106 protein-coding genes and 1 pseudogene (2 of these 107 cut by a window edge) are annotated in these 115343 nt (G+C 69.0%); 57 read left to right on the top strand and 50 right to left on the bottom strand.

Going from position 1 to position 115343, the window contains the following annotated elements; all coding sequences use genetic code 11:
• From ACYQ78_RS20975 to ACYQ78_RS20955, 5 genes are all read right to left on the bottom strand, one after another.
• Positions 1-13, bottom strand: the 5' end (the start) of a protein-coding gene (locus ACYQ78_RS20975; protein WP_459802568.1) for a M48 family metallopeptidase. It extends 692 nt beyond the left edge of the window; the window shows 13 of its 705 coding nt (coding positions 1-13); it begins with the start codon at positions 11-13; the stop codon falls past the left edge of the window.
• 19 nt (positions 14-32) lie between these two features.
• Entirely contained in the window at positions 33-3260 is a 3228-nt protein-coding gene (locus ACYQ78_RS20970) for a type I restriction endonuclease subunit R (RefSeq protein WP_459802567.1), read from the bottom strand.
• Between the two features lie 92 nt (positions 3261-3352).
• Positions 3353-4579, bottom strand: coding sequence for a restriction endonuclease subunit S (locus ACYQ78_RS20965; protein WP_459802566.1), 1227 nt, complete (start codon positions 4577-4579; stop codon positions 3353-3355).
• Positions 4572-7013, bottom strand: a complete 2442-nt coding sequence (locus ACYQ78_RS20960; RefSeq protein ID WP_459802565.1) for a type I restriction-modification system subunit M — start codon at positions 7011-7013, stop codon at positions 4572-4574. The genes ACYQ78_RS20965 and ACYQ78_RS20960 overlap by 8 nt, the downstream gene beginning before the upstream one ends.
• Positions 7014-7399: 386 nt before the next feature.
• Positions 7400-7585: a hypothetical protein gene (locus tag ACYQ78_RS20955; protein ID WP_459802564.1), complete on the bottom strand. Its 186-nt coding sequence runs from the start codon at positions 7583-7585 to the stop codon at positions 7400-7402.
• Between the two features lie 289 nt (positions 7586-7874).
• On the opposite strand from ACYQ78_RS20955, the pseudogene ACYQ78_RS20950 reads away from it, so the two are divergent.
• A pseudogene (locus ACYQ78_RS20950) lies at positions 7875-9122 on the top strand (IS701 family transposase); the annotation flags it as partial.
• 16 nt (positions 9123-9138) lie between these two features.
• On the opposite strand, the gene ACYQ78_RS20945 reads toward ACYQ78_RS20950, so the two are convergent.
• Genes ACYQ78_RS20945 through ACYQ78_RS20935 form a run of 3 tightly spaced genes read right to left on the bottom strand, consistent with a single transcriptional unit; the run spans position 9139 to position 11127 of the window.
• Entirely contained in the window at positions 9139-9978 is an 840-nt protein-coding gene (locus ACYQ78_RS20945; protein WP_459802563.1) for a hypothetical protein, read from the bottom strand.
• Positions 9975-10409 (bottom strand): PPC domain-containing DNA-binding protein, encoded by a 435-nt coding sequence (locus ACYQ78_RS20940; protein ID WP_459802562.1) that lies wholly within the window; start codon positions 10407-10409, stop codon positions 9975-9977. Before ACYQ78_RS20940 ends, ACYQ78_RS20945 begins: the two co-directional genes overlap by 4 nt.
• Before the next feature lie 40 nt (positions 10410-10449).
• Positions 10450-11127 carry a PhzF family phenazine biosynthesis protein gene (locus tag ACYQ78_RS20935; protein WP_459802561.1) on the bottom strand — a complete coding sequence of 226 codons (678 nt, stop codon included), beginning with the start codon at positions 11125-11127 and terminating at the stop codon, positions 10450-10452.
• Positions 11128-11576: 449 nt separating this feature from the next.
• Here ACYQ78_RS20935 and ACYQ78_RS20930 point away from each other — a divergent pair, with 449 nt between their 5' ends.
• Positions 11577-14018: a tetratricopeptide repeat protein gene (locus tag ACYQ78_RS20930; protein ID WP_459802560.1), complete on the top strand. Its 2442-nt coding sequence runs from the start codon at positions 11577-11579 to the stop codon at positions 14016-14018.
• Here the strand turns inward: ACYQ78_RS20930 and ACYQ78_RS20925 are convergent.
• The gene (locus ACYQ78_RS20925; protein ID WP_459802559.1) at positions 13987-15210 is read right to left on the bottom strand and encodes a hypothetical protein; all 1224 of its coding nucleotides are present in this window, start codon (positions 15208-15210) and stop codon (positions 13987-13989) included. The two genes, ACYQ78_RS20930 and ACYQ78_RS20925, sit on opposite strands and share 32 nt — an antisense overlap.
• A 116-nt stretch (positions 15211-15326) precedes the next feature.
• Here ACYQ78_RS20925 and ACYQ78_RS20920 point away from each other — a divergent pair, with 116 nt between their 5' ends.
• Positions 15327-17339 carry a hypothetical protein gene (locus tag ACYQ78_RS20920; RefSeq protein WP_459802558.1) on the top strand — a complete coding sequence of 671 codons (2013 nt, stop codon included), beginning with the start codon at positions 15327-15329 and terminating at the stop codon, positions 17337-17339.
• A gap of 5 nt (positions 17340-17344) precedes the next feature.
• Here ACYQ78_RS20920 and ACYQ78_RS20915 read toward each other — a convergent pair whose 3' ends face one another.
• Positions 17345-17923, bottom strand: a complete 579-nt coding sequence (locus ACYQ78_RS20915) for a hypothetical protein (RefSeq protein ID WP_459802557.1) — start codon at positions 17921-17923, stop codon at positions 17345-17347.
• Between the two features lie 566 nt (positions 17924-18489).
• Positions 18490-18993, bottom strand: coding sequence for a calcium-binding protein (locus ACYQ78_RS20910; RefSeq protein ID WP_459802556.1), 504 nt, complete (start codon positions 18991-18993; stop codon positions 18490-18492).
• A 175-nt stretch (positions 18994-19168) separates the two neighbouring features.
• Between ACYQ78_RS20910 and ACYQ78_RS20905 the strand changes: the two genes are divergently transcribed.
• The 11 genes from ACYQ78_RS20905 (at position 19169) to ACYQ78_RS20855 (ending at position 32227) form a co-directional block, all read left to right on the top strand.
• On the top strand, positions 19169-19762 hold the full coding sequence (locus ACYQ78_RS20905) for a hypothetical protein (RefSeq protein WP_459802555.1): 594 nt from the start codon (positions 19169-19171) through the stop codon (positions 19760-19762).
• A 287-nt stretch (positions 19763-20049) separates the two neighbouring features.
• A complete protein-coding gene (locus ACYQ78_RS20900; RefSeq protein ID WP_459802554.1) occupies positions 20050-20571 on the top strand; it encodes a phospholipase in 522 nt (173 codons plus the stop codon).
• Positions 20572-21359: 788 nt separating this feature from the next.
• Positions 21360-23441 carry a peptidase domain-containing ABC transporter gene (locus ACYQ78_RS20895; RefSeq protein WP_459802553.1) on the top strand — a complete coding sequence of 694 codons (2082 nt, stop codon included), beginning with the start codon at positions 21360-21362 and terminating at the stop codon, positions 23439-23441.
• A gap of 89 nt (positions 23442-23530) precedes the next feature.
• Positions 23531-23677, top strand: coding sequence for a hypothetical protein (locus ACYQ78_RS20890; protein WP_459802552.1), 147 nt, complete (start codon positions 23531-23533; stop codon positions 23675-23677).
• Positions 23678-23728: 51 nt separating this feature from the next.
• Positions 23729-24715, top strand: coding sequence for an MvdC/MvdD family ATP grasp protein (locus tag ACYQ78_RS20885; protein ID WP_459802551.1), 987 nt, complete (start codon positions 23729-23731; stop codon positions 24713-24715).
• A gap of 1 nt (position 24716) precedes the next feature.
• The gene (locus tag ACYQ78_RS20880; RefSeq protein WP_459802550.1) at positions 24717-25703 is read left to right on the top strand and encodes a TIGR04500 family putative peptide maturation system protein; all 987 of its coding nucleotides are present in this window, start codon (positions 24717-24719) and stop codon (positions 25701-25703) included.
• 36 nt (positions 25704-25739) lie between these two features.
• Positions 25740-27506 carry a bifunctional metallophosphatase/5'-nucleotidase gene (locus tag ACYQ78_RS20875; protein ID WP_459802549.1) on the top strand — a complete coding sequence of 589 codons (1767 nt, stop codon included), beginning with the start codon at positions 25740-25742 and terminating at the stop codon, positions 27504-27506.
• 164 nt (positions 27507-27670) lie between these two features.
• Positions 27671-28924, top strand: coding sequence for a ThuA domain-containing protein (locus ACYQ78_RS20870; RefSeq protein ID WP_459802548.1), 1254 nt, complete (start codon positions 27671-27673; stop codon positions 28922-28924).
• Positions 28925-29006: 82 nt separating this feature from the next.
• A complete protein-coding gene (locus ACYQ78_RS20865; RefSeq protein WP_459802547.1) occupies positions 29007-31166 on the top strand; it encodes a peptidase domain-containing ABC transporter in 2160 nt (719 codons plus the stop codon).
• Between the two features lie 208 nt (positions 31167-31374).
• Positions 31375-31506, top strand: a complete 132-nt coding sequence (locus ACYQ78_RS20860; RefSeq protein ID WP_157522822.1) for a bacteriocin — start codon at positions 31375-31377, stop codon at positions 31504-31506.
• Positions 31507-31579: 73 nt separating this feature from the next.
• Positions 31580-32227 carry an HAD family hydrolase gene (locus ACYQ78_RS20855; RefSeq protein WP_459802546.1) on the top strand — a complete coding sequence of 216 codons (648 nt, stop codon included), beginning with the start codon at positions 31580-31582 and terminating at the stop codon, positions 32225-32227.
• Here the strand turns inward: ACYQ78_RS20855 and ACYQ78_RS20850 are convergent.
• From ACYQ78_RS20850 to ACYQ78_RS20840, 3 genes are read right to left on the bottom strand one after another with little or no spacing between them, the layout of a single operon-like run.
• A complete protein-coding gene (locus tag ACYQ78_RS20850) occupies positions 32224-33195 on the bottom strand; it encodes a hypothetical protein (RefSeq protein WP_459802545.1) in 972 nt (323 codons plus the stop codon). The genes ACYQ78_RS20855 and ACYQ78_RS20850 overlap by 4 nt on opposite strands.
• The gene (locus ACYQ78_RS20845) at positions 33182-33664 is read right to left on the bottom strand and encodes a SigE family RNA polymerase sigma factor (RefSeq protein ID WP_459802544.1); all 483 of its coding nucleotides are present in this window, start codon (positions 33662-33664) and stop codon (positions 33182-33184) included. Before ACYQ78_RS20845 ends, ACYQ78_RS20850 begins: the two co-directional genes overlap by 14 nt.
• Before the next feature lie 3 nt (positions 33665-33667).
• Complete coding sequence (locus ACYQ78_RS20840) at positions 33668-36346, bottom strand: FAD-binding and (Fe-S)-binding domain-containing protein (RefSeq protein ID WP_459802543.1); 2679 nt, start codon at positions 36344-36346, stop codon at positions 33668-33670.
• Between the two features lie 78 nt (positions 36347-36424).
• Here ACYQ78_RS20840 and ACYQ78_RS20835 point away from each other — a divergent pair, with 78 nt between their 5' ends.
• Both ACYQ78_RS20835 and lysA read left to right on the top strand, forming a co-directional pair.
• Positions 36425-36817 (top strand): VOC family protein, encoded by a 393-nt coding sequence (locus ACYQ78_RS20835; protein WP_459802542.1) that lies wholly within the window; start codon positions 36425-36427, stop codon positions 36815-36817.
• 63 nt (positions 36818-36880) lie between these two features.
• On the top strand, positions 36881-38083 hold the full coding sequence (gene lysA / locus ACYQ78_RS20830) for a diaminopimelate decarboxylase (protein ID WP_459802541.1): 1203 nt from the start codon (positions 36881-36883) through the stop codon (positions 38081-38083).
• 41 nt (positions 38084-38124) lie between these two features.
• Here lysA and ACYQ78_RS20825 read toward each other — a convergent pair whose 3' ends face one another.
• Positions 38125-39702, bottom strand: coding sequence for a hypothetical protein (locus tag ACYQ78_RS20825; RefSeq protein ID WP_459802540.1), 1578 nt, complete (start codon positions 39700-39702; stop codon positions 38125-38127).
• Between the two features lie 106 nt (positions 39703-39808).
• Positions 39809-40213, bottom strand: a complete 405-nt coding sequence (locus ACYQ78_RS20820) for a hypothetical protein (RefSeq protein ID WP_459802539.1) — start codon at positions 40211-40213, stop codon at positions 39809-39811.
• A gap of 185 nt (positions 40214-40398) precedes the next feature.
• Here ACYQ78_RS20820 and ACYQ78_RS20815 point away from each other — a divergent pair, with 185 nt between their 5' ends.
• A complete protein-coding gene (locus ACYQ78_RS20815) occupies positions 40399-40800 on the top strand; it encodes an SAV_915 family protein (RefSeq protein WP_459802538.1) in 402 nt (133 codons plus the stop codon).
• A 221-nt stretch (positions 40801-41021) separates the two neighbouring features.
• On the opposite strand, the gene ACYQ78_RS20810 is transcribed toward ACYQ78_RS20815, so the two are convergent.
• The gene (locus ACYQ78_RS20810; protein ID WP_459802537.1) at positions 41022-41855 is read right to left on the bottom strand and encodes an alpha/beta fold hydrolase; all 834 of its coding nucleotides are present in this window, start codon (positions 41853-41855) and stop codon (positions 41022-41024) included.
• 145 nt (positions 41856-42000) lie between these two features.
• Here ACYQ78_RS20810 and ACYQ78_RS20805 point away from each other — a divergent pair, with 145 nt between their 5' ends.
• Together ACYQ78_RS20805 and ACYQ78_RS20800 are read left to right on the top strand one after the other, a co-directional pair.
• A complete protein-coding gene (locus tag ACYQ78_RS20805) occupies positions 42001-42279 on the top strand; it encodes a sulfurtransferase TusA family protein (protein ID WP_459802536.1) in 279 nt (92 codons plus the stop codon).
• A gap of 57 nt (positions 42280-42336) precedes the next feature.
• Positions 42337-42738 carry a cellulose binding domain-containing protein gene (locus ACYQ78_RS20800; protein ID WP_459802535.1) on the top strand — a complete coding sequence of 134 codons (402 nt, stop codon included), beginning with the start codon at positions 42337-42339 and terminating at the stop codon, positions 42736-42738.
• Here ACYQ78_RS20800 and ACYQ78_RS20795 read toward each other — a convergent pair.
• Positions 42725-43291 (bottom strand): TetR/AcrR family transcriptional regulator, encoded by a 567-nt coding sequence (locus ACYQ78_RS20795; RefSeq protein WP_459802534.1) that lies wholly within the window; start codon positions 43289-43291, stop codon positions 42725-42727. The genes ACYQ78_RS20800 and ACYQ78_RS20795 overlap by 14 nt on opposite strands.
• Positions 43292-43343: 52 nt before the next feature.
• Between ACYQ78_RS20795 and ACYQ78_RS20790 the strand changes: the two genes are divergently transcribed.
• Genes ACYQ78_RS20790 through ACYQ78_RS20775 form a run of 4 tightly spaced genes read left to right on the top strand, consistent with a single transcriptional unit; the run spans position 43344 to position 45997 of the window.
• Complete coding sequence (locus ACYQ78_RS20790; protein ID WP_459802533.1) at positions 43344-43760, top strand: VOC family protein; 417 nt, start codon at positions 43344-43346, stop codon at positions 43758-43760.
• Positions 43761-43786: 26 nt separating this feature from the next.
• On the top strand, positions 43787-44287 hold the full coding sequence (locus ACYQ78_RS20785; RefSeq protein ID WP_459802532.1) for a SigE family RNA polymerase sigma factor: 501 nt from the start codon (positions 43787-43789) through the stop codon (positions 44285-44287).
• Positions 44284-45405 carry a hypothetical protein gene (locus tag ACYQ78_RS20780; RefSeq protein ID WP_459802531.1) on the top strand — a complete coding sequence of 374 codons (1122 nt, stop codon included), beginning with the start codon at positions 44284-44286 and terminating at the stop codon, positions 45403-45405. The genes ACYQ78_RS20785 and ACYQ78_RS20780 overlap by 4 nt, the downstream gene beginning before the upstream one ends.
• Before the next feature lie 16 nt (positions 45406-45421).
• Entirely contained in the window at positions 45422-45997 is a 576-nt protein-coding gene (locus ACYQ78_RS20775) for a (2Fe-2S)-binding protein (protein ID WP_459802530.1), read from the top strand.
• Here ACYQ78_RS20775 and ACYQ78_RS20770 read toward each other — a convergent pair.
• On the bottom strand, positions 45981-47108 hold the full coding sequence (locus ACYQ78_RS20770; RefSeq protein ID WP_459802529.1) for an MFS transporter: 1128 nt from the start codon (positions 47106-47108) through the stop codon (positions 45981-45983). The genes ACYQ78_RS20775 and ACYQ78_RS20770 overlap by 17 nt on opposite strands.
• Before the next feature lie 73 nt (positions 47109-47181).
• Here ACYQ78_RS20770 and ACYQ78_RS20765 point away from each other — a divergent pair, with 73 nt between their 5' ends.
• Together ACYQ78_RS20765 and ACYQ78_RS20760 are read left to right on the top strand one after the other, a co-directional pair.
• Positions 47182-48171 carry an ArsR/SmtB family transcription factor gene (locus ACYQ78_RS20765; protein WP_459802528.1) on the top strand — a complete coding sequence of 330 codons (990 nt, stop codon included), beginning with the start codon at positions 47182-47184 and terminating at the stop codon, positions 48169-48171.
• A gap of 19 nt (positions 48172-48190) precedes the next feature.
• The gene (locus ACYQ78_RS20760; RefSeq protein WP_459802527.1) at positions 48191-49378 is read left to right on the top strand and encodes an alpha/beta hydrolase family protein; all 1188 of its coding nucleotides are present in this window, start codon (positions 48191-48193) and stop codon (positions 49376-49378) included.
• Here ACYQ78_RS20760 and ACYQ78_RS20755 read toward each other — a convergent pair.
• The gene (locus tag ACYQ78_RS20755) at positions 49368-49751 is read right to left on the bottom strand and encodes a YdeI/OmpD-associated family protein (RefSeq protein WP_459802526.1); all 384 of its coding nucleotides are present in this window, start codon (positions 49749-49751) and stop codon (positions 49368-49370) included. The two genes, ACYQ78_RS20760 and ACYQ78_RS20755, sit on opposite strands and share 11 nt — an antisense overlap.
• Positions 49752-49888: 137 nt before the next feature.
• Here ACYQ78_RS20755 and ACYQ78_RS20750 point away from each other — a divergent pair, with 137 nt between their 5' ends.
• From ACYQ78_RS20750 to ACYQ78_RS20725, 6 genes are all read left to right on the top strand, one after another.
• Positions 49889-50695, top strand: a complete 807-nt coding sequence (locus tag ACYQ78_RS20750; RefSeq protein ID WP_459802525.1) for an ABC transporter ATP-binding protein — start codon at positions 49889-49891, stop codon at positions 50693-50695.
• A gap of 45 nt (positions 50696-50740) precedes the next feature.
• On the top strand, positions 50741-51721 hold the full coding sequence (locus tag ACYQ78_RS20745; protein WP_459802524.1) for an ABC transporter substrate-binding protein: 981 nt from the start codon (positions 50741-50743) through the stop codon (positions 51719-51721).
• 5 nt (positions 51722-51726) lie between these two features.
• Positions 51727-54045 (top strand): iron ABC transporter permease, encoded by a 2319-nt coding sequence (locus tag ACYQ78_RS20740; RefSeq protein WP_459802523.1) that lies wholly within the window; start codon positions 51727-51729, stop codon positions 54043-54045.
• Between the two features lies 1 nt (position 54046).
• Entirely contained in the window at positions 54047-54937 is an 891-nt protein-coding gene (locus ACYQ78_RS20735) for a siderophore-interacting protein (protein ID WP_459802522.1), read from the top strand.
• A gap of 39 nt (positions 54938-54976) precedes the next feature.
• Positions 54977-55762, top strand: a complete 786-nt coding sequence (locus ACYQ78_RS20730; protein ID WP_459802521.1) for an SDR family oxidoreductase — start codon at positions 54977-54979, stop codon at positions 55760-55762.
• A 176-nt stretch (positions 55763-55938) separates the two neighbouring features.
• Positions 55939-56796, top strand: coding sequence for a DUF3800 domain-containing protein (locus ACYQ78_RS20725; protein ID WP_459802520.1), 858 nt, complete (start codon positions 55939-55941; stop codon positions 56794-56796).
• Between the two features lie 60 nt (positions 56797-56856).
• Here the strand turns inward: ACYQ78_RS20725 and ACYQ78_RS20720 are convergent, their stop codons facing one another.
• Positions 56857-61476 (bottom strand): DUF7507 domain-containing protein, encoded by a 4620-nt coding sequence (locus ACYQ78_RS20720; protein WP_459802519.1) that lies wholly within the window; start codon positions 61474-61476, stop codon positions 56857-56859.
• Positions 61477-61718: 242 nt separating this feature from the next.
• On the opposite strand from ACYQ78_RS20720, the gene ACYQ78_RS20715 reads away from it, so the two are divergent.
• Positions 61719-62258, top strand: coding sequence for a hypothetical protein (locus tag ACYQ78_RS20715; RefSeq protein WP_459802518.1), 540 nt, complete (start codon positions 61719-61721; stop codon positions 62256-62258).
• Between the two features lie 31 nt (positions 62259-62289).
• Positions 62290-63678 carry a PepSY-associated TM helix domain-containing protein gene (locus ACYQ78_RS20710; RefSeq protein WP_459802517.1) on the top strand — a complete coding sequence of 463 codons (1389 nt, stop codon included), beginning with the start codon at positions 62290-62292 and terminating at the stop codon, positions 63676-63678.
• 7 nt (positions 63679-63685) lie between these two features.
• Here the strand turns inward: ACYQ78_RS20710 and ACYQ78_RS20705 are convergent, their stop codons facing one another.
• Positions 63686-64582, bottom strand: coding sequence for a sulfite exporter TauE/SafE family protein (locus tag ACYQ78_RS20705; protein WP_459802516.1), 897 nt, complete (start codon positions 64580-64582; stop codon positions 63686-63688).
• Between the two features lie 154 nt (positions 64583-64736).
• Here ACYQ78_RS20705 and ACYQ78_RS20700 point away from each other — a divergent pair, with 154 nt between their 5' ends.
• The 10 genes from ACYQ78_RS20700 (at position 64737) to menD (ending at position 73412) form a co-directional block, all read left to right on the top strand.
• Positions 64737-65114: a hypothetical protein gene (locus ACYQ78_RS20700; protein ID WP_459802515.1), complete on the top strand. Its 378-nt coding sequence runs from the start codon at positions 64737-64739 to the stop codon at positions 65112-65114.
• Positions 65115-65124: 10 nt separating this feature from the next.
• Positions 65125-66036: an SDR family NAD(P)-dependent oxidoreductase gene (locus tag ACYQ78_RS20695; protein ID WP_459802514.1), complete on the top strand. Its 912-nt coding sequence runs from the start codon at positions 65125-65127 to the stop codon at positions 66034-66036.
• A gap of 19 nt (positions 66037-66055) precedes the next feature.
• The gene (locus ACYQ78_RS20690; protein ID WP_459802513.1) at positions 66056-66655 is read left to right on the top strand and encodes a molybdopterin-dependent oxidoreductase; all 600 of its coding nucleotides are present in this window, start codon (positions 66056-66058) and stop codon (positions 66653-66655) included.
• Positions 66648-67370, top strand: a complete 723-nt coding sequence (locus ACYQ78_RS20685) for a ferredoxin reductase (RefSeq protein ID WP_459802512.1) — start codon at positions 66648-66650, stop codon at positions 67368-67370. The genes ACYQ78_RS20690 and ACYQ78_RS20685 overlap by 8 nt, the downstream gene beginning before the upstream one ends.
• Before the next feature lie 2 nt (positions 67371-67372).
• Positions 67373-67633 carry a DUF6510 family protein gene (locus ACYQ78_RS20680; RefSeq protein WP_459802511.1) on the top strand — a complete coding sequence of 87 codons (261 nt, stop codon included), beginning with the start codon at positions 67373-67375 and terminating at the stop codon, positions 67631-67633.
• Positions 67634-67678: 45 nt separating this feature from the next.
• Positions 67679-68809: an amidohydrolase family protein gene (locus ACYQ78_RS20675; RefSeq protein ID WP_459802510.1), complete on the top strand. Its 1131-nt coding sequence runs from the start codon at positions 67679-67681 to the stop codon at positions 68807-68809.
• A gap of 78 nt (positions 68810-68887) precedes the next feature.
• Positions 68888-69691, top strand: coding sequence for a class I SAM-dependent methyltransferase (locus ACYQ78_RS20670; RefSeq protein WP_459802509.1), 804 nt, complete (start codon positions 68888-68890; stop codon positions 69689-69691).
• On the top strand, positions 69691-70890 hold the full coding sequence (locus ACYQ78_RS20665; protein ID WP_459802508.1) for an isochorismate synthase: 1200 nt from the start codon (positions 69691-69693) through the stop codon (positions 70888-70890). Before ACYQ78_RS20670 ends, ACYQ78_RS20665 begins: the two co-directional genes overlap by 1 nt.
• A 6-nt stretch (positions 70891-70896) precedes the next feature.
• Positions 70897-71775 (top strand): 1,4-dihydroxy-2-naphthoyl-CoA synthase, encoded by an 879-nt coding sequence (locus tag ACYQ78_RS20660; protein WP_459802507.1) that lies wholly within the window; start codon positions 70897-70899, stop codon positions 71773-71775.
• Positions 71763-73412, top strand: a complete 1650-nt coding sequence (menD, locus tag ACYQ78_RS20655) for a 2-succinyl-5-enolpyruvyl-6-hydroxy-3-cyclohexene-1-carboxylic-acid synthase (protein WP_459802506.1) — start codon at positions 71763-71765, stop codon at positions 73410-73412. Before ACYQ78_RS20660 ends, menD begins: the two co-directional genes overlap by 13 nt.
• Here menD and ACYQ78_RS20650 read toward each other — a convergent pair.
• From ACYQ78_RS20650 to ACYQ78_RS20620, 7 genes are all read right to left on the bottom strand, one after another.
• Positions 73382-73969, bottom strand: coding sequence for a GTP-binding protein (locus ACYQ78_RS20650; RefSeq protein WP_459802505.1), 588 nt, complete (start codon positions 73967-73969; stop codon positions 73382-73384). The genes menD and ACYQ78_RS20650 overlap by 31 nt on opposite strands.
• Positions 73950-74309: a DUF742 domain-containing protein gene (locus tag ACYQ78_RS20645; protein WP_459802504.1), complete on the bottom strand. Its 360-nt coding sequence runs from the start codon at positions 74307-74309 to the stop codon at positions 73950-73952. The genes ACYQ78_RS20650 and ACYQ78_RS20645 overlap by 20 nt, the downstream gene beginning before the upstream one ends.
• Positions 74306-74719, bottom strand: a complete 414-nt coding sequence (locus ACYQ78_RS20640; RefSeq protein WP_459802503.1) for a roadblock/LC7 domain-containing protein — start codon at positions 74717-74719, stop codon at positions 74306-74308. The genes ACYQ78_RS20645 and ACYQ78_RS20640 overlap by 4 nt, the downstream gene beginning before the upstream one ends.
• The gene (locus ACYQ78_RS20635) at positions 74716-76974 is read right to left on the bottom strand and encodes a sensor histidine kinase (protein WP_459802502.1); all 2259 of its coding nucleotides are present in this window, start codon (positions 76972-76974) and stop codon (positions 74716-74718) included. Before ACYQ78_RS20635 ends, ACYQ78_RS20640 begins: the two co-directional genes overlap by 4 nt.
• A 141-nt stretch (positions 76975-77115) precedes the next feature.
• A complete protein-coding gene (locus ACYQ78_RS20630) occupies positions 77116-78624 on the bottom strand; it encodes a prenyltransferase/squalene oxidase repeat-containing protein (RefSeq protein WP_459802501.1) in 1509 nt (502 codons plus the stop codon).
• The gene (locus ACYQ78_RS20625) at positions 78621-79415 is read right to left on the bottom strand and encodes a terpene synthase family protein (RefSeq protein ID WP_459802500.1); all 795 of its coding nucleotides are present in this window, start codon (positions 79413-79415) and stop codon (positions 78621-78623) included. Before ACYQ78_RS20625 ends, ACYQ78_RS20630 begins: the two co-directional genes overlap by 4 nt.
• Positions 79412-80764: a cytochrome P450 gene (locus ACYQ78_RS20620; RefSeq protein ID WP_459802499.1), complete on the bottom strand. Its 1353-nt coding sequence runs from the start codon at positions 80762-80764 to the stop codon at positions 79412-79414. Before ACYQ78_RS20620 ends, ACYQ78_RS20625 begins: the two co-directional genes overlap by 4 nt.
• 393 nt (positions 80765-81157) lie before the next feature.
• Between ACYQ78_RS20620 and ACYQ78_RS20615 the strand changes: the two genes are divergently transcribed.
• The 4 genes from ACYQ78_RS20615 to ACYQ78_RS20600 all read left to right on the top strand — a co-directional run bounded on the left by ACYQ78_RS20615 (position 81158) and on the right by ACYQ78_RS20600 (position 86101).
• Complete coding sequence (locus ACYQ78_RS20615) at positions 81158-83536, top strand: glycoside hydrolase family 5 protein (protein WP_459802498.1); 2379 nt, start codon at positions 81158-81160, stop codon at positions 83534-83536.
• Positions 83537-83729: 193 nt separating this feature from the next.
• A complete protein-coding gene (locus tag ACYQ78_RS20610) occupies positions 83730-84740 on the top strand; it encodes a ketopantoate reductase family protein (RefSeq protein ID WP_459802497.1) in 1011 nt (336 codons plus the stop codon).
• Positions 84741-84825: 85 nt separating this feature from the next.
• Positions 84826-85923, top strand: a complete 1098-nt coding sequence (locus tag ACYQ78_RS20605) for a cellulose binding domain-containing protein (protein ID WP_459802496.1) — start codon at positions 84826-84828, stop codon at positions 85921-85923.
• 43 nt (positions 85924-85966) lie between these two features.
• A complete protein-coding gene (locus tag ACYQ78_RS20600; protein ID WP_459802495.1) occupies positions 85967-86101 on the top strand; it encodes a hypothetical protein in 135 nt (44 codons plus the stop codon).
• 109 nt (positions 86102-86210) lie between these two features.
• On the opposite strand, the gene ACYQ78_RS20595 is transcribed toward ACYQ78_RS20600, so the two are convergent.
• Entirely contained in the window at positions 86211-86879 is a 669-nt protein-coding gene (locus ACYQ78_RS20595) for a response regulator (RefSeq protein WP_459802494.1), read from the bottom strand.
• A gap of 73 nt (positions 86880-86952) precedes the next feature.
• On the opposite strand from ACYQ78_RS20595, the gene ACYQ78_RS20590 reads away from it, so the two are divergent.
• Positions 86953-87159: an EF-hand domain-containing protein gene (locus tag ACYQ78_RS20590; RefSeq protein ID WP_062439771.1), complete on the top strand. Its 207-nt coding sequence runs from the start codon at positions 86953-86955 to the stop codon at positions 87157-87159.
• Between the two features lie 26 nt (positions 87160-87185).
• Here the strand turns inward: ACYQ78_RS20590 and ACYQ78_RS20585 are convergent, their stop codons facing one another.
• The 5 genes from ACYQ78_RS20585 to ACYQ78_RS20565 all read right to left on the bottom strand — a co-directional run bounded on the left by ACYQ78_RS20585 (position 87186) and on the right by ACYQ78_RS20565 (position 90742).
• Positions 87186-87779: a maleylpyruvate isomerase family mycothiol-dependent enzyme gene (locus ACYQ78_RS20585; RefSeq protein ID WP_459802493.1), complete on the bottom strand. Its 594-nt coding sequence runs from the start codon at positions 87777-87779 to the stop codon at positions 87186-87188.
• Positions 87772-88224, bottom strand: a complete 453-nt coding sequence (locus ACYQ78_RS20580; RefSeq protein ID WP_459802492.1) for an SRPBCC family protein — start codon at positions 88222-88224, stop codon at positions 87772-87774. The genes ACYQ78_RS20585 and ACYQ78_RS20580 overlap by 8 nt, the downstream gene beginning before the upstream one ends.
• Positions 88217-88573, bottom strand: coding sequence for an ArsR/SmtB family transcription factor (locus tag ACYQ78_RS20575; protein ID WP_459802491.1), 357 nt, complete (start codon positions 88571-88573; stop codon positions 88217-88219). The genes ACYQ78_RS20580 and ACYQ78_RS20575 overlap by 8 nt, the downstream gene beginning before the upstream one ends.
• A 374-nt stretch (positions 88574-88947) precedes the next feature.
• A complete protein-coding gene (locus ACYQ78_RS20570; protein ID WP_459802490.1) occupies positions 88948-89340 on the bottom strand; it encodes a hypothetical protein in 393 nt (130 codons plus the stop codon).
• A gap of 13 nt (positions 89341-89353) precedes the next feature.
• Positions 89354-90742, bottom strand: coding sequence for an NAD(P)/FAD-dependent oxidoreductase (locus ACYQ78_RS20565; protein ID WP_459802489.1), 1389 nt, complete (start codon positions 90740-90742; stop codon positions 89354-89356).
• Positions 90743-90760: 18 nt separating this feature from the next.
• Here ACYQ78_RS20565 and ACYQ78_RS20560 point away from each other — a divergent pair, with 18 nt between their 5' ends.
• Genes ACYQ78_RS20560 through ACYQ78_RS20530 form a run of 7 tightly spaced genes read left to right on the top strand, consistent with a single transcriptional unit; the run spans position 90761 to position 97080 of the window.
• Positions 90761-91396, top strand: coding sequence for a helix-turn-helix domain-containing protein (locus ACYQ78_RS20560; RefSeq protein WP_459802488.1), 636 nt, complete (start codon positions 90761-90763; stop codon positions 91394-91396).
• A gap of 37 nt (positions 91397-91433) precedes the next feature.
• Positions 91434-92591 carry a homogentisate 1,2-dioxygenase gene (locus tag ACYQ78_RS20555; protein ID WP_459802487.1) on the top strand — a complete coding sequence of 386 codons (1158 nt, stop codon included), beginning with the start codon at positions 91434-91436 and terminating at the stop codon, positions 92589-92591.
• Positions 92588-93331, top strand: coding sequence for a hypothetical protein (locus ACYQ78_RS20550; RefSeq protein WP_459802486.1), 744 nt, complete (start codon positions 92588-92590; stop codon positions 93329-93331). The genes ACYQ78_RS20555 and ACYQ78_RS20550 overlap by 4 nt, the downstream gene beginning before the upstream one ends.
• Positions 93328-94410, top strand: a complete 1083-nt coding sequence (locus tag ACYQ78_RS20545; RefSeq protein ID WP_459802485.1) for a fumarylacetoacetate hydrolase family protein — start codon at positions 93328-93330, stop codon at positions 94408-94410. Before ACYQ78_RS20550 ends, ACYQ78_RS20545 begins: the two co-directional genes overlap by 4 nt.
• A 10-nt stretch (positions 94411-94420) precedes the next feature.
• A complete protein-coding gene (locus ACYQ78_RS20540) occupies positions 94421-95530 on the top strand; it encodes a L,D-transpeptidase (RefSeq protein ID WP_459802484.1) in 1110 nt (369 codons plus the stop codon).
• 45 nt (positions 95531-95575) lie between these two features.
• Entirely contained in the window at positions 95576-96007 is a 432-nt protein-coding gene (locus ACYQ78_RS20535) for an NfeD family protein (protein WP_459802483.1), read from the top strand.
• A gap of 5 nt (positions 96008-96012) precedes the next feature.
• Complete coding sequence (locus ACYQ78_RS20530; protein ID WP_459802482.1) at positions 96013-97080, top strand: SPFH domain-containing protein; 1068 nt, start codon at positions 96013-96015, stop codon at positions 97078-97080.
• Here the strand turns inward: ACYQ78_RS20530 and ACYQ78_RS20525 are convergent.
• The 9 genes from ACYQ78_RS20525 to ACYQ78_RS20485 all read right to left on the bottom strand — a co-directional run bounded on the left by ACYQ78_RS20525 (position 97077) and on the right by ACYQ78_RS20485 (position 106719).
• Positions 97077-98663, bottom strand: coding sequence for a YfjP family GTPase (locus tag ACYQ78_RS20525; RefSeq protein ID WP_459802481.1), 1587 nt, complete (start codon positions 98661-98663; stop codon positions 97077-97079). The two genes, ACYQ78_RS20530 and ACYQ78_RS20525, sit on opposite strands and share 4 nt — an antisense overlap.
• Positions 98660-100378: an ABC transporter gene (locus tag ACYQ78_RS20520; protein ID WP_459802480.1), complete on the bottom strand. Its 1719-nt coding sequence runs from the start codon at positions 100376-100378 to the stop codon at positions 98660-98662. Before ACYQ78_RS20520 ends, ACYQ78_RS20525 begins: the two co-directional genes overlap by 4 nt.
• A gap of 64 nt (positions 100379-100442) precedes the next feature.
• Complete coding sequence (locus tag ACYQ78_RS20515; protein WP_459802479.1) at positions 100443-100985, bottom strand: hypothetical protein; 543 nt, start codon at positions 100983-100985, stop codon at positions 100443-100445.
• A gap of 67 nt (positions 100986-101052) precedes the next feature.
• A complete protein-coding gene (locus tag ACYQ78_RS20510; RefSeq protein ID WP_459802478.1) occupies positions 101053-102486 on the bottom strand; it encodes an ATP-binding protein in 1434 nt (477 codons plus the stop codon).
• Positions 102483-103169: a response regulator transcription factor gene (locus ACYQ78_RS20505; protein WP_459802477.1), complete on the bottom strand. Its 687-nt coding sequence runs from the start codon at positions 103167-103169 to the stop codon at positions 102483-102485. Before ACYQ78_RS20505 ends, ACYQ78_RS20510 begins: the two co-directional genes overlap by 4 nt.
• On the bottom strand, positions 103166-103666 hold the full coding sequence (locus ACYQ78_RS20500; RefSeq protein WP_459802476.1) for a hypothetical protein: 501 nt from the start codon (positions 103664-103666) through the stop codon (positions 103166-103168). Before ACYQ78_RS20500 ends, ACYQ78_RS20505 begins: the two co-directional genes overlap by 4 nt.
• A 10-nt stretch (positions 103667-103676) precedes the next feature.
• Positions 103677-104912 carry an ABC transporter permease gene (locus ACYQ78_RS20495; protein WP_459802475.1) on the bottom strand — a complete coding sequence of 412 codons (1236 nt, stop codon included), beginning with the start codon at positions 104910-104912 and terminating at the stop codon, positions 103677-103679.
• Positions 104909-105649 carry an ABC transporter ATP-binding protein gene (locus ACYQ78_RS20490; protein WP_459802474.1) on the bottom strand — a complete coding sequence of 247 codons (741 nt, stop codon included), beginning with the start codon at positions 105647-105649 and terminating at the stop codon, positions 104909-104911. The genes ACYQ78_RS20495 and ACYQ78_RS20490 overlap by 4 nt, the downstream gene beginning before the upstream one ends.
• Positions 105646-106719, bottom strand: a complete 1074-nt coding sequence (locus ACYQ78_RS20485; RefSeq protein WP_459802473.1) for an efflux RND transporter periplasmic adaptor subunit — start codon at positions 106717-106719, stop codon at positions 105646-105648. Before ACYQ78_RS20485 ends, ACYQ78_RS20490 begins: the two co-directional genes overlap by 4 nt.
• 131 nt (positions 106720-106850) lie before the next feature.
• Between ACYQ78_RS20485 and ACYQ78_RS20480 the strand changes: the two genes are divergently transcribed.
• Positions 106851-108410 (top strand): efflux RND transporter periplasmic adaptor subunit, encoded by a 1560-nt coding sequence (locus ACYQ78_RS20480; RefSeq protein WP_459802472.1) that lies wholly within the window; start codon positions 106851-106853, stop codon positions 108408-108410.
• A gap of 28 nt (positions 108411-108438) precedes the next feature.
• On the opposite strand, the gene ACYQ78_RS20475 is transcribed toward ACYQ78_RS20480, so the two are convergent.
• The 4 genes from ACYQ78_RS20475 to lhgO are packed head-to-tail and all read right to left on the bottom strand — an operon-like array spanning position 108439 to position 111897.
• A complete protein-coding gene (locus ACYQ78_RS20475; RefSeq protein WP_459802471.1) occupies positions 108439-108609 on the bottom strand; it encodes a hypothetical protein in 171 nt (56 codons plus the stop codon).
• Between the two features lie 12 nt (positions 108610-108621).
• Positions 108622-110004, bottom strand: coding sequence for a sensor histidine kinase (locus ACYQ78_RS20470; protein ID WP_459802470.1), 1383 nt, complete (start codon positions 110002-110004; stop codon positions 108622-108624).
• 1 nt (position 110005) lies between these two features.
• Positions 110006-110710 carry a response regulator transcription factor gene (locus ACYQ78_RS20465; RefSeq protein WP_066373728.1) on the bottom strand — a complete coding sequence of 235 codons (705 nt, stop codon included), beginning with the start codon at positions 110708-110710 and terminating at the stop codon, positions 110006-110008.
• 32 nt (positions 110711-110742) lie between these two features.
• On the bottom strand, positions 110743-111897 hold the full coding sequence (lhgO, locus tag ACYQ78_RS20460; RefSeq protein ID WP_459802469.1) for an L-2-hydroxyglutarate oxidase: 1155 nt from the start codon (positions 111895-111897) through the stop codon (positions 110743-110745).
• Between the two features lie 54 nt (positions 111898-111951).
• On the opposite strand from lhgO, the gene ACYQ78_RS20455 reads away from it, so the two are divergent.
• Positions 111952-112347 carry a hypothetical protein gene (locus tag ACYQ78_RS20455; protein ID WP_459802468.1) on the top strand — a complete coding sequence of 132 codons (396 nt, stop codon included), beginning with the start codon at positions 111952-111954 and terminating at the stop codon, positions 112345-112347.
• On the opposite strand, the gene ACYQ78_RS20450 is transcribed toward ACYQ78_RS20455, so the two are convergent.
• Positions 112310-114703: an SCO7613 C-terminal domain-containing membrane protein gene (locus tag ACYQ78_RS20450; RefSeq protein ID WP_459802467.1), complete on the bottom strand. Its 2394-nt coding sequence runs from the start codon at positions 114701-114703 to the stop codon at positions 112310-112312. The genes ACYQ78_RS20455 and ACYQ78_RS20450 overlap by 38 nt on opposite strands.
• A gap of 97 nt (positions 114704-114800) precedes the next feature.
• On the bottom strand, positions 114801-115343 hold the 3' portion of the coding sequence (locus ACYQ78_RS20445; RefSeq protein ID WP_459802466.1) for a hypothetical protein. Its footprint extends 447 nt past the window's final position; the window shows 543 of its 990 coding nt (coding positions 448-990); the start codon falls outside the window, past its right edge; it ends in the stop codon at positions 114801-114803.

Here is a 115343-nt window from a genome sequence, read left to right as displayed (position 1 = left end):
GGAATTCACTCACGGTCATCAGCATGCCAGCCTCATCCTCTTGGAATGAGATGGCGGTTGCTCTTGATCACGTCAAGGAGGTCGGTGGCGAGCTGGTCGAGTCGCTCGTATTCGCCGAAGTTCCGCTCGTGGAGGATGGCGAAGATGTCGAGCCTGAAGTCGTTCTGATCGACGCGTTTGCGCCAGAAGTCCTGCCGGTGGATCGTCCGGGTGGCCTTCAGATGGATCTCCCTGGCGGCGTCGGCGAACCGCTCCTCCGTCAGTGCCTCCTCTGGGGAGGTAGCGAGCTCGGCCGTGATGGTCCGGTGGACGCGTGCCTCGATCTCGCTCAGGCCGAACGGGTTCTCCTGCTTCTCTTGGACGATATCCGTCATCAGGTCCCTGAGTGCGATGACCTGCTGATCCCACTCGTCCTTCAACTCAGTAAGGATCTTCTCTAAGCGTTCGCTGAGCATCTGGTAGCGAGCCGGGTCTTCGCCACCGCGAATGGAGATGTGGTGGCGGATTGCGTTCTCCATCTCCGACGCCTTGGCCCGGGGGCCGCCGCTCATCGCCTCCACCTTCGCCGCGAAGCCGGGCGCGGTCATCCTGATCGGCGGCAGCTGCTCCTCAATGCCGAGCGAGGCGATGTGCTCATCGATGAGCGCGCGAATCTTCGCGCCGTACGCACCGGGGTCGAACTCACCTCCGTCGATTCGGTAGCGCCGGGCCGCGGTCAGCTTGACGACCATGAACCGCCTCAAATCTGGCAGGTACGGTTTGGCCGCCGGGTCGGGCAGGACCGTGTTGACGGTAGTGGCGAAGCGACGTAGTTCGGCGTTGAACCGGTCGCGCAGTTCCGGGTCGGCAAGCTCCTGCACGCAGCGTTCGACGTCATCCGGGTCGCCGAACATCATCCGCAGCCGCTGCAGCTGCGGGTCGAGTTTGGCGATCTCCAGGCGGGCGTCCCGAAGGGCGCCGGCGGCGTCGTCGCCCTCGTCGCCGTCGAAGTCCTCGGAGGCGAAGATGCGCAGCGCCTCAAGGAGGCTTTTGGCGACTCCGCTGTAGTCGACGACCCAGCCGTTAGGCTTGCGATCGGCCTTGCGGTTGACCCGGGCGATTGCCTGTAACAGGTCGTGCTCATAGAGCTTGCGGTCCAGGTACATGACCTGCTCGATCGGCGCGTCGAAGCCGGTGAGCAACATCGTCCTGACGATCAGAATGGCGATGTCGTTTTGGCCGAAGGGCTGGATGAAGCCGTCGATCCGCTCCTTCTGTTTCGTCTCGTCGGTCCATTCGGCCAGCAGGTGTTCCTCTTCCGACTGGCCTGCGGAGATGACCGGGACGAAGTCGATACGCTTCAGCAGGTCGAGGAACCTGGCCGCCCGAACCAGCCGGGCACGGCTCGCGCTGCGGATGCTCTCCGGCGGCGTGGCCAGAACGTTTTCGGGCAACTTCTCGATGGCAGCGACGAGATCGTCTCGGGCGGCGAGGAACGCGTCGCGATAGCGGACCGTGGTCTCCCGGTCTTCGGCGACCACCTGCGCCTTGAAGCCTTCAGGGAGGACATGGTCGACGTAGTGGTTCAGCATGTGCTTGGCCTTGGCGTCGACCATCTGCTGCGCGGTCAGCACCTTGCCCTTGGTCGCCCAGCGCTTCTGCAGTTGCTGCCGTTCATCGTCGTCGAGTTCGATGAACTCGTCTTCGAAGATGTCGTCAAGGTCCTTGCGGTCGCGAACCGCCGCGTTGACCTTCACACCCTCGTAGAGGATCGGGACGATCACCTCGTCCTCTTCTGCCTCTCGGAGGCGGTAGGTGTCAATGAACGGACCGAACAGGTCGACGCTGGTCTTGCGCTGGCCCTTCCTGGTCATGATCGGGGTTCCGGTAAAGCCGATCCGCGCCGCGTTCGGCAGCGCCTCCCGCAGGTTCGCCCCGAGTGAGGCGGTGTGTGACCGGTGCGCCTCATCGACCAGCACCACGATTGACTCGTCGGTGTTGATCTCGTCAAGGGCAGTGGTCGCGGCGATGCCCTCGCCGCCCTGGTTCTTCTGGATCATCACGAATACGATGGCCGGGCCGCTGCGGGCGAGGACGGTCCGCGCTCTGGCGGCCGACTTCGCGGTGTCTACCTTCTCGCCGCTGAGTTGCATGGTCTTGCCGAGCTGGTCCTGCAACTGAGTCCGGTCGGTGACCACTACGACCTTGACGTTCGCCAATTCCGGCGTGAAGCGTAATCGGCGGACCAGGAACGTCATGGTGATGCTCTTACCTGATCCCTGGGTATGCCAGACGATCCCGCCTCGCCGGTCGACATGACCGTCCTGCTTGCGGGTCTTGCCGGTTCGCAGCCGCCTGACGGACTTCTCCACAGCCCGGAACTGCTGGTAGCGCGGTGCGACTTTGACGGTCTTGCCGTACTCGCTCGTCATGAACGTGACGTAGTTGTGCACGATGTTGAGCAGGTTGGCCGGGGCGAGCACCCCTGCAGCTAGGATCTCCTGCCTGCTGAGCTGGTAGACGTTCTTGCCCTGCCGTAAAGCGAGCTGGTCTTTGGTGAGCGGGTAGGGGTCGCGCCACGGAACGTAGTGCTCGTATTCGGCGGTGAACGTGCCGATTCTGGCGTCCTCGCCGCTGGTCGCGATCGTCAGCTGAACCGTGTGGAAAAGTCTCTGGTTTCCTATCCGAGTTTCGCTCACCACCTGCTCGGCGTATTTGCGAAGTTGACCGACGGCGCCACTCAGGTCGGACTCGATGGTCTTCTTACACTCGACGACCACGAGCGGGATGCCGTTCACGAACAGCACAATGTCGGGGATGATCGACCCGCGACCCCCGGGGATGTCCACCCGGAACTGATTGACCACAGTGAACTCGTTGTTCTCCGGGTGCTGCCAGTCGATGTAGTGGACGATGCGGCTCTTGCCACCCTCCCATCCAGCCACGCCCTCGACGGCAGTGCCCTTGAGCAGCAGCTCGGTGACCTTCTGGTTGACCTCAAGAAGGCTGCCCGGGGCTGTGCGCGTCAGAGCGTTAACGGCCGAGCTGATCTGGGTGTCGTCCAGCCACTGCTCGCCATGGGCGTTCTTGTTTATACGCATCAGTGCCTCTCGCACCTTCTCCTCAAGAACCACCTCGTCGAAGCTATGTCGGCCGGACTTAGGGACGATCGTCGGGATCACCGCGAAGTAGGGAGCACCTTCCAGATGCTCCCATCCCATCCCTTGGAGCTGGTCGATGAGTGGCTTCTCTACCAGTGCGTATTCGAGCTCACTCGCCATGATCTCGCTCCCATCTCCAATCGCCCGATCCAGCAACACACCCGAACAAATCACCCCGTACCGGGCGAGCCTAAGCACGCTCGGTAAGAGCCTTAAAGGTCTTCCAATACGGCTTCCGTCTGCGAAACCTGCACCCGCCCGGTCAGCAGGTCCTCCATGAGCCCTTGGCGTAAGCGTCGAAGCTCGTCCTCCTCATTGCGCGCAACAGATACCAAGCGATTCTGGTCGTCCCATAGTGCCGCAATCTCCCTCTGTTCGACCAGCGGGGGAATCGGAATCAAGAGTGGGCGAAGATCCTGAAGGTTGATATTCTTTTGTGCGCTCTGAGGCGCCCGTGCCTCGAGAAGCGGTTTTGCCCGCCTGATGTACAGCTCAATGAATCTCGGTGGCATCTCCGAGGAGAACGGCACTACGCCGACCACGCTATCCGGAAAGCACATAGGACGTTCAAGAATTGCCGTATCACCGATGTTGGCAGCGATGGTGACGGCAACAGTCCCTGCAGGAAACTCCCTACTCATTCGCAGTCCCGATTCGTTAAGGGTCTGCGTTGCGGTCGCGATAAGGCCGCCGTTACTACGCGTAATATCACCAGTTTGAATGAACGGGTATTTGCCGCCATAGAAACTCGGATCGTTCCTAGGGCGGGCCGAGAATCGACCCCGATCGACGAACGCAACCTCGTCCAGGCGTGATGCGGCATGACGGGTAGCTACCTCCAGCCTTTCCCGTACCGCCTCCCGCCCAACTATGGCCACTTTCTCTCGATAAGCCGAGAGCGTGCTAATTCTTTCATCGAGGGCGTTGAGGATCTCCGCAATCCGCCGCTGCTCGCCAAGCGACGGAAGCAGGATCGTCGAGTCCATATAGTCGGCATAGCGCAGGTTGATGATTCCGGTTGTCTGCTGCTGAAAGCGCCAGATCTCGGGTTGCTTGTGCATCCAATTCAACCGCCAAGCCAGGAACGATGGATCGGCTATACGACGATCGACGCGAAGTGTACGGAAGAAGTTGGAGCTCGCATATACAGCATCATCCACCTGCCGGAAGAGCGCGACTCGTCCAACGGGCTTGCCAGGTCCGCCTCCTGACGTTTCAAGAAGGATATCCCCATCGAGCAGGCGCCTCTCAACCAACTCACGTGACGAGAATCGGCGAAGTGCCCCTGTGGACAGGTCTACGTGCCCGTCGTCGTCGAGGTTGGTTGAACGTAGAACCGAAACGTTGGCCTTGTTCGCTGGAGAGGGATCATCGCCCCAAGCGCCAGGGAATTGCCTGGTCAAAAGATCGCGGATTTTCCGATGTCTCGCGTCAGACATAGCCAAGTTCCTTCAGGTACGCATCGAGACGGACAGCAGCGGACTCGCGCTGGTCTTCGAGGCCTCGGAGAGTGACGGCGTATTTTTCGGCCCAGACGCGAAACGCCGATTCGAGAGTCCTCCGGGCGACAGCCATACGGGAATCGAGGCGGGAGGAGAGCTGCAAACGAAGGACGTCGAGCACCAGGTTACGGCGTCCATCCTGGTCAAGGGCTCCTGCGGCCATTCGGAGGCGAGGCAGGAAGTGGTCATCCAGGGCCGCGACTTTCTTCCGGGCGGCGGCGACGGCTGCCTTTAGCTTCTTGAGATCAGCCTCCGAGAGCTGGTCCTCCGACTCCTCAGCCTCCTCGTCATCGTCGCTCGGTTTGGCGGTGGCGGCTTTGAACTGGGCGTTCAGCTCGGCAGAGCGGGCCTCGGACGCCTCCAGCTCGCTCAGGTATTCAGGAATGAGCGCCCGGACGACTCGGTGGTCGCGGGCTTTGCGCTTCTCGGCGGCGATCTTCTGCTTGTCCCAGTACTCGACCTCTTCCTCGTCGAGCGCAAACGCCGACTCGATCGTGGTGATCCAGCCCTCAACGACTCCCCCAAAATCGTTCAACGACAGGGTTTTGATGTCGTACTGGGTCTCGCCCCACCAGGCGGCCACGACGCCGGCCAACTGGAAGCGGTCGAGCATGCCGAGCGGCTTCAGCTCATTGACGAACGACTCGAGCAAGTCGGCCCTAGTCTCTATTACCTTCCGGGTCTCGGGCAACTCGACCAGGCTTTTGCTGTGCCGTGCCCACCAGTCGGTGAACGCTTCGCGGAGCCGTACCTCTGCGGGGTTCGCGAGTGCCAGGAGGCGCTCGGCGGTGGCCTTCCAGCCCTCGGGCAGGAAGTCGAAGTAAGCGGCGTCCTTCTCCGTGAAGAGCGTGGCCGGGTTGATGTCGAACGCCTGAAACAGGTGCGCCTTGTCGGTGACCTCGACCCGGGGGACGCCGCCGTGGAGGTGGGCGCGGACATCTTGGGGCTCCGGCGGTGGCGTGTTGTCTACGTAGCGACGGATGTTGAGGTTGAAGTCGTTCTCCTTCAACTCCGTGATATCTATGACGCGGGCGAAGCCGGGGATGTCCCTATACTCGTCAAACGTGGCGACGATCTTCTCGGCGTGCTGTGGCTCAAGGTAATTCTGCGCACGGCCGACGGTGAACTCTCGGTCGGCGTTAATGAACAGCACCTTGCCGCGCCGCTCCTCGGGCCGCCGCGCCATACCGCGAAGAATGAGAATGCAGGCGGGGATGCCGGTCCCGTAGAAGAGGTTGGGTGCGAGGCCGATGACCGCCTCCAGCCGGTCATCGTTGATGATGCCCTCGCGGATATCCTTCTCCTTACCGCCGCGGAACAGCACGCCATGCGGGAGGACCGTGGCGCCGACGCCGTCGGGGGTCAGTACGGCGAGCACGTGCTGGGCGAACATGAGGTCCGCCTTCTTGCCGGTCTCCGGGGCGAAGCCGTACTTAAAGCGTTCTCTGTGCTCCATATCGGCGGCGACGTAGTTCTGCGAAAACGGCGGATTGGTAAGCACCCGGTGGAAGCGCATAAGCTCGCCGCCCTCCTTGTGAAGGGGGTTGGCGAGGGTGTCGTCGTTCTCCAGGCTCGCGTTGAGCACGCCGTGGAGAATCATGTTCATCTTCGAAACGGCCCAGGTGCCGCCGTTGTACTCCTGGCCGGCGAGGGTCAGGTTGCGATGGTCCTGGCCGTGCTCCTCGACGTACTCCTTGGCGTGGATGAGCATGCCGCCCGAGCCCGAGCACGGGTCGTAGACGCGCATGCCGGGCTCGGGCTTGACCAGTTGAACCATCATCCGCACGACGCCACGCGGTGTATAGAATTCGCCGCCCTTCTTTCCCGCCGAGTCGGCGAACTCGCCGATCAGATACTCGTAGGCGGCACCGAGCAGGTCAGGGAACTCGAAGTCCTCATTGCGCAGTCGCACCCGGTTGAAGTGGTCGATGAGCTTCTGGAGGCGGCTGTCAGGAATGGTTGACTGGCCGACCTTCTTCATGAAGTCGATGTGCTCAAGCACGCCTTCGAGCGCTGTGGAGTTGGCCTCCTCCAGCGCGCTGAGCGCGGTGTTAAGCAGGTTGCCGACGTTCTTCTCGCGGGAACGGTCCTTGACGTACGCCCATCTGGCCTTCTCGGGCACGTAGAAGCTCTCGCCCCGGTAGAAGTTGGGGGCGGCGGCCATCCGCGCGGCCTCATCCTGGCTCCTACCCTGGGAGATCCACTGCTTGACGAGTTGCTCACGGACGACGTCAAACTGGTCGGAGGCGCGCTTCAGGAACAGCATCCCGAAGATGTATTCCTTGAACTCCGAAGCGTCCATCTTGCCGCGGAGGATGTCCGCAGCCCCGAACAGATGCCGCTCAAGCTGCGGCAACGTGAGCTTCGCCACGTAGTGGCCTCTTTCCTTCAACCAGGGGAGACGAGGTCGGCGCACTGTTGCGTCGACAGACACGATCAGTTTCGCAGGCGTCAAATCGGCGTACACATGCTTCTCAGCATCGATTGGATCCCGTTGGCGGGCACTCCATCAACCCAGAGCCAGGTGCCTCTGCTGCTGAGACACGAACATCTTCAGCAAGGCACCCGACTCCTCTACGGCTCTCGATCCCAATGCTTACCCACAGGACGCATCGAGTGAGCGAGCACCTGGCATTTCAGCAGGTCAGGTGGGTCATTTGCGTAGAAGGCTGCGCTGCTTCCTAAACCTGGTGTCGTAGGTTCGAATCCTATCGGGGGCACCCTTGAAGTAGCCCGTGACCCTGCTGTTCAGCAGGGTCACGGGCTTCTTTTGTTGTCCAGCTGTGTGCGACCGACGGTGATCGTTTGCGGATGGTTCTGTCCAATGTCCGCCCAAAGGATCAAGCCGTAGAGACCGATGTTGAGCCCGTTGCCCATCTCCAGCCTCGCCGTGGAACGGGCAAGTAAGGACAGGACAGACGGCAAGCCATCAGCGATGCTCATACGGACCAGCATTGGCATGACCTGCTCAGGTAGTTGCAGGAGGGGCGCCGACGGGAGTACGTCAGGACTGGCCTCGTACTCCAGTTGCACTTCGGGATGTGAGCTGGAGATCAGCGAGGCGAGACCTGCTTATCCAGGCGTGTCTGCAGACGTTTGCGTTTGTTCGCGCTCGTAGCCGGGTCAGACACGGACGGCCACCACTGTGATCATTCAGGTGTTTCGAACTGAAGATCGTGCGATGGCCGCGATGACCGCGATGGCCGGATAAGACAACGTCAGCGATAGTCCTCTGCGGGCAGGACTGGATGACGCGTTCGCACGGGTGACGAGTCGATTCCAACGGCGCGAGGTACGGCTGCGCGCGCTCCCGCGTCCAGGGTTCTGCTGGCGAATGGGAACGCAAGATCAACCGGTCATTGGCCTAGCATGCGGGCGAGGCGACCCCGCGCGGCATGCAGCGGCTGTTGTCCAGCGCGAAATGGGACGTCAACGGTGTCCGCGACGACATTCGCGGCTACCTGGCCGATCATTTTCGGCGAGACCGACGAGGAACTGGTGGGCGATGACACCAGCTTTAAGAAGATAGGCGCCTGCTCGGCCGGGGTGCAGGACAGTCCACCGGAACCGCCCGGAGGATCACCAACTGCCAGATCCGGGTCCTCCCCGGCTACGCCACCCGTCGCGGCCGCGCCTTGGTGGACCACGAGCTCTACGTGCCACGCCAATTCTGGATCGAGACTCAGTGCGAGAAGACCACCATCCCTGCGCATACGGCCTTCGCCGCCAAAGCCCAAGCGCTTACAAGCCATGATCGAACGCACCTCACCGCGAAACTCCCCTTCGCCCGGGTCACCGCCGATGAGGTCTACGGCGACAACGGACCCCTACGCCGTTTCCGGGAGGCCGGGCACATCGCCTACATCCTGGCCATCGCCCGCTCCCACCACATGATCACCGTGGCCAAAGTCTTCCGCGAAGACATGACGGCCAGGAAGGTCCCGCGGTCCGGACGGCAGCGCCTGCCCTGCGGCAACGGAGCCAAAAGCGAGCGGCCCTGCGACTGGGCGCTGGTCATCACCTCAGCCCGTCCACCATCTGCTCATCCGCCGGTCGATCAGGCGAGCACCAGAGCTGGCCGTCTTCCGCTGCGACACGCCAACCCCGACGTCCCTGAACCGGCCGGTCAGGACGGCCGACACTCGCTGGAGCATCGAGGAATGCTCCAGACCGGCAAGAACGAAACCGGCCTCGATCGCTACCAGATCCGAAGCCACCCCGGCCGGTATCGGCACATCACCCGGCCATGCTCGCCCTGGCCCACCTCACCGTCACCCGAGCCAAGTTCACAGAAGCTTCCACAGCCGGATCCGATCCGGCCGGCCTATTGATCGCGGTGTCCCCCAACGAGGTCCGACGGCTCTCCGCATTGCCGACCCAGCCCGCACCGAACCATAACCACATCGACCATTAGCCCCGACGACGACACCCAAACCCCAACCCATCGATCCACTACCAGCGACAACACCTCAAAGATCAAAAGAGCTACTGGAGTACTAGGAGCGCTGCGGCATCTCGGGTATTTGTTTTTCCTGACGAGTCCATTTCTTCTCGAAGTAATTTGCCATGTCGTGTAGCCACTCACCGCCTCGGAGCTCCAGATGCTGGCAGTGAGCGGTCGCACGGGTGAGGAAGATCGAGAAATATCCTCTTCTTGGTGCGAGTGGCTTTCCGATGAGATACATGGGGATGCATGGGAGGTCGCGGTAGTATCTGATTTCGAATCGCCCCAAGTCTCGGGTTGAGATGGCTTCCATCTTGCGGATAAAAGCCTCTAGGCCAGCGGTCCACGCTTCGCCGGTATCGATCGTTCCCTCAAGTTCCTGATCGCGGAAGCGTGCGTTTTCGCAGGTCGGATCGATGACGAGCATTCTCACGCTGACGCCGCGTCGAAGCGCTCCCATGAGGTCGTCGATGAACTCGTTCTGGCGTGGACAGTAGGTGTCCAGCCAGCTTATCGTTTCTCCTCTTCTCGCCTCTTTAAAGATCATCTTAAAGTCGAATGACGGATGGGCGTTGCGTATGCCCAAGAGGCTCAATGAGCTGGCGGTGCTGGTGGCTTCCCTGACGCTCTGGCGAAGTCGCTCGTCTAGATTGCGAAACGTGATCGCCCTGTCAATAATGGTCGCCACTACTGCGGCTAGGACACCAACGCTAAGCGTTCGGAGGATCTCCGCCGCGTCTGCTGACGGATATTTTCCACTGCCGCCAAAAACGAAGACCGCCAGGAAGAGCAAAACCAGCGATGCCAGTACCAGTGCTAACAGTGGGTTGGGCCTGATCAGAAGCTTCGCCGACGTCCACATGGATCTTTCGGACTCGTCTGATATCGTCATTTCACCCTCCTCGGCATTATTCGAGTCGCGGGAATTCCGGGTAGTTTTACCCGCTCGATGTCTAGCCTGCTCGTGGACATGAATATCTCCATGGTCACATGACACGTGGCTTCGATGACGTGTCCACTCAAGGTCGAGTGGGAGGCGTCGTTGAAGATTGCATGTATGTGGGGAACGATCAATTCACGCCTTTGGGAGATGTTTCCCGCGATCGAGCTGACGTCATATATTCCCTCATATTTGGTTTGAATGTATTCGTCATCGGTGGCATTGAAATATCCAAGCGTGACCTGCTCGAACATCCCGACGCCGGACAGCAGCACCCCCGTCGTGACATGCATTTCCCTGGCGGCTCGGGCGAGGGACTGGATCATCAGTTCGCCAGGATCTATGCGGATAAATATGTCACTGCTTTCTCGAATCCATTCCATCTGGCATCCTTCGGCGCACACATGGCTGAGGCTCACATTGCTAGATGTTCCGGGCGGTGTCTTCGCGCACGACGAACCCTCCGACCTCTGCGCTGCCAGGAGGGCCGGGTTGAGCGAAGATGACAGATCCATTTCCATGCCTGATGACGAGCCGACGTCCCAGGGCTGCGGCGAGTCTCATCGACGCCGAACCACACGCCTCGTCCTCAGGTATTCCGAACATGGAGCCGTAAGTACGGGCTCTCACGTGGCCTTCACCCTCATTCTCCCAAGCCCAAAGCTGCGTCGCACTTTGGGTTCTTGCCGGCGGGCCCTCCAGCGCATCGATATATGCGGGGCTGGACAGCTGTTCATGCCACCACGGCGGAGTGTCCTTGAGCAGACCCCGAATCCACACCTGGTCGCCTACCCGCCAACAGGGAACGGCGCCTGCCGGCGGATGAAGTGTGTGAGGCATGTGACCTGTGATCCTTGAAATAAGCCAGGCCGTACCCACAAGCGGGTGGCCTGCGAACGGAAGCTCGTTCGCAGGGGAGAAGATTCTCACCTGGCCCAGTTCGAGATCGTCGATGAACACGGTTTCGCTGTAGCCCAGCCGCTTCGCCACGGCCTGGCGGTCGGATTCCGCCACTTCAGAACCTCGGGTGACTACCCCCAAAAGATTTCCGCACACTCCCGACTGATCGCAAAATACTTTTATGACATCGACATTCGGCATCGGGATATCCCTTCAAGTCGACGACTTGGGTGATCCTCAGGCATCATCGGCCGAGACCGCGCCATCGGCGATCTCGGATTGGCGCAGAACGTCTGGCACTCCGGGCCCCCGCCGCTGGAGTAGCAGTTCGTGAACGTGACCTCTGGGCCTGCTTTCGGCCAGTAGGGGTAGACGTCGCTGGAAACGCGGGGACGGTCGGGACCGGCACCACCGCCGCAAAGAAGATGCTGACGAGTCGTTCGAAGGCACCAATGACCACCACAGAGGGAATCGCTTCCGTCGCGGGTTCACGACGTGTCGCAATTCGACCCCAAAAGGGAGAGGCGGTGGAACGTTCGGCGGGAACCTCGGACAAGGGTCGTACATGTCCAAACACAGGCGGTTATGATCGCCCTGCTGGGGTCCGAGGGGGCAGGTCCCGGTGGTCAAAGCTCATTGAGGAGTAGCAGATGCCGCCCCGTGTGCCCAATCTGACGTCGATCGCGACCCGCCACGACCTTGGGCGCGCGCTCACTCAGATACGGGTGGAGGCCATGCTCACGGTCCGCGACATCGAACTGCTGACCGGCATCCCCGTCAGCACTCTTGGCGGCTATTTCGCAGGACGACATCTACCGCCGCTCAAGTCCAACAACCTGCCCCTGATCCTTCGTGTCTGCGGCGTTCGGGAACCCGCCGACATCAACAGGTGGATGTCGATGCTCCGGCGGATCCATCGCGGAGCCCATGCCTCGATCGAGGCGGCCGAACCGGCAGATTCGGGTGATCCGCAAGACTCCGCCACGATGATCTCCACCCGGCCGCCTGTCGGGCGGCTCAGCAAAGAACGGGGTCTGCACGGACGCGGTGAACTCCTTGGACTGCTCGGCCGATCACTTGATCGACGGGCGTCCGGCAAACCGGCACAGGCGGTCCACGTGATTCACGGTATCGGAGGCGTGGGAAAGAGCACGGTGGCTCTGGTACTGGCTAGCCGGGCGGTACGCCTGAACGTCCAGACATGGTGGATCACCGCCGACGGCGACGCGGGCGTGAGCGCGGGCATGCGCGCCTTGGCCGTGGAACTCGGCGCCGCGCGCGAACTGATGCGACTGGGCAGCATACCCGACGTGGTCTGGCGGCTGCTTAACCTCCATCCTCGGCCCTGGATGCTAGTCATCGACAACGCGGATGACCCTCCTCACGATCTCGCGGCAAAGGGGGTGCCCGTCACAGACGGGACCGGATGGGTGCGACCGGTGGAGGGCCGCTACGGGATGGTCGTCGTGACCACCCGCGACGGGAGCGCCATGACCTGGGGGGACGGACACTCCTGGCTCCGTCTCCATCGGATCGGCGGGCTGGACACTCCAGACGGTGTGGCCGTGCTTCGCGAACTGGGAGGCCCCAGCGCGGGCGGCGCCGAGGAGGCCGCCGCGCTGTCGGAGCGGCTCGGTGGTCTGCCGCTGGCATTGCGGTCGGCCAGCGCCCACTTGGCCGAGGCGAGTCGTATGCCCGGTGCGCTCGCCGGTCCGGTGACCTTCTCCGACTACGTACGTGCGCTGGACGACGGACTGCATGAGGAGGTTTTCGCCGACGACCAGCTGACCGGCGGCAGCGCGAGACGGCTGATCGGCCAGACCTGGGAATTGTCGCTCGACCTGCTTAGTGAGCGGGGGAGCACCTTAGCGCGGCCGCTGCTCCGACTGCTGTGCTGTTTCCGGCTGGCCGCCATCCCTTACGGGCTGCTCTTACCCATCGATGAGCTTGCCCGGTCACCGTTGTTCCCCGCCCTCACCCCTGGTTCATTGCGGACCGCGCTCCGGGCGCTGGTTGGGGTCGGCCTGGTCGATCTCGTGCAGGAAACCACGGCAGATTCCGAGCTTAGCCACACCCTGGTGCTTCATCCGCTGGTCCGGGACGTCAACCGGCGTCATCCCGATGTCCGGGATCGCACTGACGACTACGTGACGCTATTGACCAAAATCCTCGTAGGGGTCGCCGAGAACCTCGACCCCAGTGACCCCACATCCTGGATCCGCTGGCGTGCCTTGGCCGACCACTGCCAGAGCCCGCTAGATCTGGCTGCGGAACTGCCCGGGTCACGGCCCGACCAAGCTGTGCTTCGCCCGGCTGTGCTCGCCGCCCGCTACCTGCGCGCCGCTGGCAACCTCTTCCTCGCGGAGGAACGATACGCGGCCACCTTGGAAACCGGGCGCCGTTTCTTCGGCCTCGATCATCCGGAGGTCGTGGCGATCGAACACGACCTCAACCGTGTCAGACACGGCCTCGGTCAATACACGAGAACCGAGGAAGGGCTACGGCGCGTACTGTCCGTACGGGAAAGAGACCTTGGGCCGGACCATCCTGACACTCTGACCACCCGCCACTATCTGGCCAGGGCTCTGCGTGACATCGGCCGAGTCGCCGAGTCGGAGCACTTGCTTCTCGCCACGCTTCGCGACCGGGAACGTGTGCTCGGACCCGGCCACCCGCACACGCTCACCAGCAGGAATAATCTGGCTGACCTGTGGCGTGAGCAGGGGAGGCTGGAGGAGGCGCGGCACGGCCTCGAGGAGGTGCTGTCAGCCCGGCGCGAGCTTTTCGGCGATGATTACCCGGCCACTCTCATCACGCGCCACTACCTCGCCAGGGTCGAACAGGACGCGGGCGACCTCCTCGCGGCCGCCCGAACGCTGTCTGATCTGCACCGGACCTGCTGCCGGGTGCTGGGCAGGGAACATCCACGCCGCCTCAACGTGCTGCAGTCTCTCGCCGAGGTGCGACGTGCTCTTGGCGACAGGAGGGCCGCTCAAGCGATGCTACGGGAGGTCTTCGATACCCGGGTCGCGGTGCTCGGCGAGAGCCACCCCGCCACGGTCAGAGTGCGGGATCAGCTCTCCCACCAGTGAGGCCGCGCCGGTACTCCTCGCCGAGGTACGCATCGGTGGCGTGCGCCGCCAGTTGCAGAAACCAGTCTCGGTCCGGCAGATCGGTCGACTTACGCGTTGTGTAGATGAGTGCGCAGGCGACGAGGGACAGCAGGCTCTGCTGTCGCCACTCCGTGGTCAGGCTGGCCTGCTCCATCCACTCCGCCGCGACCTGTCGGATCCGCCGGATGAAATCGGCCAGCCAGGCCGGCAGTCGCTCCGCCGGATCGGGCCGCCCGATCAGGGCATCGATGAGGACGTCCCGCTGGGAGGGAGACAGATCAGGGAGTATCCGACCGACGACATACAGCACGAGGTAGACCGGATCTCGTGAGAGAGGCGCATCGGGGGTGTACTTCGCCAGGTCTATGAGCCGATAGTTAGACGGATCTCCGTCTGGGAGCAGGACGTTCTCGACGTTCAGGTCGCCGTGAGCACGGCCGAGGAACGGGGTGAACGGGCCGGCTGGGTCTGCCAGCCGTCCGGAGAGCAACGCGAACGGATTGGACAGCGGACCAGCCCTACCTACGTCGATCTTCTTCTCGGCTGCCAGGTCTGCGGCGAGTGAGGTCAGGGGCGTCTCCGGCCGGAGTTTGTCGGTCAGGGCGTGCTGCAGAAACGACGCGGCGGTCATGTCAGCCACTTTGGGCATCGGATGGACGGCCCAGTCTCGGAGGACCGAGCGCACTACCCGTTCTGACGCGGACGTGAAGGTCTCCGCGCTACCCTCGCCCCGGCGCAGGGCCTCCAGTAACACGCCCAATGTGACCAGGCTCTCCAGCGAGTGTCCGGCCAGCGTCTGGAAGACGATCCATCGGCCGTCGCCTACGGGCAGCGACTGGTGCGCAGTCTCGGCGAGGTGCCGGGCCGGAAATCCGCGCGGGGATTCGGCGAAGGCGTCCAGTTGGCGACGGCGTTCCGAGAGGTGGAGGCGGTCATACCGGATCAGATCGATCTTGAGGATTAGGAGCCGATAGCCGGTTTGATGTGCTTCCCGGACTACCGCGACCTGTGCGGACGACCGGCCGTTCGCCAGCCAGCGAACCAGCTTGAATCCGTATCCCTCCATCTCGGCCCACTGGGCCAGGACGAGCGCCGCGGCAGGCCCAAGCCCCGCCGCTAGAGGGGCGCTGACGAGAGTGGGATCGATCGACGACGGCTCTCCGGAACTCACACCTGATTCTCTCTTTCCTGTACGGGCTTGTACGGAAATATCCGGCATGCTTGCTGCGGCCTGCTGAAAAGGCCACAACGGCCTGCCTCATCTATCCTCCGATTACGGAGGACGCCATGGTTGCCGACCCACCGACCCTCGACCCCCATCTCAGCGCCGGTCTGGGCCCGGAATCGGCTGCGACACTGGCCGCTTGGGCACGTCAGAAACGGCTGCGTTACGACTTCGAAGGCTGGTTCCTCAACGGCCGATCGGGTTCCGTTGTCGCGCTGGTCCGGGAGGTCCACGCGCTCGGCGCCCGCAAGTTGGTACTCAAGCTATTCACCACGGCCGGGGACGACTACGACGGGACCGAGTATCCGCGCCACCAGGCCGCCGTCAACGAGGCACCCAAGAAGTGGAAACGCAGGCTGGCCGACATTGCTCATGACCCTGTTCCGGTGCGGGTCACCGGTTCCGGCGACCACTTGTGGATCTTCTTTCAGGAGATCGCGTCCGGCAGCCTTGAGAACTACAACACTCTGACCTTCCTGCTCAGCACGTTTCTCAAGCCCGGTCCTGGCCATCCGATCTGCGACGCCGACACCTTCGTGGCGACGTGCCGCCTCATCGTGGAAGGTGTTCTCGCTGGTTGGGCGGTGTCCGCCACGCACGATCCCCTACGTCCTCGCGACACGGTTCCCGAGTTCCTGGTCCGGCACGTGGGCAGCCGTTTCGACGTACCGCCCGACTGGCTCGGCGGAGATCAGCGCACTCCCATCCTGGTCTTCGACGACGAACCACACCCGCTGCCCAACCCGTTCTCGCTGCTGTGGGACCCGTCCGCGACGGTGGACATCACCGTCCCAGCTCTGCTGGGACGGGCGCACGGCGATTTGGAGAGCCAGAACATCCTGGTCCGCGTGGACCGTGTCGAGCCGGGAGACTTCTTCCTCACCGACTTGGCGAACTACGAGTCGCGTGCGCCCCTCACCCGTGATCCCGTTCATCTGGTCCTGTCCCTCGTCACTCAGGCCCTTCCCGAATTGTCCGCCAGCCAGCGCAGCGCTCTGATCGACCTGCTGCTTGACCCGGCCTCCGGCACCGGCAGCGACGTCCTCTTACCCGGCTGGCTGCGAAAACTCGTCCTTGAGGTGCACGGCGCAGCCTCTCGCTGGCTCCATCGGAAAGGGTACGAAGGAGATTGGCGCAGGCAGACCCTGCTGTCCACCGTCGCGTGTTCTCTGATCTTCCTCCAGCGCGACCTGCCCCGGGAGGAGGACCGCACCTGGTTTCTTCGCCTGGCCGCCCGCGCTACACAGGCCTTTCTCCATCAGGCCGGGCATTCGTCGACCACCGCCCACCTTCCCCTGCCCCAGCCGCCACCCCTTAGTGAGCGGCGATCACGCGCCTGGGTGGCCCACTCGATTGCCGTCGTCACCGGGCTGATGACCGTGGCGACGGTGGCGTTGACGCGGAGGAACGGCTACCAAGGTTCGGTGGGCGCGGTTGCCGGGGGCATCTTCTGGGCCTCCGCCTTCCTCGTGTCGGCGGCGTGGTCACTCATGGAGTCGCGGCGCATCGGACGGTCCATCGGCCCCGCGCTCGTAACGACGGTGATCGTCATGGCCGGGACACCCATCACGGCCGCCGCTTTTTCCGACTGGCAGCCACCGGCGGAACTAGCGCCAAAACCACCACCGACTACAGCGGAAATCCGCCGCATCCCGTTGCCGACGGTCGTCAAAGAACCGGAGTCGAACCGAGACCTGGGACAAATCACTTATCCGCCCGACAATGCCGAGGTTCCCCATGGCATGCTGTCGGTTTCCGGAATCGCCGACCCGCTGAAGGAGGGGCACACACTGTGGTTGTTCCTGCACGTAACGGCCGAGCGAAAATACTACGCCGCCGACCCGCCCGGATATCCCGGTGAACTGCGGTTCACCGACGGCATCTGGACGGCGAACGTCTTCGTTGGCGGCAGGTTCAAAAAGGGCGAACGATTCGAACTCATCCTCGTCGATCTCAGTCCGGCGGCAACCGACACCCTTTATAACTCCGGCGAAAGACTCGACCACGGTTTCCCCTTCCTTCGGTTCGCGGAAGGCATCACCGTGATCGACAGGATCTCGATCGTCGGTGTGTGATCTGTTCAGCATGCCTGGACACTCTCGATGTCGACGGCGAATTGTTCTTGCCGCCAGAACCTGACGTGGAACACCTTCACTTCCCGATTGAGATCCAGCCTTCCACCGCCTTCGGTCTGCGAGGCGGCGTCGGGAAGGCCGACGAAAGCAGTTAGGGGAATGTCCACCGTCTGCCTGTCCGCCGACCCGTTCTGGCCGTAGTTTGCGAGGCTCACCACGAACCAGTTCGGCTGATCGAGGATCAGCGCTGATTCGTCTTTGCGTTCCCCTTCGTTCAGCCACATGCCGTGCAGATTATATGTAATGCGCAGTATTCGCTTTCCGTTCAAGGTCAGCGGGTCGGAGAACTCCTGATATCGCTCGACGGCGCCGTTCGAACCGGCGAGATACCAGGGCTTTGCGATCAGGTTCCCCGTACATTTCATGTCTCCCGCTTCTTCGTCATGAGACCAGAACGGCACGCCCCAGATCCCGCCAGTCGCCACGCCGGCGACAAAGGCCAGGAAGCCCACCACTCCCGCTACGACAATCGCCATCCGCAGTGTCGAGTCATCGCCGCTGCTCGGGCCTGTTTCACCGGTCATGGAAAATGTCTACCGCGCTCAGCACCGCCCGGCCAGACCTATTCACTGAGTGTGGGAATTGTCGGTCGTCCATGAGCGATGGGCCTCAGTTCCCCAGAGCCACGTTGACTGGCCTCGGCCAGCAGTGTCGTCGGCGGACTCCAACCGCTGTGCATAGACGGTGCCAACGTCCAGGACCGACATCCCTACGCATAGAAGGCGTAACTTATATACGAGCGTCCCTTACCGGAATGACGACTCGTCGCTCCCGTAGCCTGCAGCGTTGTGGTTGGCCTCGCATTCGACCTGCCTCACGTCAAAGACGCGTGACATCAGGGTTGGTGTGTGGCAAAGGAGGATGGCCAGCTCTGCTGATCGACCGGCAGATGATCAGATGGTTACGGCGCTGGGCACCGGTGGGGGTGCTGGTCCTGCTGAAGGCGCCATTTCCATAGATGATCCACATGATCATGCTGGAGGCCGGGCCGACCACGGCTCTGCTGTTCCGCGGTGGACGAACGTGAAAGGCCGGGCGCCCCCATCGGTCGCCCGGCCCCCAACCGGCCTCATCCCCCGAGGCCGGTCGTTCACAGTTCGCAGTTCTCCTCGGTCTCGCCCGTGCAGGTGTCGGTGTTGGCGCCGCCGTCGGTCGTGTCGTTGCCGCCACGCCCGTTCAGGAAGTCGTTGCCCGTGCCACCGACGAGAACGTCGCGCCCACTACCGCCCCACAGAGTGTCGTTGCCCGCCGAGCCGAAGATCTCGGTGAACCGGTTGACGGTGTCGTTGTTGACGATGTCGTCGCCCTGGCGCATGTTGACCATGATCGTACTGGCGTTCTTGCAGCTCACCCCACCAGAAATCAACTGGCAGTCGGTGTCAGCGGAGGTGACGCCCGCCCCGGTCACCTTGATGGCACCCCCGCCACCCTCGGCCAGCGTGATCAGGTCGGACCCGGTCGTACCGGTGACCGTCAGCCCCCCGAGGCTCACCGTCACCGTGATCGGCGAAGCCGCCTGGGCGGGCGCGGACAGGGACGCCATACCGGCTAAACCGGCGATGGTGAGAGCGAGCGCGGCGATGTGACGACGCATGTGATTCAGTCCTTCGTTTCGGTGGTCCCGGCCCCCGTCGGGCCGATGCCCCAAGGAAAGCGCCCCCGTCCCGCTCCGGTCTGTGCCGAAGTGCGCGCCCGCTACCGGCCCAAATACCTTTCTGGTTCTGTACGTGACCCCGTACAAGACACCCCGAACGATGGGAATCGACCCGATGACGGATTTACGCGAGAAGTTCCCCGACCACGACCAGTACGCCCTGCTCACGTCACACGGCTTCGGGGACGCGTTCGGCGGCCTCTGGCTGGAGCGCGACGACCTCGACGAGATCGTCCGGCTACTCGGAGCCGACCCGCCGGCACGACGGGACGCGACACTCGCGGACGCGATGAGCGGGACGAGCGGCGACGTCCCTGAGGGGCTCGTCTGGGTGGGCCCACACACGCCCGGCTGGTCAGCCGTGATCAACCTGGCACCCGTCGGCGGAGCCCCGATGAACCTGCAGATGTTGTCGGGCAGGCGGCGAGGCCTCGAAGTGAGCTGGCTGATGGACGTCGACGGCCTGTACGGCCTCGACTGGTACGAGGAGGACGGGCACGTCGAAGAACTGCCGGCGTTCTGGGGCGGCCACCTCGAGGAGGGTTCGGTGTTCAGGCCGTACGTGTCCGGGCTGGTCCGCGACTACGCCGACGACGGCGGGGACGAGCCGCTGGCGCACACCTGCCTCACCGTGGCCGGGCGGATCACCGGCCGTTTCCTCGATGAGGCGTGGTTCCACACGCCGGGCCGCGTCTACGAACTCCCCTAGCCGCGCCACGTATCCACCGCGAGCCCCGGGACCGACGGCCCTTGCCCGCCCAGGTAAGGGCCGTTGTCGTCCCCCTACGGAGGTCCCCACGAAGGTACGCCGGTCGTAACATCGCCATTACCAAGTGCACTGACAGGAAAATAGTCGACTTGTAAAGAGCGATCGTCTGTGAATCTTCGGGGCGATCTTGATGGAGATCTGTCTCAGCGCCGGAGGTTGTTTCGCTTCATTGTTGTGCAGTGGCAGAGCACTGCCGTTGCGGTTCCCCACGGACAAAGGAAGAGCGCATGGTCAAGCGAGTCCTCGCAATCGTCGCCCCCTCCCTCGCCACATTAGTCGGATTAACACTTCCTGCATACGCGGTTACACTGCAGCAAAAGATCGCCACACTTTCCACTTTCAGCCAGCCCACCGCCGCCAGCGCCAACAGCTGGCGCGCCGCCTGGCAGAACCAGGGCGCCTGGGCCGACTACGCCTTCGACTGGTCGACCGACCTGTGCTCCACCAGCCCCGACCAGCCGCTCGGCTTCGACTTCCGGATGCCGTGCCGCCGCCACGACTTCGGCTACCGCAATTACAAGGCCGTGGGCCAGTTCCCGGCGAACAAGTCGCGCATCGACGACGCCTTCTACTTCGACATGAAGGCGATCTGCGCGGGATATTCCACCATCCCCCGAGGCACCTGCAACGGCCTCGCCTGGACCTACTACCAGGCCGTCAAGCAGTTCGGCGCCCTCAACGTCACCGAGGCCCAGATCGAGCAGGTCCGCCAGACCGCCGAAAAGGCAGCGCAGAACGCCGACGCGTAACCCCGGTTCTTAACACGGCGACATTCTCCTTCCTGAGCATTCAGCAGAGTCGTACCCGAGAAGCCACCCTGACGCGCAAAAGAAGGAATGACCAACACTCCTTCCGGAAAAACGTTGAGGTAGCACACAATGGGCGAGCTGCTGAATTGAATGCGCCGACGATTCGAACAATGCGTGAAGCGGGCTGGCCTGGCACGCCACATCGCGTGCGGCCGGCCCGCTGGGTCCCGCGGGCCGCGGGTCGTTTCAGGTGTCCGCCCACCCCACCCAAGCCCCACACAACGAGGTGCTCGGGACCGGAGGACTTGCGCGAGATGACGGCGCAATCGGCGCGGGAGATGGCCTCGATGTACCACGGGCTCCACAAAAGGGCTCGGCACAAGGACACCGCACCAGAGCGAATATCCGCGACGCCAGACTTGTGGGGGCCAAGACGCTGGGGGTGCGCAGGCCGCCGAGCAGGTGCAGAACCCGCAGGTGCAGAACCCGCAGGCTAACTCCGGCCAAGCTCGACCATCTCCTGGAGGCCCCCGCAAGGCCCGCACGTACGGGAGTCGCAGGTACAGGGCTTCGGCGGGCAGCGGCGAGCCGGCAGGCTCAGCGCGCGGGGCGCAGCACGCGGGGCGCCATCAGTGAAATCACGACACCGCATCTGGTGGCCGATGTCTGGAAGACCGCAGGCGGCCTCGGCTTACGGTCCCTCATCAATGAGCGGGTGCACATCCCGGCCCCAGGGTGCCAGTGGTTCCCAACTCGGATCACAGTGCCGTCGCGAAGACTCACACGCCATGCGGGTACCCGTTCTCCTTCAGCACAGCGTCGCCGAATGTGGGGCGGCCTGCCTCGCCATGGTTCTGTCCGGGCACGGCCATCACACGACCGTGCCCGCGCTCGCCGCCGATCTCGGCATCGGCCGGGACGGCGCCACCGCGCTCACCCTGGTCAGGGCCGCACGGGCCAGGGGGCTGACCACGCGGGCGGTGTCACTTCCCGCCGAACACGTCCCCGGCCAGCCGTTTCCGGCGATCGCGCACTGGCGCTCCCGGCACTTCGTCGTCGTCGAAGGCGCCACCTCAAAGGGGATCACGGTCATTGACCCGGCCACCGGCCGGATCCGTCTCACCCGCGAGGAGTTCGCGCGCGACTACAGCGGCGTCCTGCTGACTTTCGCCCCGTCGGAGGACTTCGCCCGGGGCCGGTTCGCCGACCGGAGAGCGTGGTGGTCTCGCTACATCCGGCACAGCGCGCGTGACCACCGAGGTCTGCTGGCCGTCCTGCTGCTGCTCAGTCTCGGGCTGCAGGGGCTCGGGCTGGTGCTGCCCGCCGTCACCGAGGTCGTCGTCGACCAGGTCCTCGGCCGGGGAATGACCGACGTGCTGGGCCTGCTCGGAACGGCCGCCGGGGTTGCCGTCTTCGCCTATCTGGCGACGGGAGCGCTCAGGGCTTGGGCGATGGTGGTGTTGCGGGCGCGGGCCGACACCGCGCTGCTCGACCAACTCGGACGCCGTCTCCTCGAACTCCCCTTCCGTTTCTTCGCACAGAGAGGGTCCGCGGACCTGGCCGCGCGGATCACCGGCGCGGGGCTGCTGCGCGACATCCTCACCGGTCAGGTCCTGTCAGCGCTGCTCGACGGGCCGCTCGCGCTCGGCTATCTCGTCGTTCTCACCTGGCGGTCGCCCATCCTCGGCGGGTTGCTGTTCGTGCTGGCGGCCGCGCAGGTCTTGGTTCTCCTCACAAGTCGGCAGCGCATCCGGGATCTGGTCCATCGGGAGTACGAGGCGCGCAACGACGCCACCGGTCGGCTCGTCGAGACCGTCAAGGGCATCGAGACGATCAAGTCGGCCGCCGCCGAGCGGCACATGCTGGAGCAGTGGGGGCGGCTGTTGGACGTACAGGCCCGGAGAGTGAGAAGCAGTTCGCTGGCCCAGGGTGTGCTCGACAGTGTGCTGGCGGCGCTGCGGTTCGCCGCTCCCCTGGCGTTGCTGCTGGCGGGGGCGTGGCAGGTGAGTGAAGGGCGGCTCAGTCCGGGTGCGATGCTCGGGTCGCTGGCGTTGGCGGCGGCGGCGCTCGCGCCACTGGCCTCGCTCACCGCCAGCATGCGGGGGCTGCAGACCGCTCGCGCGCAGGCCGAACGCCTCGCCGACATCTGGGATACCGAGCCCAGCCCCGAAGCGCCGCCGTCGGCCGGCACCGGGATCGAGTTGCGGAGGGTCGGTTTCCGGTACGCCCCGGAAAGTCCCTGGATCGTCCGGGGGATCGATCTGCGGCTCACACCAGGGCAGACGGTCGCGCTGGTCGGGCGGTCCGGGTCGGGGAAGACCACGCTCGCGCGGCTGCTGCTGGGGTTGCTGGCTCCGACCGAAGGGGAGATCGTGCGCGACGGGCGCCGTTTCGGGGTCGTCACGCAGGATCCCGCGCTGTTCACGGGCACGATCGCCGACAACATCGCGCTCGGCAGCCCGCACGCCACCCTCGACGACATCGCCGAGGCGGCGCGGCTGGCGTGTGTCCACGACGAGATCGCGGCCATGCCGCTCGGTTACCACACCCAACTCGTCGAAGGGGGCGGCCTGTCCGGGGGGCAGCGGCAGCGGGTCGCGCTCGCCCGCGCCCTTCTCGGGCAGCCGGAGATCCTGCTGCTGGACGAGGCCACCAGCCACCTCGACACGGCCACCGAGCACGCCCTCAGCGTCAACCTCGCGGGCCTGCCGCAGACCAGGATCGTGATCGCCCACCGGCTCAGCACCGTCCGGGACGCCGACCTCATCGTCGTGCTCGACCGGGGTGGCATCGCCGAGGCGGGTGACCACGTCGGGCTCACGGCGGCGGGTGGGCTCTACGCCGATCTCACGCGTGCCCAGCTGCGGTGAAGCTGCAGCGGTTCCCAAGTCACGCGCAAGACGACCTTCGCAGGATTGATCTCGAGAAGTCCGTCCAACCAAGAAAGGAGGAACGTTCCATGAAGCCTCGTACCGAGATCGGGGACATCACCCCGATCGGCGTGGAACTCGACGAGAGCGCTCTGAGCGGCATCAGCGGCGGTCAGCGCCCCGAGATTCTCACGGGTGAGTACTTCGACCCGCCGGGCGTCTGCTACCCCGACTAAGAAGCGACGCGGGGACGCCGTGCGCGTCCCCGCGTTTCCCAAGGAGATCCCGTGTCATCAGCGCACGTCCTGATCCTGACCCGCGAGGGCGATCCGCACGCCGAGCACGTGCGCGGCCTTCTGGCGGCGCGCGGCGCACGCAGCACCGTGTTCGACAACCGCGACTATCCCGGCCTCGCGCACGCCGAGATCGCGTTCACGCGGGGTGGTCTGTCCCGAAGGGTCCTGCGCACGGGGTCGGAGGTCGTCGACCTCGACGCGCTGACCGCCCTGTGGTGGCGCAAGCCGGGGGTCCCCCTCGCGCATCCCGACATCACGGATCCGGCGGTGGCGGCGTACACGGCAGGGGAGGCGGCGCACCTGATCGGCGACCTGTGGGAGCACCTGAGCTGCCGGATCCTGCCGGCGGCCGAGTCGGTGTTCCGCCGGGCCGCGCGCAAGCCGTCGCAGCTCATGCTCGCCGCCGAACTCGGCTTCGAGATCCCGGACACCGTCGTGACCAACCGGCCCGAGGCCCTGTGGGACTTCAGCGACCGGCACGACGGTCATATCGTGACGAAGCCGCTCGGACTGCCGTGGGTGGAGAACCTCGCGGGCGGCCACACGGTGACGCGCAAGTGTGAGCCGGTGGCGCCGCGCGACCTCGCTTACGCTCCGGCGCTGCGGCTGTCGCCGGTGATCGCCCAAGAGTGCGTTCCCAAGCGGCTCGAACTGCGGGTCACCGTCGTGGGGCGCCGGGTCTTCGCCGCCGAGATCCACTCTCAGCGCAGCAACCGGTCCAGAGACGACTGGCGGCGGTACGACCTGGCCTCGACCCCCCATGCCGTCCACGACCTGCCCGAAGAGATCGCCAAGCGGTGCCTGGCGCTGACCGGACGGCTCGGGCTCGGCTACGGCGCCATCGACCTGATCCTCACCCCCGACGGCCGTTACGTCTTCCTGGAGATCAACCCCAACGGGCAGTGGCTGTGGATCGAGGAGCTGACCGGCCTGCCCATCGGCGCGGCCGTCTGCGACCTCCTCCTGGAAGGAACCTGACATGCCCCTGCTCGACGACGCCCTGACCTGGCTGCACGACCTGACCGACCAGGACCCGGACACCGCCCTTTCCGGCCTGGACGCATTGCGCTCCCGCCACCCCGGCACCGCGATGCGCCTGGTCTGGCAGCGGGAGGCCGCGACCGGCGACTACCACTACGACCTGCTGCTGCCGGGCCCTTCCGGCACGGTGTCGCTGTCCTACGCCCCCGACCGCGCCATCCCCTGGCCGTTGCGGGGCAGCCAGCGGTCGGGCGAGCAGGTCGTGCTACGCGTCAACGGCGCCGACATGACGATCGAGCGCGCCGTGTCGGTGCTGGACACGCTGTGGGAGGACGCGAGCCTGGCCCGCCGCCTGGTCGACCACGCCCTCGTCGAACAGGCCTTGGCCGCCTGGCCCGCCGGGAACCTCGATCTTCAAGCGGCCATGGACGCCTTCCGCCGGGCGCGCGGCCTGCTGACCGCGGAGGCGACCCGGCGGTGGATGACCGAGCGGGGCATCGGGCATGCGCGCCTGGAGGAGCTCGTCGCCGCCGAGGCCGCGGTGGCCGATCTGCGGCGCGAGGTCGTGGCTCCCCGGCTGGACGATCACCTCGCCGCGCACCTGCCGGACTACGACCTGGTCCGGGTCCTCCGCCTTCGCTACGCCGACCCTTCTCTCGCCGAAGCCGCCGTCGCCTGTCTGCGGGACGCCTCGCCCGAGGCGGCCGCGGCCTACGCGACCCGGCAGGTTCTCGCGGGGGCCGCGACGTGCCGGATGGAGGCCAACCCGCGTATCGCTCTACAGGGGGTCAGGCTTCCCGTGGTCGTGCACGTGCTGGCCGTGGAGCCCGCCGACCCTGATGACCCGCACACCCGCGCCCTCGCGGAACGGCGGCTGTTCGACGACTGGCTCGCCGAACAGCGTGGTGACGCAGACCTCCAGTGGTTCTGGGGCAGCCGTCCACAGACGGACCGGCTCACCGCCGACCTGTTAAGGAATCCGTGACCGGTTGTTAATTCGGCTTCACTAGCGTCACCGATCATGCCGTCCTTAACAGCTCGGGCCCTCGCCGCCGTCACCCTCGCCGCCGTGGCCCTCGCACCTGCCGTCCCGGCCGGCGCCGACAATGGCGACGAGGTCAAGGTCACGATCATGGCCACTTCCGACATCCATGGAAACGCCCTCAACTGGGACTATTTCAAGAACGCCGAATACGACGACAGCGCACACAACGACGTCGGGCTCGCCAAGGTCTCCACGTTGGTCAACCAGGTCCGTGCGGACCGCGGCGAAGACCACACGCTGCTGTTCGACTCCGGGGACACGATCCAGGGCACGCCGCTCGCGTACTACTACGCCAAGGTCGAGCCGATCACCGAGACCCGCGCGACCCACCCCATCGCCAAGGCCATGAACGCCATCGGCTACGACGCCGTGACGCTGGGGAACCACGAGTTCAACTACGGCATCCCGCTGCTGGCCGAGTGGGTCGACCAGATGAAGGCGCCGGTGCTGGCGGCCAACGCCGTGTCGGCGAAGAACGGCAAGCCCGCCTACGAGCCGTACATCATCAAGACGATGAAGGTCCGGGGCCAGGCGAGCCCGATCAAGGTCGGGGTGCTCGGGCTGACCAACCCGGGCAGCGCCATCTGGGACAAGGCCAACGTCGAGGGCAAGCTGAGGTTCCTCGACCTGGTCGAGACGGCGAAGAAGTACGTGCCGATCATGCGGAACAAGGGGGCCGACGTCGTGCTCGTCACGGCGCACGCCGGGGACAACGGGCTGTCGTCCTACGGCTCGGAGCTGCCGGTCGAGAACGCCTCCGCGATGGTCGCCGAGCAGGTGCCGGGGATCGACGCCGTGCTGTTCGGGCACGCCCACAACGACGTGCCGCAGCGGTTCGTGACCAACCTCGCGACCGGCAAGCAGGTGCTGCTGACCGAGCCGGGGCGCTGGGGGCAGCGTCTGTCGGTCGTCGACTTCACGCTCGTCAAGAAGCGGAAGGCGTGGGAGGTCACCGCGAAGTCGTCGACCACGCTGAACGCCAACACCGTCGCCGAGGACCCGAAGATCGTCGAGCTCATGAAGGAGCAGCACGACACCACGGTCGGCTACGTCAACCAGGTCGTCGCGCAGTCGAAGGAGCAGCTGTCGGCGGTCGAGTCGCCCTACAAGGACACCGCGATCCTCGACTACATCCAGAAGGTGCAGACCGACGTCGTCACCGCGGCCATCGCCGGGACACCGGACGCCACGCTGCCGGTGCTGTCGATCGCGGCGCCGTTCAGCCGGAGCGCCGTCTTCCCCGCCGGTCCGGTGAGCGTGCGGGACATGGCCGGTCTGTACGTCTATGACAACACCCTGCTCGGCATCAAGATGACCGGGGCGCAGGTCAAGGACTTCCTGGAGTACTCGGCCAAGTACTTCGCCCAGGTCGCCCCGGGTGCGCCGATCGACCTGCGCGCCCTCACGAACGCGGGCGGGACGCCCGACTACAACTACGACCAGCTCTCGGGCGTCGACTACGACGTCGACATCTCGCAGCCGGTTGGGTCGCGCATCGTCGGGCTCAGCTACAACGGCAGCCCGGTCGCGCCCGCCCAGCAGTTCGTGGTGGCCATCAACAACTACCGCCAGTCGGGCGGCGGCGGGTTCCCGCACGTCACGACGGCTCCCGTGCTCTACAACGGGCAGGTGGAGATCCGCCAGGCGCTGATCGACGCCGCGACCGCCTCGGGCACCATCGACCCGGCGACGTTCGCCGACGTCAACTGGAGGCTCACGCGCGCGGGCGTGCCGGTCTTCTAGATCTCTCCTCTTCGGCGGCATCGCGCTCCGGCGCGGTGCCGCCTTTCTCACGCCTGCTGACGGAAATGTTGACAGCTGTGGTCATTTGTTAGGAAACTTTCTTAAGAAAAAGTGCCCCGTCGGCGCCGGTGGCCACCTCTCACCGTTCAAGGGCAGGTAATCCCGTGAAACGTCTCTTCGCCGCCTTATTCGGCCTCCTCCTGATCGCCGTCCTCAGCCCGCCCGCGCAGGCGGCGCCGTTCAAGGTCCTCGCCTTCTACAACGGCACCTGGGACGCCGCGCACATCGACTTCACCAAGGAGGCCAAGGAGTGGTTCCCGGCCGCGGGGGCCCAGAACGGCTTCACCTGGGAGGCGACGACCGACTGGTCACGGCTCAGTTCGTCGACGATCTCGCAGTACAAGGTGGTCATGTTCCTCGACGACGCGCCGCCGGCCTCGCAGCGGACGGCGTTCCAGAACTACATCCAGAACGGCGGGGCGTGGATGGGCTTCCACGTCAGCGCGTTCACGACCGACCCGAACTCGTGGAGCTGGTACTACAACACCTTCCTCGGCTCGGGCGCGTTCGCCACGAACACGTGGGGCCCGACGGCCGAGACGCTGAAGATCGAGAACCGGAACCACCCGTCGATGGCCGGGCTGCCCGCCACGATCCAGTCGTCGGTCAGCGAGTGGTACTCGTGGAGCCGCGACCTGCGGCAGAACCCCGCCATCAGCATCCTGGCCTCGATCGACACGTCGAGCTTCCCGGTCGGCACCGACCCGAACCAGCAGTGGCGCAGCGGCTTCTACCCGCTCATCTGGACGAACACCAACTACAAGATGCTGTACACGAACTTCGGCCACAACGGGATGAACTACTCGACCAACACCCGCACGTCGTCGACCTTCGCCAGCGCCCAGCAGAACCAGTGGCTGATCCAGGGCATCCGCTGGCTCGCCGGTGAGGGCTCCACCCCGCCGCCGCAGACCGGCCCGATCTCCCCCACCACGTGGTACTCGGTGATCAACGAGAACAGCGCCAAGTGCGTCGACGCCCGCGCCGCCGGCACGGTCAGCGGCACCGCGATCCAGCAGTACACCTGCAACGCGAGCAACGCCCAGCAGTACCAGTTCGTCCCGACCAGCGGTGGCTACGTCCGCATCAACAACCGGGGCAACGCCGCCCAGGCGCTCGACGTCACGAACGTCTCGGTGGCCGACAACGCCCCCATCCAGACCTGGACGTACGGCGGCGGCAACAACCAGCAGTGGCTGCCGGTCTCCGAGGGTGACGGCTACTACCACTTCGTGAACCGCAACAGCGGCAAGTGCCTCGACGTCCCGGCGGCGTCGCTGGCCAACTCGGTGCAGCTGGTGCAGTACGCCTGCAACGGCACCGCCGCCCAGTCGTTCCGCCTGGCCGCACAGGCCTGAGTGGGCGAGGGGCCCGGCTCGGCGCCGGGCCCCTCAAACCAGGGGCAAGTGAGGCCCAAGTCGGCGCTGCCACGCTCGCGAAGTGAGCGTGAGAGTACCCGTCCGTCTTCAGTCCGGTCTGGCCGAATGCGGGGCCGCGTGCCTGGCCATGGTGCTGAGTCACCACGGCCGGCACACCGGGGTCCGTGAGGTGTCCGAGCAGTGCGGGGTGGGCCGCGACGGCCTGTCGGCGCTGGCGATCGTCAAGGCGGCGCGGCACTACGGGCTGACCGCGACCGCCTACAAGGCCGAGGCCATCGCCGACGCGCCCCTCCCGGCGGTCGCGCACTGGCAACGCAACCACTTCGTCGTCGTCGAGAGGCAGACCGCCCGGCACGTCGACGTCGTCGACCCGGCGATGGGCCGTCGCAGGCTCGGGAAAGACGAGTTCGCCGAGGGCTACTCGGGGGTCCTGCTCACCTTCACGACGGGTGAGACGTTCCGGCCGCGCGGGCGCACGAGACGGACGTGGGTGCGGCCCCTCGCGGAGACCGCGCTGAAGAAGGGCCTGATCGCGCGGATCCTGCTGGCGTCGCTGTTCCTCCAGATCCTCGGGCTGGGCGTGCAGACCTTCTCGGGCATCCTCGTGGACGGGGTGCTGCCGACGAGTAATGCCTCACTGCTGACCGCGCTCGGGGTGGCGCTGGCGGTGGCGGGGGTCGTCCACCTGGGACTCACCTATCTGCGCGCGGCGACCGTGCTGAAGCTGCGGTTGCGGGCCGACCGGCTGCTGACGACCGAGGTGGTCGGGCATCTGTTCCGGCTGCCCTATCGATATTTCGCCACCCGGGGCGCCGGGGATCTGGCCCAGCGCAGCGCGAGCGTGAGCCGGTTGCGGCAGCTCATCTCGGGGCCGATCACGACGGCGCTGCTCGACGGGCCGCTCGCGGTCGGCTACGTGACCATCGTGCTGATCTCGTCGCCGCCGCTGGGGCTGGCCCTGCTCGGGCTGGCGTCGGTGCAGGCCGTCCTGCTGCTGACCACCCGGCGGAGGCGGGCCGACCTGAACCTCGCCGCGCTGTCGGCGCAGGTGCAGACGCAGGGGCAGCTCATCGAGGCCATCAAGGGCGTGGAGATCCTCAAGGCGGGCGCCATCGAGGACGCCGCGCTGAGCCGCTGGTCGCGCCTGTTCACCGACCAGCTGAAGGCCGACCACCAGCAGGGCAGGACCGAGAACCTGGTCACCTCGGTGCTCGACAGCATGCGCCTGCTCGCCCCGGCCGTTCTGCTCTGGACGGGCGGCTGGCAGGTCCTCGACGGACGGCCCCTCGGCCAGACGCTGACGCTGGTCGCGCTGGCCGGGGCGGCGCTGGCGCCGATCACGTCGCTGGTGGCGACCGTGCGGACCCTCCAGGAGGCGGGCACCCACCTCGAACGGCTGGCCGACATCCTGGAGTTCACCCCGGAGCCGTACGGCGAGGTGCAGGTAGACCACCTGCGCGGGGAGATCCGGCTCAGCGACGTGTCGTTCCGGCACGCCCCCAACGCGCCGTGGATCCTGTGGCGGATCTCCCTGACCATCGGCCGGGGGCAGAAGGTCGCCCTCGTGGGCGGGAGCGGCTCGGGCAAGAGCACCCTCGCCAGGATCATGGTCGGCCTGTACGAACCCACCTTCGGCGCCGTCAGCTACGACTCGGTCCGCATGGAGGCGCTCCAGCGCTCGTCCCTGCGACGGAACTTCGGGGTGGTCACCCAGGAGGCTCACCTGTTCACCGGCACCATCAGGGAGAACATCTCGCTCGGCCGCCCCGGCGCCACCCCCCGGGAGATCGTCGAGGCGGCGAAGATCGCCTGCGTCCACGACGAGATCATGGCGATGCCGATGAACTACGAGACCAACCTGTCGGAGGGCATGGGCCTGTCGGGCGGCCAGAAGCAGCGGCTCGCGCTGGCCAGGGCGGTCCTCGGACGGCCGAAGGTCCTCCTGTTCGACGAGGCCACCAGCCACCTCGACACGGTCACCGAGGCCGCCATCGAACGCAACCTCACCGCCCTCACCCAGACCCGCATCGTCATCGCCCACCGCCTCAGCACGGTCCGCGACGCCGACCTGATCGTGGTCGTCGACGACGGCCGCGTGGTCGAACAGGGCACCCACGCCGAGCTGCTGGACCTCGGTGGCCACTACACGCGGCTGGTGGCGCACCAAGAAAACGTCCACGAAAGCAGCAAGGTCGCACCAAGTGGACCTTGCGACTCTTGATCCGCACGGTTCACACGAACAAAAAGGGTCAAGGTTCGGGGCCGTCCTTCGGGGCGGCCCCGACGCGTATCACGACGACTTGGAGCGCGCTTCGTGTGGCTTGTGAGCGACCGGATCTCCGGCGTGAAGTCAGGCACAAGAGATCCCCAAGTGGCCCCGGGCAATCTTGGTCTCGCAAGGTTCGAAGAACGAAAAAGAGGGGGTTGTCATGAACAACTTCGAGAACACCGCGCAGGAGCTCGGCGACAACGAGCTCGCCGAGGTCACCGGCGGCATGTGGGCGAACTACGACTGGATGAACTACGACTGGCGCGACGCCGTCATCGACGCTCTTCCGTAACCCCGGCACCCAGGGGGTAAAGCGGGGCCGTCCCTTTCGGGGCGGCCCCGCTTTCGCATGTCAGGCTGTACGCATGATCGAAGCAGTCGTTTTCGACCTCGACGGTATCGTCGTCGACTCCGAGCCCGTCTGGGAAGAGGTCCGCCGGGCCGTTGTCGCCGAGTTCGGCGGCACCTGGATGCCCGACACGCAGAAGCGCCTGATGGGCATGAGCACCCCCGAATGGGCCGACTATCTGACCGGTGAGCTGGGCGTCTGGCTCTCGCCCGACGAGACGGCCAACATGGTCGTCGAGCGGATGGCCGAGCACTACCGCCACCACCTGCCGCTGCTCCCGCACGCCGCGGCGACCATGCGCGCCATCGCCGACCAGTGGCCGGTCGGGGTGGCCAGCTCCTCCCCCGCCGTGCTGATCGAGACCGTGCTGACCGCCCTCGACGTGGACGTCCGGGTGGCGATCTCGACCGAGACCATGAAGCGCGGCAAGCCCGCCCCCGACGTCTACCTGGCCGTGGTCGAGCGGATGGGGGTCACGCCCGAGCGGTGCGTGGCCGTGGAGGACTCCAGCAACGGGCTGCGGTCGGCGGCGGCGGCCGGGCTGATCGTGGTCGCGGTCCCGCAGGCGGCCTACCCGCCCGACGCCGACGCGCTGGCGGGGGCGACGCTGGTGCTCGACAACCTGGCCGAACTGACGCCCGAAGCGGTGGCGAAACTGGCCTAGAAGCGGCCGAGACCGGGGATGACGACGCCCGCCATCTCCGGATACGTGCCGAAAAGCTCCGCACCCCTGTAGAGCCGCTGCTGCCGTCCCGGCTCGACCACGACGTATCCCGTCGGGGTCGGGCCCACGGGCCAGCGGCCGTCGGGGATCGGCAGGGACGACACGAGCCGTCCGTCGAGGGCGTACTCCAGGACCGTGATCTCGTCGCCGGTGTCACCGCCGTAGTTGTGCAGGTAGATCCGGTCTCCGAGCGACTGGACCACGAAGCCGTGGTTCTCGCGGACATACGCGTCGGGGGCGCGGAAGTCGACGGACCTCCCGGCGACGTCCAGGGTGACCCGGCGGGTGATCTTCTGCGGGGAGAGCAGGATCAGGTCGTTTCCGCCGGTCAGGCCGACGATCTCGGCGCCTTCCGGCACGGCGGGGCGGCCCGTCGTGCCGGTCGTGAGGTCGACGCCGAGGAAGTGGGAGATGTCGCCGTCCCGGTGGTGGCCGAGGATCAGGCGGCGGGAGTCCGCCGACCACACCCACGGGGTGTACGCGCCGCCCGGCTCGGCCGGGATCCGGTGAACGGTGCCGCCGAGCAGGTCGCGCAGTTCGTAGCCGCCGCCCGTGACGGTCAGGCCCAACCAGCGGCCGTCCGGTGAGAGGGTCAGGTTGCCGGGCGGGTGGACCGTGTCGAAGCCGATCTCCGTCTCGCGGCCGTCGGTCGTGCGGAGCAGGGTGGCGCAGGCGTTGCGGCAGGCGGAGTAGAGGGAGTGGGCCCGCGGGGGCGGCGGTGGGGTGACCGGTTCGGCCTGCCGGGTCTGCCGCGCCGGGAGCAGCACGATGATCACCACGATGGCCACGACCGCCGCCACGCCCCAGCGCACGGTCCTGCGCCGTTCGGCCGTGCGGATCGCGCGGTCGGCGTCGGCGTAGTCGCGGGCGTCGTCGGCCAGGTCGCGGAGTGCCTCACGCGGGTTCATGGACACCTGCCTTCCTGAGGCGCTTCAGGGCGTCGTGGGTGTGGCGTTTGACCGTGCCGACCGAACAGCCGAGCCGCGCCGCGATCTGGGCTTCGGGCAGGTCTTCGTAGAAGCGCAGGTAGACGACGATGCGCTGCTTCGGGGTGAGGGTGGCGAGGGCGTGCCGGAGCACGATCTTGAGGTCGGTGTCGGGTGGGGGCTCGGGGGTGTCGGGCGGTTCGGAGGTCGGGAAGAAGGCCAGGGCGCGGGGGCGGCGCCAGGTCCGTGACTGGTTGATCATGATGGTCTTCACGTACGCCTCGGGGTCGTCGGCGGCCGAGATCCGCCGCCACTTCGCCGCCGCCTTGGCGAGGGTCTCCTGCATGAGGTCCTCGGCCCTGGTGTGGTCGCCGGTGAGCAGGTAGGCGACACGCGACAGCGCGCGGCCCCGTAAGGCCACGAACGTCCGGAACCCCTCCGCGTCGTGCATGCCCTAAGGACTCCGCCGGGGGCCGGAAGGTTGAGACGCCAGGAACTCCGCCAGGTGGAGGGCGCGGATTCCGGTGCCGTGCTCGATCTGGACACGGCAGCTGAAGCCGTCGGCGAGCACCTGGGCTCCTCTCGTCGCGCGCAGGGCGGGGAAGAGGGCCCGTTCGGCGACGGCCATCGACAGGGCGTAGTGGTCGGGCTCGAAGCCGAAGTTCCCGGCCAGGCCGCAGCATCCGGCGTCGAACCGGGTCACGTCGGCCCCCGTTCTGCGCAGGACGCGCAGGTCGGCGTCGGTGCCCATGATGGCGTGCTGGTGGCAGTGGGGCTGGGTGACGACCCGGCCGGGGACGTGCGGCGGGTCGATGTCGTGGTCGTCCAGGAGCTCGGCGAGGGTTCGGGCGCGGTGGGCCAGCCTTCTGACGTCGGGGTCGTCCGGGAGGAGTTCGAGGGCGTCGGAGCGGAGGGCGGCCGTGCACGACGGTTCGAGGCCGACGAACGGGATGCCGTCGTCGAGGTCGTCGCGCAGGATCCGCGCCGTCCGGCGGAGGACCTGCCTGGCCACGCCCAGCTGGCCGGTGGAGATCCACGTGAGACCACAGCAGATGGGGGCGCGCGGAATGCGTACGGAAAATCCGGCCTGTGTCAGCACCCTCGTGGCGGCGACCGCGACCCGAGGGGTGAAGTTGTCGGTGAACGTGTCGGGGAGCAGGAGGACCTCCGGGCCGCGTTTCGGGGCGCGGAAGGTGTCGCTGAAGCGGACGCGGGCCGGTCGCGGCAGGTCGCGTTCGCGGGTGAGGCCGGGGACGCGCGGGATCCTGAGCAGCGGCGGGAAGCGGGCCCACAGCGGCAGCCAGCCCAGGGCGTAGTGGGAGAGGGGGCGGAGGCGGTGCCGGTAGTGGTGGTGCAGGAACTCGGCCTTGTAGGTGGCCATGTCGATGTGGACGGGGCAGTCGGAGCGGCAGCCCTTGCACGACAGGCAGAGGTCGAGGGCGTCCTTCACCTCGGGTGAGTGCCAGCCGCCGGTGATCACATCGCCTTGGAGCATCTCGAAGAGCAGCCGGGCCCTGCCCCGGGTGGAGTGGCGTTCGTCGCGGGTGACGCGGAAGCTGGGGCACATCACGCCGCCGGTGTCGCGGCGGCACTCGCCGACCCCGGCGCAGCTCGTCGTCTCGGCGGCGAAGCCGTTCCGGAAGGTGAACGCGGTCTCCACGTCGGGCGGGCGGTTCTTCAGGTGGTCGTCGAGCCGGTCGGGGTCGATCAGACGGCCCGGACTCATCCGGTTGCGCGGGTCGAAGACCTGCTTGAAGCGGGTGAACGCCGCCATGACCCGCGCGCCGAACATCTTCGGCCACAGTTCGCCCCGGGCCAGTCCGTCGCCGTGCTCGCCGGAGAACGAGCCGCCGTAGGAGACGACCAGGTCGGCGGCCTCCTCGACGAAGGCGCGGTAGTCGGCGCGGCGGAACGGGATCCGGGTGTGGACGCAACCGTGCCCGAAATGGCCGTAGAGCGAGGATTCGCCGTAGCCGTGGTCGACCTGGAGGGCGCGCAGGTCCCTGAGGTAGTCACCGATACGGCTCGGCGGGACGGCCGAATCCTCCCAGCCCGGCCAGGCGTCGCCCGCGGTGGCACCGACGGCGGCCTCGCGGATGGCGGCCGTCGAGGCGACGTCGGTGTGGACGACCGGTCGGACGCCCAGGTCGGCGGCCATGTCGCGGGCCTTCTCGACGGCCTCCTCCGGGGTGTCGCCGCCGAACTGGACCACCAGCCAGCCGCCGCCCTTCGGGAGCCGGTCGATGGCGGCCAGGTTGAGGCGGCGGGCGCGTTCGTACCGGATGAGACGGTCGTCCATGCCCTCCAGGGCGATCGGGTCGTAGGGCGCGATCGAGGGGGCGGCGTCGGCGGCCTCGAAGACGTCGCGGAAACCGAGGATCGCGACCGCGCCGGCCCTGGGCTGGGGCACCATCTTCAGGCTGGCCCGCAGGACCGTGACCAGGGTGGATTCGGAGCCGACCAGGGCCTTGGTGAGGTCGCGGCCGTTCTCGGGGAGGAGGGCGTCGAGGCCGTAGCCGGAGACCCTGCGGGGGATTCTGGGGAAGGCGGCCCTGATGTCGTCCTCGTGGTCGTCGATGATCTCTCTGACGGTCCGGGCGAGTTCCCCTGGAGGATCCGAGGTCCAGAAGCGGGTGCCGCCGTAGGTGAGGACCTCCAGGTCGAGGACGTTGTCGGAGGTCTTCCCGTAGGCCTGGGCGGTGGCGCCGCAGGCGTCGTTGCCGATCATGCCGCCGATGGTGCAGTGGTTGTGGGTGGCCGGTCTCGGGCCGAACATGAGGCCGTTGCCGGTGAGGTCGTCGACGACCACGCCCGGTTCGGCGAGCACGGTCTGATCGCCGGTGTCCCAGGCGCGGGTGCAGTACTTCGACCAGTCGATGATCACGGCGGTGTTGCAGCACTGCCCCGCCAGGCTGGTGCCGCCGCCGCGCGAAAGCACCGGCACGTCGTGGTCGGCGCAGATCTCCACCGTGCGGGCGGCGTCGTCGATGGATTTCGGTACGACCACACCGATCGGCACCTCGCGATGGTTCGAGGCGTCGGTCGCGTAGACGGCCCTGGTCCCCCGGTCGAACAGGATCTCACCGTCGACGTGGTCGCGCAGGGCACGCTGGAGGGCGTCGAAAAGCGCCATGCGTTCGGCCCTTGCCCGGGGGCGGTAGGTCCATACGGGGCAAGCGGCAAAATTTCCCGGATGTCTAGACTGACGGTTATGACGGAATCACCGACGGTCATCCCGACCATCCGCTACCACGACGCCGACAAGGCCGTCGCCTGGCTGACGGCCGTGCTCGGCTTCACCTCCCCCGAGGTCTACCGGTCCGACGAGGGCGTGATCGTCCACGCCCAGCTCAGCCGGGGGAACGGCATGGTCATGCTGGGCACTGTCGGGCAGGGACTCGACCTGCCCACGGGGCCCGCGAGCGTCTACGTCGTGGTCGACGACGCCGAGATCTCCGCCCTGTACGAGATCGCGCTCGCCGCCGGAGCCCAGGTGATCCGGGAGCTGCGCACCGAGGACTACGGCGGCCGGGGGTACACGATCCTCGACCCCGAAGGGCACGTCTGGAGTGTGGGCAGTTACGACCCCGTCAATTCGGCGTAGCCGATGCGTTGGAACGACATATAGATCCCGCTATATGGCCTGATGGGTGCTTAGCGTCGTTTCATGTCATTCGCTGAAATTGCCCGGCGATTCGGGACCCCCGCGTATGTCGTGGACGAAGACGCCGTCCGGCTCCGGTGCCGCGAATACCGGCACGCGCTGCCCACCGCGACGGTGGCCTACGCGGGGAAGGCGTTCCTGACGCAGGCCATGGCGTCGTGGGTGGCCGAAGAAGGGCTGTCGCTGGACGTCTGCTCCGGCGGAGAGCTCGCCCTCGCCCGTTCCGTCGGCTTCCCCCTCTCGCGGATCATCTTCCACGGGAACGCGAAAACCCCCGCCGAGCTGCGGGAGGCCGTCGGGGTGGGGCGCATCGTGATCGACAACGTCGCCGAGATCCACCGGCTGGCGGCGCTGGTGCCCCTCGGGGAACGCCAGGACGTCTACCTGCGGGTGACGCCCGGCATCGAGGCGGGCGCCCATGCCGCCATCCGCACCGGGTCGGAGGCGCAGAAGTTCGGGATCCCGCTCGCCGAACTCCCCGACGCCGTCGCGCGGGTGCTCAGCCAGCCGGAGCTGCGGCTGACCGGGCTGCACTGTCACATCGGGTCGCAGATCACGTCGGTGGCGCCCTTCGAGGCGGCGGCCCGGGTGATGGTCGACCAGCTCGCCATGGTCCGCGAGGAGTTCGCGACCGAACTGCCGGAACTCGACCTCGGCGGCGGCCACGGCGTCGCCTACCTGGACGACGAGCACGGCCTCGACCTGGGCCACTTCGGCGCCGTGGTGCCGAAGGTGGTCGCCGAACGGTGCCGGGCCCTCGGGCTGGCGCAGCCCCATCTGGTGGTCGAGCCCGGACGGGCCATCGTGGCCGCCGCCGGGGTGACGCTCTACCGGGTGATCTCGGTCAAGCGGCAGGGCGGGCGGACCTTCGTCGCGGTCGACGGCGGGATGAGCGACAACCCGAGGCCGGCGCTCTACGGGGCGCGCTATTCGGTTTCCGTGGTCGGGCGGTCGGGGGCGCCGGCGACGATCGTGGGGCGGCACTGCGAGGCGGGGGACGTGATCGCCGAAGGCGTGCCCGCCGCCGACGCGCGGCCGGGGGATCTCGTGGTCGTGCGGGTGACCGGGGCTTATCACCATGCGATGGGATCGTCGTACAACCTGACCTGCCGTCCCCCGGTGGTGGCGGTGAGCGGCGGGGCGGCGCGGCTGATCGTCCGGCGCGAGGAGCCCTTCGAGCTGCTCCGGCGCGAGGTCGGCCGCTGACGCGGAACGCCGCCCCGGGCGGGGCGGCGTTCCGGCGTGGTTCAGACGGTGGCGTTGACGCAGACCGCCCTCGGGACCAGCACGAGCGGCGTGGCGCCGCCGTTGTGGACGTTCACGTCCCACGAGAGACCCGACGGGTTCGGGACCGTGGTGACCGTGTGCATCGGCGGGGCGATCGGCTCCAGGGCGTAGCCACCACCGACGGCGCGCTTACCGATCGGGCAGATCGCCTGGCTGGTGCACTGACCGTTCGGCGCGCAGGTCGCCGGAACACCGGAGACGACCTCGTAGCCCGAGACGCCGGGGATCCCCTGCGGACCGACCGGCCCGGTCGCGCCCAGCGGCCCCATCGGACCCATCGGCCCAGGGGGGCCCATCGGCCCGCGCGGACCCTTGCAGCAGCCGTGCCCGTGACAGCACGGATGCGCGTCCGCAGCTGCGCGCTGCGCGTCGCCCGGAGTGGCGGCGACGGCCTTGGCCAGCAGCGTGGCACCCTGCGCCGGAGCGGTGGCCTGGGAAGCGGCGGCGTTGACGACCTGGGCGGCGGCGGCCGAAGCGGCGTCCGGGGTCGCGACCTTCTTGGCGTCAGGGACGTCAGCGGCCTCCTCCGCCATGACGGCCTGCTTGGCGGCCTCGGCGGCCATCTCACCGGCGGCGGCGTGCGCGAGGGCGGCCTCGGCCACGGCCTTGGCGTAGGCGGCAGCGGCCTGGACGCTGGCGGCACCCGGAGCGGCCTTCGCCGCGGCCTGCGCGGCCTGGTCGACGGCCGTCACGGCGGCGGCGCGCTTCTCGGCGGCCTTCACCATCATCTCGGCCCGCTTGGCGGCGGCCAGGTGCATCATCTCGGCCCGCTTCACAGCGGCCTTCCGGAGCGCCTCGGCCCGCTTGGCCGCGGCCTTCTCGGCGAGCGCGACCTTACCCGCCTCGGCAACCTCCGCCGGAGCCTGGGCGGCCTGAGCCGGGGCGACCTTGACCGCAACAGCCTGGGCCGGAGCAGCCTGCGCGGCCTTCGCCGGAGCCTGCGCGGGAGCGGCCTTGGCCGCGACACCCTGCGCCGGAGCCTTGATGGCCAGAGCCGGAGCGGCGGCAGCGGACTGCGCCTTGGCCGGAGCCGCCATAACCGGAGCAGCCTGAGCAACCTTGGCCGGAGCCGCCTGCGCAGCCTGGCCTGCCTTGACCGCAACAGGCTGGACCGCGGCGGCCTGGGCAGCCTTGACCGGAGCGGCCTGGGCGGCCTTCGCCGGAGCCTGGGCGGGCTGCGCGGGAGCGGCCTTGACCGCAACGCCCTGCGCCGAGGCCTTGGCGGGCTGGGCCGGAGTGGCCTGGGTCTGCTTGGCGGCGTCGGCGGCCTTGGCGGCGGCCTTTTCCGCGCGGCGCTTCTGCTTGGCGTCGGCTGCGGGAGTTTCGGCCGGTGTGGCCGACAGGAGGGTGGTGGCCTTCTTCGCGGCGACGGCGGCGGCCTGCTTGGCCGCCTTCGCGGCGCTGGCGGCCTGGGCCTGCTGGGCGGGTGTGTCGATGGGGTTGACCTGCGCCGAGGCGGCCGCCCCGGAGAAGGTGACCAGGGCGGCGGCGAGGACGCCGGTCAGCCCCAGGCTCAATTTGTTAACACGCGCGTGCATGTGCACTTCCATACGAGTTGTCATTTCTCAATGCCGGAACACCATGGGAGTGTCCGGCCGGGAAATACCCGTAGGGATTCTGGCGTCAGCCCTGCACAACGCTAATTCAGGACAAAGTCTTTTGATGTGCGAATCGGTCTATATGCTGATATTTATTGACCGCGGGAACCCGAGCAGGACCCCGCAACGGCATCGGTGTCCGCAGTGCCGCGCCCACCAGCCCCGCCACGACCAGCAGCGCCAGCCGCAGCCAGTCGGCCCGCGCGAACGTCAGCTCGCCCATCCCGTTCACCAGAAATCCGGTCATCAGCAGCCACGCCACACACGCGGTGGCCCCCGCCGCCACGGGCCGCCGGACGACCAGCCCGATCACCGCCGTCAGCGCGGCCATCGCCGCGACCCGCTCCGTCACGTCGGGCACGGCCACGGCCACCACGACCGCCGCCCCGACCGCCATCGCGGCGCCGGCCGGAATGAGCATCTCCAATGAAGGATCGTGCCGAGAAACCATTTCGAGCCTCCCTTTCACCTCCATCCAACAAGCGTTCCGGCCGATGGCAACCCATACTTATGACATTCCTACGCCTCCTTGACGCCGTGACCACGCGTCAACACGGCGTCAGCATTGACCGTGCTCCCGTCAGATCGGCGTAGGGAAACTCGCGCGGCATTTCCGGCGCCCCTAATGTCGATTCCGTGAACAAGGAAGGGAATTCGACGATGGACGTGCCGCTATTCGTGCCGGTCCGGAACTCCGGCTGCGCCGACGCTCTCCGGGTCTTCCGCACCCCCGACGGAGCCCGCACGGCGGTGGCCTTCACCTCTCCGGTCCGGCTCGCCCGGGTGCTCGGCCCCGACCAGCACTGGATCCGCCTCTGCGAACCGGCGCTGCGCGCACTCGTCACCGACATCGGCGTCCACGACCTCGTCATCGACCCCCAGGCGGCTTCCACCCAGCCCGCCACCCCGCAGGCCGCATCTGCCCAGGCCGTCTCTGCCCACGCCGCCTCCGCCCAGGCCGCAGGTGCCCAGCGCGCCACCGCCCAGCGCGCCACCGTGCAAGCCGCCTCCACCCGGCCCACCCCACACGCCGCGTAGCCCCGTCGCAGTCGACCAACGTCCGGCCACGGCCCCCACGCCATGTGAATCCGCATGAATCCGAAGACCCGCCTCGGGGTGGCGCCGGAGCCATCCCGAGGCGTACCAATCCCGGCGGAAACAACGCCGGGTCCCCGCGCCGCTCGCGGGCATCAGAAAGGCCGCCCCCGCCGGGCTTCGGGACAGGAAGCCGGGCGTTGGGCGGCCTTTCTCTACGGCGGTTACCGCTCCAGGAAGTCCAAGAGCTCCTTGTTGACCTCTTCCGCGTGGGTCCAGCCGATGTTGTGGGGGCCGCCCTCGATGGTGATGAAGGTCAGGTCCTTGATCAGGCCGGGGAGGCGGGCGGCGGTGCTGGCGTAGGGGAGGATGCGGTCCTGGTCGCCGTGGACCAGCAGGACCGGGACGTCGATCTTCGGCAGATCGCCCCGGAAGTCCTCCAGCCACGTGTCGACGCACTTGTAGGCCGAATACGAACTCCCCAGGCAGGCCGCCATGAACGAGTTGTTCCACGCCTCCTGGCTGATCCGGGTGCCCATGTACATGTCCACGTTGTTGAAGTCGTTCAGGAACTTCGTGAAATAGGCCGGGCGGTCGTGCACGACCGCCTCCTTGATGCCGTCGAAGACCGACTTGTCGACGCCCTCGGGGTTGTCGGCGGTCTTGAGCAGGAACGGCGGGATGGCGCCCATCAGGACCGCCCGGCGGACGCGCTTGTTGCCGTAGTTGCCCAGGTAACGGGTGACCTCGCCGGTGCCCATGGAGAAGCCGACCAGGTCGACCTCGGGCAGGTCGAGGCGGTCGAGCAGGATCTTGAGGTCGGAGGCGTAGGTGTCGTAGTCGTGTCCGCTCGTGGGCTGGCTCGATTTGCCCCAGCCGCGCCGGTCGTAGGTGATGACCCGGAACCCGGCGTCGAGCAGGACCCGCTGCTGCTTCTCCCAGGACGCGCCGTTGAGCGGATAGCCGTGGATCAGGACGACCGGCCGCCCGGAGCCGTGGTCTTCGTAATGGATGTCGATCGTGTCGCTGTTCTCGCGGCCCACGGTGACCTTGCCCATTTCGTCCCCCTGACATCGAGTTGGCCCCGGCCACGCTAGCAACACGGCATTTGTTGCGTTTTACTGCTTAAAATCCCTTTCCTGTACGGACTCGGGCATGATCCCGCCGCCCCCTCGCTTGACCTGGTTGGGGGAGACTTGTCTCATGGCCAACGAAGCGGTGGTGCTCGACGGCGGCGATCGGCGCTGCGTGCTGCTCCTGATCGAGCTGCGCAAGCTCGTCGACTCGCTCGAACCGGGGACGGTCGTGCACCTGCGGGCCACCGACCCGGCCGCGCCCATCGATCTGCCGGCCTGGTGTCATCTGACCGGGCACTCCTACCTGGGCGTCGTCGGCGAGCACGTCTACGGCGTGCGGGTCGCCGAGGCGGCCGCGCCGACCCAGGCCGACCGGCCCTGGCACGTGAAAGATTCATCCCGCTGACCTGGGCGTGAGCCGCGATCGATTGACCGGGCGAGGCCTCCGCCGGACCATCCGCCCATGAGGTTCCTGACCGCCCTCGCCGTCGCCGCCGCCCTCGTGCTCGGCACCTCCGCTCCCGCCCACGCGATGTCGTACTCGTGCGACGTCACCTACGACACCACCGTCTGGACCGGCGGTTTCGTCGCGTCCATCACCGTCGAGAACACCGGTACGAGCACCTTCAGCCCCTGGATCCTGCAGATCGTCTTCCCGGGGAACGAGACGATCTCCAGCGGATGGTCGGCGACCTGGTCGCAGACGCCGCCGAGCGCCCAGGCGGTCAATCCGGTCTGGGCTCCGTCGATCGCCCCCGGCACCACCTCGGCGCCGCTGGGGTTCGTGGCGACGTTCACCGGAACCTACGCGAACCCGACCGGCATCACGCTGAACGGCGTGCCCTGCACGGTCACCTTCCTCTGAGCGATTCGAGCAGTTCGGTAAGGGTGCGCAGGGTGTCGTCGAGGGCCGACGGCTCCGTCGCGAGCCACAGCGCGGCCTCGTTCATCGCGCCGGAGAGCAGGCGGGTGAGCGGGGCCGCCGGGCGTTGCGGGAGCAGACCCTGGCGCATCAGGTCGGTGATCGCCTCTTCGAGGTGGAAGGCCGAGGTGGCCTCGTCGAAGGCGCGCCACTCGGCCCAGCCGAGCACCGCCGGGCCGTCGATCAGCAGGATGCGCTGGAGCGCCGGGTCGGTGCTGGCGACGAGAAAGGCCCGGCAGCCCGCGACGAACCCCTCCCACGGATCACCGTCGGAAGCCGCCACGATGCGGTCGGCGACCTCGTTGTGTACGGCCTCCAGCACCGCCCTGAACAGCGCGGTCTTGCCGTCGAACTGGTGGTAGAGGGCGCCCTTGGTGACCCCGGCGGCGGCGGTGATCTCGGCCAGGCCGACGTCGGCGTAGCCGCGCTCGGCGAACAGCCGCCGGGCTTCGGCGATCAGGGCCAGGCGGGTGCGCTCTTTCTGTTCGGCTCGCACGGTGGTTCACTCCAATTGACATACCGTCGGTATGCGAAATAGCGTACCGGACATGAAGACCTCGAGTTTCTATCCCGTGATCGCGACTCCGGTCATCGCCGAGTCCCGCGACTTCTACATGCGGAACTTCGGCTTCTCGATCGTTTTCGAGGCCGACTGGTACGTGAGCATGAAGAACCCCAGCGGCTACGAACTGGCCCTGCTCGACCCCGCGCACCCCACGATCCCGGCCGGCTACCGCACCCCCGCGCGCGGCCTGCTGCTCAATTTCGAGGTCGACGACGTCGACGCCGAGTGGCGCCGTCTGGTCGTCACGGGCGGCCTGAAGCCCGAGCTCGAACTGCGCAGCGAGGAGTTCGGCCAGCGTCACTTCATCGTCGCGGCCCCCGAGGGCGTGCTGATCGACGTCATCACCCAGATCCCGGCAGGCGAGGAATTCACCGGAAATTTCACCGCGGACAACCTTTAGCGGCCCGCGAGGCGTCGATAGGGGGTGTGAGAGCAGACGAGGGCTTCCGGGAGTTCGTGGGCCGCCACCAGCGCGCCTGGATCCGCACCGCCTACCTGCTCACCGGAGACGCCCACCTGGCCGAAGACCTGCTCCAGAGCGTCTTGATCAAGGTGCTGGCCAAATGGAACGGGCTGACCCGCCTCGACCACCCCGACGCCTACGTCAGGAAGGCGCTGGTCAACCAGTCCATCTCCTGGCGGCGCCGGAGCAAGGGCGAGATCCCCAGCGCCGATCCGCCCGAACGGTCGTATTCGACCGAGGACGCCTCGGTCACCCGCCTGGTCGTCCAGCAGGCCCTAACGCGGCTGACGCCCAAACAGCGCGCGGTGATCGTGCTGCGCTACTACGAAGACCGGACCGAGAAGGAGACCGCCGAGATCCTCGGCTGCTCGCTCGGCACCGTCAAGAGCCAGACCCACCACGCCCTCGTCCGGCTGCGCGAGTTCACCGGGATCCTCGCCGACATCGAGGAGGCCCGGCGATGACCTGGTTGTCCGACGCCCTCGACGACATCGCCGCACAGGCCCCCGACCTCGACGACCTGGCCGACCGGGTCATCGAGGTCCGGGGTCGACGCCGCCGCACGCTGACTGCGGTGGCCGCCGGGGTCATGGTCGTGGTGACCGTGGTCGGCGTGATGGCCGGAATCCGGCTCCTCCACAGGGGCGAGGAGCCGGTTCCGGCCGTCGATCCCCCCAAGCGCGCGATGGGCCCGGCCACCCACGCCTACCGCCTGCCGTGCAGAGAGCTCGAAGGGCTGGCGGAAGACTGCCGGGGCGCGGGATGGCGCATGGTGGCCGGCGGGAAGGAGTATCCGCTGGACGACGCACTCCCCGGCCGCAACGGCCCGCTGGCGATCACCGAAAACGGCTGGACCATCGCCTACTACAGCCTCGACGCCGGCACGATCGTCACCCGCGACCTGCGGACCGGCGAGATCACGGTGGCGCCGGAGAAGGTCCCGCTCGACAAGATGGGCTCGATGGCCAAGCTGGTGATCACCGGCGACGGCCGCTACGTGGCCCTGTCGAAGGTGCCCGAGTTCAAGGACCCGGCGATGCTCTTCGACATGGTCGCCCAGCGCACCCGGCTGCTGCCCAACCGCTACGCGCCGATCTGGATCTCCGGGAACGCCGACCGGATCACGCTGGCAGACTATTCGCCGAGGTCCCGGCTGATGACGATGACCGACCTGTGGGGGACGGCCTCGAAGCCGACCGAGGTCACACTGAAGCGCTCCTACAGATTCAGCGCGGGGGCCGCCGACGGCACCACGATCGTCGGGCTGGAGAGCAACATGACCCGGACCGACAACTGCGTCCCCGGAGACCTGGTCCACCTCGACGCCCGGACCGGCAAGGTGCTGACCACCATCGGAAAACCTCGCCTGCCGATGGACGACCACAACGTCTACCTGCGGAACTGGCTCAGCCCCCGGGAGGTCGTCGCACTGGCCTTCCCCAACCCGTCCTGCGGCTCGAAGGCCACGCTCATCACCGCCTACGCCCTCGACGTGCGCACCGGGAACACCCGGAAACTGCGCACCTTCAAGGGGGAACGTTTCTCGTCGACGGCCGTTCCGGGCATCGGAGGCGCCCCCTGACCGCATAATCGGCGGAATGACGACCATCGAGGCCGCCGTCGCCGATATCGCCGCGATCAACGCGTTCTTCGCGATCGGCGTGGGTGGCGGGGTCCCCCTCGCCGAGCGCCTGCGCGACGGCGCGGTCATCGACGAGACCGCGAAACAGCTGCTCACCCAGGACCGCAGGGCCGCCGCGAGCATCCTGTTCCAGGGGGCGCTGGCGCGGTTGTGGTCTCCGTACGTGGGTCTGCGCGCCGCCCACGGGATCTCGCTCGACCTGGGCGACGCCTGCTGGGCCGACGACGGGGTGCGGGTCCCCGAACTGCGCGAGGGGCCGGGCTTCGCGCTCGAACCGCTGGTGGCGGCGCTGCCGTGGGTCTCGCCCCTGGTCCTGTACGGCAACGCCGCATCGGCCCTGGTCGGCGCGGTCGGCGCCTTCTGCCGGGCCCGGCCGGGCGACGCGGCGCGGGCGGAGGCGTTGCAGCGGGAGTTACTGGCCGAGGGGCCGCTCGCGGGGCGGCTCGACCGGCGGGGCGTGCGGCGGTCGTGCTGTCTCTACTACCGGGTGGGCGGGATCTGTGGCGACTGCGTGCTCACCGCCATCCGCTGAACGCCACCGCGCCGCCCAGGAGCCCGGCGACCAGGCAGAACCACCAGAGGGCGCCCAGTTCGTAGAGTCCGGCGCCCAGCAGGGGTCCGGCCAGGCGCGGGATCACGTTGGTCCAGCCGTAGAGGCCCTGGTAGGTGCCGTGGGCGTCGCCGGGGGTGAGGTCGGCGATCAGGGCGGCGCCGAACCCGGCCATGCCGATCTCACCGAGGGTCCAGATCAGCACCGAGCCGAGGTACTGCCACGTCGTCTCGGCGGGCCCGCTCAGCGCCAGGCCGATCCCGATCAGCGCCCACGACGCCCCGAGGACGGCCAGCTTCGGGAACCGGGCCAGGAAGGCGACGACGAACGGCTGCGTCGCCACGATCAGCACGGCGTTGACGGTGATCAGCACGCCGTAGAACGACCCGGGCAGCCCGTCGGCCACGATGTCGAGCGGGAGGCCGTAGCGCTGCTGGGCGTACACGAGCGAGTTCAGCAACATCAGCCCGAGGACCAGCAGCACGAACCTCCCGGGCCGGGCCCGAGCGTCCTTCGCCGGGCGAACGGGCCGCGCGCGGGGAACCCCGCGCCAGACGAGGATCGCGAAGATCGTGCTGGTCACCGCGTCGAGGGCGACCAGGATCCAATATCCGTTCGCCAGCAGCGCCGCCGCCACGACACCGCAGACGGCGGCGCCGATGTTGTACGCCCAGTGCAGCAGCCCGAACGCCTTGGCCCGCAGCTCCCCCGGCACCGTCTCGGCCACCAGCGCCCGCGCGGCCGGCATGTACACGTCGGCCGCCACCCCGAGCGCCCCGGCGGCGCATACCAGCGGCGCCAGCCCCTCGGCGAGCCCGACCAGGACCACGCAGCAGGCCGTCGTCACCAGCCCGGTCACCAGCGTGTCCCGGTAGCCGAACCGGTCGGCGAGGATCCCGCCGAGCAGCTGCCCGAACAGCCCGCCGACCCCGTAGACCGCCATGACCAGCCCGATCTCCCCGGGCGAATAACCGATCAGGGCCAGGTAGGTCACCAGGAACGGCACCACCATGCCGCCGAACCGGTTGACCAGCTGACCGGAGAACAGGAACCAGAAGACCCGGGGCAACCCCCCGAACACCGTGACCGCCACGGGTCACGACGATGTTCGCCGTCGAACGGCACCGCGACAGATTCGGCTCCAGCCGAAACGTGAGGAGGGCAGGGTGTTCCACCGGCTGACCTTCTCGCCGCTCGACCTGGTGTCGTTGCGGTTCGCCTATTCGCCGCTCAAGGAGGTCGTGGCCAGCGTGAAAGCGGTGGCGCGGCCGGAGCGGCGGGTGCTGCACCATCCGTGGCTGCGGCGGGTCCGGCCCCGGCTCGACGGGCTCGACCTGGCGCCGCTGGGCGATCTGGTGGTCCAGTGTTCGGGCTACATCCCCGACTTCCTCACCCCGCCGCCCGCGACCCCCGGAGCCGACATCACGCTCGAACTGGCCACTCTCCGGGCCACCCCGGCCTCGGTGATCCGCAACGACCTCGCCGGGCTGGACACGCCGTTCGCCGCCGAGCTCCGGGCCGATCCGGCGGCCGGGATCGAGCGGCTGGTCGCGGCGATCGAGGCCTATTGGGAGGCGGCGTTCGCGCCCTACTGGCCGGCCATGCGGAACCTGCTCGACGGCGACGTGCTCTATCGGGTGCGGGTGCTCCACGAGGGCGGGGCCGCGCGGCTGTTCGAGGACCTGCATCCGGGGATCACGTGGGAGCACGACACGCTGACCGTGAAGCGGTCGTCCGGAATGCAGACGCGGGTGCTCGCGGGTGACGGGCTGCTGCTGATCCCGTCGGTGTTCGTGTGGCCCAACACCTTCTCTCGCACCAACTCCCCCGGTCAGCCGACGGTGACCTATCCGGCCCGGGGGCTGGCCACGCTCTGGGAGCGGGACGTGCCGCCCGATCCGGGGGCGCTGGCGGCGGTGATCGGGGCGCCGAGGGCGCGGATCCTGGCCGAGCTCAACACGCCGCTCTCGACGACCGAGCTGGGGCGGCGGCTGGGGTTGCCGCTGGCGAGCGTGTCGGAGCATCTGGCCAAGCTGCGGGAGGCGCGGCTGGTGGCGTCGTTCCGTACCGGAAGATCGGTTCTGTACGCCCGCACCAAGGTCGGCGATGCACTCCTTGTCGGGAAATTTCCAGAAATGGGGATAGACGCGACCTGAGCCCGGCCATGAGGGCCCCATGCCTCCTTTCTTCAAAGACGACGGGTTCGACTTCTCGACACAGGTCGCTCTTGGGGCCGTCTACCACCGGGCCGCCGACGCCGGGGAGGTGCTGGCCACGATCGACCTGATCCGCGACGGGAAACCCCGCTCGTGGGTGGACGCCTGGCTGTCGACGGCCGACCGCGTGGCCGACGAGGCGGAGGGGAACGCGGGCGCGGGACGTACGAGATCGGCGGCCTGTGAATTCCTGCGGGCCGCCACCTATTACGCGACCGCCACCGACATGGCCGACGGGGTCGGCGAGCCGGGCCTGTTCGAGGACATCTGGGAGAAGCACCGCGAGGCCTGGGACCGCTTCGCCGACCTGACGTGCGTCGAACGGCTGGAGATCCCGTTCGGGTCGTCGATGCTGCCCGGCTACTTCTTCCGGGCCGGCGACGGGCGGCGGCGGACGATCGTCTACAACAACGGCAGCGACGGCCCCGTCACCGAGGCCTGGACCCAGTGCGCCGCCGAGGCGCTGGCCCGCGGCTGGAACGTCGCCACCTTCGACGGTCCGGGCCAGAACGCGGCGCTGGTGCGGCAGGGCCTGCACTTCCGGCCCGACTGGGAGCATGTGCTGACCCCGGTCACCGACCACCTGCTGACCCGGGCCGACGTCGACGGCGACCGGCTGGCGGTCATGGGGGTCAGCCAGGCCGGATACTGGGTGCCGAGGGCGCTGGCGTTCGAGCACAGGTACGCCGCCGCGATCGTCGACCCGGGCGTGGTCGACGTGTCCGAGGCGATGACCCGGCACATCCCCCACTCACTGGCCAGGAAACTCGACGAGGGCGACCGGGCGGCGTTCGACCGCGAGATGGAGTGGGCGCTGAAGGTGTCGCCCCGCACCCGGTCGATGCTGGCGTGGCGGATGCGGCCCTACGGCCTGACCAGCTTCTACGACTTCTTCCGCGCCGCCCGCGACTACCGCCTCGACGCCGGGACGGCCACGAAGATCACCACCCCGATGCTCATCACCGACCCGGAGGCCGAGGGGTTCTGGCCTGGGCAGTCGAGGCGGCTCTACGACCTGCTCTCCTCGAAGCGGACCCTCGTCCACTTCACCGAACCGGAGGGCGCCGACGCCCACTGCGAGCCGATGGCCAACGGGCTACGCGGCGAACGGATCTTCGACTGGCTGGACGAACAGGTCAGCCCTTAGTTCCGCTCCAGCGGCCGTCGCCTTTGGCCTGGTCGACTTGGGCCTGGCCCGCTGGGCGCATGCGGCCTTCGTCGATGAGGCGCTGGGCCAGGTCGCTGTTGCGGGGCGACCACTTGGAGGTCTTCTTCCTCGGCTGGTAGCGGAGGATGTAGTAGTCGTCGTCGTAGCGGTACATCTTCGAGTCGACCCAGCCGTAGCAGGCGGAGGCCTCCAGGGCCTCCTCGAAGGTGATGGTCGGGATGCCGCGCCCCTTCTTGGCGAACTTCAGCCACAGGCCGGGCTCATGGGCGTGGTTCTTCTCCAGCCAGTCTTCGAACGCCTCGGCGGAGGCGAACGGGATGATCAGGAATCCGTCGGACTCGTGGCGCTCCATGGTCGGAATCTGCCACCCAGCGGAGCGATCTAACGGGGTGTCCCGGTTCCGTTTCCCGCGCAGGTCCGGAACCGGGACAACTCATCCTTTTTGCCCCAGCTTGAACTGGAAACAAAGGTTAGCCTAACCTAATCTCCGTGACCGAATCCACCGCGTTGCGCGGTTCCGGGCTGTCCCTGGCCTACCACGGCACCCCCGTCGTCCAGGACGCCGGGATCGTGCTGTGCCCCGGCCGCGTGACCGCGCTCGTCGGCCCCAACGGCAGCGGCAAGTCGACCCTGCTGCGCGCGCTGGCCCGCCTCCACGAGCCCGTTTCCGGTTCTGTACGACTCCACGACGGCACCTCCGCCTTCGATCTCGCCCCCCGCGACTTCGCCAGGAAGGTCACCCTGCTCTCCCAGTCACGCCCGACCCCGTCGGGTGTGCTGGTGCGCGACGTGGTCGCCTACGGACGCCACCCCCACCGGGGCCGCTGGCGGGCCGGCGACCCCGAGGGCGCGGCGGCGGTCGCCCGCGCCATGGACCTGACCGGCACGACCGGCATGGCCGACCGCCCGGCCGACGAGCTGTCCGGCGGCGAACTCCAGCGGGTCTGGCTGGCCACCTGCCTGGCCCAGGAGACCGGCGTGCTGCTGCTCGACGAGCCCACGACGTTCCTGGACCTGCGCTACCAGGTCGAACTCCTCGACCTGGTCAGAGACCTGGCCGACCACCACGAGGTGGCCGTCGGCGTCGTCCTGCACGACCTCGACCAGGCCGCCTCCATCGCCGACGAGATCGTGCTCCTGCACGACGGCCGCATCAGGGCCGTCGGCTCCCCCGCCGAGGTCCTCACCGAGGCCCACCTGACCGAGGCCTACGGCATCCGCGTCGAGGTCACCCACGACGGCGGCACCATCCGCACCCGCCCGGTCGGCCGCCACACCCAAAGGGCCACCGCCTGACCCGTTGGTCGGCCGACATCTCACCTGCTCTAAGGACTGTCCTGCATGAAGCCCCTGCGCTCCGCGCTCCTCATCGCCGCCGTTCTCGCACTGGGCGCCTGCGGTACGACCGAACCGCCCGCCGCGGCCCCCGCGCCGACGGCCGAGAGCCCGGCGACCGCGATCACCATCACCGACTCGCTCGGCCGTGAGGTCGAGCTGGCGAAACCGGCGACCCGGGTCGTCGGCCTCGAATGGGGCGAGGTCGAGATGCTGGTCGGCCTCGGCGTGATGCCGGTCGGCGCGGCCGACGTGACGGGCTACGCCACCTGGGTCACCGCCGCGCCGCTCGACGCCTCCGTCAAGGACGTCGGCACCCGGGGCGAGCCGAGCGTCGACTCGATCGTGGCCCTCCAGCCCGACCTGATCGTCATGGAGGCCCCGGCCAACAGCCCGCTGGTGGCGCAGCTGGAGAAGTTCGTCCCGGTGCTGGTGCCCAAGGGCTCGTCGGCCACCGACAACCTGGGCCGCATGCGGTCGGACCTGAAGATGATCGCCACCGCCGTCGGCAAGGAGGCCGAGGCCGACCGGCTGCTCGCCGACATGGACGCCAAGTTCACCACCGCGAAATCGGCCATCGAAGCCGCGGGCCACGCGGGCAGCCCGTTCGCGATGGCCGACGGCTGGACCGAGGGCGGCACCGTGTCGATCCGCATGTTCGGCAAGGGCGCCCTGGTCGCCGAGACCGCCGAGGCCATCGGCCTGCGCAACGCCTGGGAGGGCGAGGTCGACGCCGACTGGGGCCTCGGCACCACCGACGTCGAGGGCCTGACCCCGCTGAAGGACGAGAAGATCCGCTTCTTCTACAACGCCAGCGACGGCACCGACGTCTTCGCCGACGACCTCAAGGGCAACGCCATCTGGACCGCCCTCCCCTTCGTCGCGAACGACCAGATCACCAAACTCCCCAACGGCATCTGGACCTTCGGCGGCCCCCTCTCCATGGGCCAGTACGCCGACGCCCTCGCGAAGGCCTACACGGCTTGACCACCGTGACCGAACCCCTGGGCCCCGACGAGATACCGGAAACCGAAAGAGCCCGGTCGGCCGAGGAAACTCGCGCGGACCAGCGAATTCCCGTGCCGTCGGCTCAAGGAACGCGTGCGAACCGGCAAGCTCGGGAGCCATCGATTCAGGGAACTCGTGCGGACCGACACACCTCGGGTCCGTCGGCTCAGGAAACTCAAGTGGACCAGCGAACTCCGGAGCCATCGGTTCAGAGAACCCCAGGAAGCCGGAGAACCACTGCGGCCGAAACGTCGAAGGGGCGGCCGAGGGTCGTGAACCGGCTCGGGGTCGCGGGTGTCTTTCTGGTCGCGGGCGTCGTCGCCCTGCTGGTGGCCGCCGTTCATGTCACTCAGGGCACGTCGTCGATCGGTGTCGCCGATCTGCTGAACCCTGATGAAGAGGCCATGCGGGTGCTCATCGCTTCCCGGTTGCCGCGGTTGCTCGCCGGGGTCGCCGTGGGGCTGGCACTCGGGGCCTCGGGAGCGTTGCTTCAGGCGATCTCGCGGAATCCGCTGGCCTCGCCCGACACTCTGGCCGTCTCCTCGGGGGCCTATCTGGCCGTCGTCGCGGCGGCCGCGTTCGGGCTGCACCTGCCCACCCTGCCGTCGGGTGGGCTGGCGTTCCTCGGAGGGCTCACGGCAGCCGGGCTGGTCATGGCCGTGTCGGCGGGTGGGCGGAGTGGGACCACGCGGCTGATCCTGGCGGGGTCGGCGGCGGCGCTGGCGTTCACGGCGCTGACGAACCTGTTCATGATCCTGTTCCAGCAGGAGACGACGGGTCTGTTCGCGTGGGGTTCGGGGTCGCTGACCCAGAAGGACCTCTCCGTCGTGACGCAGTTCGCGCCGGTCATCGCGTTCGGGCTGGTCACGGCGGTGGTCCTGGGGCCGAGGCTCGACGTGCTCGGGCTCGGGGACGACGGCGCGACCGTGCTCGGTGTGAACGTGCGGCGGGTGCGGCTCGTCGTCACCCTGCTGGCGGTGCTGCTGGCCACGGCGGCCGTGGTGATCGCCGGGCCGGTCGGGTTCGTGGGGCTCTGCGCGCCGGTGATCGTTCGGCTGGCCGGTCGGTGGCTGCCCGGACTGCTCGCCCACCACGTGCTGATCCCCCTGTCCGGCCTGGCCGGGGTGCTGGTCGTGCTGGTCTCCGACGTCGTGCTGCGCGCCTTCTTCGGCGGGCAGTGGGGCGTCGAGGTGCCGCCGGGAGTGGTGACGGCGCTCGCGGGGGCCGGGGTGATGGTCTACCTGGCACGGAGGCATCGCGACGCCGGCCCCGCCCGCCGTCCACCCGGGATCAGGGCCGCCGCCCACCGGTCGCGGACCGGCTTCCGGGTGCTGGTCGTCTCCGGTACGTGCCTGCTCGCCGCCGCCGTCGTGGGAGGCATGCTCCTCGGGGACACCTTCCTGAAGACCGGCGACGTGGCCCTGTGGCTCCAGGGCCGGACCAATATGGGCATCACGTTCGTGCTCGACCAGCGCTATCCGCGTGTGCTCGCGGCGGTGCTGGCGGGGGCGGCGCTCGCGGTGGCCGGGACGGTCATCCAGGCCGTCAGCCGCAACCCGCTCGCCGAGCCGGGCGTGCTCGGCATCACCTCGGGCGCCGGGGTCGGGGCCATCGCGGTCCTCTCGTTCGCCCCGGCGGCCGGCCTCTGGGCCGTCACCGGCGCGGCCGGGCTGGGCGCGGTGGTGTCGTTCGCGCTGGTGTACGGGCTGGCCTGGAAGGGAGGGCTGAGCTCTGACAGGTTGGTCCTGATGGGCTTCGCGATCTCCTCCGCCGGTACGGCGCTCACCGTCCTGATCATCGTCGAGACCGATCCGTACGACACCGCGACCGCGCTGACCTGGCTCTCCGGCTCGACCTACGGCCGCACGCCGATGCAGCTGATCCCAGTGGCGGTCGCGCTGGCCCTGGTCGTGCCGCTGGTGGTCGCGCAGCGGCGGGAGCTCGACCTGCTCTCGCTCGACGAGCACACCCCGCGCGTCCTCGGCGTACCGATGGAACCGGCCCGGCTCACCGCCCTGGCGGGCGCGGTCCTGCTCACCGCGACCGCGGTGTCGGCGATCGGCGTGGTCGGCTTCGTCGGGCTCGTCGCCCCGCACGCCGCCCGCGCCCTCGTGGGCGGCCGGCACACCCGCGTGCTGCCGGTCGCCGCCCTGCTGGGCGCGCTGCTGGTCAGCCTCGCCGACACCCTGGGCCGGACGGTCATCGCCCCTGCCCAGATCCCCGCCGGACTGGTCACCGCCATGCTCGGCACACCGTATTTCGTCTGGCTGCTGTGGCGGTCACGAGCGGGACAGGAGTCCTGACATGCACGACCCATGGCACGTCTTCCAGGTGCGGGTCCGCCGCGTCGACCGGCTGAGCCCGGCCTTCCTCCGCGTCACCTTCACCGGCGACGACCTGGAACACTTCGCCGACCCCGGCTACGACCAGCGGATCAAGCTGGTCCTGCCGATCCCCGAATACGGCACCCTGCTGTTCCCCGACGGCCCCGACTGGTACGAGCGCTACCAGGCCCTCCCCCTCGACCAGAAGAACCCGTTCCGGACCTACACCGTGAGAGCCGTCCGCCCCGACAGGGCAGAAGTCGACGTGGACGTCATCATGCACCCCGACGACGGCCACTTCGGCCCGGCCGCGACGTGGGCGGCGAACGTCCAGGAAGACGACCGCTGCGCCCTGTGGGGGCCCGACTCCCGGCACGGCGGCCCGTACGGCGGGCTGGAGTTCAAGCTCCCCGCAGACGGCGGCAACCTGCTGCTGGCCGGGGACGAGACGGCCGTCCCGGCGATCATGCGCATCCTGGAACAGCTCCCCCCTGGCATGACCGGTGAGGCCCTGATGGAGGTGCCGTCGGGAGCCGACGTCCTGAAGGAGACGGCACCCGCAGGAATGCGCGTGACCTGGCTCCCGCGCGACGGCGCCGGCCACGGCGCGCTGCTGATCGACGAGGTGCGGTCCGCCGCCGCGCGCCTCATCCCGCCGGCCGCGCCTACCCAGGTCGAGGACGTCGACATCGACGAGGACATCCTGTGGGAGATCCCCGAGGCGCCCCCGGCGGCCTGTTACGTGTGGCTGGCCGGGGAGGCCGGAGTGGTCAAGACGCTGCGCCGCCACCTGGTCGGCGAACGCGGGATGGACCGGAGGGCGGTGGCCTTCATGGGCTACTGGCGCAAGGGCAGGGCGGAGTCGATCTGAGGTCAGGATCTGACCGCATGGGTTCCTAGGGTCGGCGGCATGACACGCATCCTGGTGACGGGCGCGACGGGCAACGTCGGCCGCCCCCTGGTAACCCAACTCGTGGACGCGGGCCACGAGGTCCGCGCCCTCACGCGCGACCCCTCGAAAGCGCACCTCCCGGCCGGGGTGGAGGTCGTCGAGGGCGACCTGGCCGACCCGTCGGGCCTCTTCGACGGCGTCGAGGCCGCCCACCTCATCACCTTCGCGGGCGACCCCGCGGCCGTCGCCGCGGCGGCCAAGGGCCTGTCGCGCGTGACCGTCCTGCACCCCGACGCGGAACCCCTGGAGGCGGCCCTCCGCGAGACGGGCATCCGCCCGACCGGCCTGGCCCCCGTCGAGTTCATGTCGAACGCCCTCCAGTGGGCCGACAGCATCAAGGCGGAGGGTGTCGTCAGAGACGGCTTCGCCACCGTGCCCAGCTCACTCGTCCACGAGTGGGACATCGCCGCCGTCGCCGCCCGCGCCCTCACCGAGGACGGCCACCAGGACGAGACCTACTGGATCACCGGCCCCGAGGTCCTGACCATCCCGGAGAAGGTGGCGACCCTCGCGAAGGCCCTGGGCCGCGAGATCCGCTTCGAGGAACAGACCACCGAACAGGTGATCGCCATCTGGACGTCGTGGGGCTACGACGAGGAGGCCATCGCCTTCATGCTCCAGATGGCCACCGACCCCCCGATCCAAGGCCGCACGGTCCTCCCGACGGTCGAAGAACTCACCGGCAGACCGGGCAGGACTTTCGCCGACTGGGCCCACGAGAACGCGGGGGCCTTCGCGAGCTGATCCGACGGTACCCAGGTGCTTTGCCGACCGGCACAGGTCTTTGCCCAGTGCTTTGCCGCCCGGCATTGCACTGTGCTTAACTGGGGGTAGAAAATTCTTCAGGTGCTTAGGGGAGACCCGAACACCACATCCTAAGGCCGTCCCGATGGGGCGGCCTTAGCGCTATTCTGACGCGGGTGCAATTCTGCTACCTCGATGAGGCCGGCGGTTGCGAGCCTCCGGATCTTTCCCCCGCCGCCACCCCCGCCATGGTCATCATTGGGCTCGTCGTCGACGCCGCCTCCGTTCCTCTGCTGACCCGGGATTTTCTCGCGTTGAAGCGGCGCTATTTCCCCAATCGGTTCGGTGGACGAGCACTGGATCACATTCTCGTGGAGATCAAGGGCAGTGAGATCCTTCAGATGACGCGCAGCGATTCACGGAACAAGAGGCGGATCGCGATGATGTTCCGGGGCGCGCTGCTCGATCTCGTCGAGAGACACGGGTGCCGATTACTCGGCCGAGTGTGGATCAAGGAATCCGGCCGGTCGATGTCTCCCGACGGGAGCTACTGCTCCGCCGTCCAGCACATCACCGCCCACTTCAATCAGTACATGCAGGCGAGAGGCGACGTCGGTACGGTCATCGCGGACAGCCGCCAGTCACATACCAATCGCAGGGTGGCGCATTCGATCTTCACGCAGAAGTGGCGTTCGGGGGGCGATCCCTATCCGGCCCTGCGAGACGTTCCGCTGTTCGCGTGCAGCGACAATCACGCCGGCCTGCAGATCGCCGATCTGATCGCGTCGACGCTCGTTTTCCCCATGGCGGTCGGCGCCTACTGCACACGTGATCCGAGAAACGCGCACACCGCAGCCGTCAATCGTTATGCCGGAATAGGCGGCGAGCAGGCTCATGAATCCGCACGCCCTCCGGCCGAGAGAATCAAGGCCCTCCAGTTCCGATATCGCGACGAAACGGGACATTGGCGCGGTGGCATCACCGTGAGTGACGCGATTGGCAAACGTCCCGGATCATTGCTTTTTGCCACATAAAAGCGGATCGCCCGCGTCCTCCGGAGAGGACACGGGCGATCCTGTCTTGTCGCTATTCGGTTAGTAACCCAGGCGGGCGACAGCGAGGCTGCCCAGGCCGGGGACGTACTGCGAGGTGCCGTCGCCCAGCGGGGCGCAGGTGGCCTCGGCGGTCATGGTGCGGCAGGCCCAGCTCTTCTTGGCGGCCTTGACCTTGACCTTCTTGGCGATCTTCACGAACTTGTGCGGGTGGTGGTGGTGACGGTGCTTCCAGCCCCACTCGCCCCAGCCGCGGTGGTGGTGGCGGTGGTGCCACTTGCCGTGGTGGTGGTGATGTCCGTGGTGGAACTTGTGGTGATGGTGGTGGTGGCGGCCCTTGTGGTGGTGGTGGTGACGGCCCTCGTCGAGGTCGTCCTCGCCCTCGCCCTCCTCCTCAGCCTCTTCCTCGTCGACCGGGTCGATCGGGAGCGGCTTCGGGTGGTGCGGCTTGTGCGGCTTGGGCCAGTGGCAGTGCTTCTTCTTCTTGTCCCAGCCCCACTTGCAGTGGTGGTGCGGCGGGCGCGGCGGCCACGAACGGCTGACCGCGACGCTGACGCTGCAGGGCGCGGCGGTCGAGCCGGGCATGCAGATGGAGTCGGCGACGGTGGTGCTGATCTCGTCGACCAGGTTCTTGCCCGCGGCGTTGGCGTTGGCCCGGATCTGGAAGGTGATGACCACGTTCGCGTTGTTGGCGAGCGAGCCCTCCCAGATCAGGTCGGTGCCGGTGATCGCGGCGGTGCCGGTGGAGCTGGCGATCGAGCCGGCGACGAGCGTGCCGTTGTTCAGCACGTCGACCAGCGCGGTGTGGATCTGGACCGGCGAGAGCGCGTAACCGGTGACGTTGGTGATGGTCTCCGTCACGGTGACGATCTGGCCGGCGCGGACCGGGTTGGGCGTGGCGGTCTGCGTGATCTGCACCTTGGGCAGCAGGATCTGGACCGGGACGCTCGCCTGGCTCGGGTTCGAGGCCAGCGGGCCGTCCTCGTCGGTGCCCGTGGCCTGGGCGGTGGTGATGTACGCGCCGGTCTTCGAGTCCTCGCCGGTGATGACGTGGGTGCCGGTGCACACCATCGTCGCCGACGGGGTGCCCTGCGGGCCGAGCGTGGTGCTCGGGCAGACGACGGTGACGCCCGGGTCGTTGATCACGACGCCGGTGACGCTGCCGATGCCCTGGTGGGTCACCGTGAACTGGTACTCGACCGTGTCGCCCACCTTGAACGGGTTGTCCGGGGTGTGCGGGTTGGTGACCGTCGTGGTGAGCTGGAGCTCCTGCGGGTCCGGGTTGATGGTGACGACCGGGCCGCACGGCGTGGTGCAGGTGGCGTACGGGTTCTGCGAGGTGACGACGTCGCGCATGGTGTCGCCGCCGGCGTCCTCCTTGACCGTGACGGAGAACGTGATGGTCTCCATCTCACCGGGGACGAGCGAGTCGACCCAGGTCAGGGTGTTGCCGGTGATGTTCGCCAGACCCGACGAGACCGCCAGGTCGTTGTTGTACGTGGCGTGCAGGAACACGTCCGACAGGTTGTCGGACAGCTGCGCCGGGTCGATGGTGAGCAGACCGGCGTTGGTCAGGTGGATCGTGTACTTGACGACCGCACCCGGGTGCACCGAGGTCGAGCTGACCGACTCCGAGATGTGCAGGATCGGCTTGACGACCACGGTCGGGACCGCGGTCTCGGTCTCGTTCGAGGCGATCGGCGAGCCGCCGTCGTTGCCCTCGGCCTGGGCCAGGGTGATGAAGGTGCCGTTCTCGGCGTCCTCGGGCGTGATGACGTGCGAAGCGGTGCAGGTCATCGTGGCCGTCGGGGTGCCCTGCGGGCCGAGCGTGGTGCTCGGGCAGTTGATCGGGCTGACGGTCTGGTCGAAGACGACGACGTTGGTGACCGAGCCGATGCCCTGGTGGGTGACGGTGAAGGTGTAGTTCACCGTGTCGCCGACCTTGAACGGGTTGTCGGGCGTCCGCGGGTTGGTGACGGTGGCCACCAGCGTGAGCTTCTGCGGAGCCGCGGCGACCGCGACCGAGCTGGTGCACGGCAGGCTGGTCGACGGGCCGGTGGCGCAGGTCGCGCCGGTCACCGGCGAGGTGATCGAGTCGGTCAGCGTGGTGCCGCCCGCGCTCTGGTTCGACGTGACGGAGAACTTGATCGTCTCCGACTCACCCGGAGCGAGGTTGTTCTCGGTCCAGGTCAGCGTGGTGCCGTTGATCGCGGCCGTGCCCGACGTGGCGGTCAGGTCGTTGTCGTACGTCGCGTTGTTCAGGACGTTCGCGAGGTTGTCGGTGATGCTCGCGGGCGCGATGGCCAGCTTGCCGGTGTTGGTCACCACGATCGTGTAGGTGACCTTGCCGCCGACGTCGATCGTCTTGGCCGAAACGGTCTCGGCGATGGTCATGTGCGGCGTCTCGACGACGACCGGGACCGAGGTGGTCGTCTGGTTCGAGGTCTCCAGGGTGCCGTTGTAGGTGCCGGTGGCGGTCGCCTTCGTGGTGAAGGTGCCGGTCAGCGTCTCGTTCGGCTGGATCACGTGGGTGCCGGTGCAGGTCATCGTCGCGGACGGCGTGCCCTCCGGGCCGAGCGTGGTGCTCGGGCAGACGACGTTGGTGACGTCCGGGTCGTTGATCTTGACGCCGGTGACCGTGCCGATGCCCTGGTGGGTGACGGTGAAGCTGTAGTCCACCGTGTCACCCGCCTTGAACGGGTTGGTCGCCGGGCGCGGGTTGGTGACCGTGGTGGTCAGGTTCAGCGCCTGCGCGTCGGGCGTGATCGGCACCGACTTGCCACAGGGCAGCGGAGCCTGCGCGCTGGCACGGCGTGCCGTCGCCGGGGCGGCGACACAGTCGGCGCCCGCGGTCGGCGAGGTGATGACGTCGGTCAGCGTCTGGCCGCCCGAGCTCAGGTTCGTCGTCACCGAGAACATGATCTTCGCCTGGGCGTTGACCGGCAGGTTGCCCGACCAGTTCAGCGTGGTGCCGGTGATCGAGGCGGAGCCGACCGTCGACGTGAGGTCGTTGTTGTACGTCGCGTTGTTCAGCACCTTCGACAGGTCGTCGGAGAGCTGCGCCGGAGTCAGCGCGATACCGCCCGTGTTGGTGGCGGTGATCGTGTACGTGACCTTCTGGTTGACCTTCGCCGGGTTCGGCGTCACCGTCTCGGCGATGTCGAGCGTCGAGACGAGCTCCTGCACCGGGACCGTGGCCGACGACGTGTTCGAGTCGATCGGGCCGCCGATCGAGGTCGCGTGGGCGGTGCCCGTCGTGGTGAAGGTCGTGTGGCCGGTCGCGTCGGCGGCGGTGATGGTGTGCTGACCCGTACAGGTCATCGACGCGGTCGCGGTACCCGCCGGGCCGAGCGTGGTGCTCGGGCAGACGATGTTGGTCGCGGTCGGGTCGGTCACCGAGACGGCGCTCAGCGGGCTGGGGCCGGTGTTGGTCACCAGGAAGTTGTAGTGGACCGTCTCGCCGACCGTGAACGGGTTCGACGGCGGGCGCACGTCCTGCTGCTGGACGGTGGTCACCAGGTCCAGGAGCTGGAGCGGCGTCACCGAGCCGACGACCAGGTTCCGGATGAGGTGGGTGTCCTTCGAGCCACCGGTCGAGGCGCTGAAGCCGAACTTGAACGTCTTCGGCGCGTCGTCGGTGAGCTGCTTCTCCAGCACGCGGACGTAGCCGTTGCCGTCGTTGAAGTCGATGTCGACGTCGAGCAGCTCGGTCGCGCTCAGCGTGATGCGGACCTTGCGCAGCGCGGGGGTCGGGCTGCTGCCCGCGTCCCGGAGGCTGCCGGGCAGCGTGGTGACGAAGCCGGCCGGCTTGGTGGCGTCGGCCTTCATCGTGGTGGCGATCCAGCAGTAGTCGTTCACGCCCTGGCCGGGGCCGCGCACCGTGACGGTGTCGGGGACCTGGATGGTGGTCGCGATCGGCGACTTCTTGTTCGCCGGGCAGTTGTTGCCGCGGTTCTCTCCGTCGTTGACGAAGTTGCCGTAGGCGTCGAGGCCGACACCCAGGTAACCGGAGTCGACGCCGGGGGACAGGTTCCGCTGGGCGTAGCCGAGCGAACCGCCGTTGGCGCCGTCGTTCGTCAGCTCGACGGCACCGTCGACCAGGAAGAAGCCGATGCCGTCGGCGCCGTTGCCGCCGTACTGGAACTGGTCGAACTCGACGACGAGGCCGTTGTTGTTCGACAGCGGGCGGTCGTAGACGATGCCGCCGACCCGGTAGTTGTTGTTGTCGGTCATCTGCAGATAACCGGGGATCACACCGGGAGTGGGAACCGGCGGGGTCTGCTGGTCCGTCTGGTTGCACGGCCCGGTCGGCGACTGGCCGACGGGCGGGGCGACGGTCGCGCCGGTGAGGCAGACCAGGTCGAGCGGCTTGAACCCGGGGTCGGAGATCGAGGCGCCGGTGAAGGTTTCATTGAGCAGCAGCGAGGCGGGAGCCTTGCGCTGCGCGACCTTGTAGACCTGGGTCTCCTTGCGCAGGCGGTTCGCGACCGCCTGCTGGTACCGGTTCAACTTCACCGGCTTGGCCTTCTTCGCCGTCCTGACCTGCTTGCGCGGCATGACGGGCTTGGCCGAAACGGTCGCACGGCTGACCTGCGACCGGACGCCGGCGGGGTTCTTCTCCACCGGGTCCGCGAGGGCGACCGTGGATCCGGCCGTCCCCACTATGAAAAGCGCCAGAGTGGCGGTAGATAGAGGTCGAACTAGCGACCTTGATGCGAAGATCACGACATCACGCTAAGAGGGTGAGCTCGTGTTATTACGGAGCGCAACCGTTCGTGTTCGGTCAACGATCACCAATCGTCTGATGTGCCGGTAATCGAACGGCCGTGGTGGATGTCGCGTATCTCCGGTCGTGAGGGCTTGGGGCCCTTGCCTCTCTGATCGTTTCTGGGAGCATTGCGGTCGTGGACATCGGCGGGCCCGGTTTACGCGTCGCACGCGCGGCGCTGTTCGCCGTCGTCTGCGTGCTGGCCTCCCTCGCCATGCACGTGCTCGCCGGGGGCTCCCCCGTCCATCTGCCGCTGATCGGCGCCGCCGCCTTCGCGACCGGCTGCGTGGCGTTCGCGCTGGCCCGCCACCGCGTGTCCGGCCCGGTCCTGCTCGGGTTCTGCTTCCTGTTCCAGTACGGCATGCACCACCTGTTCGCCCTGGGAGCGGTGACCCCTCCGGCCGACCACCACACCGGCGGGGCGGCGGCCGCGCTCGGCATGGCCGTCGCGCACGGCGTGATCGCGGTGCTGTCGGCGGCCTGGCTGTCGCGGGGCGAGAGCGCCCTGGCGGAGCTGCTGCACCTGCTGGTCGCGCGCCTGTTCGTGCTGCTGCGGCCGAGGATCCCGGCCTTCGGGGTCGTGGCGTTCCGGGGCGAGGCGGAGGCCGCACCGGATGAGCGGTTCCTGACCTCTGTCCTCCGGCGGAGAGGTCCACCGGTTCAGCCCGCCCGCTGAAGCCGTCGACCTCTCATCCCGGAGAAAAATCATGACCACGATCGACGTGCGTCCAACGACGCCCGATACCGACCCCAAAGCGTCAACCCACAACTACCGCCTGTTGTGGCGGTGGCACTTCTACGCCGGGGTGTTCGTCGCCCCGATCCTGTTCGTCATGGCCGTGACCGGCTCGATCTACCTGTTCAAAGAGCCCTTCGAAGAGTGGACGCAGCGCGACGTGCGCACCGTCGCCGCCGTCGCGAACCCGGTGCCGCTCGCCGACCAGGTGGCGGCGGCCCAGCTCACCAGGCCCGGCAAGGCGATCCGGGCGGTGCTCCCGCCCTCCGGCCCCGACCGCGCCACCCGCATCCTGTTCCAGGGCTCCGACCCCAGCCCCTTCGCCGACGGCGTCTCGGTGTACGTCAACCCGGCCAACGCCGCGGTCCTCGGCGAGATCGACGACACCGCCACGTTCATGGCGGCGATCCGCCTCATCCACGGCGAACTGATGGCCGGGGTCGTCGGCGACCGGATCGTCGAGACGGCCGCCTGCTGGTCGCTCATCCTGATCGCGACCGGCACCTACATGTGGTGGACGACCAGGAAGCGCGCCGCCCCGAAGAAGCGGACCCGCGGGTCGCTGCGCCGCCTGCACATGTGGACCGGGGTCGGCTCCGGAGCGGTGATCGTGTTCCTGGTGCTGTCGGGCCTGCCCTGGTCGGGCGTGTGGGGCGAGGGGCTGAAGAGCATCCAGACCGCCCTCGACTCCGGCCGCCCGTCGGTCAAGTCGTCGTCGACGCTCAGCGGCGACCTGTCGCACCACCCCGACGCGAAGGTGCCGTGGGCGGCCGAGAACCTGCCCGTCCCCGAGTCGCACGCGGAGCACGGCGGCGGCGGTGGCCTGCTCCAGCCCGGGGCGATCTCCCTGGAGGCCGCGCTGGTGGCGGCCCGGCCGAAGATCCGCGACTGCCCGGCCGGTGAGTGCGACGTGAAGATGCTGCTGCCCGGCGGCCCGACCGGCGTCTACACCGTCGTCACCGAGCACCACTCCGACCCGTCGGCGGAGCAGACCCTGCACGTCGACCAGTACAGCGGCAAGATCCTGGTCGACTTCGGCTGGACCGAATACGGCCTGATGGCCAAGGCGGTCTCGGCCGGCATCGCGATCCACGAGGGCCGCCGCTACGGCGTGGTGAACCTGCTGGTCATGCTCGGGGCGTGCCTGGCGCTGATCGCGATGATCGTGACCGGGGTCTGGATGTGGTGGAAGCGCCGCCCGAAGGGGAAGGTCGCCGCTCCGCGCCGCCCGGCGAACGGGCGCACCACGTGGGGGGTGGTGGCCCTGCTCGCCGTGCTGGGGCTGCTGTTCCCGCTGGCCGGTCTGACGATGGTGGCGATGCTGGTGATCGACCGCGTGATCGTGAGGGTCCGGTCGTAGGACGGGGTCAGGCCGCCGGGGTCAGTTCGGCCTCGGCGGCCTTCGTCTTCCGGTGCTCGCCGACCGAGTAGACGATGGCGCCCGCCCAGACGACCGCGAGGACGACGTACACGATCGTCTGGACCGCACCGCTCGCGGCGATCCAGTCGCTGCGCAGGAGAGTGCGCACGTTGGTGAGGATGATCAGGCCGCCGACGGCGGAGCCGAGGATGCGCGGCGCGACGTAGCGCACGATGAAGGCGGCGATCGGCGCGGCGATGACGCCGCCGAGCAGCAGCACGCCGACCCAGGCGAAGTCGATGTTCTCCGAGCCGATGCCGAACAGGAAGCCGAGCGAGGCGGCGATGGCGACGAGGAACTCGCTGGCGTCGATCGAACCGATGACCTTGCGCGGCTCCATGCGGCCGCTGGCCAGGATCGCCGGGGTGCCGACCGGGCCCCAGCCGCCGCCACCGGTCGCGTCGACGAACCCGGCGAGCAGGCCGAGCGGCGCGAGGAAGCGCTTGCGCATCGGCTTGCCGAGGTTCTTCTTGGGCAGGCCGAACGCGGTGAAGCGGATCAGGATGTAGAGGCCGAGCGTGAGCAGGATGAGCGACATGACCGGCGCGGCGGCCTCGGTCGAGAGGTTCGACAGGAAGGTGGCGCCCGCGAAGGCGCCGACGGCGCCCGGGATGCCGATCTTCGCGACGACCTTCCAGTCGATGTTGTTGAACCGCCAGTGCGCGATGCCCGAGGCCAGCGTGGTGCCGATCTCCGCGAGGTGCACGGTCGCCGACGCGGCCGCGGCGTTGACACCGACGGCCAGCAGCAGGGTCGTCGAGGTGACGCCGTATGCCATGCCGAGACTGCCGTCGACGAGTTGGGCCGCGAACCCCACGAGCCCGAGCAAGATCAATGACCGCACGGCATCTCCTTGTCTTCCTACTTTGCCCCTAGGTTAAATGATGACCTTTCTGCGACGAAACCGCCCTTCTGTGCCATCTACATAAGGCCAGGTCGGAGTAAGGGTCTCGTCAGGCCCGCGGCCTCCGGCCCCCCGCCTTCCTAATGTCGGCCGTGTGAACGCATTGACGAACGGAGACCTCGCGCTCGGCGCGGCGGTCGGGGTCGGCGGGCTCGGCCTGAGCATGGTCGGCCTGTGGGTGAACCGGCGCGCACTCGGCGAACCCGTGCCCCCGCCGGTGTCCTGGCGGGTGGCCCGCGTCCGGGGCACGCAGTCGCTGTGCTGGCTGACCAACACGGGCACCGACCGCGCCCTGTCGGTGACGGCCGACTGGCGCAAGGCCGGTCCCGGCCTGGCCGACCTGCCCTCGGAGGTCGCCATCGGGCCGGGTTCGAGCTGGCAGTTCCTGGTACGCCCGGCGTCCCGCCATCCTTCGGTCATCTGGCTGACCTGGGAGGGGCAGCGCGAGCCCGTGGCGGTACCCATGCCGTAGCGTGGGCGATATGACCGTTAAAACGCCTTTTGGGGCAGATTCCACGGCGAGTGAGGTCATCGAAGGCATCGACCTCGGCGGGAAACGCGCCATCGTCACCGGCGCCAACTCGGGCATCGGCCTGGAGACCGCCCGGGTCCTGGCCGACGCGGGCGCCGAGGTCATGCTCGCGGTCCGGAACGTCGACGCCGGCATCCGCGCCGCCGACGAGATCGGCGGCAAGGTCGCCATCGCCCACCTCGACCTGTCCGACCAGACCTCGGTCCGCGACTTCGTCGCCGGATGGGCCGGGGGCCTGGACATCCTCGTCGACAACGCGGGCATCGCCGCGCCCCCGCTGACCCGGACGCCCGAGGGCTGGGAGCTCCAGTTCGCGACCAACCACCTCGGCCACTTCACGCTGACCACCGGCCTGCACGAGGCGCTGGCCATGCGGCCGGGCTCGCGCGTGGTGGTGCTCAGTTCGTCGGCGCACCTCCGCTCGCCGGTCGTCTTCGACGACATCAACTTCCTGCACCGCCCCTACGAGCCGATGCTGGGCTACGCCCAGTCGAAGACCGCCAACGCGCTGTTCGCGGTCGGCGCCGCCGGGCGCTGGGCGGGTGACGGGATCATGGTGAACGCCGTGATGCCCGGGGTGATCTCCACCAACATCGAGCGCAACTTCACCGAAGAGGAGTTCCAGGCCCTCAAGACCGGCACCGGCCGCCCCGAGGGCAAGACGGTCGGGCAGGGCGCCGCGACCAGTGTCCTGGTGGCGACCTCACCGCTGCTCGACGGCGTGAGCGGCCGCTACTTCGAGGACTGCAACGAGGCCGAGCCCTATCCGGGCACCGGCCCGAGGCGCGGCTACGCCGACTACGCCGTCGACCCGGAACTCGCGATGAGGCTCTGGTACGTCTCGCAGGACATGCTCGGCTAAATGGGGTAGGACGGCACCTATGGGGATCATCTCGCGTGCCTTCCACGGCCGTCCGAGGGAGCCGGACGCCAAGCTCCCGCCGGGCCAGTATCTGGTCCACGACTTCCCGGTGCTGTCGGCCGGGCCCACGCCGAGGGTCCCGCTCGACCGGTGGGAGTTCGCCATCGACACGGCCGAGGGCGAGGTCCACCGCTGGTCCTGGGAGGAGTTCCTGGCGCTGCCCCAGGAGACCCCGACCGTCGACCTGCACTGCGTGACCAAGTGGTCGAAGTTCGGCACCGAATGGAAGGGCGTCAGCCTCGACGTCCTGATGGAGGACGTCGAGTCGGCCGCCGAATACGCCCTGGCCTACAGCTACGGCGGCTACACGACCAACCTGCCGCTGGAGGACCTCCTCGACGGCAAGGCCTGGGTCGTGTACGAATTCGACGGCGAGGAGCTCGAACCCCGCCACGGCGGCCCGGCCCGCCTCCTGGTGCCCCACCTCTACCTGTGGAAGTCGGCCAAGTGGATCAAGGGCATCCGCCTGCTCAACGACGACTACCCGGGCTTCTGGGAGACCGCCGGCTACCACAACTACGGCGACCCGTGGCGCGAGCAGCGCTACGACGGTGATTAGGCGGCTGACCTGGCGGGTGGCCACGCTGACCGAGACCCGCCAGGAGACCCCGACGGCCAAGACGCTGGTCTTCGACGTGCCCGGCTGGCCCGGCCACCTGCCCGGCCAGCACGTCGACGTGCGGCTGACCGCCCCCGACGGCTACAGCACCCAGCGCAGCTACTCCATCGCCAACGCCTCCTCCGATGACCGCCTGGAGCTGACGGTCCAGGCGGTGGACGACGGCGAGGTGTCGCCCTACCTGACCGAGGTGCTGGAGACCGGCGACCAGATCGAGCTGCGCGGCCCGGTCGGCGGCTGGTTCGTCTGGCGCCCGCACTCCTCGCCGCCGGTCCTGCTGATCGCGGGCGGGTCGGGCATCGTGCCGCTGATGGCGATGGTCCGCACCCGCGGCAAACAGGACACGCCGTTCCGCCTGCTCTACTCGCTGCGCGACCCCGGCCAGCTCTTCTACGCCGACGAACTGGAGAAGGTGACGGCCGGGATCGAGGTCGCCTACCTCTACACCCGGATCGCGCCGCCCGACGCGGGCCGCGCCGCCGGACGGCTCCAGGCGGCCGACCTGGTCGCCTACGGCTGGCCCCCCGAGACCGCCCCCGACGTCTACGTCTGCGGCCCGACGGGGTTCGTCGAGGCCGCCGCCGACCTGCTGACCGGGCTGGGCCACGACCCGGCCAAGATCAGAACCGAGCGTTTCGGACCCACCGGAGGGTGACCATGGACTATCAGGACGGCAACGCCCTCGCCGGGCCGCTGAGCGAGATCTTCACCCTCGACGTCACCGTGGCGCAGGGCACCTGCGCGTCGTGCGGGCGGCGCGGCCCCCTGGCCGAACTGCACGTCTACGGCCCAGGACCCGGCCTGGTCGCCCGCTGCCCGGGGTGCGAGGAGGTCGTGCTGACGCTCGTCCGGGGGCCGAAGGCGGCCTGGCTCGACCTGCGCGGATCGGTCTCGCTGAGGATCCCCATCACTGAGTAGCCCCCTGCTCATGCGCCGAGCCGAAAATGGGCGGATATTCGGGCCATGCACATCATTCGCGCACGGCGCGTCTTCGACGGCAGGGACCTGACCGCCAAGCGGGCCGTCGTCGTCTCCGGCGGGAAGATCGTCGAGTTGCTCGACGACGCCCCCGAGAGCGGCGACGTCCGCGACCTCGGCGACGTCACCCTGCTGCCCGGTCTCGTCGACACCCACGTCCACCTCGCCTTCGACGCCTCCCCCGACCCCGTCGCGGGTCTGGACGAGCCGGGTCTGTACGACCGGATGCGCGCCCACGCCCGCGCGCACCTGGCCGCCGGGGTCACCACGGTCCGCGACCTGGGCGACCGCGACTACCTGGCCCTGCGCCTCGCGAACGAGATGACCGACGGGCCGGAGATCCTCAGCGCCGGGGCCCCGATCACCTCGGTGAAGGGACACTGCTGGTTCCTCGGAGGCGAGGCCGAGGGGGTCGAGGGCGTGCGCCGGGCCGTACGGGAACGGGCCGAGAAGGGCGCGCACGCCGTCAAGATGATGATCACCGGCGGCGAGATGACGCCCGGGACCTCCTCCCACCTCAACCAGTTCACGCGGGAGGAGATCGAGGCGGCGGCCGACGAGGCCCGCCGCCACGGGTTACCGATCGCCGGTCACGCCCACGGCGGGCCGGGCATCGCGGCGGCGGTCGCGGCCGGGTTCGACTCGGTCGAGCACGTCACCTTCCTGACCGAGGACGGCGTCGAGCCCGACCCCGAGATCATGGCGGCCATGGCCGCGAACGGCGTCGCCGCCTCGCTGACCGTCGGCGTCCGGGCGGGCTTCCCGCCCCCGCCCAGGATCCTCGCGCTGATCCCCAAACTGAACGCGCTCCTGCGGATGCTGTACGCGTCGGGCGTCACGATCATCGGCGGCAGCGACTCGGGCATCGGCCCGCCCAAGCCCCACGGCATCCTCACCCACGGCGGCGACATGCTGGCCATGTCCGGGATGACACCGGTCGAGATCCTGCGCGCGTTCACCTCGGACGCGGCCAGGGTCTGCCGGATCGACACGCGCAAGGGCCGGATCGCGCCCGGCCTCGACGCCGACCTCCTTGCGGTGCACGGCGACCCCACCAGCGATCACACCGCGCTCCGGAACACCGCCGCCGTGTTCCGTAACGGCTCACTACTCTGAGTGTCTGCCGATGTCCTGATGTGATCACGCCCTAGCATGCGGAACCGGACTGCTTGTCTTTCCCGGGGGGGAAATCCAGTGACGCATGCGCTCGCGCACCAATATGTCTTCGACAACGATGGAGATCACTCGGCCGACCAGCATCGATGCCTCGCCGACCTGCTCGACCCGCTGACCTTCGCCCGGCTCGCCCAGACCGGTGTCGGCGACGGCTGGAGCTGCCTGGAGATCGGCGCGGGCGGCGGCAGCGTCGCCCGCTGGCTGGCCGACCGGGTCGCGCCGCGCGGCCACGTCTTCGCCACCGACATCAAGCCGGGGCTCATCCCGCCCCACCAGGGGCTGACCGCCACCCGGCACGACATCGTGCACGACCCGCTGCCCGAGGGCGCGTTCGACCTCGTCCACGCCCGGCTGGTGCTGAGTCACCTGGCCGAGCGGAAGGCCGTGCTCGCGCGGCTGCGCGACTCGCTGAAGCCGGGCGGCTGGCTGCAGATCGACGAGATCGACGTCACCCACTGGCCCGCCCTGCTGGTGCCCGACCACACCTCGCGTGAGCTCTACGAGACGTTCCTGCGGGCGATGGCCTCGGTGCTGGTCGGCGTGGGCAGCGACCCGACGTGGGGGCGCTCGGCCGCGCAGGAGATCGCGGAGGCCGGGTTCGTCCAGATCGACCCGTGGTGCCACGTCGAGGTGTGGGGCCCCGATTCCGCCGGGCTCGAACTGCTGACCAGCAACAGCTTCCACCTGGAAGACCACTTCCTGGCCACCGGGCTCACCCGGGACCAGCTCGACGAGGTGCGGGCGGTCATGGCCGACCCCGGCTTCCGCGCGGTGTCCTTCACCGTCCATTCGGTGCTGGCGCGCCGGCCAGAGGAGACCTGATGGAATCCCGCGGCATGGAGCTGGTGCGGACGGTCCCGATCCAGGATCCCGGTCCGCTGATCGACGCCGTGCCGTTCTCCGACAGCCTGCTCTGGCTGCACGGCGACGAGGGCATGGCCGGATGGGGCATCGCGGCCCGGTTCGAGGTGAGCGGTCCCGGCCGGTTCGAGCACGCCCGGCGCTGGTTCCGGCGCTGGCTGGCGCAGCGCAACGTCGACGACCGGGTGGGCCTGCCGGGTTCGGGTCCTGTCGCGTTCGGGAGCTTCACCTTCGACCACGGGCCCGGACGGTCGGTGTTCGTGATCCCGCAGGTGCTCATCGCCCGGCGGGGCGGCGCCTCGTGGATGACGACCGTGGGCGACCCCTGTCATCCCGATGGAACGGTCCCCCACCCGTTGCCGAACGTCCGCTGGCTGACCGAGCCCGACGCGGAGGCCCGCTTCCACAAGCAGGTGACCCGGGCGGTCGACGACATCAGGGCCGGGCGGCTGCACAAGGTCGTGCTGGCCAGAGACGTGCGCGGGCTGCTCGGCGGCCCCTTCGACCCGCGCACGGCGGTCACCCGGCTGCACGAGCGGTTCCCCGGCTGCTGGACGTTCGCCGTCGACGGCCTCGTGGGCGCCTCGCCCGAGCTGCTGACCGGCCGGTTCGGCCGGATGGTGAAGTCGCTCGTGCTGGCCGGCACCGACTGGCCTGGCGGCGCGATCGGCCTGGGCACCGAGAAGACCGCGGTCGAACACGAACTGGCGGCCGACTCCGCCGAGGACGTGCTGCGGGCGCACTGCTCGGAGCTGAACGTCCACGAGCCCCACGAGCTCGAACTGGCCAACGTCACCCACCTGGCGACCCGGATCAGCGGCACGCTCAGCCACAACGTCGACGCGCTCACGCTGGCCTCGCGGCTCCACCCGACCGCCGCCGTCTGCGGCACCCCGTTCCGGGAGTCGCTGGAACTGCTGCGCGAGCTGGAGAACCTCGACCGGGGGCGCTACGCCGGCCCGGTCGGCTGGCAGGACGCGCGCGGCGACGGCGAGTGGTGCATCGCGCTGCGGTGCGCCGAGGTGAAGGGCCCCGACCTCCGGCTGTTCGCCGGATGCGGCATCGTGGGCGACTCGAATCCGACGTCCGAGTGGCACGAAACGGAGGCGAAGCTCGGCGCCATCCGGGATCTGTTCGCCGAACCCTCTTGCGTAAAGTGAGACAGCATGGTTTCTGAACTGTTCGACGAGAAGGCGTGGCGCCCCGTCGAGGGCTTCGACTTCGCCGACATCACCTACCACCGGGCGGTTGATCAGGGCACGGTTCGGATCGCCTTCAACCGTCCCGAGGTGCGCAACGCCTTCCGCCCGCAGACGGTCGACGAGCTCTACCGGGCCTTCGACCACGCGCGCCAGCAGGTCGACATCGGCTGCGTGCTGCTGACCGGCAACGGCCCGTCGCCGCGCGACGGCGGCTGGGCGTTCTGCTCCGGCGGCGACCAGCGCATCCGCGGCAAGGACGGCTACCAGTACGCCGACGGCCTGCCCTCGACCGGCCGCCTCCACATCCTGGAGGTGCAGCGCCAGATCCGCTTCATGGGCAAGATCGTGATCTGCCTGGTGCCCGGCTGGGCGGCCGGTGGCGGCCACAGCCTCCACGTGGTGGCCGACCTGACGATCGCCAGCCGCGAACACGGGAAGTTCAAGCAGACCGACGCCGACGTCGCCAGCTTCGACGGCGGTTTCGGCAGCGCCTACCTGGCCCGCCAGGTCGGTCAGAAGTTCGCCCGCGAGATCTTCTTCCTGGGCGACACCTACTCCGCCGAAGACGCCCACCGCATGGGCATGGTCAACGCGGTCGTGCCCCACGAGGAGCTCGAGGTCGTCGGGCTCGAATGGGCGCGCAAGATCAACGGCAAGAGCCCGACCGCGCAGCGGATGCTCAAATACTCCTTCAACCTCATCGACGACGGCCTGGTGGGCCAGCAGGTGTTCGCGGGGGAGGCGACGCGGCTGGCGTACATGACCGACGAGGCGGCCGAGGGCCGCGACTCCTTCCTCGAGAAACGATCACCCGATTGGAGCCCGTTCCCATGGCACTTCTGAGCGGGAACGGCTCCACGGCGCTGGCCGGGGTCGTCGTCGACGAACTGGCCCGGTGCGGGCTGGCCGAGGTCGTCGTCTCCCCCGGCTCGCGCTCGACCGCCCTCGCGCTGGCCTTCCACAACAGCGAACACATCCGGCTCCACGTGCGGGTCGACGAGCGTTCGGCCGCGTTCCTGGCCCTGGGGCTGGCCCGCCGGTCGGGCCGCCCGGTCGCTCTCGTGTGTACGTCCGGAACCGCCGCCGCCAACTACCTGCCCGCCGTGGTCGAGGCCGCCGAATCGGGCGTCCCGCTGCTGCTGCTGACGGCCGACCGGCCGCCGGAGCTGCGGGCGACCGGCGCCAACCAGACGATCGACCAGATCAAGCTCTACGGCGCCCACGTGCGGTGGTTCTGCGAGATGGGCGCGGCCGAACCCGGCCAGATGCCCTATTGGCGCACCACGATCGACCGGGCCTGGTCGGCCATGCTCCACCCCGACAGGGGCCCGGTCCACATCAACCTGGCCTTCCGCGACCCGCTGATCCCGTCGGGAGACGCCGACAAGCTGCTGGAGGGCCGCGCCGACCGGCAGCCGTGGACGTCGATCACGCCGCCCGCCTTCCAGAGCGAACCGTTCGCGCTCCCGGCCGAGGAGCGCGGCGTCATCGTCCTCGGCGACGGCGCGGAGGACGACGACTGGGAGGGCCTGGCCGAGGCCACCGGCTGGCCGATCCTGGCCGAGCCGACCAGCGGCCACCGTCACGGCCCGGCGGCGATCTCGACCTACCGCAGCCTGCTCGGCGACCCGGCGTTCGCCCGGGTCTTCCGGCCCGGCCTGGTGGTCACGTCGGGCCGGGTCGGCCTGTCACGGGCCGCGCTGGCCTACGTCCGGTCGGCCGAACGCCACGTCGTGGTGTCGCGGGAGGCCAGGCACCCCGACCCGACCCGGACCGCCTCGGCCGTGGTCCCCTCGGTGCGGGCCACCTCCCCGAGCGGCCCGACCGACTGGACGGCCACCTGGCACGAGGCCGAGAAGCGCGCCCGCGACGCCATCGACCTGATGCTCGACGCGACCCCGGTGAGCGAGCCCCGGCTGGCCCGCGACCTGGTCGCGGCGCTGCCCGCGGGCGCCCTGCTCTTCGCGGGGTCGAGCATGCCGATCCGCGACCTCGACCTGGCCATGCGCCCCCGCGACGGGGTGCGCATCCTGGCCAACCGGGGCGCCTCGGGCATCGACGGCCTGGTGTCGTCGGCGATCGGCGCGGCCCTGGCCCACGACGGCCCTTCGTACGCGCTGATCGGCGACCTGTCGCTCATCCACGACCAGAACGGCCTGGTCATGGGCCCGATGGAGCCGAGACCCGACCTGACGATCCTGGTCGTCAACAACGACGGCGGCGGCATCTTCTCCACCCTGGAACCGGCCGGACGGCCGGAGTTCGAGCGCCTCTTCGGCACTCCCCACGGCGTCAGCGCCCGCGACGTCGCCGCGATGGCCCAGGTGCCCTACGCGCGCGTCAACGGCGTCAACGAGCTGCAACCCAGCACGGGCCTGTGGGTGGTCGAGGTGGTCACCGAACGCGACGAGCAGGCCGCCGTGCGGCGGCGCATTCAGGAGGCGGTGTCTCAGACCTTGGCCACGGGCCGCTTGCTGTAGGCGTGCTGGACGAGCGCGATCAGCACCTCCTTGCCGGAGGCGCGGCGGCGCGCGTCGCACAGCAGCACCGGGATGTCCGGCGGCAGGCTGAGCGCCAGCTTCACCTCGGCCAGGTCGTAGACCGGGGCGCCCTCGAAGCAGTTGACGGCGACGACGAACGGGGTGCCGCGCCGCTCGAAGTAGTCGACCGACGGGAAGCAGTCGGACAGCCGCCGGGTGTCGGCCAGCACGACGGCTCCCAGGGCGCCCCTGGCCAGTTCGTCCCAGACGAACCAGAACCGGTCCTGGCCGGGGGTGCCGAACAGGTAGAGCACGTAGTCGTCGCCGACGCTGATCCGGCCGAAGTCCATCGCCACGGTGGTGGTGGTCTTCGTCTCGACGCCGGACAGGTCGTCGACGCCGATGCTGCGGTCGGTCAGCACCTCTTCGGTGCGCAGCGGCCGGATCTCGGAGACCGCACCGACCATCGTCGTCTTGCCCACCCCGAAGCCGCCCGCGATGAGCAGCTTCACGGGTGTGGGCATGCGTACCGCTTTTTTAGAGGGCACGGAGGCCATCGAGCACCGCCCTATACATTCGCTCGTCGAGTACGTCCACCTCGGGCTGGGGGTCCTGGACCGCCACGAAGCCCGCGTCGAGCAGGTCGCCGAGCAGCACCCGGACCGTGCCGGCCGGCAGGTCGAGCGCGGCGGCGACCTCGGCCACCGACAGCGGGCGGTGGCACATCTTCACGATCGCCAGGTGCTCGGGATCGAGCCCGACCTCCAGCCCGGTCGGCTGCCTGATGGCGACCGCCAGGGAGATGAGGTCGAGGTTGGCACGCGCCTCGGTGCGGCCGCGGGAGATGACGTAGGGGCGGACGACCTGTTCGTCGTAGAGCTGCTCGTCAGGGTTCACGGGTCGCTCCTGGTCGCCGTAGTCGCCACTGTCCGTGCGGGGGACGTCAGGTACTGCCCGACACGGACCACGAGCATCGCCATCTCGTAGGCCACCAGGCCGACGTCGGCGTCCTCCTCGCAGAGCACCGCGAGACAGGCGCCCTTGCCGGCGACGGTGACCAGCAGGTAGGCCGACCGCATCTCGATGATGGTCTGCCGGACGGCGCCACCGTCGAAACGTTCACTGACGCCGCGTGCCAGCGACTGCACCCCCGCGGCGACCGCGGACAGGTGTTCTGCACTGGCTATCTCCAGGTCCCGTGAGCTCGCCATCAGCAGCCCGTCGGAGGACAGCACGATGCCGTGCCGCACCTCCTTGACGTTGCTGACCAAATCGTCGAGGAGCCAGGCGAGGTCGGCCGCGGTCACCGATCGTCCCCTTCGTTCTGTTGGAGTTTGCGGGCCGCATCGGACCGGCCACGCCGGGTGCCCGACTGGAACGAGCCCATGATGCGCATGATCTCTTCAGGTGACCGGTCGTCGTCGTCCTCTTCCGGTTCGGCGAGGTCGTCGGCCGCGTCACGCAGCGGCGCGGCGATGTTCGCCTGGGGAACGCGGAAGGGCAGACCTGAGGGGGTGAACTCGGTCACGGTGGCCTCCGGGACGCGCGGAGCGACAGGGGTGTCCTGCACGGGCTCGGGGCGGCGCGGCGTGAGCTGCGCCACCGGCGCGGCGAGCATGGTGACCTCGGCCAGCCTCGGGGGCGCCTCGGGCAACGGCAACTGCTCAGCCGGGGGGATGTCGGCGGGCCGGTCGTCGATGACCAGATCGCGCGGCAGCAGTACGACGGCGGTCGTGCCGCCGTAGGGGGAACTCTTCAGCGACACCTTGATGCCGTGGCGTTCGGCCAGGCGGCTGACCACGTAAAGGCCGAGCCGGGCGGTGCTGGAGAGGTTGAACTCCGGGGGGTTCAGGATGCGGGCGTTGGCTTCGTCGAGGTCCTCCTGGGTCATGCCCAGGCCTCTGTCCTCGATCTCGATGGCGTAACCGCTGGCGACCGGCTGGCCGCCGACCTGCACGACCGTGTAGGGCGGCGAGAACGACACCGCGTTCTCGATCACCTCGGCGAGCAGGTGGATGACGTCGCCGACGGCGCGTCCGGTCAGGTCGACCGGGCCCATCGGGACGATCGTCACGCGTGTGTAGTCTTCGACCTCGGCGAGCGCGCCGCGGACCACGTCGACCATCGGCACCGAACGCCGCCAGGCGCGGGCCGGGGTCGCGCCCGAGAGCACGATGAGGTTCTCGGCGTTGCGGCGCATGCGGGTGGCGAGGTGGTCGACCCGGAACAGGTCCTTGAGCTCCTCGGCGTCGGTCTCGCGGCGTTCCATGACGTCGAGCAGGGTGAGCTGGCGGTGCACGAGCGACTGGGTGCGCCGGGCCAGGCTGAGCAGGATGTCGCGGATCGACTGCCGGAGCTCGGCCTCCTCGACGGCGGTCCGGATCGCGGTCTCCTGGACGGCGTTGAACGCCTGGCCCACCTGGCCGATGACGTCGCCGCCGAACTCCAGGGGCGGCGCCTCCTTGGCGACGTCGACCTTCTCGCCGTGGGCGAGGCGCTCGACCACGCCGGGCAGCCGCTCGTTGGCCAGTTCGAGGGCGGCCTCGCGGAGCTTCTCGAGCTGCGCGACCAGCCGCCGGGCCGTGGTGATCGACAGGATGATCGACGCGATGACCGCGATCAGCCCGAGACCGCCGGCCAGCGCGAGCCGCACGATGACGCCGATCGCGACCGGGGTGGCGCGCTCGAGCACGCGGTCACCACCCGCGAGCACCTCGTCGCTCATGCGGCCGAGCGCGACGGAGGTGGTCTGCTGCCACTGAACCGCCGAGAGGGGCGGCACCTCCAGGGTCCGGCCGCGTTCCATCACCTCGTTCTCGGCCGCGCGGAGCCGGGTGAACGCCTCGCTCTTCAGCAACGCGTCGAAGTGGGCCCGGTCGGGGGCCCGCAGCTCGGCGACCTGCTCGGCCGTATGGAAACGCTGGGCGCCGACGATCTGCACGAATTGCGCGTGTTCCCCGGCGACGAAACGGCCTGCCGCGATGGCGCCCGCCAGCAGCGCGTCCTCCTGCGAGAGAACCTCACGTGCACGCTGGAGATTGATGAGAGTGCGAGCGTCTTTGGCGATTTGCTCGTCGTCGAGGGTCGCGGCCGAGAAATACGTGCGGAAGATGGCGTCGAGCGCCTTGGTGTAACCCTCGGACGCCTGGCCACGGTTGATCTGTCCCTCGTCGACCGCTTTGCGTATCTCGGGCAGGGTCGCGAGGAGACCGAACAGCTCGTCGAGGTTCTTGACCGTGTCGGGGCTGGAGGCGAACGCGACGTCGTCGCCCCTGGCCAGGGCCTCGAAGTGGGCCCTGGTCTCGTCGGTCTTGGCCCGGACCGCGGCCAAGTCGGCCTGCGGACGGCGGCTGGCGAGCAGGACGACCGTCGCGCGCCGCTCATTCTGGAGGGCCAGCACGAGCGCGTCACTGGGCTCCGCGACACCCTGGTCGATCGTGTTCACGAACAGGAGGTTGACGCCTTCCCGGAGCGTGACCCAGGCCGCGAACCCCCAGAGGGCCGCGAGGGACAGCAGCAGTGCCACCACCTTGGTCCGCACTCGGGAATTGCGGAAGCGCATATCAACCACCTTGGGACGTTTCCCGGCGATTACTAACAGTTCACCGCTTTGCGGGGATTTCTGGGGTGCAAGCCGCACGCGCCTCGGGGAACCCTAGCAATGCCAGGAAACACACTCAACTCGCGTGTCCCTTTTATGTACTCATATCTGGAGGTACGCAGCGACATTCTGTCGCGAAAGATGACGCGCCGCGATCATGGCCGCTCGGACGATGGAAACGGGCAGGTACAGGTCCTTGTCATGCCACAGAGGCGGCCATTCGGAGATGTCATCTTCTTCGGTCAGAAAGGCGTGCCCGCGTGCCGCCGCCTCGCGGTGGCGCGCGTCTCCGGCCAGCAGCAGCATCTGGAGCGCGTAGGCGGTCTCCTCCTGCGTGCCGGACCACCTGCCCCAAGATCCGTTTTCGCGCTGGTTCGCGAGAGTCCAGGTCAGTGCCCTGTCAACATGAGAGCGCGCCGCAGGGCCGCCGTACTCGTGCAGGGCCAGGGCGGCGCACGCGGTGGCGTAGAGAGGGCTGGCGTGCCAGCGGTCGGTCCATGATCCGTCGGGGAGCTGCCGCCCGGCGAGCCAGGTGATCACCTTCTCCATCCGGGGGCGGTGGTGGACGGCGCCCGGGACGAGGCTCAGGTGGCGGCCCAGAGCGTCCAGCACGTGGGCGTTCGTGCTGATGGAGGCGCCCTCCTCCCCCTGCCACGTGCAGAAATGGGTGTCCAGCTCGTACGCGAGCAGGCACTCGGGGTCGTACGGAATCCCCAGCAACCCCAGGGCGTAGAGGGCGACCGAGGTGGTGTCGCAGTCGGGGGGCAGGCCGGGCCCGGCAGGGGTACCGGCGGGGCCGATCGCCGCCGCCAGGTCGGCCACCATCTCGGCCGGTGGGTCGACCGCGACACCCGCTCTGACCAGCGTGCTCAGCACCCAGCCGCGCTCGAAGACGGTGATCGGCAGGCCCACCGGGACCGGCCCGCCGAAGCGCCGGGCCACCGCCTCCAGGTGCAGCCGGGCCGGGTTGCCGGGTTCCAGGAGCCCGCTGTCGCCCAGGTAGGCCGCCGTCGCGGCGGGAGACGCGCCGACCGTCCCAATTGAAGTAAGGCTTGTTTGCGCAAAAATCGCGGAATCTCCCGCTATTTCCAGCGCGTGGTGCAATTTCTCTGGAAGTTGCCCACCGGATTTCAACCTGTCGCGAATTCGGCCGAGCGGCGCCGCGCTCATGCCGGGCGGCAGGGGCAGGCCCGCGCCGCCGAAACGTTCGTTGATCAGGCCGATCAGGTGCGGCACGATCAGCTCGATCGCCGGCATGTCGGGCAGCGGCCGCCACGGCTCGTGGATCAGGCGCCGCGCCAGCGCCGCCATGCCCCGGTGCGCGGCGACCTTCGGATCTCCACGGCGCGGGGCCGGATCCCCCCGGTCGACGGCGGACAGCAGTCCTTCGGTCGCGGACAGGGTCGGCACCAGGTCATAGCCGTCGGGCAGGCCCCACCCGCCGTCGGGACGCTGCCCGGCGCACAGGTATTCCATCCGCTCGGTGTGCCCGGTGAGCCAGGGTGCCAGGGTGACCATGCGGCCGGTCTCGTAGACCGACGGCGACACGTCGCCCCACGGTCTGGCCATCAGGTCGTTGACCAGATGGCCGACCGGATCTTCCGGGCTCACCGGCTGCCCCAGTAATCGGCGACGCCGTAGAAACCGGAACTGTAGCCGATCTGGCGTCCCAGATAGCCCGATTGGGGGCCCGTCCCGATCAGTTCCCTGGCCGTCGCGGTCAGCGCGGCGATGTGGGCGCGGATCTCTTCCGGGGTCGGGCCGAGCATGAGGGCGTTGAGGTCGCCCCAGCTCACGTCCCGGTGGTGGGTGGCCAGATCGTTCAGCAGGCGCAGCACCTTCTGCACCTCGTCGCTGGCCGGGAGCAGGTCGCGCACCCCGGTGACTCCGTTCCTGATCCAGTGGGCGACGTTGACGAACGTCGATCCGAAGTTGGCGGCGTTGCCGAGGTAGGCGTCGAACGTGGGCGGCTCGCCGCCGGTCTTCCAGGCGAACTCGAGGCGCATGGCGTGCAGCATCCGGGCCAGTTCGGCCTCGAAGAGGCCGCTCGGGTCGGCCACCTCGTCGCGGATCTCGTTGAGGAACTCGGTCAGCGGGCCCTTGGCGGCGCCGTCGAGGCATTCGTCCACGATCGCGTCGACCTCGTCGATGCGGGAGGCACGGTGGTCGATCAGCCAGTCGACGGCGAAGATCCACAGAGACAGCCGGTTGGCCACCCGCAGTTCGGCCACGGTCGCGTCGGGCGAGCCGAACGCGTTGGCCAGCGAGACGGCGTTGAACAGGGTCGCGTCGAACGGTTTCGCCGGGAAGAGGGCGGAGTGGGCGGCGGCGCACGCGGTGAGATCGCGCGCGGACCCCGCCGCCAGGCCGCTCACCCGGCCGGCGGAGTACGCGTCGATCACTTTTTCACCGGACGCAGGATCATCTCGATCTTCTTGCGGCTGCGCAGCGTCCCGGCCGGCTGCACCGGGAAGGGCCCCTCGGTGACCAGCTCGGGCCGGAACCGCTTGAGCAGCCCGGCGACCAGCAGCGGCGCCTCGATGTGGAACAGGTGCTGCCCGAAGCAGTTGTGCGGTCCGGCGCCGAACGGCACATACGAATACCGATGGCGGCGGTCATCCCTCCCGGGGGCGAACCTCTCCGGGTCGAAGGTCAGCGGGTCGGGCCAGAACTCGTCCAGGCGATGGGTGATGTACGGGCTGATGAGCGCCTGCGCCCCGGCCCTGATGGTGACGCCGCCGATCTCGTGGGTTCTGGTGACCGTCCGCGGCATGGCCCAGCCCGCCGGGTAGAGGCGCAGCATCTCGCGCAGCACCATGTTCAGGTAGCGCAGCTTCGGCAGCGTCTCGGCGTCGACGGGCCCGTCGCCGGTGACCTCGTCGATCTCCGCGTAGAGTTTGGCCGCCACGTCGGGGTGCTCGTGCAGGAGGGGCCACAGCCAGTTCAGCGCGGCCGCGGTGGTCTCGGCGGCCGCGCCGTAGATGCTGACCAGGTCGTCGCGGAGCTTGAGGTCGGTGAGCTCGCGACCCTCGTCGTCGCGAGCTCGGACCAGCGCCGAGATGACATCGGGCCCGTCGCTTCTCTCCTTGCGGGCCTGCCGGATCAGCGGGTAGATCACGTCGTCGATGGTCTGCTTGGCGGCCAGGAACCTCTTGTCACCCGGCAGCGGCACCCTGTCGGGCACGAAAGGCAGCGCGATCCGGAAGCCCAGGGAGACGTTCGCGACGGCGTACGCGGGCTGGAGGACCTCGGCCTCCCGCGGGGAGATCCGGTCGCCGAAGAGGACGGAGATGACCGCCCGGGTGAGGATGCGGTTCAGCTCCTCCATCGCGTCGATCGGCACGTTCGGGGTGAGCTCGTCGAGACCTTCGTCGACCGTGGCCGCCATGTCCGCCGTCAGCGAGCCGATGTGGCGCGCGGTGAAGAGTGGCTGGAGCACGGCCCGGCTTGCGGCCCAGCCGGGCCCCTCGCTGATCACGCTGTCGCCGAGCAGCCGCCCGACGGGCTTCCAGAACATGCCCTGGCGCAGGTAGCTGGTCCAGTCACCGCGCAGCGCGTGCTGGAGGTGGTCGGGGTGGCTCAGCAGATAGGGCCGGAACGGCCCGACGTCCAGCCGGACGATCTCCCCCCGGGCGTCCCTGGCCACATCGGCCAGACCCTCCAACGGGGCTCGGACGACCATGGGCAGCAACCGGTGGAGGGGTAGGTTGCGCTGGGGCCGGGTGGGTCTCGCGGGTGTCTCGACGGACATTTCTGGTGGCTCCCCACACTGATGGATTTGCGCAGCACAAACAGCGCTCACGGCGGATGAGCGCTTGCGAATGGTCCAAGAGATTCGTGCGTACGTGACCAGGAACAATGACCGGGTTCGAACGGTCAGTAGAGTGTTGGTTACCTCCCATTTCTCACTTCACTGGCTATATGTCGCATCTGTGATGGTTTGCCATCACTACAGCATCACCGGCGCAGTATCACATGATCAAATGACGATGATCAATGTTGCAGCACAGTGACACTTTTGTGGACGCATGACCGAAATACCTGGATCGGTCCTAATTTGCCATGTTTTAACCCTTAATAGCCTGATCTGACCAGCACAAACGACCCCTAGTCGGGAAGCCTGTGGGGCTGGTTGGATCGCGGGGTGCCCCGTCACGTCACCGTCGACCCGACCGCCCTCCGCGCCGCAGGCGCCGGGTCCGGCGTGCTCGCGGGCCTGCTCACGGCCCTGAACCTGGCCGATCCCACCGGCCTGCTGGCCCCTTCCGCCGTCGAAACCGCGCTGACGGTGGCGGCCTTCGTCGGCGGCTCCTACCTGCTGCGGCGGGGGTTCCTGGCGACCTGGGGCGTGCTCGTGCTGGCCGCCGTCGCCGGGCGTTTCCTTGGGACCGTTCCGCAGGGCGAGGGCCCCTTGACAACGGCATGGTCGGCCGGGTTCACCGGTGTCTACCTGGGCCTTCTCTGCTGGCCCGCCGCGATCCCGGCTTGGATCGTGACACGCGGGGCGCGCCGGCCGGCCGCGGAACGGGTGCCGGGGCATCCGGTGATTTCCCGGCCCGGACCATCGGTCACGGAACCGATGCCTGGGAGCCGGCCGGTCGCAGAACCGGCCCTGAGCCCGGGAGTCCCCGCGCGGAAGGCCGGGCGCCGGGCCTGGGGGCGGCCGGTACCGGAGTTCACGCTCATGGCGGCCTTCGCGGCCATCGCGGGGCTGCTCGTGCTCGGGCACGAGTGGTGGACGCACTCCCCTGTCGGCTACGCGTTCGGCGGCGGGTGGTGGTTCTTCGCGCCGACGCCCGACGCCGGGGTGGTGGGCGGGCTGGCCGGGCTCGCGGTCTTCCTCGCCGTCGTCCACTTCGCCTCGGCCCGGCTGCTGGCGGGACCCGGGCGGTTCATCGGGTGCTGGCTCGCGTGCGTCTGCGGCGGGCTCTTCCTGGGCTTCGCCCAGAGTGTCACAGCCCTCTTCGGGTACGGCCCCGCCGACGCCGTCACCACCGACCTGTGGCCGCTGTACTCCCTGGTCATCCGCCTGGCCGTGGGCGCCTCCTACGGCGCGGTGATCGGCCTGTTCGCCGCCACGGCCACGATCCTGCTCCCCGGGAGGAAGGACGGCCCCAGGCCACTCACGGGAAGTCTGCCCCGCGTGAGCGTGGCGCTGGCCCTGGCACTGAGCCTGGCATCGGCCCTGTCGCCGGAGGCCGCCGCCCTGTCCGCCGCCCAGGTGATCACCGACGACCAGGGCCGCCAGGTGCTGTTACGCGGCGTTGGAGTGAACCAGCTCGTCGATTACTGGAGCGGCGACGCGACGAAGGAGACCGTGCGCCCGCTGACCGAAGACGACTTCGAGCAGATGGCCGCAATGGGCTTCTCGACGGTCCGGCTGGCCGTCTCCTGGTCGCTGCTCGAACCCGAGCCCGGCACCCTCGACCCCGGCTACGTCGCCCGCATCCGCCAGGCCGTCGAGCAGGCCGCCGCCCACGACATGGTCACCGTCCTCGACCTGCACCAGGACGCCTGGGGCCGGGGCGTGGTCGCCCCGATGGGCACCACCTGCCCGGCCGGCACCACCCCGCTGACCGGCGGCGACGGCGCCCCCGGCTGGGCCACCCCGTTCGACGGCAGCAAGCGCTGCGCGTTCCTGTCGAAGGAGCTGGCCCCGGTGGTCAGCCGCGCCTTCGACGACTTCTACGCCGACCGCGACGGCATCCAGACCCGGCTGGTCGCGACGTGGGGACGGCTGGCCCGCGAGTTCGCCCGGTCGGCCGACGTCGCCGGGTTCGACCTGCTGAACAACCCCGGCCTCGGCGAGACCCCGCCGCTGACCTCCTCGGCCGCCCTCGGCCGCTTCTACGCCCGCGCCGTCGCCGCCATCAGGGACGCCGAACGCACGGCGGGCGGGCTCCGCCACCTGATCTTCTTCGAGCCGGGCCCGCTGTGGTCGCCCTGGACGGGCTTCGCCGACGATCCCCGCCTGGTCTTCGCCGTCAAACCCGACGACCTGCCGATCGACCCCGCCCGCGCGGTCGCGCTCGCCGCGCGGATGGCCGGACGCTACGGCACCCCGCTGTGGACCAACGCGTGGGGCGGGGGGCGGCTGAACGCGTACGCGGAAGCAGAAGACGGCGCCATGATCGGCGGCGCCTTCTGGGTGTGGAAGCAGTCGTGCGGCGATCCGCAGCTCTTCGGGACCGATCCGGCCACCGCCGGGAACCTGATGGCCGTCGACTGCGCGACCGGCGAAGAGATCGCGCCGTCACCCTCGGTGACCAAAGTGGTGAGCAGGGCCTACCCGAGGGTGGTGCCCGGCCGTCTCACCTCGCTGTATTCGGATCCGGAGCGTCGCCATCTGCGGCTGACCGGAACCGGGGGGACCGGGCGGTGCGATCTCGACGTGTGGGCGCCGGGCGCGGCCCGCCCGGCGGTGACGACGTCGGGTGTGGCGACCGTGGCGTTCCGTGAGGTGCCCGGCGGATGGCGGATCTCCGGCTGCCCGGCGGGCGACTTCGCCCTGGAACTGCGGTGACCGGTCGCGCGTCAGGCGGTCGCGGTGACCAGCCAGGCGAGGCCCAGCAGGATGACGACCGGGATCAGCCAGACGACGACCTCGATCGCGAACTCCTTGTACATGAGCCTTCCTTTCCTTGAGGTCCGCAGTTTTCGCACCGCAGCATATTGGGTGACCCGAAATCCGCCGAAGTCAGCGTTCCACCGTCACGGTGACAGAGCTCTCCGTGACTGTAAAGCCGGGCAGAATCGGGTGCGTGCGCTACATCATCATCGGGGCCGGAGGTATCGGGGGCACTATCGGTGCCCGCCTCTTCCAATCAGGCCACGACGTCATATTGTCCGCCCGAGGGTCTCATCTGGCCGCGCTCCGCTCAACCGGACTGCGTTTCATTACGCCGAACGGGTCTATAACACTTCCGATCCCCGCCGTGGCCGACCCTTCTGACCTGGAGCTGCGCGAGGGCGACGTCCTGATCGTCGCCACCAAGACGCAGGACACCCCGGCCGCCCTCCAGGCGTGGGCGCCCCACTCCGACGGCCTGCCGCTGGTCTGCGCGCAGAACTCCGTCGAGAACGAACGCACCGCCCTGCGCCTGTTCTCCGATGTGTACGGAATGCTGATCTGGATGCCCACCCTGCATCTGGAGCCCGGCGCGGTCATCGCCTACGGCACCCCGAAGTCCGGCATGCTCCCGGTCGGACGTTATCCACAGGGTGTGGACAACCTGGCCGAGACGATCGCCGCCGACCTCGACGGCAGCGGCTTCGCCTCCTGGGCCGACCCCGCGATCATGCGCTGGAAGTACGGCAAGCTCCTCGGCAACCTCGGCAACGCCGTCGAGGCGCTGGCCGGCCCCGACCCGGCCGGTCACGACCTCGCCCGGCGCGCCCGCGACGAGGGCGTCGCGGTGCTGACCGCCGCCGGCATCGACGTGACGGGCTCCGGCGAAGAACGGGAGCGGCGCGGGTCCCTGGTCGAACACGGCGAGATCGAGGGCGTGCCCCGGCCGGGCGGGTCGTCGTGGCAGAGCCTGGCCAAGGGCAGCGGCACGATCGAGGCCGACTACCTCAACGGCGAGATCGTCCTGCTCGGCCGCCTGCACGGCGTGCCGACCCCGGTCAACGCGATGCTGCAGCGCGAGGCGAACCGCGCGGCCCGGGACCGTTCGGCGCCGGGTTCCGTCGATGTGGCGGCGCTGACTGAACTGGTTCAGTCGTGAAACGTACATAGACCTTCGCAGTTCAGAGCCCTGCGCTAGACGAATTGTTTGGAGACCATACGAACCGGTTCTTACGATCCGGGCCGTGAAGACGTCCAAGATGAGCGCCCTCGTGGCGGCTCTGGTGCTGCTCGCCGCGTTCTTCGTCGCGCGGCCCGCCGAGGCGGCCACAGTGCGGATCATGGCACTGGGCGACTCGATCACCGGTTCTCCCGGCTGCTGGCGCGCCCTGCTGTGGCAGCGCCTGCAGCAGACCGGCTACACGTCCATCGACATGGTCGGCACGCTCGGCCCGCAGGGCTGCGGGTTCACCTACGACGGCGAGAACGAGGGCCACGGCGGCTTCCTCGTCACCAACGTCGCGGCCCAGAACCAGCTCGTCGGCTGGCTGAACGCGACCAGCCCCGACATCGTGATGATGCACTTCGGCACCAACGACGTCTGGAGCAACCGCTCGACGACGGACATCCTCAACGCCTACTCCACCTTGGTCACCCAGATGCGGGCCAAGAACCCGGCGATGAAGATCCTGGTCGCCAAGATCATCCCCATGAACCCCTCGACCTGCGGCGAGTGCGCCGCCCGCACGGTCGCGCTGAACAACGCGATCCCGGCCTGGGCCTCCGCCCGCACGACCGCCCAGTCCCCGATCACGGTCGTCGACCAGTGGACGGGCTTCAGCACCGCCACCGACACCTACGACGGAGTGCACCCCAACGCCGCAGGCGACCAGAAGATGTCCAACGCCTGGTACCCGGCTCTGACCGCGGCCATCAACGGCACCACCCCCTCCCCGACCCCGACGCCTTCCCCGTCCCCCACGCCTTCGCCCTCTCCCTCCCCGTCGCCTTCACCGTCGCCCAGCCCGTCGCCGCAGCCCGGTGGATGCACGGCGACCTGGAAGCCCGGCACCCAGTGGGGCGGCGGCTTCCAGGCCGAGGTGATCGTGAAGGCCGGTAACTCTGCGATCAGCGCGTGGACGGTCCGCTGGACCTTCGCCAACGGCCAGCAGATCAGCCAGCTCTGGAACGGCTCCCACACCCAGTCGGGCGCCCAGGTGACCGTCCGCAACGCGGGCTACAACGGCAACCTCGCCGCCAACGCCAGCGCGACGTTCGGCTTCCTGGCCTCCTGGAACAACTCCACCAACGCGGCCCCCGTCCCCACCTGCACGGTCAGCTGACCTTCGCGGGGCCGACCCGAGAGCGGCCCCGAACCGTGGAGCCGTGGCCATCCCCCAGGCCACGGCTCCACCGCGTTTCCCGAGAAGGTCAAGGAGGGCGCAGGCCACCAAGGTTCCCGACGAGAACCCGCCGATCGCCCGCCTCGACGCCGGGCAGCACGGTCTCGGCCGCACATGAGCCGTTGGCCGCGGGACCACGAGCGGGCGGTCGGCGCCGGATACGGTGCGGGCCGGGACGGCGGTCGGGGCAGGGTGGGCGGAGCCGTAACGGAGAAGGAAGGTTCTTCTCAGGGTTGGAAGCGGTAGCCCATGCCCGGTTCGGTCACCAGGTGGACCGGGTGGGCCGGGTCGGTCTCCAGTTTGCGGCGGAGCTGGGCGAAGTACTGGCGCAGGTAGTGGGTCTCCTTGAGGTAGGCCGGGCCCCAGACCTCGGTCAGGAGTTGGCGCTGGCTGATGAGTTTGCCGGGGTTGCGGACCAGGATCTCGAGGAGGTGCCATTCGGTGGGCGTGAGGCGTACACCACCGGAAATGGTCTTGTCGGACAGGTCGACCACGTGGCCGCCGATCTTCACGGCGACCGGTTCGGCGCCCGTCGAGGCGGTGCGGCGGGTCACCGCGCGGATGCGGGCGAGCAGTTCGTCGATGCCGAAGGGCTTGGTGACGTAGTCGTCGGCGCCGGCGTCGAGGGCGTCGACCTTGTCGACGCTGCCCGCGCGGCCCGAGAGCACGATGATCGGCACCTTGGTCCACCCGCGCAGGCCGTGGATGACCTCCACGCCGTCGAGGTCGGGCAGGCCGAGGTCGAGCACGACCAGGTCGGGGTGCCAGTCGGCGGCCAGGCGCAGCGCGGCGGCGCCGTCGGCGGCCACGGCGACGTCGTATTCGCGGGCCGCCAGGTTGATGCGCAGCGCCCGCAGCAGCTGAGGCTCGTCGTCGACAACGAGGATCCGCGTCATGAATGCGAGGCTACGCCGGTCTTGGGCAGACATATCCCGCTAGGGTGCTGATCGCGTATCTGAGGAGGAATTCATGAGCGAGTACGCTCCCACCTTCGCCCTCGTCGACGCCGACGGCGACGGCCTCATCTCGGCCGAAGAGCTGACCCGCCTGGCGGATCTGCTCGGCCAGCCGCTCGGTGAGGCGGGTGCCGCCGCGGTGATCGCCAAGGTCGACGGCGACGGCGACGGCCTCATCAACCTGTCCGAGTTCGGCGCCTGGCTGGAGTCCTCCCGCTAGGAGCCGTCCCCGCTGGAACCGGGCGGCTACCCCAGGCGCCCGGTGAAGCGGAGGAAAGCCGTCTGTGGATCGGCGTCTTCCCGCCCCTGTACGGGGGCCTCGAACGCCCCCGTCGCCAGCAGCGCGGCGTGATGGGGAAGAAGAGCCTGATGTGTACGGATCACGGCGTCCTCGTCGAGGATCTCGTCACCTCCCGTGGCACGGGCCAGATCCCAGGTGTGCCCCAGCAGCTCCAGCGCGCCCACGACGTCGACGGCCCTCTCGACGGGAACGGGCCCGATCGGCGAGAACGGCAGGATCGTGGCCGCCAGAACGGGATCGCGGAGCACGGCCAGCAGGTCGTCCCGGCACGCCCCGAACGCCACCGCGAGATCGGCACCCGGCTCGACGACCGGAGCGCCGGACATGGACGACACCCCGACCCCGTGAGCGGGCGCGGGCGGAGCGCCGTGGACGAACCCGGCGATGCCCCGATGGCCGTTGACGACATGGGCGACGACGTCGCGGGCGGTCCAGCCCCGGCAGGGACTGACGGCTCCCCACAGATGATCGGGAACGGCCACGATCCGGGACGTGAAGTCGCTGGCGAGGCGGGCGTACCGGTCGGCGATCTCAGACATGGGCGAGGAGTTCCTCGAGGCGGTGCGTGAGCATGCCGCGCCAGCCGCCGCCCATGATCGTGCGGGCCTTGAGCTGGAGGGGGTTGTCGGGGTCGAAGCCCTCGTGGGTGAGGAAGATCCGGGTGCCCCGGCCCTCGGGGGCCAGGGTCCAGGTGATGGTCCACTCGGCTCCGGCCGGGCTCGCGGGGTCGGCGTCACGCCAGCCGATGCGCAGCATGCGCCCGGGTTCGAAGGCCAGCACCTCTGCCTGGACGTGACCCGAGAAGCCAGTGGCCGGGATGGCGCCGGTCTCCATGGTGTAGCGGTGCCCGACCTCCAGCCTGAAGTCACCGGGCATCAGCCACCGGGCGATCAGCTCGGGCTCGGTGAGCACCCGCCAGACCTTGGACGGTGGATGCGCGAGGAACTGGTCGATGCGGATGGCGGTCAGATCGTCGTCAGTCATGGGTGTCCTCCAGGGTGTCCTCGAGGGTGTCGAGAACCTCGCGCATGGCGGTCAGGCGGTCGCGCCAGAAGCGTTCGAACGGGTTGAGCCATTCCTGCACCTCGTAGAGGGCGGAACCCTCCAGGCGGTAGAGGCGCAGCCGGCCCGACCGGGTCTCACTGACCAGCCCGGCCTCCCGGAGCACCCGGAGATGCTCGGAGAAACTGGGCCGCGCCATGTCGAAACGCTCGGCGAGCACGCTGACGGGCTGCGGCCCCGAGTCACGCAGGATCCCGAGCACCTCCCGGCGAACCGGACTGGCGAGGGCGGCGAACACCCGCTCCTCGGTCGAGGCATGCGATATGGGCATGTCAGCCACTATACGTAGGAAATATCCTACCTGTCACCTCACGACCGACAGCGGGACGACATCTCCCCGGCCGCAAACCAAAGGCGCTCCCCGACCGCGAGCCGCTGACTTCCACCGACCACGAGTCATATCGGTTGCCGGTTGCCACTGACCGCGACGTGGTGTCGATCGCGGATGGTCGCCCCTATCGCGGGAGGTCGGCCCCATCACGGGGCGTCGGCCCCATCACGGGGCGTCGGCCCCATCACGGGAGGTCGGCCCTACCGCGGATCGTTGGCCCTACCGCGGATCGTTGGCCCTACCGCGGGGCGTCGGCCCCACCTCAGGGCGTTGGCCCTATCGCGGGGCGTTGGCCCTATCGCGGGGCGTTGGCCCTATCGCGGGGCGATTTCCCTGCCGGTGAGAGGGTCGATCATGACCGTCGGGTCTTCCGGGGCGATGGCGCAGCCGGGGCCGGTGCATTCCTGGTCTTCTTCGCGGTAGCCCTCGGGGAACGGGGAGGTCTCGTCGCCCATTTCGGCGGCGTCGCCGATGGGGCAGCCGCCCTCGCAGACCAGGTCGACGGCGGGGGCCTCCACGGGGGTCGCGCCCTCCAGGCCGTCGGTCACGCCGGAGACGGCGGGGACGCCGATGGCCACGGGTGGCGCGGAAGCCGTCAGGACCGCCGCCGCCAGCAGGGCCATCACGATCTTGGCCAGGGCCGCTCCCCGCCGGGAGAGCGTGTCTGCTTCGACCGTGATCTCCTCGGCCGCCCCGAATTCACCCATGTGGGGCAGTAGATCACGTGTCTCCGCTGGTTCGCAGGCCGCGCACACTTTCCCTCGGGTGGAGGCCGAAGCGGGGGGCAATGTCCGCTTCGCCGTTCAGCACCGAGGTCAGGTAGGTCGCCAGCGCCGGGGCGTGCTTGAAGCCGTGGCCGCTGTCGCCACCCAGCACCCAGACGCCCTCGTCGATCTCGGTGATGATCCATTCGGCGTCGGGAGTGATGGCGTACTGGCAGACCTGGGTGAGGCCCAACGGGACCTCGGCCAGGGAGGGGAAGCGCCGCGCCAGATAGTCGCGAGCCCGCCGCTCGCTGGACGGGAGGACCTCCCCGCGCGCCGACTCGGGATCGAACCCGGGCTCACCCTCGACATCGCTGGTGATCTTCATGCCGTGGCCGCCGATGTCACCGTGGCCGTAGGCGGAGGCGCTGTAATCGCAGAACGCGGGAACCCCGGTCCAGCCGGCGGCGAAATGCGTCGTGTCCTGCCGGGTGACCGTGATCGGCAACCCCTCGAACAACCCGGGCAACCAGGCCCCACAGGCCCAAACGACCTGATCGGCGACCATGACCTCGCCATCGACCACCACCGCGCGACCGACCCCGCGACCGACCCCGCGACCGACCGCGCTAACGCCGCCCACCGCCTTACGCCCCGCCTTACGCCCCGCCACGGCATCGGAGTCGGCCATCCCATCGCGCCCGGCCGCACCATCGCCCGACTCGGCCGCATCACCCCCCTGCGCGGCCGCATCACCGCCCTGCGCGGCCGCATCACCGCCATGCGCGGCCGCATCACCGCCATGCCCGCCCGCATTACCGCCCTGCCTGGCCGCATCACCGCCATGCCCGGCCGCATCACCGTCACTTATGCCCGCTACTCCCTGCCCCGCAGGCCGGGCGGTGCCCCGGATCAAGGTCACCCCGGCGTCCTGGGCCAGACCGGTGATCACTTCGGTGGCGCGGCGGGCGCGGACCACCCCGGCCTGAGGTTCGTAGAGGACCGTGGCCAGGTCGTCGTGGCGTAGCTCCGGGTAGAACCTCGCGGCCTCGGCCGAGTCGAGCAACGTACAAGGAATGTCTAGATTTTTCAGGACCTCGGCACTACGGGCCTCCCAGCCGTCCGCCTCGCGGCCGAACCACATGACGCCCTGCGGGAGGAAGATCTCCTCGCCCACGCGCTTGTTGAGGGCCAGCCACTCGCGGGTGGAATGCCAGGCCATTTGCGCGTAGAACTCCGAGGTTCCGTGGGCCGAGCGGACCAGGCGGGTCTCTCCAGCGCTGGCCCGGCGGGGGTCGTCTCCGGCGAGGCGTTCGATGAGGGTCACCCGGCGGCCCGACTCGGCCAGGCGCAGGGCCAGCGACGCGCCCCAGATGCCGGCGCCCACCACAATCACGTTCTGCACCGTCCCATAATCGGTCACATGGCTGTTGAGTCGGCACAGACCCTTGAGCGGGGTTTAAGGCTGCTTCGTCTCCTCGCGGAGACCCCCACCGGGATGACGCCGACCGAGCTGTCGGTGGCCCTCGAGGTCAGCCGGCCGGTCGTCTACCGGCTGATCGCCTCGCTGCAGAACGAGGGGTTCGCCCGGCGGGACGCCGCGGGGCGGGTGCTGCTCGGGTTCGGGGTGGTGAAGCTGGCCCAGGCGGTGCAGCCGCTGCTGATGGCGGCGGCGGTTCCCGCGCTGCGTCGGCTGGCGGAGGCGTCGGGGGCGACCGCGCATCTGACCGTGGCCGAGGGGGGCGAGGGGCTGGCCATGGCGGTGGTCGAGCCGTCGTGGACGAATCTCCACGTCGCCTACCGGGCAGGATCACGTCATCCGCTGTCGAAGGGCGCCGCCGGGCTGGCGATCCTGTCGCTGCGCGAGGGGAAGCCGCGTATCCAGGCCACCGAGGGGCAGCTTCAGGAGGGAGCCCGAGGGGTGGCCGCCCCGATCACGGGGCTCGGCTGGCTGGAGGCGTCGGTCGGGATCATCTCGTTCGGCGATCTCGACGTCGCCGTCGCCGGGGCGCTCGTGTCGGAGGCCGCCAAGGAACTCGGGGAGGCGCTTGACGTATAGTGGACGTCAACGTCCGGTATGCGTACAGGAGGCAACTATGCCGCACTATCGCACCGTGGGAGAGGTTCCCCGTAAACGCCATGTCCGGTTCCGTCGTCCGGACGGCGGCCTCTACGCCGAGGAGCTGATGGGCGAAGAGGGCTTCTCCTCCGACGCCTCGCTGCTCTACCACCGCCACGCGCCCACGGCGATCACCAAGGCCGAGGCCGTCGACGCCCGCAAGAACGCCCTGGAGCCCAACCTGCCGCTGTCGCCGCGGCACTTCCGCACCCAGGACCTCCCCGCCGAGGGCGACCTGGTCTCGGGGCGGCGGCTGCTGGCGGGCAACGGCGACGTGCGCATCGGTTACGCCGCCACCGACCGGCCCAGCGAGCTCTACCGCGACTCGATGGGCGACGAGTGCGTCTACATCAAGTCGGGGCGGGCCCGGTTCGAGTCGATGTACGGCGCCCTGGAGGTCGGCGAGGGCGACTATGTCGTGATCCCGACGGGGACCATCCACCGATGGGTGCCCTCGGGGCCCGTCGAGGCCCTCACGATCGAGGCCTCGGGCCACATCCGACCGCCGAAGCGCTACCTGTCGCAGTTCGGCCAGTTCCTGGAGCACGCCCCCTACTCCGAGCGCGACCTGCGGGCGCCGTCCGAGCCGCTGATCGTCGAGGGGGAGGACGTTCCGGTCCTGGTCAAGACCAGGGGCGGGCTGACCCGGCTCACCTACCGGAACCATCCGTTCGACGTCGTCGGCTGGGACGGCTGCCTCTACCCCTACGTGTTCAACATCGACGACTTCGAGCCCGTGGTGAAGCGCACCCACGCGCCGCCGCCCGTGCACCAGACGTTCGAGGGGCCGGGCTTCGTGATCTGCTCGTTCTGCCCCCGGCCGCTCGACTTCCATCCGGAGGCGGTGCCGATTCCGTACAACCACCACAACGTCGACTCCGACGAGTTCATGTTCTACGTCGGCGGCGACTACTCGGCGCGGGCGGGTTCGGGCATCGACGTCGGGTCGGTGTCGCTGCACCCGGCCGGGTTCACCCACGGGCCGCAGCCGGGCGCGGTCGAGGCGGTCATCGCGTCGGGGGCGACCCACACGTCCGAGCTGGCCGTGATGATCGACACCTTCCGGCCGCTGGACCTCGGGCCGGGCGCGCTGGCCTGCGAAGACGGCGACTACGCCTGGACCTGGGCCCGATGAACCCGCTGTTCACCGCCCTGGTCGACGACGCCGGGCTGTTCCCGCCGACCTCCCTGCCGATGGCCGACGCGCTGGCCCGCCACGAGTCCGACCGCCTCGCCGGAAGCCGGGTGCTCACCCACCGGTTCCTGTGCCTGTCCAGCCGCCTGCACGAGCTCACCTCGCGTCCCGAGAAACTCGGGGTGATCGTCGACGACCCCTCCGTGGAGCTGGGGGACGTCGACCTCATCGAGGTCCGGCTGGGCAAACCCGTCCCGCACACCGGCGCGCGGCTGTTCGTCGAGGTCACGGCCGACGAGCTCGACGGGTTCGACGCCGTCGCGCACCCGCATCCCTCGGAGGGGGCCGGGTTCAAGATCCGGTGTGGCGGGCCGATCCGGGAGACGTTCCCGTCGCCCGAGGAGGTCGCCCGGTTCATCACGTTCTGCACGCGCAACGGCATCCCCTTCAAGGCGACCGCCGGGCTGCACCACGCCATAAGGCACTACGACGAACTGCTCGGCGTCTGGCGGCACGGGTTCCTCAACCTGCTGCTGGCCACCCACGCCGCACTGTACGGGGGTGACCCGCTGCCGATTCTGGCCTCGACCGACGTGGATGGGCTGGCGCGTGCGGCGGTAGCCGTAAAAGAAGAAGAAGCTTTTAAGACCAGGGAGACCATGGTCTCCTACGGCTCGTGCAGCACCGCGCAGCCCCTTGCCGACCTGCGGATCCTCGGCCTGATCGGAGAAGACGAGTGAGTTTCGGGCCCGACAACCTGCCCTATGGCGTGTTCTCCGTCGGCGGCGGGCGGCCCAGGGTCGGGGTGCGGCTGGAAGACCAGGTGCTCGACCTGGCGCCCCTGCTGCACGACGACGTGTTCCTGGAGCCGACCCTCAACCCGTTCATGGCCCGGGGCCGCGGTGCCTGGCGGGCGACCCGGGCGCGGGTGCAGGACCTGCTGGCCGACGGGCGCGGCGCCGAGCACCTGATCCCGCTCGACCGGGTGAGCCTCCACCTGCCGATCGACGTGGCCGACTACGTCGACTTCTACGCCTCCCTCGAACACGCCTCCCACCTGGGCCGCATGTTCCGCCCCGACGAGGAGCCGCTGAAGCCCAACTGGCGGCACCTCCCGGTCGGCTACCACGGCCGGGCCGGCACGGTCGTCGTCTCCGGTACGGAGATCCGCCGCCCCAACGGCCAGCGCCCTGTGTTCGGACCGTCGCAGAAGCTCGACATCGAGGCCGAGGTCGGTTACGTCGTCGGTGTGGGCGGGTCAGGCCCCTTCGAGGAGCACGTCTTCGGGGTGGTCCTGGTCAACGACTGGAGCGCCCGCGACATCCAGGCCTGGGAGTACGTCCCCCTCGGGCCCTTCCTCGGCAAGTCGTTCGCGACCACGATGTCGGCCTGGGTGACCCCGCTCGACGCCCTCGACCACGCCCGCGTGCCCGGCCGCGCGCAGGACCCGGCGCCGCTCGACTACCTGCGGCGGAAGTCCGACTGGGGCCTGGACCTGGGCCTTCGCATCGAGCTCAACGGCGAGATCATCAGCAGCCCCGACTACCGGGACATGTACTGGACGCCCGACCAGATGCTCGCCCACATCACCGTCAACGGCGCCCACCTGCGCACCGGCGACCTCTACGCCAGCGGCACCGTCTCCGGCGCCGACGACCCCGGTTCGCTGATCGAGCTCACCTGGAACGGCACCCGGCCGCTGAAGAGCGGCCAGTCGTTCCTCGAAGACGGCGACACCGTCACGATCACGGCCACGACCCCGTCAGGACTGTCCCTCGGGGAGGTAACCGGGCGTATCCTGCCCGCTACCCTTCGGTAACGTCGGGGCGGTGCCGCGTTTCCTCTGCCTGCTCACGGCCCTCATCACCCTGACCGCCTGCTCACCCGTCACCGCCCTCACCCCCGTCGGCGTCGCGATCTCCCCGGCCCTGGGCGAAAAGCGGGCCGTCCCCGACCGGGGCCTGACGATCAGCGCTTTCGGCGGCGTGCTGAAGTCGGTCACCGTGACCGCCGCCGGGCAGCCGGTCCCCGGCAGGTACAACAAGGCCCGCAGCGAATGGCGCTCGTCGTGGACGCTGCGCCCCGGCACCGATCACATCGTCACGGCGGTCACCGGCGACCGCCGGATCACCGGCCGCTTCCGCACCCTGATGGGCACCCCGCCGACGCCACCCAAGATCGCTCCGGATCCCGAGGAGACGGTCGGCGTCGGCATGCCGATCGTCGTCACCTTCCCCCTGCCGGTCCCCGACCGGGCCGCGGTCGAGCGCGCCTTCGAGGTCGTCCCCGACCGCCCGGTCGAGGGCGGCTGGCACTGGTTCTCCGACACCCAGGCGGTCTGGCGCCCCCGCTTCTACTGGCAGCCCGGCACGCGGGTGCGCTTCACCGCGCACCTCACCGGCCTGCGCTTCGCTCCCGGGGTGTACGGCACCACCGACCCCACGACCACCTTCGTCGTCGGCCGCAGCATGACCAGTCTCATCGACACCCGCACCCACCGGATGACCGTCCTGCGCGACGGGGTGCCCGCCCAGGACATGGCGATCAGCGCCGGCATGGCCACGACCAGGGAATACACCACCACCAGCGGGGTCCATCTGACGATGGAGAAGAAGGAGAAGGTCCGCATGGTCTCCCCCGGCCGCAAACCGGGCGACCCCGAGTACTACGACCTGATGATCGACCACGCCGTCCGCATCTCCAACAGCGGCGAGTACGTCCACGCCAAGGACAACGTCTGGGCCCAGGGCAGGCTGAACGTCAGCCACGGATGTGTGAACGCGCGCCCGGATCAGGCGAAGTGGTTCTTCGACAATTCGCTCCGCGGCGACCCGGTGGTCATCGTTGGCACGGACAGACCACTGGAGGCGGCCAACGGATGGGGGTTCTGGCAACTAGCCTGGAACCAGTGGAAGGCGGGCAGCGCTCTCCTGTCCTGACATGTAGGTTGATATGAAGAACCCCCTATCGGTAGGGCGGTGCACATGGACTCGTGGATCATCTGGTTGATCCTGGCGGCGGCCCTCGGTGTGGCCGAACTGTTCACGCTCACCTTCGCGATGGGGATCATCTCGGCCGCGGCCCTGCTGACCGCCGGCGCCGCCGTGATCGGCCTTCCTCCCGGCCTGCAAATCCTGATCTTCATCCTCGCTTCCGGCGGCGGCCTGCTCGGCCTGCGTCCCCTCGCCCAGCGGCACCTGAAGCAGCCCCCCGCCGCGAAGTTCGGCGTCTCGGCCCTGGTGGGCAAGCCCGCGTACGTGACCCACGAGGTCACCGGGCGCGGCGGCCGGGTCAAGATCGGCGGCGAGGAGTGGTCGGCCCGCGCCTATGACGAAACCCTCGTCATCCCCGTGGGCGCCACCGTCGACGTGTTCGAGATCGAGGGCGCCACCGCCCTCGTCTATCCACGGGAGTGACACATATGGAAGTCGCCCTGCTCGTCATCCTGATCATCGTTGCCATGTTCGCGGTCGTCACCGTGTTCCGGACGCTCAGGATCGTCCCCCAGGCCCGCGCCGCCAACGTGGAACGCCTGGGCCGCTACAGCCGGACCCTGGACCCCGGCCTGAACTTCGTGATCCCGTACATCGACCGGGTCCGCCCCCTGATCGACCTGCGCGAACAGGTCGTCAGCTTCAAGCCCCAGCCCGTCATCACGGAAGACAACCTGGTCGTCGACATCGACACCGTCCTGTACTTCCAGGTGACCGACCCGCGCGCGGCGGCCTACGAGATCGCCAACTTCATCCAGGGCGTCGAACAGCTGACCGTGACGACGCTGCGGAACGTCGTCGGCGGCATGGACCTGGAGAAGACCCTGACCAGCAGAGACACCATCAACAGCCAACTGCGCGGGGTCTTGGACGAGGCGACGGGCAAGTGGGGCATCCGGGTCAACCGGGTGGAGATCAAGGCCATCGACCCTCCCAAGACCATCAAGGAGGCGATGGAGAAGCAGATGCGCGCCGAGCGCGACAAGCGAGCGGCCATCCTGACGGCGGAGGGACTCCGGCAGTCGCAGATCCTCACGGCCGAGGGCGAGAAGCAGTCGGCCATCCTCCGGGCCGAGGGCGAGCGGACCAGCCAGATCCTCAAGGCCGAGGGCCAGTCGCAGGCGATCGACGAGGTCTTCCAGGCCGTCCACCGGAACGACCCCGACCCGAAGCTGCTGGCCTACCAGTACCTGCAGATGCTGCCGCAGCTCGCGAACGGCCCGGGGAACACGTTCTGGGTGATTCCTTCCGAGGTGACGTCGGCACTCCAGGGCGTCTCGAAGGCCTTCACCGAGGCCCTGCCGCAGTCGGCGGCGACCCGGGAACAGTCGACGCGCGAGCGTCCGGCCAAGTCGGAGGCGGTCGCGGAGGCAGAGGCGGCCGCCGCCCAGGCCAAGGCCGAGGCGGAAGCGGACTCCCTGCCCCGCTCAATCGAGAAGGGCCAGCCGGTCCCGGACCCGCTGCAGGACCTCAACCGCTCGAAGGACCGCGCCTAGTCGCGGGCGACCTTGGCCTGTTTCAGGAACGTGAGGTAGCGGGTCTGTTCGTGGTCGATCGGGGCGATGACCATCCGGTCGGCCACGTTCGAGATGTTCTCCCGTAGAACCTTGGCCGACTTGCGGGCCTTCCGGCGGCTGCCGATCCAGGCCAGGCCCCTTGTCAGCAAAGCCACCGCCAGACCGGCGATCGCGGCCCCGGCCAGCAACGTCGTCGGCCAGGGGATGTCTCCGGCCGTCGGGGTGTAGAGGCGCGGGAGTTGCAGGAAGCCCATCACGTACAGGACCAGCAGCCAGCCCAGGCCCGCCAGCAGTGTCGCGAACAGCAGCCATTGCAGCGCGTTCACCGTGCGCCACCACAGCGGGCGGCGTTCCATGCCCAGGTCGCTGCCGGCCACCGCGCCGTCGAGGGCGTCGGCCAACCGGTCGTGGTGCTGGCGGGCCGAGCGACGCACCGACGCCGCCCACGGTTCCGGGACGCCCTCGGCCGCTTCCAGGCCGACGGCGCGGACGGCCGCGTCCATCTGGGAGACCTGGATCGCGTGGGCCTGCGGCAGCGAGGTGCGGCCCACCGTCGGGCGGCTCAGGTGGAGGCGGCGCAAGGGGTCGGGGCGGAAGCGGCGGAGCCAGCGGGTGACCGGCCAGCCCATGGCGGCTACGGCCCGGTGGCGGTGGGCCTTGGCGACGGCCCGGACGACCAAGGGGACTCCGGCCGCCTCGGACAGCGCTTCGTCCAGGGCCTCGTGGTCGGGGGTGCGGGGGTCGGCGGTGGGCAGGCCGCCGGAGGCGGCGATCAGGTGGTCGGCGGCGCCGGCGGTGTCGGCCTCCAGCCGCGACGACCACGCGTGGCGGTGGTCGACCAGGTCGGCCAGGAGATTCCTCAGTTCCGGTACGCCCCGGCCCGTCACCGTCGACACCGGCAGGATCGGCACGTCCCGCAGGCCGTCAGCGGCCAGGAGGCGGCGGAGGTCGTCCATGCACCGGCGGACGGCGTCCTCCGGCAGGCGGTCGACCTGGTTCAGGACGACCATGGTCACGTCGGCGTGCCGGGCCAGCGGGCGGAGGTAGCGCTCGTGGATGGCGGCGTCGGCGTACTTCTGGGGGTCCATGACCCACACGAGCTGGTCGACGACGGCGACCAGGCGGTCGACCTCCAGCCGGTGGGAGAGCTCGATGCTGTCGTGGTCGGGCAGGTCGAGCAGGATCAGTCCGGCCAGCTCGTCGGAGCGCACGACGTGCCTGGTGGGGACGTCGAGCCAGTCGAGCAGCGGGCCCGAGCCCTCCGGCGACCACAGGGCGCCCTGTGCTTTCGAGGTGGTCGGGCGGGTCACGCCGACCGTGGCCACGTTGCCGCCGGCCAGGGCGTTGAACAGCGACGACTTGCCGCTGCCCGTCGCTCCGGCCAGGGCGACGACCGTGTGGTCGACCGACAGGCCCGCGCGGGCTCCGGCTCGGGCGACCACGGCGTGGGCGCGTTCGACCGGTTCCCTCGCCACTCGGCCTTCGGCCAGGTCGGCGGCGGCGCCGAGGGCCTTGAGGCGGTCGTCCAGGGAGACCGGGGAGCGGCGCCGCAGGAGCTTCACGCGGCACCGCCTGGAATGTCGCGCTTGCGCTGTTCGACGGCGTCGGCGGCGGCGCGCAGGGCGTGGGTGTCGGTGGACTCCATCCCTTCCAACAGCACGTAGAAGCGCTGCGCCTCCTTGTCGAACAGGTCCCTGACCCGCTGGCGCAGGTTGGCGCGGGCGTCGTCGGTGAGGCGGCGGACCGCCTGGTCGCCGAAGACCGCCTCCAGGAGTTTCTGGCTGAGGACGGTCGTGCCGCCCGCGACGCCGATCTCGATGCCGGTCAGCCCTCCCGTGGACGCGAACACGGTCAGCATGATCAGCAGCCCCATGCCGTTCACCCCGAACGACGCCGCCCTGGCCATGCTGCGCTTGTCGGCCCCCTCGTTCCTGACCAGCTCCAGCACGTACCCCTGCCAGTCGCGCACCGCGGCGGCGGCCTTCGGCGACAGGTCCGGGGAGACCCGGCCGAGCTTCCCCGCGGTTTCGATTCCGGTACGTTCCAGCAGGTCACGCCCCTGTGGTGTGGAGAGCCACGCGTCCACGGCGCGTTCCGCCGAGCCGTCGGCGGTGGTCCGGATCAGCGACTCCACGCCGGTCTCCAGGGCCACCCTCAGCCGCTTGTCGGGGGCCGGACGGCCGGTGAAGGCGGCCACGATGTGGTCGCGCAGCCAGCCGACGCGGGTCTCCAGGGAGCGCATGAGGTCGCCGGTGCCGACGAAGTCCTGCCAGCGGGCCAAGACCTCGCCGCGCAGCAGGGTGCCGTCGCGCATGGCCTCGTCGAAGTCGGCCATGCCGACGTCGTAGCCCTTCTCGACCAGTCCGCGCAGCTCACCCGCGCCCAGCAGTTGCCGGTCGGCCGCCTCGGCCAGCGCCGGGACCCGGACCGACAGGCTGTCGAGGGCGCCGCTCAGGGTCCGCCGCACCACGTCGGCACGGGCCTCGTGGTCGGCGGACAGGCCGTCGAGCCACTTCTTGATCGGGCGGACGGCCATCTCGGGCAGGCGGGCGCGCTCGCTGGGCAGCGGGAGTTCCGGGACCTCGAACAGCGGCGTACCGCCCAGGCCGTTCTCCTTGAGCAGCCGCCGCAGGTCGGCCGCGACCGGCAGGCGGGCCTCCTCGGGGACCCGCTGGAGGATCACCGCCATGGCGGTGCTGCGTTCACTGGCGATGCGCAGGAAGCCCCAGGGGACCTCGTCGGCGTACCGGCTGGCGGTCGTGACGAACAGCCACAGGTCGGCGGCGGCGAGCAGTTGGGCGGCGAGTTCGCGGTTGGCGGTGACGACCGAGTCGATGTCGGGGGCGTCCAGCAGGGCCAGGCCGGGCTGGACCATCGGCGAGGTGACGATCTTCAGCGTGCCCGGCTGGCCGTCGCCGGTCGAGCGGGCCATCCCCGGCAGCACGTGCGGCGAGGCGAACCATTCCCGGTCGGCCGGGCTCGCCACCAGCGTGGGCGCCAGGGTCGTCGGGCGCAGCACGCCCGGGGCGGTGACGTCGTCCTGGACGAGCGAGTTGACCAGGGTGGACTTGCCCGCGCCGGTCGAACCGCCGACGACGGCCAGCAGGGGCGCGTCGATGGCGGCCAGGCGAGGCAGGAGGTAGTCGTCGAGCTGGCCGGTCAGTTCCTTCTGGGCGTGGCGGTCGGCGTCGACGTTCCCGATGGCGAGCGGGAACAGGTCGCGGCCGAGCTGCGCACGCAGGCTTCTCAGCGCCGTCGCCAACCCGTCATCGGACATACCGTCCGACTTCCCTCAAAAGGGCGTGCACAACGTGGCACACGCCCCAACTCACCGCAAAGGTCTACGAGGCGGGCGGCGCGGACGGCCTTCCCGTGGGCATCAACGGCCGGCACTTCTCCAGCGCCTTCTTGATCGCCGGGTCGTCCTGGTTCATCTCGCGCATGTTCGCGACCTCGGCGCCGTTGTCCTTCATGCAGGTACGGAAGGCGTTGAAGGCCGAGTTGTCCATGCCGCCGCCACCACGACCGCCCATCATCTGGCCGCCGCCGCAGGCCTGGAAGGCCTCGCGCGTCTTGTCGTCCATGGAAGGAAAGCCGGAAGGCCGGACCCGAGGCTCGCCGGAAGGCCGGTCCGACGGCCGTTCACCCGGCTGGCCGCCGCCCGGCTGACCGCCGTTTCTGTTGCCGCCCCAGCCTCCGCCGCCCTCGGGCAGGGTGACCCCGTGCTCCTTGAGGCACTCGGCCAAAGCGGTGCGGTCGCCCGGTCCGCCCGACGACGCGGGCGCCGCGGCGGTCTCCCCGTCGGCGGTGCCGCCGCAGGCGGTCAGGGACAGGAGGAGGGCCGCGGTCAGGGCGGCGAAGACGGTCTTCTGCACGTCACCCATCGAAGTAGGCGGGCATATGAGCCCCTTGAGTCAACCCTGTGAGGATGCTGGCAACTGCGGCGCCAGGTCACTCCCCGGCAGCGACCGGCAACTCCACCCGGAAGATCGCGCCCTTTTTCCCGTTGGACGCGCAGATCTTCCCTCCGTGCGCCTCGACCAGGGCCGACGCGATCGACAGCCCGAGCCCGGCGCCGCCCTTCCTGGCACCCCGGCTGCGGGAGGGGTCGTCCCGGTAGAAACGCTCGAAGACCCGTTCCGGGTCGCGCAGCCCCGGCCCCTCGTCGGCGACCTCGATCACGACGCGTTCGCCGCAGGAGCCCACGGCGACGGTGAAACCCGACCCCTCCGGCGTGTGCTTGAGCACGTTCCCGACGAGGTTGCCGAGGACCTGCCGGAGCCGGGCCTCGTCTCCGACGATCATCAGGGGATCTTCGGAGTCGTCGAGTCGTACCAGATCGATCTCACGCTCCGGAGCCAGGAGACGCGCGTCGAGGACCTCCCCGGCCGCCAGGCTGAGCACGTCGACCGGCTCCAGTTCGAGCGGCCTCTGCTGGTCGAGCCGGGCGAGCAGGAGCAGGTCGTCGACCAGGACGCCCATGCGGGAGGCCTCGCCCTCGATGCGGCCCATCAGCTTCTCGGTGTCGGGGTCGGCCTCCTGGCGGTAGAGCTCGGCGAACCCCCTGATCGAGGTCAGCGGGGTGCGCAGCTCGTGGGAGGCGTCGGCGACGAAGCGGCGCATCTTCTCCTCCGACCCCCGCGCCTCGGCGGCGGACGCGCGGGCCGCCGCCTCCGACTGCTCCCGGTCGCGGAAGGCGAGCTCGATCTGGTGCAGCATGCCGTTGATCGCGCCGCCGAGGCGGCCCATCTCGGTGCTGCGGGGCTGTTCGGGCACCCGCTGCGACAGGTCGCCCTCGGCGATGGCCGCGGCGGTGTGCTCGATCTCCCCGAGGGGACGCAGGCTGCGGCGTACCAGCAGGAAGCAGGCCAGCCCCAGCAGGATCAGCACCCCCGCGCCGACCACGGCCACGATGGCGGTCAGCCGGGCGACCGTGTGGTCGATGTCGCCCATGCTGACCGCCACCACGCGGCTGCGCCCATCTGGGGTGGGCACGGCCACGACCCGCCATTCGGGACCCGCCGCACCGACCGATTCGACGGTGAAGGGGCGCCCGGCGAGCGCCTTGACGGCCGCCTGGTTCAGGCCGACGAGCAGCGGCTGGTCGGTGCCGGTCGAGGCGGCAACCTGGAAGGGGTTGCCGCCGTTGGCGTCGAGGACCAGCACGTGGAACAGGCCGGGGAGACGCTGCGGCCGGGGCCGGTCGGGAGACGTGAAGGCCGCGTCGCGGAGCGGCGGCCCGGCGGCGGTGAGCTGCTGGTCGATGCGGTCGACCAGGTAGCCGCGCAGCAGCCGCACCGCGAACACGCCGGTCAGCGTGATCGCCAGGGCGACCAGGACGAGCGTCCCGGCCACCAGCCTGGCCCACAGCGGAACGCGCCTCATCGGCGGGGGGCACGCAGCACGTAGCCCACGCCGCGCAGGGTGTGGATCAGTTTCGGGTCACGGGTGTCGATCTTCTTGCGCAGGTACGACACATACGACTCGACCACGTTGCGATCGCCGCCGAAGTCGTAGCGCCAGACGTGGTCGAGGATCTGCGCCTTCGAGAGCACCCGGCCCTGGTTGACCATGAAGTAGTGCAGCAGCTTGAACTCGGTCGGCGACAGCTTCACCGCGCGGCCGGATCGCCAGACCTGGTGGGCGTCCTCGTCCATCTCCAGATCGGCCACCCGCAGCCGCGCGGGCGCCGGGTCGGCGGCCCCGGCCCGGCGCAGCACGGCCCGGATGCGGGCCAGCACCTCGTCGAGGGAGAACGGCTTGGTGACGTAGTCGTCGCCGAGGGCCAGGCCCGCGATCTTGTCGTCGTGCGACTGGCGGGCGGTCAGGAAAACGACGGGAACCCGCCGTCCGGCGGACCGGAGGCGGGTGGCGACGGACAGGCCGTCCATGTCGGGGAGCATGACATCGAGGACCATCAGGTCGGGCCGGAAGCGTTCGGCGGCCTCGACCGCCTCCCTGCCGTCGGCCGCGGTGATCACCTCGAACCCGGCGTAGCGGAGGCTGGTCGACAGCAGTTCCCTGATGTTCGGTTCGTCGTCGACGACCAGGAGTCTGGCCTCTGTCATTGGTTCGCTCGCATTCTCGGCACGCCACCGCCCTCGGTCACGCTGGTGGCCTTGACGTTGCCGTCGGCGTCCTTCTCGCCCTGGACGACCACCGACGCGCCGGGCTTGAGATCGGCCACCTTGCCCTTTTGGGAGATCCGCACTTCGGTGTCGTCGCCGGTGGTGACGACGGTGGTGGTCCCGTCGGAGCCGGCGACGTAGATTTTGGCGCCGTCGACCAATTTGACGGTACCTACCGTTCCGGCAAAGCCCGACCCGTTCTGGACACCGCCGCCGCTGCGGGAGATGGTCGGGAACGACGGCGCGGCCGACTCCCCGAACGCCTTCTGGACCTGGATGCCGGCCAGGATCCCGGCCACCAGGACCACCCCGGCGGCCAGCAGCATCGTCAGCTTCGGCAGTTTCGCCCTCGGGGGCCGGGCGGTCAGCTCCTCGGTGAGCTCTCCCCGGAACGGGGAGGTCTCCAGCAGCTCGTCGGCGGACATGCGCCTGGGCACCGTGACTCCTTTACTCGAAGCGCAGGGCTTCGATCGGCCGCAGCTTGGCGGCGCGGTTGGCGGGATAGCTGCCGAAGAACAGCCCGATGGCGACCGAGACGCCCAGCGCGAGCATGACCGAGCTGGGCACCACGACCGGGGTGATGCCGGCGATCGTGAACTGGGCCCCGACCACCGCGATGGCGACCCCCAGGAGGCCGCCGATGAGACTCAGCAGGGTCGCCTCGACGAGGAACTGGCCGAGGATCGCGCCGCGCGGGGCGCCGATCGCCTTGCGGATGCCGATCTCCCGGGTCCGTTCGGTGACCGTGACCAGCATGATGTTGGTGATCCCGATCCCGCCGACCAGCAGGCTGATCGCCGCCACGGCCGCCAGCAGGACGGTGAACGTCGAGGTCGCGGCGCTGACGGTCTCCTGGAGGGTGGCCTGGTTGAGGATCTGGTAGTCGGCGCTGACCGTTCCGCCGATGCCGTGGCGCTGGTCGAGCACCGAGGTGATCTCGGCCTGGGCGGCGTCCACGTCGTCGGCCGACTTGGCCTTCACGAGGATCTGGTTGAGCGGCCCGAACCCGGTGAGGCTCTGCTGCACCGACGGCAGGGGCGCGATGGCGACGTCGTCGGCGTCCTGGAAGCCGCTCGACGACCCGGCCTCCTTGAGCACCCCGACGACCGTGAACGGCACTCCGGTGATGGTGATCTGCTTGCCGACCGGGTCGACCGTGCCGAACAGGTTGTCGACCACGGTCTGCCCGATGACGATGACCTTGCGGGCGGCCAGCACGTCGTCGTTGAAGAAGTAGGTGCCCTTGGTGACGGGCTTGTTGGAGGCCTGGAAGTAGCTCGGGTAGGTGCCGACGACCTGCGAGATCGTGGCGGAGGCCCCCTCGTACGACGCCGTCGACGAGTTGGCCGTCACGACCGGCGACACCGAGCTGACATTGGGCGCGGCGGTGGTGTCGGCGAGCGCCCTGGCGTCGTCCACGGTCAGGTCCCTGACCTGGGTACGCGGCCCGCTGGACTGCTGCTGACCTCCCCGGCCGCCCTGGGTCAGCGCACTGACGGTCAGCGTGTTGGCGCCCAGCTGCGCGATGTTCTTCTGGATCGACTGCGAGGAGCCCTCCCCCACCGCGACCAGCAAAATCACCGCCGCGACGCCGATCAGGATGCCCAGCGTGGTCAGCGCCGAGCGCATCTTGTTGGCCGCCAGCCCCCGGATGGCGAACCTGACGATCTCGACGGTGCTCACGCGGTCACCTCCTTGGAGATCTCGGCGAGGCGCGGCGGCAGGCCCTCCACGGGGGCGAGCCGGGTGTCCTCGATGATCCGCCCGTCCATGAGCCGGACCACGCGCTTGGCGTGCTCGGCGACGTCGGGTTCGTGGGTGATGACGACGATCGTGCGGCCGGCCGCCGACAGGCGGTCGAAGATGCCGAGCACGTCGAGGGTGGAGGTGCTGTCGAGCGCGCCGGTCGGCTCGTCGGCGAGCAGCAGGGTGGGCGAGTTGACCAGCGCGCGGGCGATGGCCACGCGCTGCTGCTGGCCGCCGCTCAGCTCGTTGGGCTGGTGGTTGACGCGTTCGGCCAGGCCCACGAGTTCGAGCGCGGCCAGCGCCCTTCTGCGCCGTTCGGCCGGTTTGACCCCGCCGTACGCGAGCGGCAGTTCGACGTTCATCAGGGCCGACATCCGCGGGATCAGGTTGAACGACTGGAAGACGAACCCGATCTTGCGGTTGCGGACCACCGCCTGCTGGCGGTCGTCGAGGCGGCCGACGTCCACCCCGTCGAGGTGGAACTCCCCGGCGCTGGGGATGTCGAGGCAGCCGATGATGTTCATCAGGGTCGACTTGCCGGAGCCGGAGGCCCCCATGATCGCCACGTAGTCACCGGGCTCGACCTGGAGGGACACCCCGCGCAGGGCGTGCACCGCCGTCTCGCCCTCGCCGTAGACCTTCGTGGCGTCCCGTACGTCCAGAACCAGACTCATTGCCGCCCGCCCCCACCGAAACCGCCTCCGGCGGGGCGGATGCCGCCGCCACCGCCGAAGCCGGGGAAGCCCCCGGTCTGGCCGGTCGTCGAGGCCACCGGGCGCACCACCCGGTCACCTTCGTTCAGGCCAGAGACGATCTCGGTGCCGGTGGTCCCCTTGACCCCGGTCTCGACGACCTTCACGGTCTGCTTTCCGTTCTCCAGCACGGTCACCGTGCTGCGTCCACCGGCCGTGGTGATCACCGCCGACGGAAGTGTGAGGACGTTCTCGGCCCGGTCGATCACGACGCTGACCGAGGCCGTCTGCCCGAGCCTGACCTGATCGGGGATCTCGGTCAGCGCGATCGTGGCGGCATACTGCACGACGTTGTTCTCCGTCTGCGGCTGCGCCCCGATCAGCGCGACCTCACCGGCGGCCGTGACCCCCGGGATCGCGTCGAAGGTGATCGAGGCCGCCTGCCCGACCTTCAGCTTGGTCACGTCGGACTCGGTGAAGTTCCCGACGATCTGCAGCTTCTTCGGGTCGACGAGGTCGACGAACCCGCCCTCCTGCACCTGCGAGGGCCCGCCGACCGTCCCGCCGACGGCGGTCACGGTCCCGGCGAACGGCGCCTTGATCACCGTCCCCGCGAGCGTCCGCTTCGCGGCCTGATAAGCATTTTTCGCCTGGACGTATTGCGCATAACCCGAAGCCGTGTCGGTGTCACCGTCGGCCGCCGCGTCGAGGCTGGCCTTGGCCGAGTCGACGCCCTCCTGCGCGGTCTCGTCGTCGAGCCGCGCGAGCACCTGCCCCTTCTTCACCTTCTGCCCCGGTTCGACCTCGATCGAGTCGACGGTCCCCTGGGTGGCGAAATTCAGCGACCGGCTGCGGGAACTCTCCACCGCCCCCGACGCCGTCACGGCCGATTCGACGGTCCCCCGGGTGACACTCGTGGTCAGCACGTTCCCCGACTCCGCGGGCTCGCTGCCGCCCCCGAGGGAGCCCCAGGCCGCCCCGGCCCCGCCGAGGAGCAACACCCCCAGGGAGGCGTTCAGGATCAGCGCTCTGCGCTTCGTCGACAACTTCACAGGGATGGACACTGCCGGGTCAGGTTGGGAGGGCCCTCCGCCGGTCCTGAACGTTTCCTGTCAAGCGGTCACAGCCAACTCGCAGTTTCGCCTCAGCCAAGCATGACGCGGAGTCACCAGGATGGACGACCATGACCCGTACCCGGCTACGCGTCGGCGGCCTGACCCTGGCCGCCGTCGTTCTGGTGACCACAGGCGTGATCCTGACCAGGGAGGACCCTCAGTCCCTCTCGAACGTGGAACTCGTCGCCGCCCAGCGAGGCGACGTGACCTCGGTCGCGTCCGCGGCGGGCAACACCATCGACGACGGCATCCACGACCTGGCCTTCTCGACGGCCGGCACGGTCAAGAAGGTGTACGTCAAACTCGGCGACAGAGTCCGGAAGGGCGCCCTCCTGGCCCGCATCGACGACACGATCGCACGAGAGAACTACAACGCGGCGAAAGCGTCATTGGACGCGGCCCAAGACCAGCTAGATGACATCACCGGCTCAGGCTCGACGGGCGGCTCCTTCGCAGCCCCGACCCCCCAGAAGACGGGCCAGGCGAGTTGCCCGCCCACCGGAGGACAGCCGAGCGCACAGCCGTCGACCAGCCCGAGCGGCCGGCCGTCAAGCTCACCGAGCCCTTCGGGAAGCCCCCGGCCGTCGGCCCCGCCCAGCAGTCCCCCACCCTCGTCTCCGCCCCCGCCCCCGCCGTCCCCGTCTCCCTCTCCGTCGCCTTCCCCCTCGCCGTCTCCCTCTCCTTCGCCGTCCCCGTCGCCTTCGAAGGGCATCCGGGCCGCCGCGGTCTCGTTCACCAAGGTCACGAGCCCGTCGCCGTCGGCTTCGCCGATGTGGAAGCCGAGGCAGCAGGGTGAGGCGGAGGTCCACCTCGACCCGGCGGGCAAGCCGTCCGCATCGCCTTCCCCGTCCCCCTCGCCCACCGGCGCCGCCCCCACCGGCACCTCACAGCAGCCGCAGCAGAACTGCGACCAGGGAGGTCAGCAGCCCCAGCAGCAGCAGCGCCCCCAGGGCGGCGGCACCCAGTTCCCCCAGCAGAGCGGCGGCGGCGGACCCCAGATGACCGAGGCCGAAGCGGAAGCGGCCGTCACCAAGGCCACGAACGACCTGAACGCCGCCAAGGACGCCCTGAAGGGCGTCACCATCAAGGCCCCTGCGGCCGGTACGGTCCTCCAGATCAACGGCGTCGAAGGCGACCCCTACACCGAGGGAGCCTTCGTCAGTCTGGGCGACCTGAACGACCTCCAGGTCAAGGCCCTGTTCACCCAGTCGGACATCGGCTCCCTGAAAGCGGGCCAGCAGGCCACCATCACCCTGGGCAACGTCGAGGGCACCTACGAGGGCACCGTCACCCACATCGACCCCATGTCCACCACGACCGACCGCCTCGTCCAATACGGCGTCACGATCTCCTTCGACGACCAGCCCAAGGGCCTGCTGCTGGGACAGACGGCCACCGTCCAGGTAGTCACAGGCGCCGCACCGGGCGCGGTCTACATCCCGGCGAGAGCCGTCCAGAACAACATGGTCACCCTGTCCGACGGAGCGAAGCGCAAGGTCACCACAGGCGTCCGCAGCGACACCACCGTAGAGATCACCGCCGGCCTGACCGAGGGAGAAAAGGTAGAACTCCCAGGCGCCTCAGCCCTCAACGGCGAATTCCCGGACAGCACCTTCCCCGGCCTCTGAGCAGAGGCCGGGGGAACTGGACCGGACATCACGTCGCGGGTCTTTCCTCCAGCCGATCCCGTCGGAGCCGGCGTTCCACTGCGGCGTTCACGTAAGCCGAGAAGCCGTCGGCTCCGACCAGGTCGTGGATCGCGCGAACGTTGCCCGCGCGCAGCCACACGTCCACTGTGACCAAGGGGTCGGGATCCTGTTCAGGCACACCCGTACACAATCACGGCTCCAGTCGCAGCGTCACGCGGAAGGCCGCGCCCGCCCCCGGGGACGTCGTCACCGTCACCGTCCCCCCGTGCGCCTTCACCAGGGATGACACGATCGACAGTCCCAGCCCCGTCCCCGACGACTCGTCGTGGGTTCTAGCCGGATCCGCGCGGTAGAAGCGTTCGAAGACGCGGTCGGCCTCGTCGGCCGTCATTCCCGGGCCCTTGTCGGCGACCTCGACGAACGCCTCCTCCCCGCCCGCCCCCACGGTCACCGTCACCGGCACCCCGTCGGGCGTGTGGGTCAGCGCGTTGGACATCAGGTTCCCCACGACCTGCCGCAGCCGCACCTCGTCCCCGGACACGATGGGCGCCGTGGTCCCCTCGACCACGAGGGAGATCGACCGTCCAGGGGAAAGGATGCGCGCGTCCTGGACGGCGTCCCCGGCGATCGCCAGCAGATCCACCGGCTTCGACTGCAACGGACGCTGCTGGTCGAGGCGGGCCAACAGCAAAAGGTCCTCGACGAGGATGCTCATCCGTTCGGCCTCGCTCTCGATGCGGCGCATCAGGCGGGTCACGTCGCTCTGCGGGGCCTGGCGGTGGAATTCCGCGTAGCCGCGGATCGACGTCAAGGGTGTGCGCAGTTCGTGGGAGGCGTCGGCGACGAAGCGGCGCATGCGTTCCTCCGACTCTCGGGCGGCGGCCTCGGAGCGGGAGCGGTCGTCGAAGGCGCGCTCGATCTGGGTGAGCATCCCGTTGAGCGAGTGGGCCAGGCGGCCGACCTCGGTGCGGGGGTCCCGGTCGGGGATGCGGCTGCTCATGTTCCCGGCCGCGATCGATCCGGCGGTCTTCTCGATCTCCGCCAGTGGACGCAGGCTCCGGCGCACCAGCAGGATGCCCAGTCCGGCCGCCAGGCAGAGCACGACGGCACCGCCCAGGATGACGATCATCCCGAGTCTGGTCGTGATCTGGGTGACCCCGACGAGGCCGACGGCGGTCACCAGGGTTCCGCCACCGGGCAGCGGCACGGTCTTCACCCGCCACGACACGCCCTCCGACACGTGCGCGGTCGGGGCTCCGGGGGCCGGCAGGTCGGTGAGGGACGGCTTGCGGGTGACCGACTCACCGCTGGCCGACAGGCCGGGCGTGCCGTCGGGCTTGATCAGCTGGACGACACCCTCCGGCGGCAGCCGTTGCGCCGAGTAGACCAGGTCGCCGCCGTGGGCGAGGCGGCCGATGGTCTGGTCGCTGAGTTTGGTCACCTGTTCGTCGACGCGGTCGACCAGGTAGCTGCGGAGCAGGGAGACGCTGGCCGCGCCGATCACCAGCAGGGTCCAGGCGACCAGGGCGAGCATCGCCGCGATCAGCTTCGTACGCAGCGACACCCGGCTCATGTCACACCGACGTTCGCATCACGTAGCCGACACCGCGCAGGGTGTGGATGAGGCGAGGAGCCGACCGGCTGTCGATCTTGCGGCGGAGCACCGACACGTACGACTCCACGATCCCCGCGTCGCCCCGGAAGTCGTAGTCCCAGACGTGGTCGAGGATCTGCGCCTTCGACAGCACCCGTCCGGCGTTGGCCATGAAGTAGCGCAGCAGCTTGAACTCGGTCGGCGACAGCGGCACCGGGTTGCCCGACCGCCAGACCTCGTGGGACTCCTCGTCGAGTTCGATGTCGGCGAAGGTCAGCCGGGGCGGCGGCGCGGTGGGGTCGCCGGCGGTGCGGCGCAGCACGGCGCGGATGCGGGCGATGACCTCTTCCAGCGAGAACGGCTTGGTCACGTAGTCGTCGCCGCCGAGGGTCAGGCCGCGGATCTTGTCCTCCGTCGCGTCGCGCGCGGTGAGGAACAGGACCGGGGTGAACGTGCCGCCGCCGCGCAGCCTGCGGACGACGTCGAAGCCGTCCATGTCGGGCAGCATGACGTCGAGCACGATCAGGTCGGGCCGGTGGCGGGTCGCCGCGGCGACGCCGTCGGTGCCGCTGGAGGCGGTGCTGACGTCGAATCCCGCGTACCGGAGGCTCGCGGCCAGCAGTTCGAGGATGTTCGGCTCGTCTTCGACGATCAGCAGTCGGGCTTCAGGAGTCACTATGGGCATCTTCTCGGACGAGGGGGACGTACCTGAGCACTTTATGAAGGATCGCTTAAAGCTGCCGTCAAATCAGCCACATGCCGGGCGATGGCGAAGCTGGAAGTCGCCGCCGGGGAGGGCGCGTTGCGCACGATCAGCACCCGTCCGTGCCGGTCGATGGCGAAGTCGTCGATCAGCGTGCCGTCGCGTCCGACCGCCTGGGCCCGCACCCCGCTCTCCGCCCTGACCAGGTCGCCCGCGGTGAGCGCGGGGACGTAGCGGCGGGCCGCCCTGAGGAACGCCGACGGCCGCAGGGAGCCGTTCAGCTCGCGCAGGCCGGTCAGCCAGTGGCGGCGGGCCATCCTCCTGGTGCCGGGCCAGGCCAGGATCCGGGCCAGTTCGCGAACCCGCACGTCACGCCACGAGTAGCCCTCCAGCGCCAGCGCCATCACCGCGTTGGGGCCGACCAGCACCTCGCCGTCGATCCGCTTCGTCAGGTGGACGCCGAGGAAGGGGAACCTCGGGTCGGGTACGGGGTAGATCAGGCCCCTGACCAGGTCTTTCGCCGGGCCCGCCAGCCGGAAGTACTCACCGCGGAACGGGACGATCCGGAGGTCGCCCCTGCCCGCGAGGGCGTCGGTGCCCAGTCCGGCGCAGACCACCAGGCGATCGAACCGGAGATTCCCCGCTGCCACGGCCGTGGCCGACTCGTGGATGGCCGATACGGGGTGCGAGAGCCGTACATCCAAATTGGCGGCGAGATGCCGGGCTACGGCGGGAAAGTCCGCGACGGCGGTGTGCGGAGAATGCACGGCGCCGACACCGACCGCATGGGGTTCGATCTCGCGGAGGCCGAGAGCGTCAAGCTCCGAAATATCCGGTACGCCGTTCGCCCGCGCCCGGTCCGCGATCTCCCGCAGCCCCGCCCGCTCGGCGCGCGTCGAGGCGATCACGAGCTTGCCGACCTCGTCGTAGGGCAGCCCGTGCTCCCGGCAGTAGTCGCGCAGCAGCGCGACGCCCTCACGGCACAGCCGCGCCTTCAAAGACCCTGGCCGGTAATAGATCCCGGCGTGGACGACCCCGCTGTTGTGCCCGGTCTGGTGGGCGGCGACGTGGTCTTCCTTCTCCAGCACCGTCACCTCGGCGCCCCGGGAGGTCAGTTCGCGCGCCACCGCGAGCCCGAGGATGCCGGCTCCGACGACCCCGATCTTCATGCCCTGATTGTCACACATTCGTGGTCGAACTCACGTTCGGTTAGAGTGGGTGACGTGTACGTTCCTCCGGGATGGCCGACCGAGGTACCCCCTCCGGGTAGCCCCGACTGGCAGACATCGGCGGTCAACTGGCTGCTCGACGCCGTGCCGCCCGACTACCGCGCCTACGGGGTGCTGCGCCGCCATCCGCTGGCGCTGGCCCGGATGGCGGGCCACACCGTGCGGGCCCAGGTGGAGGGCGCGCGGGCCGGTTACCGCGACGCCGCCGTCGACCTGAAGGAACACCTGCCGCCCCATGTGGTCGAGGCGGTCTTGGAGGTCTACCGCCGCGAGGGCCCCAGACTGGTGGCCCTGGCGGCCTCGATCGCCCTGGTCGAACGCGCTCTGCGGGGCGAGGAGTTCGTCGAACGCTTCACCGCAGACCCCGGATCGCCGCGCCGACCCGCTTGACGTCGCGGATCCGGCTCTCATACGTCGCCCCGACCAGCAGCAACAGCAGCCCGCCCGCCGCCATCGGCACCCACCGGGGCACCAGCAGCACCAGATCGACCACCCACGGCGCGATCTCGTGGACGGTCACCGCCGCCAGCGTGAACCCGCCGAGCACCGCGGGCGCCTGGAGCCGCTTCAACGCCCCGACCACGAGCACGACCAGCGCGACCAGGCCCAACGCCAGCGGCCGCACCCACCCTTCGGGCTGGTCGTAGAGCACGAACAGGCTCGGCAGCAGCGTGAACGTCAGCCCCGCGCCATAAGCCCGCCACGACGACGCGCTCCGCGCCTTCCACCACCCGAAAGCGAGCAGCACCACCGAGAACGGCGCCGTATAGGCCTCGACCAGCGTGACGTCGTCGGCGTAGAGCCGCGACCACGAGGCGAGTAGCAGCAGCGCGGTGGCGAGATAGGCGACGTTCCCGCGCTCCTTGCGCAGCGCGACCCCGGCCGCGATCACTCCGGCCGTGGCGGCGGCGAGACTGAACGTCCTCAGGTCGTGGACGAGCACGAGCCCCGCCAGCCCGACGACCCCGGCCCCGATCTCGGTGACCCGCCAGGGCGCCGCGGCGGCGGCCACCGCGAGCAGCACGAACGGGAGGAACCGGGCCTCCTGCCCCGCCGACAGCCAGACCGCGACCGCGAACCCACCGGCATAGATGACGGCCACGTTGGCCGCCCAGACGCGCAGCTTCGCGTCCTTGAAGGCGACCCACCCGGCGATGAGGGCCAGCGCGGGCAGGACGATCAGCGTGCCCGTCTCACTGACCAGCCCCCACACCGTGGCGACGACCCCGATCGCCAGCGCCAGCCAGACGTAGGAGGCCACCATCACCGAGGCCGACGCGACAGTCAGCGCGAGCAGCACCATCAGCATGTACACATAGGGCAGATCGAACACCGGCGGCACGAACGCGACCGTCACCACACCCGCGATCACCGCCGCCATCCGCTGCTTGACGGTCAGCGCCAGCACCACCGTGACCAGCACCATCAGCACCAGATCCGGCACACTCGGGATCCACTCGGCCCGGCTCAGGAAGTCGCCCGCGCCGAGGCTCAGCCCGCTCGACCAGACGCCCCGATCGGGTCCGCGCAGCACGACGGCCACGGGCACCAGCACGATGAGCGAACTCACCGCCCCGACACCCAGCGCCGTGACCCTGGCCTCCTTGCGCAGCGCCAGCGCGAAAGCGCCCGCGATCGCCGGAAGGACCACGACGGCCCACTCGTCCGGGACGACCACCATGACCGGCGTCCGCACCGCGAACACCCCCGCGAGAACACCGCCGATGATCGGCACCAGCGGATACTTCTTCGCCCGCAGCGCCATGAACCCCGCCTCGACGGCGGCCACCGCGAGCAGGGCGCCGTAAGTGGAGGCCGTCGACAGGTCGTCGAGATACCCGGTCGTCCGGAAGAGCGCGACAATGCACCCGAGAACCCACGTCGCGAAGAGCCCCGCCAGCGCGACCTTCTGCCGCGTGCTCAGCCACAGGGCGATGTCGATCGCGGCCGTCAGGATCAGCGCCCCGGCGGCGTGCGCCTGGGTCTGGTCGGCGCTGAGGATGATCAGCGGGAACTGGGCCAGCCCGATCGCGACCGGAAGCGGCAGCGAGAGCCTGGCCACCGGTCCGTAGACCCCGAACACCACCGCCGCCAGCGCGATCAACCCCGCCGTGTACGACAGCGCCCCCACCCGGCCCTCGAACCAGACCTGGTAGGCGGCGTACCCGTCGAGCAGGAACAGCGCCACGCCGAGGATCGCGAGCGTCTCGGCGGTCGCCTTGAGCCCTCGCTTGACCAGGACAAACGGCGCCGCGAAGGTGAGCGCGGTGAACCCGAGCAGAATCGCGGCCCGCCCCCCGATCCCCACGGACCCCCAGCTCACGATCGTGAACACCACGGCGGCCACGACGAGCAGCAGCCCACCGAGCCCGAGCAGCAGATTCCTGACAGTGGACGGGGACATCTCCCGCTTAGGCGGCATCGGCTGACCGGCGAATCCCCCCGGGTGGCCCGCCTGGGTTTCGGCCGAGCCGCTCGCCGGGCTGCTTGCCGACGCCTGGGCCCCCGCGGTCCAAGCGTCGGCCGGCTGGTTCTCTCCGGCGGCGCGGAGTGCGGTCAGCAGTTCCGTTCTCCGGCCGAGCAGCCGGGCCTCGCGCCCCCGCAGATCGTTCAGGGCGAGGTCGAGCTGCCAGAGCTCAGCCGCGATCGGGCCGTGCAGCGGAAGCTCGCAGGCCGGGCATCGGCGTGGTGACCCGTCGAGCGGGGCACCGCAATCGGGGCAGGCTGGAGAGCCGGCGGTGTGCATACGGGAACGATCCCGCGTAAGCCCACGTGGGCGCTATGGAGCACCTACTCAATTCGCGGTGAGTATCCCGGTATGTGAATTACAAAGAAGCCCCGGTCTACCGCCCGGCCCATCGGGCGATGCCGAAGATGATCCCGATCGCCCCCACCGCCACGCCCAGCCACAGGGCGATCATGAACCCGCCGCCCGTCTCCTGCGACTCGGAGGCCACCGGTTGCGCCGCCGGGCTCGCCTTCGTGGCCTCGGGGGTCGGCGACGGGCTCGGCTTGGCGCTCTCCGGCAGGGGGACCCGCACGACCGGACTGTGCTCCCCCTCGGAGCCCGTCAGCAGCGACTTCCCGTCGGCGGAGTAGGTGATCGACTCGGACTGGCGCAGCATGGGCATCCCGACCCCGGAGATCTCGTCGTCGATCTTCCGGTAGAGGGTCGCCGAGAAGTAGGTCCGCACCACGAAACTCGACCCGTCGGGCGCGAAGGCCGCGTCGGTGGCCATTGTCGGAGCCGACCCCACCCGCTTCAGGACATTCACCCGATCGGTCCGCAGCTGCTTGGGCGCGGCGTAGATGAGCCCGTCGAACTCCTTGGTCACGATGTAGAGCCGCCCCGTGCGGGGATCGACCATCAGGCCCTCGGCGTTGCG

This window comes from Herbidospora sp. RD11066, from assembly GCF_054661255.1.
This window is presented reverse-complemented; position numbering and strand designations above follow the sequence as displayed.

Coding starts and splice junctions, on each gene's coding strand:
- ACYQ78_RS20965 (WP_459802566.1), bottom strand. CDS start 4,579: ATGTCTGACGCGAGACATCGGAAAATCCGCGATCTTTTGACCAGGCAA.
- ACYQ78_RS20825 (WP_459802540.1), bottom strand. CDS start 39,702: ATGCACGCGCGTGTTAACAAATTGAGCCTGGGGCTGACCGGCGTCCTC.
- ACYQ78_RS20635 (WP_459802502.1), bottom strand. CDS start 76,974: ATGCGCTTCCGCAATTCCCGAGTGCGGACCAAGGTGGTGGCACTGCTG.
- ACYQ78_RS20450 (WP_459802467.1), bottom strand. CDS start 114,703: ATGCACACCGCCGGCTCTCCAGCCTGCCCCGATTGCGGTGCCCCGCTC.
- ACYQ78_RS20735 (WP_459802522.1), top strand. CDS start 54,047: ATGCACGACCCATGGCACGTCTTCCAGGTGCGGGTCCGCCGCGTCGAC.
- ACYQ78_RS20660 (WP_459802507.1), top strand. CDS start 70,897: ATGGTTTCTGAACTGTTCGACGAGAAGGCGTGGCGCCCCGTCGAGGGC.
- ACYQ78_RS20820 (WP_459802539.1), bottom strand. CDS start 40,213: ATGGTTTCTCGGCACGATCCTTCATTGGAGATGCTCATTCCGGCCGGC.
- ACYQ78_RS20860 (WP_157522822.1), top strand. CDS start 31,375: ATGAACAACTTCGAGAACACCGCGCAGGAGCTCGGCGACAACGAGCTC.
- ACYQ78_RS20710 (WP_459802517.1), top strand. CDS start 62,290: ATGACCACGATCGACGTGCGTCCAACGACGCCCGATACCGACCCCAAA.
- ACYQ78_RS20910 (WP_459802556.1), bottom strand. CDS start 18,993: ATGCGTCGTCACATCGCCGCGCTCGCTCTCACCATCGCCGGTTTAGCC.
- ACYQ78_RS20790 (WP_459802533.1), top strand. CDS start 43,344: ATGAAGACCTCGAGTTTCTATCCCGTGATCGCGACTCCGGTCATCGCC.
- ACYQ78_RS20520 (WP_459802480.1), bottom strand. CDS start 100,378: ATGTCCGATGACGGGTTGGCGACGGCGCTGAGAAGCCTGCGTGCGCAG.
- ACYQ78_RS20905 (WP_459802555.1), top strand. CDS start 19,169: ATGACGGATTTACGCGAGAAGTTCCCCGACCACGACCAGTACGCCCTG.
- ACYQ78_RS20490 (WP_459802474.1), bottom strand. CDS start 105,649: ATGAGTCTGGTTCTGGACGTACGGGACGCCACGAAGGTCTACGGCGAG.
- ACYQ78_RS20575 (WP_459802491.1), bottom strand. CDS start 88,573: ATGCCCATATCGCATGCCTCGACCGAGGAGCGGGTGTTCGCCGCCCTC.
- ACYQ78_RS20890 (WP_459802552.1), top strand. CDS start 23,531: ATGAAGCCTCGTACCGAGATCGGGGACATCACCCCGATCGGCGTGGAA.
- menD (WP_459802506.1), top strand. CDS start 71,763: ATGGCACTTCTGAGCGGGAACGGCTCCACGGCGCTGGCCGGGGTCGTC.
- ACYQ78_RS20470 (WP_459802470.1), bottom strand. CDS start 110,004: ATGAGCCGGGTGTCGCTGCGTACGAAGCTGATCGCGGCGATGCTCGCC.
- ACYQ78_RS20880 (WP_459802550.1), top strand. CDS start 24,717: ATGCCCCTGCTCGACGACGCCCTGACCTGGCTGCACGACCTGACCGAC.
- ACYQ78_RS20555 (WP_459802487.1), top strand. CDS start 91,434: ATGCCGCACTATCGCACCGTGGGAGAGGTTCCCCGTAAACGCCATGTC.
- ACYQ78_RS20505 (WP_459802477.1), bottom strand. CDS start 103,169: ATGACAGAGGCCAGACTCCTGGTCGTCGACGACGAACCGAACATCAGG.
- ACYQ78_RS20800 (WP_459802535.1), top strand. CDS start 42,337: ATGAGGTTCCTGACCGCCCTCGCCGTCGCCGCCGCCCTCGTGCTCGGC.
- ACYQ78_RS20650 (WP_459802505.1), bottom strand. CDS start 73,969: ATGGCCTCCGTGCCCTCTAAAAAAGCGGTACGCATGCCCACACCCGTG.
- ACYQ78_RS20875 (WP_459802549.1), top strand. CDS start 25,740: ATGCCGTCCTTAACAGCTCGGGCCCTCGCCGCCGTCACCCTCGCCGCC.
- ACYQ78_RS20855 (WP_459802546.1), top strand. CDS start 31,580: ATGATCGAAGCAGTCGTTTTCGACCTCGACGGTATCGTCGTCGACTCC.
- ACYQ78_RS20620 (WP_459802499.1), bottom strand. CDS start 80,764: ATGTCCGTCGAGACACCCGCGAGACCCACCCGGCCCCAGCGCAACCTA.
- ACYQ78_RS20595 (WP_459802494.1), bottom strand. CDS start 86,879: ATGACGCGGATCCTCGTTGTCGACGACGAGCCTCAGCTGCTGCGGGCG.
- ACYQ78_RS20570 (WP_459802490.1), bottom strand. CDS start 89,340: ATGGGTGAATTCGGGGCGGCCGAGGAGATCACGGTCGAAGCAGACACG.
- ACYQ78_RS20590 (WP_062439771.1), top strand. CDS start 86,953: ATGAGCGAGTACGCTCCCACCTTCGCCCTCGTCGACGCCGACGGCGAC.
- ACYQ78_RS20955 (WP_459802564.1), bottom strand. CDS start 7,585: ATGAGCATCGCTGATGGCTTGCCGTCTGTCCTGTCCTTACTTGCCCGT.
- ACYQ78_RS20895 (WP_459802553.1), top strand. CDS start 21,360: ATGCGGGTACCCGTTCTCCTTCAGCACAGCGTCGCCGAATGTGGGGCG.
- lhgO (WP_459802469.1), bottom strand. CDS start 111,897: ATGAAGATCGGGGTCGTCGGAGCCGGCATCCTCGGGCTCGCGGTGGCG.
- ACYQ78_RS20695 (WP_459802514.1), top strand. CDS start 65,125: ATGACCGTTAAAACGCCTTTTGGGGCAGATTCCACGGCGAGTGAGGTC.
- ACYQ78_RS20915 (WP_459802557.1), bottom strand. CDS start 17,923: ATGACCGGTGAAACAGGCCCGAGCAGCGGCGATGACTCGACACTGCGG.
- ACYQ78_RS20730 (WP_459802521.1), top strand. CDS start 54,977: ATGACACGCATCCTGGTGACGGGCGCGACGGGCAACGTCGGCCGCCCC.
- ACYQ78_RS20840 (WP_459802543.1), bottom strand. CDS start 36,346: ATGGCGCTTTTCGACGCCCTCCAGCGTGCCCTGCGCGACCACGTCGAC.
- ACYQ78_RS20745 (WP_459802524.1), top strand. CDS start 50,741: ATGAAGCCCCTGCGCTCCGCGCTCCTCATCGCCGCCGTTCTCGCACTG.
- ACYQ78_RS20580 (WP_459802492.1), bottom strand. CDS start 88,224: ATGACTGACGACGATCTGACCGCCATCCGCATCGACCAGTTCCTCGCG.
- lysA (WP_459802541.1), top strand. CDS start 36,881: ATGTCATTCGCTGAAATTGCCCGGCGATTCGGGACCCCCGCGTATGTC.
- ACYQ78_RS20845 (WP_459802544.1), bottom strand. CDS start 33,664: ATGCACGACGCGGAGGGGTTCCGGACGTTCGTGGCCTTACGGGGCCGC.
- ACYQ78_RS20970 (WP_459802567.1), bottom strand. CDS start 3,260: ATGGCGAGTGAGCTCGAATACGCACTGGTAGAGAAGCCACTCATCGAC.
- ACYQ78_RS20835 (WP_459802542.1), top strand. CDS start 36,425: ATGACGGAATCACCGACGGTCATCCCGACCATCCGCTACCACGACGCC.
- ACYQ78_RS20930 (WP_459802560.1), top strand. CDS start 11,577: ATGCCGCCCCGTGTGCCCAATCTGACGTCGATCGCGACCCGCCACGAC.
- ACYQ78_RS20780 (WP_459802531.1), top strand. CDS start 44,284: ATGACCTGGTTGTCCGACGCCCTCGACGACATCGCCGCACAGGCCCCC.
- ACYQ78_RS20810 (WP_459802537.1), bottom strand. CDS start 41,855: ATGGGCAAGGTCACCGTGGGCCGCGAGAACAGCGACACGATCGACATC.
- ACYQ78_RS20760 (WP_459802527.1), top strand. CDS start 48,191: ATGCCTCCTTTCTTCAAAGACGACGGGTTCGACTTCTCGACACAGGTC.
- ACYQ78_RS20510 (WP_459802478.1), bottom strand. CDS start 102,486: ATGAGGCGCGTTCCGCTGTGGGCCAGGCTGGTGGCCGGGACGCTCGTC.
- ACYQ78_RS20935 (WP_459802561.1), bottom strand. CDS start 11,127: ATGCCGAATGTCGATGTCATAAAAGTATTTTGCGATCAGTCGGGAGTG.
- ACYQ78_RS20690 (WP_459802513.1), top strand. CDS start 66,056: ATGGGGATCATCTCGCGTGCCTTCCACGGCCGTCCGAGGGAGCCGGAC.
- ACYQ78_RS20535 (WP_459802483.1), top strand. CDS start 95,576: ATGGACTCGTGGATCATCTGGTTGATCCTGGCGGCGGCCCTCGGTGTG.
- ACYQ78_RS20805 (WP_459802536.1), top strand. CDS start 42,001: ATGGCCAACGAAGCGGTGGTGCTCGACGGCGGCGATCGGCGCTGCGTG.
- ACYQ78_RS20850 (WP_459802545.1), bottom strand. CDS start 33,195: ATGAACCCGCGTGAGGCACTCCGCGACCTGGCCGACGACGCCCGCGAC.
- ACYQ78_RS20515 (WP_459802479.1), bottom strand. CDS start 100,985: ATGGGTGACGTGCAGAAGACCGTCTTCGCCGCCCTGACCGCGGCCCTC.
- ACYQ78_RS20945 (WP_459802563.1), bottom strand. CDS start 9,978: ATGACGATATCAGACGAGTCCGAAAGATCCATGTGGACGTCGGCGAAG.
- ACYQ78_RS20530 (WP_459802482.1), top strand. CDS start 96,013: ATGGAAGTCGCCCTGCTCGTCATCCTGATCATCGTTGCCATGTTCGCG.
- ACYQ78_RS20680 (WP_459802511.1), top strand. CDS start 67,373: ATGGACTATCAGGACGGCAACGCCCTCGCCGGGCCGCTGAGCGAGATC.
- ACYQ78_RS20465 (WP_066373728.1), bottom strand. CDS start 110,710: ATGCCCATAGTGACTCCTGAAGCCCGACTGCTGATCGTCGAAGACGAG.
- ACYQ78_RS20920 (WP_459802558.1), top strand. CDS start 15,327: ATGGTTGCCGACCCACCGACCCTCGACCCCCATCTCAGCGCCGGTCTG.
- ACYQ78_RS20675 (WP_459802510.1), top strand. CDS start 67,679: ATGCACATCATTCGCGCACGGCGCGTCTTCGACGGCAGGGACCTGACC.
- ACYQ78_RS20480 (WP_459802472.1), top strand. CDS start 106,851: ATGACCCGTACCCGGCTACGCGTCGGCGGCCTGACCCTGGCCGCCGTC.
- ACYQ78_RS20665 (WP_459802508.1), top strand. CDS start 69,691: ATGGAATCCCGCGGCATGGAGCTGGTGCGGACGGTCCCGATCCAGGAT.
- ACYQ78_RS20940 (WP_459802562.1), bottom strand. CDS start 10,409: ATGGAATGGATTCGAGAAAGCAGTGACATATTTATCCGCATAGATCCT.
- ACYQ78_RS20560 (WP_459802488.1), top strand. CDS start 90,761: ATGGCTGTTGAGTCGGCACAGACCCTTGAGCGGGGTTTAAGGCTGCTT.
- ACYQ78_RS20550 (WP_459802486.1), top strand. CDS start 92,588: ATGAACCCGCTGTTCACCGCCCTGGTCGACGACGCCGGGCTGTTCCCG.
- ACYQ78_RS20585 (WP_459802493.1), bottom strand. CDS start 87,779: ATGTCTGAGATCGCCGACCGGTACGCCCGCCTCGCCAGCGACTTCACG.
- ACYQ78_RS20755 (WP_459802526.1), bottom strand. CDS start 49,751: ATGGAGCGCCACGAGTCCGACGGATTCCTGATCATCCCGTTCGCCTCC.
- ACYQ78_RS20900 (WP_459802554.1), top strand. CDS start 20,050: ATGGTCAAGCGAGTCCTCGCAATCGTCGCCCCCTCCCTCGCCACATTA.
- ACYQ78_RS20775 (WP_459802530.1), top strand. CDS start 45,422: ATGACGACCATCGAGGCCGCCGTCGCCGATATCGCCGCGATCAACGCG.